The sequence below is a fragment of the Streptomyces sp. NPDC058464 genome, assembly GCF_042721035.1.
GTDB lineage: Bacteria > Actinomycetota > Actinomycetes > Streptomycetales > Streptomycetaceae > Streptomyces.
On record NZ_JBHXMA010000016.1, the window covers coordinates 24,625 to 131,922 of the forward strand.

General features: G+C 71.2%; 97 protein-coding genes, 1 tRNA gene and 2 pseudogenes. 44 read left to right on the top strand and 56 right to left on the bottom strand.

The window, feature by feature from the left end; genetic code table 11:
- Window positions 1-96 precede the first annotated feature (96 nt).
- Window positions 97-1,671: a sodium:solute symporter family protein gene (locus ACFWPQ_RS21620; protein WP_384036965.1), complete on the bottom strand. Its 1,575-nt coding sequence runs from the start codon at window positions 1,669-1,671 to the stop codon at window positions 97-99.
- Window positions 1,672-1,888: 217 nt separating this feature from the next.
- Window positions 1,889-2,677, bottom strand: coding sequence for an SDR family oxidoreductase (locus tag ACFWPQ_RS21625; RefSeq protein WP_384036968.1), 789 nt, complete (start codon window positions 2,675-2,677; stop codon window positions 1,889-1,891).
- A gap of 74 nt (window positions 2,678-2,751) precedes the next feature.
- Between ACFWPQ_RS21625 and ACFWPQ_RS21630 the strand changes: the two genes are divergently transcribed.
- From ACFWPQ_RS21630 to ACFWPQ_RS21650, 5 genes are all read left to right on the top strand, one after another.
- The gene (locus ACFWPQ_RS21630; RefSeq protein WP_384036971.1) at window positions 2,752-3,591 is read left to right on the top strand and encodes a hypothetical protein; all 840 of its coding nucleotides are present in this window, start codon (window positions 2,752-2,754) and stop codon (window positions 3,589-3,591) included.
- Window positions 3,592-3,727: 136 nt separating this feature from the next.
- Window positions 3,728-4,900, top strand: a complete 1,173-nt coding sequence (locus ACFWPQ_RS21635) for a low temperature requirement protein A (RefSeq protein ID WP_384036974.1) — start codon at window positions 3,728-3,730, stop codon at window positions 4,898-4,900.
- A gap of 214 nt (window positions 4,901-5,114) precedes the next feature.
- Window positions 5,115-6,311, top strand: coding sequence for an MFS transporter (locus ACFWPQ_RS21640; RefSeq protein ID WP_384036977.1), 1,197 nt, complete (start codon window positions 5,115-5,117; stop codon window positions 6,309-6,311).
- A 131-nt stretch (window positions 6,312-6,442) separates the two neighbouring features.
- On the top strand, window positions 6,443-6,817 hold the full coding sequence (locus tag ACFWPQ_RS21645) for a nuclear transport factor 2 family protein (protein WP_384036980.1): 375 nt from the start codon (window positions 6,443-6,445) through the stop codon (window positions 6,815-6,817).
- Between the two features lie 88 nt (window positions 6,818-6,905).
- Window positions 6,906-8,528 (top strand): FAD-binding protein, encoded by a 1,623-nt coding sequence (locus ACFWPQ_RS21650; protein WP_384036983.1) that lies wholly within the window; start codon window positions 6,906-6,908, stop codon window positions 8,526-8,528.
- A gap of 132 nt (window positions 8,529-8,660) precedes the next feature.
- On the opposite strand, the gene ACFWPQ_RS21655 is transcribed toward ACFWPQ_RS21650, so the two are convergent.
- Genes ACFWPQ_RS21655 through ACFWPQ_RS21680 form a run of 6 tightly spaced genes read right to left on the bottom strand, consistent with a single transcriptional unit; the run spans window position 8,661 to window position 13,264 of the window.
- Complete coding sequence (locus ACFWPQ_RS21655; protein WP_384036986.1) at window positions 8,661-9,494, bottom strand: SDR family NAD(P)-dependent oxidoreductase; 834 nt, start codon at window positions 9,492-9,494, stop codon at window positions 8,661-8,663.
- Window positions 9,495-9,510: 16 nt separating this feature from the next.
- Window positions 9,511-9,972, bottom strand: a complete 462-nt coding sequence (locus ACFWPQ_RS21660) for a VOC family protein (protein ID WP_384036988.1) — start codon at window positions 9,970-9,972, stop codon at window positions 9,511-9,513.
- Between the two features lie 5 nt (window positions 9,973-9,977).
- A complete protein-coding gene (locus ACFWPQ_RS21665) occupies window positions 9,978-10,349 on the bottom strand; it encodes a nuclear transport factor 2 family protein (RefSeq protein ID WP_089102080.1) in 372 nt (123 codons plus the stop codon).
- 40 nt (window positions 10,350-10,389) lie between these two features.
- Entirely contained in the window at window positions 10,390-11,202 is an 813-nt protein-coding gene (locus tag ACFWPQ_RS21670) for an ester cyclase (protein ID WP_384036993.1), read from the bottom strand.
- A complete protein-coding gene (locus tag ACFWPQ_RS21675; RefSeq protein ID WP_384036996.1) occupies window positions 11,189-12,826 on the bottom strand; it encodes a GMC family oxidoreductase in 1,638 nt (545 codons plus the stop codon). Before ACFWPQ_RS21675 ends, ACFWPQ_RS21670 begins: the two co-directional genes overlap by 14 nt.
- Before the next feature lie 24 nt (window positions 12,827-12,850).
- Window positions 12,851-13,264, bottom strand: coding sequence for a hypothetical protein (locus ACFWPQ_RS21680; protein WP_384036999.1), 414 nt, complete (start codon window positions 13,262-13,264; stop codon window positions 12,851-12,853).
- Window positions 13,265-13,595: 331 nt separating this feature from the next.
- On the opposite strand from ACFWPQ_RS21680, the gene ACFWPQ_RS21685 reads away from it, so the two are divergent.
- Genes ACFWPQ_RS21685 through ACFWPQ_RS21705 form a run of 5 tightly spaced genes read left to right on the top strand, consistent with a single transcriptional unit; the run spans window position 13,596 to window position 20,312 of the window.
- Window positions 13,596-14,432 carry a type 1 glutamine amidotransferase domain-containing protein gene (locus ACFWPQ_RS21685; protein ID WP_384037001.1) on the top strand — a complete coding sequence of 279 codons (837 nt, stop codon included), beginning with the start codon at window positions 13,596-13,598 and terminating at the stop codon, window positions 14,430-14,432.
- 43 nt (window positions 14,433-14,475) lie between these two features.
- On the top strand, window positions 14,476-16,152 hold the full coding sequence (locus ACFWPQ_RS21690) for a thiamine pyrophosphate-binding protein (protein WP_384037003.1): 1,677 nt from the start codon (window positions 14,476-14,478) through the stop codon (window positions 16,150-16,152).
- 5 nt (window positions 16,153-16,157) lie between these two features.
- The gene (locus tag ACFWPQ_RS21695) at window positions 16,158-16,814 is read left to right on the top strand and encodes a DJ-1/PfpI family protein (protein WP_384037006.1); all 657 of its coding nucleotides are present in this window, start codon (window positions 16,158-16,160) and stop codon (window positions 16,812-16,814) included.
- A gap of 31 nt (window positions 16,815-16,845) precedes the next feature.
- Window positions 16,846-18,843 (top strand): alpha-1,4-glucan--maltose-1-phosphate maltosyltransferase, encoded by a 1,998-nt coding sequence (locus ACFWPQ_RS21700; protein ID WP_384037009.1) that lies wholly within the window; start codon window positions 16,846-16,848, stop codon window positions 18,841-18,843.
- Window positions 18,840-20,312 carry a hypothetical protein gene (locus ACFWPQ_RS21705; protein WP_384037012.1) on the top strand — a complete coding sequence of 491 codons (1,473 nt, stop codon included), beginning with the start codon at window positions 18,840-18,842 and terminating at the stop codon, window positions 20,310-20,312. Before ACFWPQ_RS21700 ends, ACFWPQ_RS21705 begins: the two co-directional genes overlap by 4 nt.
- Window positions 20,313-20,691: 379 nt before the next feature.
- On the opposite strand, the gene ACFWPQ_RS21710 is transcribed toward ACFWPQ_RS21705, so the two are convergent.
- The 4 genes from ACFWPQ_RS21710 to ACFWPQ_RS21725 all read right to left on the bottom strand — a co-directional run bounded on the left by ACFWPQ_RS21710 (window position 20,692) and on the right by ACFWPQ_RS21725 (window position 26,649).
- Window positions 20,692-22,050 (bottom strand): helix-turn-helix domain-containing protein, encoded by a 1,359-nt coding sequence (locus ACFWPQ_RS21710; protein ID WP_384037015.1) that lies wholly within the window; start codon window positions 22,048-22,050, stop codon window positions 20,692-20,694.
- A gap of 476 nt (window positions 22,051-22,526) precedes the next feature.
- Window positions 22,527-24,692 (bottom strand): dipeptide ABC transporter ATP-binding protein, encoded by a 2,166-nt coding sequence (locus ACFWPQ_RS21715; RefSeq protein WP_384037411.1) that lies wholly within the window; start codon window positions 24,690-24,692, stop codon window positions 22,527-22,529.
- 86 nt (window positions 24,693-24,778) lie between these two features.
- Window positions 24,779-25,669 carry an ABC transporter permease gene (locus ACFWPQ_RS21720; protein ID WP_384037017.1) on the bottom strand — a complete coding sequence of 297 codons (891 nt, stop codon included), beginning with the start codon at window positions 25,667-25,669 and terminating at the stop codon, window positions 24,779-24,781.
- On the bottom strand, window positions 25,666-26,649 hold the full coding sequence (locus ACFWPQ_RS21725) for an ABC transporter permease (RefSeq protein WP_384037020.1): 984 nt from the start codon (window positions 26,647-26,649) through the stop codon (window positions 25,666-25,668). Before ACFWPQ_RS21725 ends, ACFWPQ_RS21720 begins: the two co-directional genes overlap by 4 nt.
- Before the next feature lie 149 nt (window positions 26,650-26,798).
- Between ACFWPQ_RS21725 and ACFWPQ_RS21730 the strand changes: the two genes are divergently transcribed.
- Window positions 26,799-28,520 carry an ABC transporter family substrate-binding protein gene (locus ACFWPQ_RS21730; protein ID WP_384037023.1) on the top strand — a complete coding sequence of 574 codons (1,722 nt, stop codon included), beginning with the start codon at window positions 26,799-26,801 and terminating at the stop codon, window positions 28,518-28,520.
- A 55-nt stretch (window positions 28,521-28,575) separates the two neighbouring features.
- On the opposite strand, the gene ACFWPQ_RS21735 is transcribed toward ACFWPQ_RS21730, so the two are convergent.
- The 7 genes from ACFWPQ_RS21735 to ACFWPQ_RS21765 all read right to left on the bottom strand — a co-directional run bounded on the left by ACFWPQ_RS21735 (window position 28,576) and on the right by ACFWPQ_RS21765 (window position 41,410).
- Window positions 28,576-29,802, bottom strand: a complete 1,227-nt coding sequence (locus tag ACFWPQ_RS21735) for an IS701 family transposase (protein WP_384037026.1) — start codon at window positions 29,800-29,802, stop codon at window positions 28,576-28,578.
- Window positions 29,795-31,954 (bottom strand): AGE family epimerase/isomerase, encoded by a 2,160-nt coding sequence (locus ACFWPQ_RS21740; RefSeq protein WP_384037029.1) that lies wholly within the window; start codon window positions 31,952-31,954, stop codon window positions 29,795-29,797. The genes ACFWPQ_RS21735 and ACFWPQ_RS21740 overlap by 8 nt, the downstream gene beginning before the upstream one ends.
- On the bottom strand, window positions 31,951-34,098 hold the full coding sequence (gene glgX / locus ACFWPQ_RS21745; protein WP_384037414.1) for a glycogen debranching protein GlgX: 2,148 nt from the start codon (window positions 34,096-34,098) through the stop codon (window positions 31,951-31,953). Before glgX ends, ACFWPQ_RS21740 begins: the two co-directional genes overlap by 4 nt.
- 86 nt (window positions 34,099-34,184) lie before the next feature.
- Window positions 34,185-34,895 (bottom strand): SDR family oxidoreductase, encoded by a 711-nt coding sequence (locus ACFWPQ_RS21750; protein WP_361296490.1) that lies wholly within the window; start codon window positions 34,893-34,895, stop codon window positions 34,185-34,187.
- 177 nt (window positions 34,896-35,072) lie between these two features.
- On the bottom strand, window positions 35,073-36,407 hold the full coding sequence (locus tag ACFWPQ_RS21755) for a sugar phosphate nucleotidyltransferase (protein WP_384037033.1): 1,335 nt from the start codon (window positions 36,405-36,407) through the stop codon (window positions 35,073-35,075).
- Between the two features lie 234 nt (window positions 36,408-36,641).
- Window positions 36,642-38,489, bottom strand: coding sequence for an MFS transporter (locus ACFWPQ_RS21760; protein WP_384037035.1), 1,848 nt, complete (start codon window positions 38,487-38,489; stop codon window positions 36,642-36,644).
- Window positions 38,490-38,686: 197 nt separating this feature from the next.
- Window positions 38,687-41,410, bottom strand: a complete 2,724-nt coding sequence (locus ACFWPQ_RS21765) for a serine hydrolase (protein WP_384037038.1) — start codon at window positions 41,408-41,410, stop codon at window positions 38,687-38,689.
- 177 nt (window positions 41,411-41,587) lie between these two features.
- Here ACFWPQ_RS21765 and ACFWPQ_RS21770 point away from each other — a divergent pair, with 177 nt between their 5' ends.
- The 3 genes from ACFWPQ_RS21770 (at window position 41,588) to ACFWPQ_RS21780 (ending at window position 43,944) form a co-directional block, all read left to right on the top strand.
- Window positions 41,588-42,349: a GPP34 family phosphoprotein gene (locus ACFWPQ_RS21770; RefSeq protein WP_384037041.1), complete on the top strand. Its 762-nt coding sequence runs from the start codon at window positions 41,588-41,590 to the stop codon at window positions 42,347-42,349.
- A gap of 309 nt (window positions 42,350-42,658) precedes the next feature.
- On the top strand, window positions 42,659-43,516 hold the full coding sequence (locus tag ACFWPQ_RS21775; RefSeq protein WP_089102094.1) for a helix-turn-helix transcriptional regulator: 858 nt from the start codon (window positions 42,659-42,661) through the stop codon (window positions 43,514-43,516).
- A gap of 236 nt (window positions 43,517-43,752) precedes the next feature.
- On the top strand, window positions 43,753-43,944 hold the full coding sequence (locus ACFWPQ_RS21780) for a DUF397 domain-containing protein (RefSeq protein ID WP_089102095.1): 192 nt from the start codon (window positions 43,753-43,755) through the stop codon (window positions 43,942-43,944).
- A 142-nt stretch (window positions 43,945-44,086) separates the two neighbouring features.
- Here ACFWPQ_RS21780 and ACFWPQ_RS21785 read toward each other — a convergent pair whose 3' ends face one another.
- A complete protein-coding gene (locus tag ACFWPQ_RS21785; RefSeq protein WP_217554966.1) occupies window positions 44,087-44,593 on the bottom strand; it encodes a glutathione peroxidase in 507 nt (168 codons plus the stop codon).
- Window positions 44,594-44,602: 9 nt separating this feature from the next.
- Window positions 44,603-45,586 carry a winged helix-turn-helix domain-containing protein gene (locus tag ACFWPQ_RS21790; protein ID WP_384037045.1) on the bottom strand — a complete coding sequence of 328 codons (984 nt, stop codon included), beginning with the start codon at window positions 45,584-45,586 and terminating at the stop codon, window positions 44,603-44,605.
- 170 nt (window positions 45,587-45,756) lie between these two features.
- Here ACFWPQ_RS21790 and ACFWPQ_RS21795 point away from each other — a divergent pair, with 170 nt between their 5' ends.
- Window positions 45,757-46,983, top strand: a complete 1,227-nt coding sequence (locus ACFWPQ_RS21795) for an MFS transporter (protein WP_384037049.1) — start codon at window positions 45,757-45,759, stop codon at window positions 46,981-46,983.
- Here the strand turns inward: ACFWPQ_RS21795 and ACFWPQ_RS21800 are convergent.
- Window positions 46,919-47,860, bottom strand: coding sequence for a slipin family protein (locus ACFWPQ_RS21800; RefSeq protein ID WP_384037051.1), 942 nt, complete (start codon window positions 47,858-47,860; stop codon window positions 46,919-46,921). The two genes, ACFWPQ_RS21795 and ACFWPQ_RS21800, sit on opposite strands and share 65 nt — an antisense overlap.
- 225 nt (window positions 47,861-48,085) lie before the next feature.
- On the opposite strand from ACFWPQ_RS21800, the gene ACFWPQ_RS21805 reads away from it, so the two are divergent.
- From ACFWPQ_RS21805 to ACFWPQ_RS21820, 4 genes are all read left to right on the top strand, one after another.
- On the top strand, window positions 48,086-48,760 hold the full coding sequence (locus ACFWPQ_RS21805) for a toll/interleukin-1 receptor domain-containing protein (protein WP_384037054.1): 675 nt from the start codon (window positions 48,086-48,088) through the stop codon (window positions 48,758-48,760).
- Between the two features lie 437 nt (window positions 48,761-49,197).
- A complete protein-coding gene (locus ACFWPQ_RS21810) occupies window positions 49,198-49,434 on the top strand; it encodes a hypothetical protein (protein WP_361296461.1) in 237 nt (78 codons plus the stop codon).
- Entirely contained in the window at window positions 49,431-50,321 is an 891-nt protein-coding gene (locus tag ACFWPQ_RS21815; RefSeq protein WP_384037059.1) for an XRE family transcriptional regulator, read from the top strand. The genes ACFWPQ_RS21810 and ACFWPQ_RS21815 overlap by 4 nt, the downstream gene beginning before the upstream one ends.
- Window positions 50,322-50,332: 11 nt before the next feature.
- On the top strand, window positions 50,333-51,397 hold the full coding sequence (locus ACFWPQ_RS21820) for a hypothetical protein (RefSeq protein WP_384037062.1): 1,065 nt from the start codon (window positions 50,333-50,335) through the stop codon (window positions 51,395-51,397).
- Between the two features lie 172 nt (window positions 51,398-51,569).
- Here the strand turns inward: ACFWPQ_RS21820 and ACFWPQ_RS21825 are convergent, their stop codons facing one another.
- From ACFWPQ_RS21825 to ACFWPQ_RS21840, 4 genes are all read right to left on the bottom strand, one after another.
- A complete protein-coding gene (locus tag ACFWPQ_RS21825) occupies window positions 51,570-51,788 on the bottom strand; it encodes a hypothetical protein (RefSeq protein WP_384037065.1) in 219 nt (72 codons plus the stop codon).
- 44 nt (window positions 51,789-51,832) lie between these two features.
- Window positions 51,833-52,030 carry a hypothetical protein gene (locus tag ACFWPQ_RS21830; protein WP_384037068.1) on the bottom strand — a complete coding sequence of 66 codons (198 nt, stop codon included), beginning with the start codon at window positions 52,028-52,030 and terminating at the stop codon, window positions 51,833-51,835.
- A 185-nt stretch (window positions 52,031-52,215) separates the two neighbouring features.
- The gene (locus ACFWPQ_RS21835) at window positions 52,216-53,415 is read right to left on the bottom strand and encodes an SPFH domain-containing protein (RefSeq protein WP_384037071.1); all 1,200 of its coding nucleotides are present in this window, start codon (window positions 53,413-53,415) and stop codon (window positions 52,216-52,218) included.
- Window positions 53,416-53,427: 12 nt separating this feature from the next.
- Complete coding sequence (locus tag ACFWPQ_RS21840; RefSeq protein WP_384037418.1) at window positions 53,428-53,676, bottom strand: hypothetical protein; 249 nt, start codon at window positions 53,674-53,676, stop codon at window positions 53,428-53,430.
- 317 nt (window positions 53,677-53,993) lie between these two features.
- On the opposite strand from ACFWPQ_RS21840, the gene ACFWPQ_RS21845 reads away from it, so the two are divergent.
- Window positions 53,994-54,332, top strand: coding sequence for a hypothetical protein (locus tag ACFWPQ_RS21845; RefSeq protein ID WP_384037074.1), 339 nt, complete (start codon window positions 53,994-53,996; stop codon window positions 54,330-54,332).
- A 240-nt stretch (window positions 54,333-54,572) separates the two neighbouring features.
- Here ACFWPQ_RS21845 and ACFWPQ_RS21850 read toward each other — a convergent pair whose 3' ends face one another.
- Window positions 54,573-55,955, bottom strand: a complete 1,383-nt coding sequence (locus tag ACFWPQ_RS21850) for a macro domain-containing protein (protein ID WP_384037077.1) — start codon at window positions 55,953-55,955, stop codon at window positions 54,573-54,575.
- 82 nt (window positions 55,956-56,037) lie between these two features.
- On the opposite strand from ACFWPQ_RS21850, the gene ACFWPQ_RS21855 reads away from it, so the two are divergent.
- On the top strand, window positions 56,038-57,024 hold the full coding sequence (locus ACFWPQ_RS21855) for a macro domain-containing protein (RefSeq protein ID WP_384037080.1): 987 nt from the start codon (window positions 56,038-56,040) through the stop codon (window positions 57,022-57,024).
- Between the two features lie 123 nt (window positions 57,025-57,147).
- Here ACFWPQ_RS21855 and ACFWPQ_RS21860 read toward each other — a convergent pair whose 3' ends face one another.
- The 5 genes from ACFWPQ_RS21860 to ACFWPQ_RS21880 all read right to left on the bottom strand — a co-directional run bounded on the left by ACFWPQ_RS21860 (window position 57,148) and on the right by ACFWPQ_RS21880 (window position 61,951).
- A complete protein-coding gene (locus tag ACFWPQ_RS21860; protein ID WP_384037421.1) occupies window positions 57,148-57,852 on the bottom strand; it encodes a TIR domain-containing protein in 705 nt (234 codons plus the stop codon).
- A gap of 2 nt (window positions 57,853-57,854) precedes the next feature.
- Entirely contained in the window at window positions 57,855-59,483 is a 1,629-nt protein-coding gene (locus tag ACFWPQ_RS21865; protein WP_384037083.1) for a hypothetical protein, read from the bottom strand.
- 57 nt (window positions 59,484-59,540) lie between these two features.
- Entirely contained in the window at window positions 59,541-60,278 is a 738-nt protein-coding gene (locus ACFWPQ_RS21870; protein WP_384037086.1) for a hypothetical protein, read from the bottom strand.
- 703 nt (window positions 60,279-60,981) lie between these two features.
- Window positions 60,982-61,170 carry a hypothetical protein gene (locus ACFWPQ_RS21875; RefSeq protein WP_384037089.1) on the bottom strand — a complete coding sequence of 63 codons (189 nt, stop codon included), beginning with the start codon at window positions 61,168-61,170 and terminating at the stop codon, window positions 60,982-60,984.
- 223 nt (window positions 61,171-61,393) lie between these two features.
- The gene (locus ACFWPQ_RS21880; RefSeq protein WP_384037092.1) at window positions 61,394-61,951 is read right to left on the bottom strand and encodes a DUF3291 domain-containing protein; all 558 of its coding nucleotides are present in this window, start codon (window positions 61,949-61,951) and stop codon (window positions 61,394-61,396) included.
- Window positions 61,952-62,204: 253 nt separating this feature from the next.
- Between ACFWPQ_RS21880 and ACFWPQ_RS21885 the strand changes: the two genes are divergently transcribed.
- Window positions 62,205-62,804 carry a hypothetical protein gene (locus tag ACFWPQ_RS21885; RefSeq protein ID WP_384037095.1) on the top strand — a complete coding sequence of 200 codons (600 nt, stop codon included), beginning with the start codon at window positions 62,205-62,207 and terminating at the stop codon, window positions 62,802-62,804.
- 151 nt (window positions 62,805-62,955) lie between these two features.
- On the opposite strand, the gene ACFWPQ_RS21890 is transcribed toward ACFWPQ_RS21885, so the two are convergent.
- A complete protein-coding gene (locus ACFWPQ_RS21890; protein WP_384037098.1) occupies window positions 62,956-63,453 on the bottom strand; it encodes a hypothetical protein in 498 nt (165 codons plus the stop codon).
- Between the two features lie 265 nt (window positions 63,454-63,718).
- On the opposite strand from ACFWPQ_RS21890, the gene murJ reads away from it, so the two are divergent.
- Entirely contained in the window at window positions 63,719-65,386 is a 1,668-nt protein-coding gene (gene murJ / locus ACFWPQ_RS21895; protein ID WP_384037101.1) for a murein biosynthesis integral membrane protein MurJ, read from the top strand.
- A gap of 249 nt (window positions 65,387-65,635) precedes the next feature.
- The gene (locus tag ACFWPQ_RS21900; protein ID WP_384037104.1) at window positions 65,636-66,076 is read left to right on the top strand and encodes a VOC family protein; all 441 of its coding nucleotides are present in this window, start codon (window positions 65,636-65,638) and stop codon (window positions 66,074-66,076) included.
- 12 nt (window positions 66,077-66,088) lie between these two features.
- Here ACFWPQ_RS21900 and ACFWPQ_RS21905 read toward each other — a convergent pair whose 3' ends face one another.
- Window positions 66,089-67,426, bottom strand: a complete 1,338-nt coding sequence (locus tag ACFWPQ_RS21905; protein ID WP_384037107.1) for a CdaR family transcriptional regulator — start codon at window positions 67,424-67,426, stop codon at window positions 66,089-66,091.
- A gap of 194 nt (window positions 67,427-67,620) precedes the next feature.
- On the opposite strand from ACFWPQ_RS21905, the gene ACFWPQ_RS21910 reads away from it, so the two are divergent.
- Genes ACFWPQ_RS21910 through ACFWPQ_RS21925 form a run of 4 tightly spaced genes read left to right on the top strand, consistent with a single transcriptional unit; the run spans window position 67,621 to window position 71,503 of the window.
- Window positions 67,621-68,586 carry a substrate-binding periplasmic protein gene (locus ACFWPQ_RS21910; protein WP_384037110.1) on the top strand — a complete coding sequence of 322 codons (966 nt, stop codon included), beginning with the start codon at window positions 67,621-67,623 and terminating at the stop codon, window positions 68,584-68,586.
- Between the two features lie 9 nt (window positions 68,587-68,595).
- Window positions 68,596-69,396 (top strand): amino acid ABC transporter permease, encoded by an 801-nt coding sequence (locus tag ACFWPQ_RS21915; RefSeq protein WP_384037113.1) that lies wholly within the window; start codon window positions 68,596-68,598, stop codon window positions 69,394-69,396.
- On the top strand, window positions 69,393-70,193 hold the full coding sequence (locus ACFWPQ_RS21920; RefSeq protein ID WP_384037116.1) for an amino acid ABC transporter ATP-binding protein: 801 nt from the start codon (window positions 69,393-69,395) through the stop codon (window positions 70,191-70,193). Before ACFWPQ_RS21915 ends, ACFWPQ_RS21920 begins: the two co-directional genes overlap by 4 nt.
- Window positions 70,190-71,503 (top strand): NAD(P)/FAD-dependent oxidoreductase, encoded by a 1,314-nt coding sequence (locus ACFWPQ_RS21925; protein WP_384037119.1) that lies wholly within the window; start codon window positions 70,190-70,192, stop codon window positions 71,501-71,503. The genes ACFWPQ_RS21920 and ACFWPQ_RS21925 overlap by 4 nt, the downstream gene beginning before the upstream one ends.
- Window positions 71,504-71,598: 95 nt before the next feature.
- Here ACFWPQ_RS21925 and ACFWPQ_RS21930 read toward each other — a convergent pair whose 3' ends face one another.
- On the bottom strand, window positions 71,599-72,168 hold the full coding sequence (locus ACFWPQ_RS21930; RefSeq protein ID WP_384037122.1) for a fasciclin domain-containing protein: 570 nt from the start codon (window positions 72,166-72,168) through the stop codon (window positions 71,599-71,601).
- A gap of 412 nt (window positions 72,169-72,580) precedes the next feature.
- Here ACFWPQ_RS21930 and ACFWPQ_RS21935 point away from each other — a divergent pair, with 412 nt between their 5' ends.
- The 3 genes from ACFWPQ_RS21935 to ACFWPQ_RS21945 all read left to right on the top strand — a co-directional run bounded on the left by ACFWPQ_RS21935 (window position 72,581) and on the right by ACFWPQ_RS21945 (window position 75,800).
- Entirely contained in the window at window positions 72,581-74,950 is a 2,370-nt protein-coding gene (locus ACFWPQ_RS21935) for a SpoIIE family protein phosphatase (RefSeq protein WP_384037125.1), read from the top strand.
- A 147-nt stretch (window positions 74,951-75,097) separates the two neighbouring features.
- Complete coding sequence (locus tag ACFWPQ_RS21940; RefSeq protein WP_384037128.1) at window positions 75,098-75,286, top strand: hypothetical protein; 189 nt, start codon at window positions 75,098-75,100, stop codon at window positions 75,284-75,286.
- 58 nt (window positions 75,287-75,344) lie between these two features.
- Window positions 75,345-75,800 carry a hypothetical protein gene (locus ACFWPQ_RS21945; RefSeq protein WP_384037131.1) on the top strand — a complete coding sequence of 152 codons (456 nt, stop codon included), beginning with the start codon at window positions 75,345-75,347 and terminating at the stop codon, window positions 75,798-75,800.
- 306 nt (window positions 75,801-76,106) lie between these two features.
- Here ACFWPQ_RS21945 and ACFWPQ_RS21950 read toward each other — a convergent pair whose 3' ends face one another.
- The 3 genes from ACFWPQ_RS21950 to ACFWPQ_RS21960 are packed head-to-tail and all read right to left on the bottom strand — an operon-like array spanning window position 76,107 to window position 79,368.
- Window positions 76,107-76,898, bottom strand: a complete 792-nt coding sequence (locus ACFWPQ_RS21950; protein WP_384037134.1) for an ABC transporter permease — start codon at window positions 76,896-76,898, stop codon at window positions 76,107-76,109.
- Entirely contained in the window at window positions 76,895-78,433 is a 1,539-nt protein-coding gene (locus tag ACFWPQ_RS21955; RefSeq protein WP_384037137.1) for an ABC transporter permease subunit, read from the bottom strand. The genes ACFWPQ_RS21950 and ACFWPQ_RS21955 overlap by 4 nt, the downstream gene beginning before the upstream one ends.
- Window positions 78,430-79,368 carry an ABC transporter ATP-binding protein gene (locus ACFWPQ_RS21960; RefSeq protein WP_384037140.1) on the bottom strand — a complete coding sequence of 313 codons (939 nt, stop codon included), beginning with the start codon at window positions 79,366-79,368 and terminating at the stop codon, window positions 78,430-78,432. The genes ACFWPQ_RS21955 and ACFWPQ_RS21960 overlap by 4 nt, the downstream gene beginning before the upstream one ends.
- 147 nt (window positions 79,369-79,515) lie before the next feature.
- Between ACFWPQ_RS21960 and ACFWPQ_RS21965 the strand changes: the two genes are divergently transcribed.
- From ACFWPQ_RS21965 to ACFWPQ_RS21990, 6 genes are all read left to right on the top strand, one after another.
- On the top strand, window positions 79,516-80,718 hold the full coding sequence (locus tag ACFWPQ_RS21965) for a sensor histidine kinase (RefSeq protein WP_384037143.1): 1,203 nt from the start codon (window positions 79,516-79,518) through the stop codon (window positions 80,716-80,718).
- Entirely contained in the window at window positions 80,715-81,383 is a 669-nt protein-coding gene (locus ACFWPQ_RS21970; protein WP_384037146.1) for a response regulator transcription factor, read from the top strand. The genes ACFWPQ_RS21965 and ACFWPQ_RS21970 overlap by 4 nt, the downstream gene beginning before the upstream one ends.
- 660 nt (window positions 81,384-82,043) lie before the next feature.
- On the top strand, window positions 82,044-82,352 hold the full coding sequence (locus ACFWPQ_RS21975; RefSeq protein WP_384037149.1) for a hypothetical protein: 309 nt from the start codon (window positions 82,044-82,046) through the stop codon (window positions 82,350-82,352).
- 803 nt (window positions 82,353-83,155) lie between these two features.
- Window positions 83,156-84,577 (top strand): FAD-binding oxidoreductase, encoded by a 1,422-nt coding sequence (locus ACFWPQ_RS21980; protein ID WP_384037153.1) that lies wholly within the window; start codon window positions 83,156-83,158, stop codon window positions 84,575-84,577.
- A gap of 303 nt (window positions 84,578-84,880) precedes the next feature.
- On the top strand, window positions 84,881-85,276 hold the full coding sequence (locus ACFWPQ_RS21985) for a hypothetical protein (RefSeq protein WP_384037155.1): 396 nt from the start codon (window positions 84,881-84,883) through the stop codon (window positions 85,274-85,276).
- Between the two features lie 242 nt (window positions 85,277-85,518).
- Complete coding sequence (locus ACFWPQ_RS21990) at window positions 85,519-85,788, top strand: hypothetical protein (RefSeq protein ID WP_384037156.1); 270 nt, start codon at window positions 85,519-85,521, stop codon at window positions 85,786-85,788.
- A gap of 150 nt (window positions 85,789-85,938) precedes the next feature.
- On the opposite strand, the gene ACFWPQ_RS21995 is transcribed toward ACFWPQ_RS21990, so the two are convergent.
- The 4 genes from ACFWPQ_RS21995 to ACFWPQ_RS22010 form a co-directional block, all read right to left on the bottom strand.
- A complete protein-coding gene (locus ACFWPQ_RS21995; RefSeq protein ID WP_384037158.1) occupies window positions 85,939-86,322 on the bottom strand; it encodes a nuclear transport factor 2 family protein in 384 nt (127 codons plus the stop codon).
- Between the two features lie 29 nt (window positions 86,323-86,351).
- Window positions 86,352-87,338 carry a hypothetical protein gene (locus tag ACFWPQ_RS22000; protein ID WP_384037160.1) on the bottom strand — a complete coding sequence of 329 codons (987 nt, stop codon included), beginning with the start codon at window positions 87,336-87,338 and terminating at the stop codon, window positions 86,352-86,354.
- A 92-nt stretch (window positions 87,339-87,430) separates the two neighbouring features.
- On the bottom strand, window positions 87,431-89,017 hold the full coding sequence (locus tag ACFWPQ_RS22005) for a Na+/H+ antiporter (RefSeq protein WP_384037163.1): 1,587 nt from the start codon (window positions 89,015-89,017) through the stop codon (window positions 87,431-87,433).
- A gap of 41 nt (window positions 89,018-89,058) precedes the next feature.
- A complete protein-coding gene (locus ACFWPQ_RS22010) occupies window positions 89,059-89,436 on the bottom strand; it encodes a DUF2255 family protein (protein WP_384037166.1) in 378 nt (125 codons plus the stop codon).
- 284 nt (window positions 89,437-89,720) lie between these two features.
- Here ACFWPQ_RS22010 and ACFWPQ_RS22015 point away from each other — a divergent pair, with 284 nt between their 5' ends.
- Entirely contained in the window at window positions 89,721-90,623 is a 903-nt protein-coding gene (locus ACFWPQ_RS22015) for a helix-turn-helix domain-containing protein (RefSeq protein WP_384037169.1), read from the top strand.
- A gap of 51 nt (window positions 90,624-90,674) precedes the next feature.
- Here the strand turns inward: ACFWPQ_RS22015 and ACFWPQ_RS22020 are convergent, their stop codons facing one another.
- Window positions 90,675-91,595: a helix-turn-helix transcriptional regulator gene (locus ACFWPQ_RS22020; RefSeq protein ID WP_384037172.1), complete on the bottom strand. Its 921-nt coding sequence runs from the start codon at window positions 91,593-91,595 to the stop codon at window positions 90,675-90,677.
- Between the two features lie 175 nt (window positions 91,596-91,770).
- On the opposite strand from ACFWPQ_RS22020, the gene ACFWPQ_RS22025 reads away from it, so the two are divergent.
- From ACFWPQ_RS22025 to ACFWPQ_RS22045, 5 genes are all read left to right on the top strand, one after another.
- Window positions 91,771-92,817 carry an NAD(P)-dependent alcohol dehydrogenase gene (locus tag ACFWPQ_RS22025; protein ID WP_384037174.1) on the top strand — a complete coding sequence of 349 codons (1,047 nt, stop codon included), beginning with the start codon at window positions 91,771-91,773 and terminating at the stop codon, window positions 92,815-92,817.
- A gap of 61 nt (window positions 92,818-92,878) precedes the next feature.
- A complete protein-coding gene (locus ACFWPQ_RS22030; protein ID WP_384037177.1) occupies window positions 92,879-94,372 on the top strand; it encodes an MFS transporter in 1,494 nt (497 codons plus the stop codon).
- 69 nt (window positions 94,373-94,441) lie between these two features.
- On the top strand, window positions 94,442-95,425 hold the full coding sequence (locus ACFWPQ_RS22035) for an aldo/keto reductase (protein ID WP_384037180.1): 984 nt from the start codon (window positions 94,442-94,444) through the stop codon (window positions 95,423-95,425).
- A gap of 195 nt (window positions 95,426-95,620) precedes the next feature.
- A complete protein-coding gene (locus ACFWPQ_RS22040) occupies window positions 95,621-95,782 on the top strand; it encodes a hypothetical protein (RefSeq protein ID WP_384037183.1) in 162 nt (53 codons plus the stop codon).
- Between the two features lie 57 nt (window positions 95,783-95,839).
- The gene (locus tag ACFWPQ_RS22045; protein WP_384037186.1) at window positions 95,840-96,691 is read left to right on the top strand and encodes an SDR family oxidoreductase; all 852 of its coding nucleotides are present in this window, start codon (window positions 95,840-95,842) and stop codon (window positions 96,689-96,691) included.
- A 37-nt stretch (window positions 96,692-96,728) separates the two neighbouring features.
- Here the strand turns inward: ACFWPQ_RS22045 and ACFWPQ_RS22050 are convergent.
- The 3 genes and pseudogenes from ACFWPQ_RS22050 to ACFWPQ_RS22060 all read right to left on the bottom strand — a co-directional run.
- A pseudogene (locus ACFWPQ_RS22050) lies at window positions 96,729-96,851 on the bottom strand (restriction endonuclease); the annotation flags it as partial.
- 48 nt (window positions 96,852-96,899) lie between these two features.
- Window positions 96,900-96,972: transfer RNA gene (locus tag ACFWPQ_RS22055), tRNA-Arg, on the bottom strand.
- 148 nt (window positions 96,973-97,120) lie between these two features.
- Complete coding sequence (locus ACFWPQ_RS22060; protein WP_384037189.1) at window positions 97,121-97,282, bottom strand: hypothetical protein; 162 nt, start codon at window positions 97,280-97,282, stop codon at window positions 97,121-97,123.
- Window positions 97,283-97,357: 75 nt separating this feature from the next.
- On the opposite strand from ACFWPQ_RS22060, the gene ACFWPQ_RS22065 reads away from it, so the two are divergent.
- Window positions 97,358-97,528, top strand: coding sequence for a hypothetical protein (locus ACFWPQ_RS22065; protein WP_384037192.1), 171 nt, complete (start codon window positions 97,358-97,360; stop codon window positions 97,526-97,528).
- 38 nt (window positions 97,529-97,566) lie between these two features.
- On the opposite strand, the gene ACFWPQ_RS22070 is transcribed toward ACFWPQ_RS22065, so the two are convergent.
- The 10 genes and pseudogenes from ACFWPQ_RS22070 to ACFWPQ_RS22115 form a co-directional block, all read right to left on the bottom strand.
- Window positions 97,567-98,343, bottom strand: a complete 777-nt coding sequence (locus ACFWPQ_RS22070) for an ATP-binding cassette domain-containing protein (protein WP_384037195.1) — start codon at window positions 98,341-98,343, stop codon at window positions 97,567-97,569.
- 36 nt (window positions 98,344-98,379) lie between these two features.
- On the bottom strand, window positions 98,380-99,504 hold the full coding sequence (locus ACFWPQ_RS22075; protein WP_384037198.1) for an ABC transporter permease: 1,125 nt from the start codon (window positions 99,502-99,504) through the stop codon (window positions 98,380-98,382).
- Window positions 99,501-100,583 (bottom strand): sugar ABC transporter substrate-binding protein, encoded by a 1,083-nt coding sequence (locus ACFWPQ_RS22080; RefSeq protein WP_384037201.1) that lies wholly within the window; start codon window positions 100,581-100,583, stop codon window positions 99,501-99,503. The genes ACFWPQ_RS22075 and ACFWPQ_RS22080 overlap by 4 nt, the downstream gene beginning before the upstream one ends.
- A 280-nt stretch (window positions 100,584-100,863) precedes the next feature.
- Window positions 100,864-101,853 (bottom strand): LysR family transcriptional regulator, encoded by a 990-nt coding sequence (locus ACFWPQ_RS22085; RefSeq protein WP_384037204.1) that lies wholly within the window; start codon window positions 101,851-101,853, stop codon window positions 100,864-100,866.
- Between the two features lie 31 nt (window positions 101,854-101,884).
- On the bottom strand, window positions 101,885-102,898 hold the full coding sequence (locus tag ACFWPQ_RS22090) for a fumarylacetoacetate hydrolase family protein (protein WP_384037207.1): 1,014 nt from the start codon (window positions 102,896-102,898) through the stop codon (window positions 101,885-101,887).
- A gap of 91 nt (window positions 102,899-102,989) precedes the next feature.
- On the bottom strand, window positions 102,990-103,505 hold the full coding sequence (locus tag ACFWPQ_RS22095) for a nuclear transport factor 2 family protein (protein WP_384037210.1): 516 nt from the start codon (window positions 103,503-103,505) through the stop codon (window positions 102,990-102,992).
- 59 nt (window positions 103,506-103,564) lie between these two features.
- Entirely contained in the window at window positions 103,565-104,692 is a 1,128-nt protein-coding gene (locus ACFWPQ_RS22100) for an FAD-dependent monooxygenase (RefSeq protein ID WP_384037212.1), read from the bottom strand.
- A gap of 130 nt (window positions 104,693-104,822) precedes the next feature.
- Window positions 104,823-106,010 carry an MFS transporter gene (locus ACFWPQ_RS22105; protein WP_384037215.1) on the bottom strand — a complete coding sequence of 396 codons (1,188 nt, stop codon included), beginning with the start codon at window positions 106,008-106,010 and terminating at the stop codon, window positions 104,823-104,825.
- Between the two features lie 284 nt (window positions 106,011-106,294).
- Window positions 106,295-106,615 (bottom strand): annotated as a pseudogene (locus ACFWPQ_RS22110) (CoA-transferase); the annotation flags it as partial.
- Window positions 106,615-107,295 (bottom strand): LysR substrate-binding domain-containing protein, encoded by a 681-nt coding sequence (locus tag ACFWPQ_RS22115; RefSeq protein ID WP_384037424.1) that lies wholly within the window; start codon window positions 107,293-107,295, stop codon window positions 106,615-106,617. The pseudogene ACFWPQ_RS22110 and the gene ACFWPQ_RS22115, both read right to left, overlap by 1 nt.
- Between the last annotated feature and the right edge of the window lie 3 nt (window positions 107,296-107,298).

The following is a 107,298-nucleotide window of genomic DNA, read 5'->3' on the forward strand; positions in this document are numbered from 1 at the left end:
TCACCCCCCCCCCCCCCCCCCCTTGTCCATCGTGCGCCGGTCACCCCGCCCCCCGGGTGCGGGTCTTCCGTCCAGCACCCACCCCCGCACGGCCGGTCAGTCCTTGACCGGTGCCCCCAGGGCGTCGCCGCTGCCCGCCTGGGCGGGGACCGGGACCGCCGCGGCCGCGCTGTCCCCGTCCGTGTTCACGCTCTCGATGATCGCGAGGCGTTCCGGGGTGTCCTCCGGCTTGAGGAAGCCGATGAGGATGTAGAGGACCAGGGAGACGGCGAGCGGGACCGAGACCTGGTACTGGAGGGGGACGCCGCCGTCCACGTTCCAGTTGATCGGGTAGTTGACCAGCCAGAAGGCCAGCAGGCCCGCCGCCCAGCTGGTGAGGGCCGCCGTCGGGCCGGAGCGGCGGAACGGGCGGAGCAGGCCGAGCATCATCGGGATGGCGATCGGGCCCATCAGGCCGGCCACCCACTTGATGACCACGGTGATGATGTCCTTGAAGGTGGGGGAGTTGATCTGGGTGGCCACCGTCATGGACAGGCCCAGGAAGACGACCGTCGTGACGCGGGCCGCGATCAGGCCCGAGCGTTCGTTCCACGCCCGCGCCCGCTGCGAGACGACCGGGGCCACGTCACGGGTGAAGACGGCCGCGATCGCGTTGGCGTCGGAGGAGCACATCGCCATCGTGTGGGAGAAGAAGCCGACGATCACCAGGCCCAGCAGGCCGTGCGGGAGGAGCTGTTCGGTCATCAGGCCGTAGGAGTCGGAGCCGTCCGGCTTCTGGGCGTGCACCAGGAGCGGCGACATCCACATGGGGAAGAACAGGACGACCGGCCAGACCAGCCAGAGGGCGGCGGAGAGGCGGGCGCTGCGCTCGGCCTCCTTCGGGCCGGCCGTGGCCATGTAGCGCTGGGCCTGGTTGAGCATGCCGCCGTTGTACTCGAAGAGCTTGATGAAGAGGAAGGCGAGCAGGAACACCGTGCCGTAGGGGCCGACGAGCGGCTTGCCGTGGCCGTGCAGGGCCGGCTGGTCCCAGGCGTCGAAGAAGCCGATGCCCTTGTCGTTCAGCTTCAGGACGACGGCCACGAACATCGAGATGCCGGCCAGGAGCTGGATGACGAACTGGCCGAGTTCGGTGAGCGCGTCCGCCCACAGGCCGCCGATCGTGCAGTAGACCGCCGTGATCGCGCCGGTGATGAAGATGCCCTGGTTGAGGGAGACCCCGGTGAACACCGACAGCAGGGTGGCGATCGCCGCCCACTTCGCGGCCACGTCCACGATCTTCAGGAGCATGCCGGACCAGGCCAGCGCCTGCTGGGTGGAGAGGTTGTAGCGGCTCTTCAGGTATTCGAGCGGGGACGCCACGTGCAGGCGCGAGCGCAGGCGGTTGATGCGCGGGGCGAAGAGTTTCGAGCCGATCGCGATGCCGAGCGCGATCGGGAAGGACCAGGTGACGAAGGACGTCACGCCGTAGGTGTAGGCGATGCCCGCGTACCCGGTGAACATCACCGCGCTGTAGCCCGACATGTGGTGCGAGATGCCGGACAGCCACCAGGGCATCTTGCCGCCCGCGGTGAAGAAGTCACTGACGTTGTCCACGCGTTTGTGCGACCAGACGCCGATCGCGACCATCACACCGAAGTAGCCGATGAGCACGGCCCAGTCGAGCCCGTTCATGCGCCCCCCTTCCAGGGTCCGCCTACTGAACTCCGCTCAGCTGGCTGGCACTTCGCATAAGCGGAGCGGGGACGGGGAAGGCCGCGAAGTGCCCGCTCATCGTGGGTTCCGTTACGCGGGCACGACAAGCGGGCGTAGGGTCAAGGGAAAGTAAAATCGTTCGTCTTCCTGACCTTGGTTCATGAGTGTGAATGAATGGGTGGACCCGGATCGGTCCCTAGCGCATCAGCTCCCCCGCGTTGACCAGCAGCGACTGCCCCGTGATGGCCCGCGCCCGGTCCGACGCCAGGAACACCGCCGCGTCCGCCACGTCCCCGTCCGTCGCCAGCTCCGGCAGCGCCATCCGTCCGGTCAGCCGGCCCAGCACCTCGTCCTCCGGCACCCCTTCCGTGTGCGCGGTGAACTGGACGTACGCCTGCACCGGCGGCCCCCACATCCAGCCCGGCAGCACCGTGTTGACCCGGATCCGGTACGGCCCCAGCTCCCGCGCCAGCGAGTACATCGCGCTGGTCAGCGCGCCCTTGGAGGCGGCGTACGCGGCCTGCTTCACCTGCGAGGGCGCGGCGACGGCGGACTGGGTGCCGATGAGGACGACCGAGCCGCCGCCCGCCGCCTTCAGTCCCGGCAGGCACGCCCGGGTCATCCGCAGCGTCCCCAGCAGGTTCACGTCGATGACCGAGGCCCAGGTCGCGAAGTCGGCGTCCTCGACCCCGCCGAAGTAGGAGTCCCAGGCGGCGACATGGACCACCGCGTCGATCCCGCCGAACCGCTCCCGGGCCAGCGCGGCCAGCGCCCCGCACTGGCCCTCGTCGGTGATGTCGGTGGGCAGGTACGCGGTCCTGGTGCCCCCCGGGTCGATGTCGGCCGCGCTCTTCGCGAGGTTCGCCTCGGTCCGCGCGCCGAGCGCGGCGTTCCCGCCGTCCCGTACGACGGCCGCCGCGACCTGGTGCCCGAGCCCGGCGCCGACTCCCGAGACGACGACGGTCTTGCCCGCGAGCAGCGACATGGAAGCCTCCTGAACCCTGGCGCTTTATCTGACGGAGCGTCAGAGTATGGGCGACCACCGGAAAGGGGAACCGCATGAGCGACGACACCCGCAGTGACGTCTACGCCGAACTCGCCGCCGTGGGCCCGTACGGCGTCCGCCCGGGCCACGCCCTCATCACCATGGTCGAACCGCACCCCGGGCACGAGTACGCGTACAACCGCTGGTACGAGGACGACCACTACTACGCAGGCGCGATGGCCATGCCCTGGATGTACGCCGGGCGCCGCTGGGTCGCCACCCGCGACCTGCAACTCCTGCGCTACCCCGAGAAGTCGGCCGTCGCCCAGCCGGTGACCGCGGGGTGCTACATCTCCACCTACTGGATCACCGACGGCCGCTACGCCGACCACATGAAGTGGACCGTCGCCATCAACAAACGGCTGAACCGGGACGCCCGGGTGTACCAGGACCGGACCCACGTCTTCACGGCGTTCCAGGACCACGAGGCCACCGTGTACCGGGACGGGGCCGCCGGTCCGCGCGACTTCCACGCCCTCGACCACCCCTACGCGGGGCTGGTGGTGGAGGTCGTCGACAGCGAGTCGGCCGAGCAGCGGGCCGAACTGGTGGAGTGGTTGCGCGGACGGCACCTGCCGAAGAAGCTGGCGGGTTCGCCGACCGCGATGGTGACCGTCTTCCGGCCGACCCCGCTCCCCGGGGACCGGATGACGTACGTGAAGCAGGTGGAGGGGGTGGACACCCGGCTGACCCTGCTGTGGTTCCTGGAGACCGACCCGAGGGAGTGCTGGGAGGACCGCTTCACCGGCCTGGACGAGGAGGTCGCCGGGTCGGGGCTGGGGCGGGTGGAGCTGGTGGCGCCGTTCGTGCCGACCGTGCCGGGCACCGACCGGTACGTCGCGGAGCTGCGCTGAGCCGGGCTGCCCAGAGTGACGTGAACCGGCCGTTCCGGCGGCCGAGTTGAGACATCCGGTGCCGTGACTTCCCGCAGTACGCGCCGGCTTTCCACCCCGTGCCGGCGGCGGACGGGGGCCGTGTCCCCATACAGAAATGACCGACGCAACCGCAGCGACGACGACCGTTCCTGCCGTTCCGGCGCGCGACCGCACCACCTGGGCGGAGCTCTTCTTCGACCTGGTCCTCGCGTTCGGCGTGGGCCAGGTCGCCCACCCGGTGGCCGTGCACCCGAGCTGGCCGGTGCTGGGCGAATGCCTGCTCGTACTGGTCCCCCTCTGGTGGGCCTGGGTGGACGTCGTCATGGCGATGAACGCCGTGCTCGAGACCAACCTGCAACGGGTGTTCCTGCTGCTGACCGCGCTCGCCGTCTACGGCATGGCGGTGGCCGCCCCGCTCGCCCTGGCCGACCGGGAGGCGGCCCTGCTCTACTCCGGAAGCTACCTCGCCCTGCGCCTGCTGATCGGGGAGGCGATCCGCAAGGAGTGCGCCCTCTACACCATCCACCCCTACCGGGCCGGACTCGCCTTCGCCCTGGTCCTGTTCGCCTGCGCCACCGTGCCGGCGCCGTGGCGCGAGGTCTGCTGGGCCTTCGCCGTCGTCGCCGAGATCGTCGCGCCCGTCGTACTCAGCGGCCACCTGCGACAGTTGGCGTTCGGCGTCAACCATCTGCCCGAGCGCTTCGGCCTGTTCGTCATGATCGCCCTCGGGGAGAACGTCTTCGCCGTCGGCGCCGGCGCCGCCCACGGCTCGCTCGCCCCGGCCGAACTGACCGCCCTCGTCCTCGCCTTCCTGGTCGGCTGCGCCCTGTGGTGGCTCTACTTCCACCTGGTGGCCTCGGCCGTCGCCCACGCCCTGCGCACCCACCCGACCCCGTCCGTCGTCGTCCGCGACGTGCTCAGCTACGGCCATCTGGTGCTGGTCGTCGGGCTGTTGCTGGTCTCCGTCGGCGCCACCCGCACCGTCCGCTCCCCCCTGCACACCCCGGACGCGCTGAGCGCCGCCCTGCTGCCGTCCGGCGCCGCCCTCTTCATGCTCGCGTTCTGCTACACCCGGCGCCGCATGTTCGGCGCCGCGTCCGCCACCCGGTTCTACGGCGGCCTCGTCCTGCTCGCCCTCGCCCTGCCGTTCTGGCGACTCCCGGGCGTGGCCACGCTCGCCGTCACCACCGTGCTGCTCCTGCTGGTCAACGCGGTCGAGCACTGGCTGATCAGCTCCGGGCGACAGGTCCCGCTGGTGCTGCGGAACCGTGGGTTCGGGGCGGCCTGACGGCGGTCCGGCGGCGGTCCAGCGGCGGTCCGGCGGCGGTCCAGCGGCGGCCTGACGGCGACCTGACGTAGTAGGCCGACGGACCTGGGGGAGTGCCGGACGCCCTTCCGGAGCGGTCTCGGCGGGACGCGGAGCGTTTCTAGGTTCGCTGTATGGAACTTCCCGGCTCCCGCCTTTCCGGCACCGATGACGAAGAGGAAGAGGAGGTGGCTTGATGCCGTCCCGCAGCGATTTACCCGCCCTGCTCTCCCTGTCACTGGGCTACTTCAGCCTGGGGACGATCTCGCTGGCGGTCGTCGGCCTGAACGGCCCGATCGGCGACGACCTGCACGTCCAGCCGGCCACCGTGGGCATCCTGGTCACCGTCTTCGCGCTGACCTTCGCGGTCTGCGCGCCCACCGCCCCCATCCTGCTGCGCCGGTGGAACCGCAAGCGGGTGCTGCTCGTCGGTATCGGCCTGCTCACCGTCGGCGCGGCCCTCGGCGCCGTCGCGCCCGACTACGGCTTCCTCACCGCCACCCGGGTGCTCGGCGCGATGGGCGCCGCCGTCTTCGGTCCCGGCGCCTCGGCGGCCGGAGCGCTGATCGTGCCGCCGGAGCGCCGGCAGCGGGCCCTGGCCACGGTGTTCGGCGGCATGACGGCCGCCGCGGTGCTCGGCGTGCCGCTCGCCTCGTTCCTCGGCGGCACCCTGGGCTGGCGGCCGGCCCTGCTCGGCGTGGCCGCGCTGTCCGCGCTCGCCTTCGTGACGGTGCTGGTCTTCGTCCCCGAGATCCCGGCCGGCGAACCCCCGACGGTCGGCGCCTACCGCGAGGCGATGCGCACCCCGGCCACGGCCGCCACGGTCACCACGACCCTGCTCTTCATGGCCGCCCAGTTCACCGTCTACGGCATCGCGGGCGCCTACCTGAAGGACCGCTTCGGCGCGTCCTCCGGGCTGATCTCGCTGACGCTGCTCGCCTTCGGCGTCATCGGCGTGGCGGGCAACGCCTTCGCGCCGCGGATCGCCGAGCGGCTGGGCGGCGGGCGCACGGTGAGCGTCGCCGTGCTCGGGCTCGCGCTCGGCTTCGCGCTGCTGCTGGTGGCTCCGCACTCCGCGCCCGGGGTCGTGTTCTTCGCGTTCTGGGCGTTCTTCAGCCAGATGTACCAGGCGCCGCAGCAGGCCCGGCTGGTGGAGCTGGTGCCGCTGCAGCCGGGACTGATCCTCGCGATGAACGCCGCGGCGCTGTACCTGGGGATGAGCCTCGGCAGCTTCATCGGCAGCAGCCTGCTGCCGGACCTGGGGGCCGGGCCCATTCCGTGGGCGGCCCTGGGCGTCCTCGTGCTGGCCGGAGTGGCCCATCTGTCCTCGGTTCGGCAGGTCGCGCAGGCGGCGACTACCGATAGGGCGGCAACCCCCGTACACACCAGCTGAGCGCCGATGCCTTGGCGGTCGTCTGCGGCGCCGTCGTGGCTGGTCGCGCCCACGCGGCGGCAGCCGCAAATCGATACAGCCCCGCGCCCCTGTCGGGGCGTTGTCCCTCAAGTCAGTTCAAGGAGAACCCTATGAGCAGCCACCAGGTGAACTTCGTTCGGGAGTACGTCGAGACCGTCTGGAACCAGGGGCGGACCGAGCTGGCCGACAAGTACCTGGCCGAGGACCTCATCCAGCACAACCCGAACCTGCCCGACGGGCGGGCCCCGCTGGTCGAGTTCATCGACGGCTTCCACAAGCAGTACCCGCGGGCCCGGTTCGAGATCCGGCGCGCGGCCGGTTCGGGAGACCTGGTCTTCCTGCACACCCGCTTCCGCGGTGACCCGGACGACCGCGGCATGGTCGTCGTGGAGGTCTTCCGGATCGACGAGGGACTGATCGTCGAGCACTGGGACGTCCGCGACGAGATTCCCGAGACCACCGTCAGCGGACACGAGGTCGTCTGACCGCCCCGTCCGCGGCTCCCCCCTGCCGCCCGGGAGGCTCCGCGCCTCCCGGGCGGCAGCCGTTTCCCCACGACTGAAGGAGACACCTGTGACACGACAGCAGCAGCCAGACCGGCGGCCCGCCGCCCGACTCACCCGGCGCGGACTCCTCGGCTCGGCGGCCGCCGCCGGGGCCGGCGCGGCCCTCCTCCCGGCCCCCGCCCACGCCGCCACCACGACGTCCGCCCCCGCCGCGGTCACCGTCGACGCCTCCGACGCCCGCTATCTCGACCTCACCTCCCGCGGCTACAACGCGAGATTCACCGCCGCCCCCGACTCCGTGCGGCTCGTGCACAGCACCGACCAGGTGGTGGCCGTCGTCCAGGAGGCCGTGCGCGACGGCAGACGCATCGGGGTGCGCGGCGGCGGGCACTGCCTGGACGGGCTCGTCGACGACCCGGACGTACGGATACTCGTCGACATGTCCGAGATGGACGCCGTCCGCCACGACCCCGCCCGCCGGGCCTTCCTCGTCGAGGGCGGTGCCACCCTCGGCCACGTCTACCGGACCCTGTACCTGGAGTGGGGGGTGGCGCTGCCGGGCGGCACCTGCCCGACCGTCGGGGTCGGCGGGCACGTCACCGGTGGCGGCTACGGCGCCATGTGCCGGCAGCACGGGGCGGTCGTGGACCACCTGTACGCCGTGGAGGTGGTGACCGTCGACGCCTCCGGCACCGCCCGCGCGGTGGTCGCCACCCGGGAGCCGGACGACCCGCACCGCGAGCTGTGGTGGGCGCACACCGGCGGAGGCGGCGGCACCTACGGCATCGTCACCCGCTACTGGTTCCGCTCCCCGGACGCCACCGGCACCGACCCCGCCGGCCTGCTGCCCAGGCCTCCGAAGACGCTCCTGAAGTCCACGGTCAGCATCAAGTGGAGCGACCTGACGGAGGCCGCCTTCACCGCCCTGATCGCCGACCACGGCGCCTGGCACGCCCGCAACAGCGTGGCCGGCTCCGCCTACGACAGCCTGCACAGCGTGCTCATCCTCTACAACCGGGTGCAGGGCGCGCTCGTGCTCAACTCGCAGATCGACGCCACCCGTTCGGACGCCTCCGCGCTCCTCGACGCGTACGTCACGGCGGTGGCCGGTGGCATCGGGGCGCCGTACACCGAGGTCCGCTCCTCCTGGCCGTGGATGAAGACGACGCTCAAGGACCCCTACGACACCGGGCTGTACAACCGGACCAAGTCCAAGGGCGCCTACCTGCGCAAGGGCTGGTCCGCCGCCCAGGCCTCCACCCTCTACGGCTACCTCTCCGACGCCGGCTACGACGGTCACGCCGGGATCCTGCTCTACTCCTACGGCGGCAAGGTCAACACCGTCGCGTCCTCGGCCACCGCGCTGGCCCAGCGGGACTCGGTCCTCAAGGCCAACTTCACGACGTACTGGCCCGCCGCCGCGGACGACGACCGGCACGTGGCCTGGATGCGCGCCCTCTACCGCGACCTGTACGTGGCCACCGGCGGGGTTCCCGCGCCCGACGACACCAACGACGGCTCGTACATCAACTACCCGGACACCGACCTCGCCGACCCGGCCTGGAATACCTCGGGGGTGCCCTGGCAGAGCCTCTACTTCAAGGACAACCTGCCCCGGCTGCAGGCGGTAAAGGCGGCCTGGGACCCGCACAACGTATTCCACCACCGACTGTCCGTCACAGCGGACTGAGGTGGCAGCGCCCCGTAAGGGGCGCGGGGAACTGCGCGACCAGCCACGACGGCGCCGCAGTCGACAAACCCACCAGGGCATGGACGAGCCCCCGCCTCGCTGCGGTGAGGCGGGGGCTCGTCCCGTTCGGGCTCAGCCGAAGCTGGCCGGGAACGCCACCCCGGTCAGCGACTCGCTCAGCTTCCGCAACTGCGCGCGGGCCGGCTCGTCGTATGCCTGGGCACCTGCCCGGGCCCGCGTGGAGCGGTTGAAGTAGACGCCGGAGACGTCGTCCAGGGCCGGGTCGGTGATCAGCCGCAGGGTGTTGCGCATGCCGTCCGCGACCGTGCTCTGCGGGGTGAACAGGTTCACCACCATCTTGGTCGGCATGTACGACGCCGGGTGCAGCGCGTTGGCCGTGACCCCGGTGCCGCGCAGCCGCTCGGCCAGGTCGAAGGTGAGCGAGATCTGGGCGAGCTTGGCCTGGCAGTAGGCCTGTACGCCGTCCCAGTTGCGCTCCAGCATCACGTCCCGGAAGTTGATCGGCGCCTGGCCCGCGGAGCTGACGTTGATGATGCGGGCCGGTGCCGACGCCACCAGCAGCGGGGCGAGCCGGCAGCTGAGGATGTAGGCCGCCAGGTAGTCGACCTGGAAGGTGAGCTCCAGCCCGTCCTGGCTCTCCTGGCGGGCCAGCTCGACCCCGATGCCCGCGTTGTTCACCAGCACGTCCAGCCGGTCGTACGTGGTGAGGATCCGCTCGGCGAGCTTGCCGATGTCCTCCAGGGAGGAGAAGTCGGCGAGCTCGTAGCTGAGCCGGCCGGTGGCGCCGGCCGCGCGCAGCTCGGCCAGCAGGTCCGCGCCCTTGGCCGCGCTGCGGCCGTGCAGGATCAGCGACGCGCCCTGCGCGGCGAGTTCGCGGGCGACCGCGCGGCCGAGACCGTCGGTCGCGCCGGTGATGAGAATGGTCTGCTCGGGAACGGCCTTCATCTGGGGAACTCTCCTGTCAGGCGTACGTTGCCAGTTCTTCGGTGGACTGGTCGGTGTATCCCTGGCTGACCTCCACCACGACGCCGTCCGGGTCGGAGACCCAGACCGTCTTCCAGCCGGGGATGAACTCGTCGAACGTCAGCGGTCCGAGCGTCGGCTCCAGCTCGCCCCCGGCGGCGGCGAGGAACGCGTCCACGTCGTCGACCTGGAAGGCGAGGTGGCGGGCCGTGCCGGGGGCGGCCGGGCCGTCCTTCTCGGCCGTCACGAGCGGGTCCGCGTCGGTCGCGAACAGCTCCAGGCAGGCCGGGCCGTTGCGCAGGAAGACCACGCGGGTGCCGTCGGCCTCCACCACCCGGGCGCGGCGGAAGCCGAAGTGCCGGGTGTAGAAGTCCTCGGTGGCCTTCTGGTCACGGCAGTTGAGGCCCACGTGGGCCCAGCGCAGGCCGTTCGGGGCGGCGTTCGGGGCGGCGGTCGTCATGGCCGTCACTTCCCGGTGACCGGGGCGAACGGCACGGTGTCGTGGACGTTCGTCATGTAGGTGATCAGCCCGCCCCGGACCCGGAAGTAGTTGCACACCGCGGCCTCGACCGCGATGCCGTCCGGGGTGCGGGCGGTGATGTCGGAGACCACCGCGGCCTGCTCGCCGTCCACGACCACCAGGCGCGGGACGTTGGCGAAGGAGGCGTACATCTGCGGGAAGCCCTTCATCATCTCGCGGAGCGTCTCGCGTCCCTCGACGTGCCCGGCCAGCTGCTCGTCCATGGTCTGGTCGATCGCGAACAGGTCGCACCAGGCGTCCCAGTCGCCCTCGTTGGCCAGCCGGTAGTACGTGTCGACCACTTCTCGGGTGCTCATGCGGCCGTCCTTTCCTGCTGCTGCGGATCTGTGGTGGGGATCAGGGGAGGTCCACGCCGAGCTGGCGCATCAGGCCCGTGGTGTCGGCCTGGACCCAGCGCTCGACGACCTTGCCGTCCTCCAGGCGGTAGACCTCCAGGCTGGTCCAGGAGACCTCCTTGCCGGTCGGCTCCTTGCCGAAGAACGGCGCGATGTGCCGGCCGTGGAAGGTGATGTGCATGATCACCTTGTCCGGGGCGGCCGGGTACAGGGCATCCAGGTGCACGGTGAAGTCCAGCGCGTCGTGCGCGGCCCTGATGATCCCCTTGAGCTCGTCGAGGCTCTCGACGCTCCAGGCCGGGTTGTTGTCCTTGAACGTCGGCCCGAACATCTCGTCCAGGTCGTCGTAGCGGCGCTCGTTGACCGCGTCGCTGACCTGGCGGACCACGGTGTAGTTGAGGTCGTCGGAGGACAGCTGGGTGCGCAGGCCGAGCAGGTCGTCCTGGGCCCAGCGCTCGGCGAACAGGCCGTTCTCGGCCCGCCAGATCTCGGTGGTGGACCACTCGACCTTGCGGCCGGTGGCCGGGAAGCCCAGCACGTCGCCGAGGTGGGTGCCGGTGAGCTTCACCCGGGTGACGAGCCGGCCGTCGTCGAGCGGTACGCCCTCCTCCAGCTCGCCCTTGATGTCGAGCGACTCGTGCGCGCCGCGCACCGCGTCCAGGTAGGAGTCGATGCCGGTGATGTCGAAGCCGGGGTGGTGGTCGGTGAAGTCCGGGCTGAGGACGGCGCGGACCCCCTGGAGGTCGCCGGCGTTCAGCGCGTCGAGGAAGCGGGAGTAGAGCTTCTGGATCTCCTGCTGGTCACGGGTGGACATGGTGCATCCCCTCGGTCGGTCGGGCGGCGGAGGACAGCGGCCGGGAGGTGCCGAGGGCGAACGCCGCCGCGCGCTCGCCGATCATCACGCTGGGTGCGTGGGTGTTGCCGGCCACGATGGACGGCATCACGGAGGCGTCCGCGACCCGCAGGCCCTCGATGCCGTGGACGCGCAGCTCGGGGTCGGTGACGGCCTCCGGTCCGGTGCCCATCCGGCAGGTGCCGGCCGGGTGCCACAGGGTGGTCGCGTTGGCGGCGACGTAGGCGCGCAGCTCGTCCGGGGTCGTGACGTCCTTGCCGGGGCCGAGTTCGTCGCCGCGGAAGGCGTCGAAGGCCCGGGCGGCGGCCAGTTCGCGGGCCAGCTCGACCCCGTACACCAGGACGTCCAGGTCGGCCGCCGAGGTGAGGTAGCCGGCGCTGATCACCGCGTTGGACTCGGGGTCGGCGTCGCGCAGCCGGACCCGGCCCCGGCTGTGCGGGAGCACGGCGATCGGGGCGAAGGTCAGGCCGGGGCCCTCCCACTGGTCGGCCGGTGCGCCGGCGGGCAGGAACTTGACCGGGCCGAAGGTGAACTGCAGGTCGGGCGGCCCGTCCGGGTCGGCGGCCGGGGTGTGGGTGAACAGCCCGGCCTCGGAGAGCAGCGCGCCGGGCGGGTGCTCCTGGAGGGACTGGTAGCAGACCGGGGTGAAGAGGTGGTCCTGGAGCCCGGCGCCCACGCCCTGCAGGTCGCGCACGCAGTGGATGCCGTGCGCCCTGAGGTGGTCGGCCGGGCCGATGCCGGACAGCATCAGGAGCTTCGGCGACTCGAACGCGCCTGCGGAGACGATGACTTCGCGGTCGGCGCGGATCCGGGCCGCGGCGCCGTCCCTGACGTACTCGACGCCGGTGACGCGGTTCCCGTCGAGCAGCAGCCGGGTGGTGCGGGCGCCGGTCAGCACGGTCAGGTTGGGGCGGGCGAGGGCCGGGCGGAGGTAGGCGTCGGCGGCGCTGCACCGGCCGCCCGCGTCGTCGCGGTTGGTCTGGTACAGGAAGCCGAAGCCGTCCTGCCGGGCGCCGTTGTAGTCGCCGTCGCTCGCGGCGTCGTGGCCGAGTTCACCGGCCGCCGCCACGAAGGCGGACGCCAGCGGCGACGGGCGGTCCAACTGCCGTACGCGGACCGGGCCGTCGGCGCCGCGCAGCTCGGAGCCGCCGCCGGAGTAGCTCTCGGCGGCCCGGAAGTACGGCAGGACCTCGTCGTACGACCAGCCGCTCGCGCCCTCGGCGACCCAGCGGTCGTAGTCGTGGCGGCTGCCGCGCACCCACATCAGGGCGTTGACGGAACTGCACCCGCCGAGGACCTTGCCGCGGGCCACCGGTATCCGGCGGCCGTCCATTCCGGCCTGGGGTTCGGTCTCGTAGCCCCAGTCGATCTCGCCCCGCCAGTCGGCGGTCAGCAGGGAGAGGACCGAGGCGGCGTCGGCGTGGTGGATCTCGGGGCGTTCGTCCGGGCCGCCGGCCTCCAGCAGGATCACGGTCACGGACGGGTCCGCGCTGAGCCGGGCGGCCACGGCGCAGCCGGCGGAACCCGCGCCGACCACCACGTAGTCGGCGCCCTGGGGCACCGGGGGAGTCGGATTCGACGGCATGTCAGCCTCCAAACGGTGACGGGGTCAGAGGGCGGCCGGTTCGCCGACCTGGTAGTCGACGATCACCGGGGCGGCGCCGGGCGCGGGGCGTTCGAGCTGCCACTGCTGGTTGATCCGGAACGAGGACACGGAGCCGTCGGCGGTCGACTTCGCCGTCCACACGACGGTCAGGTCGATGCCGATGCGGGCTCCGGTCTCCTGGTGGACGAGCTTCTCCACGGTGTGGTCCTGCTCGCTGTAGGCCTCACCGACGGCCGCGTACCAGTCGAGGAAGTCCGCGTGGCTGTGCAGGGTGCGCTCCGGGAAGGCCATCTCCAGGCCCTCGTCGGCGACGAAGGGCAGCAGCTCCGCGACCGGGGCGTGCACGTTGAGCAGGCCGAACCAGCGCTGCACGAACTCCTCGATCTCCCGGTCGGAGCCGGTCTGTTCGGTGGACATGGATGTCTCCGCTCATCGGGGTCCCGCCCCCGGGAACCGGGAGCGATACGCGTCCGATGACCCCACAGCCGGGGCGCCCCGCGGGCCGCGCGCCGGAACTCCGGCCGGACTGTGCGAAGTCGCAGCTCCGGCTCGGGCAACTCGCCGCCCGCGGCGGCCGTACCGCCCGGTAGCGACGCCCCGGCAGGCGTTGGCCACAACATGCCGTAGTGCATTCGGCCACTTGGGCATGTGCCGTGAGCACGGGCGACGGCGATGGTCCGGACGAAGTGCCCCGCCGTAGACAGGAATCCGCCACTTGGCACCGTCCCGCCGATCCGGGAGGAATCCCATGAGCAGGCGCATCCTCGTCGTCCTGTCCGAACACGGCTACTGGGGCGAGGAGTTGATCGGCCCCCTGGAGACCTTCGACCAGGCCGGCTACCACGTCACCTTCGCCACCCCCACCGGCAAGCGGCCCAATGCGCTGCCGCCGAGCATGGACCCCGAGCACGTCGACCCGCCGCTCGGCCGGTCCGTCACCACGCCCGAGATGGCGGCGAAGGTACGGGCCGTCGAGGAGTCGGACCGGCTCGACAACCCCCTCGACCTCGCGTCCTGGCTGCCCGACCGGCCCTACCGCTCCCGGCCGTACTTCCTGCGCGACTGGGAGGCCTACCACAGCCGCCTGGAGCAGATCCGCCGCCAGATCGCCGACCGCTACGACGCGCTGCTGATCGTCGGCGGCAGCGGACCCATCGTCGACCTCGCCAACAACTGGCGGGTGCACGACCTGATCCTCGCCTTCCGCGAGCTGGACCGGCCGATCGCCGCCGAGTGCTACGGCGTCGCCTGCCTGGCCTTCGCCCGCGACCAGGAGACCCGTACCTCCATCATCCGCGGCAAGCACGTCACCGGGCACTGCATCGAGTACGACTACAAGGACGGCACCGGCTTCCTCGGCACCGACTTCGTGATGGGCCCGCCGCCGTACCCGCTGGAGTACATCCTGCGCGACGCCACCGCGCCCGGCGGCGCCTACCACGGCAACTTCGGCAAGGAGACCTCGGTCATCGTCGACTACCCGTTCATCACGGGCCGTTCGACCCCCGACTCCTACCTGACCGGCCAGAAGACCGTCGAGGTCCTCGAACAGGGCCTGCGCCAGTGGGGGTTCAGGACCTCCTGACGTCCTGACACCCGTCCCGCGAAAGGTCCGAGAGGTGACCAGCATGGACAGCAGGCCCGCGCGCGTCGCGCTCCTGGAGCAACTGGAGGCCGAAGGCGTCCGGTACATGTTCGGCAACCCCGGCACGGTCGAGCAGGGGTTCCTCGACGAACTGCGCTCCTTCCCCTCGATCCAGTACATCCTGGCCCTGCAGGAGGCCACGGCCGTCGGCATGGCGGACGGCCACGCCCGCGCCACCCGCACCCCGGCGGTCCTGCAACTGCACTCCGGGGTCGGCCTCGGCAACGGCATCGGCATGCTCTACCAGGCCATGCGCGGCCACGCCCCGATCGTCACCCTGGTCGGCGAGGCCGGGCTGCGGTACGCAGGGCTGGACGCCCAGATGGCGGCCGACCTGGTCGGCATGGCGGAGCCCGTCACCAAGTGGGCGACCCGGGTGCTCGACCCCGACTCCACGCTGCGGGTGCTGCGCCGCGCCTTCAAGGTGGCCGGAACCCCGCCGTACGGGCCGGTCCTGGTGGTGCTGCCGGCCGACGTGATGGACGCCGGCACCCGGGAGGCGGTCGTTCCGGTCAGCTACCCGGACACCCGCAGCCTGCCCGCCCCGGACACCGTCGCCCGGGCCGCCGCCCTGCTCGCCGGGGCCCGCCGCCCGCTGATCGTGGCCGGCGACGGCGTCCACTTCGCGGGCGCCCAGGCCGAACTGGCGCGCCTCGCCGAGGTGTGGGGCGCCGACGTGTACGGCGCCGACTGGGCCGAGGTCAACCTCTCCGTGCAACACCCGGCGTACGCCGGTCAGTTGGGGCACATGTTCGGCGAGCAGAGCCGGCGGGTCACCGGCGCCGCCGACGGCGTCCTGATCGTCGGCACCTACGCGCTGCCCGAGGTGTTCCCGGCCCTGTACGACGTCTTCGCCGAGGGCACCCCGGTGGTCCACGTGGACCTGGACACCGACGCCATCGCCAAGAACTTCCCGGTCGACCTCGGCATCGTGGCCGACCCGAAGGCCACCCTCGGGCTGCTCGCCGACGCGCTGCACGGGGAGATGGGGGAGGCGCGGCGGACGGAAGCGGCCGAGCGGCTGCGGGTGCGGGCCGCCGAGCGGGCCGACGCCCTGGCCGGCGCCCGGGAGCGGGACTTGGCCGACGGCGAGGCGCAGTCCGTGCCCACCGCCGCCTTCGCCCGCGAACTCGCCCGCCGACTCCCGCCGGATTCCCTGCTGTTCGACGAGGCGCTGACCGCGTCCCCGACGCTCTTCCGGCACCTGCCGCCCATCGTGCCCGGCCAGTGGATGCAGACCCGGGGCGGCTCCCTCGGCGTCGGGCTGCCCGGCGCGCTCGGCGCCCAGCTCGCCCATCCCGACCGCACGGTGGTCGGGTTCACCGGTGACGGCGGCAGCATGTACACCTTCCAGGCCCTGTGGACGGCCGCCCGCCACGGCCTGCCCACCAAGTTCGTGATCTGCAACAACGGCAGCTACCGGCTGCTGGAGGACAACATCGAGGAGTACTGGCGGGAGACCGGCATTCCGGCCCACGCACAGCCCGGCATGTTCGACCTCTCCCACCCGCCCATCGACTTCACCGGCCTCGCCCGCTCCCTCGGGGTGGCCGCCGTGCGGGTGGAGAAGCCCGGGCAGGCCGAGGGCGCGGTGGCACAGGCCCTCGCCCACCACGGGCCGTTCCTCGTCGACCTGGTGACGGCCAAGGGAAAGGGGTGACCGCCGTGCGACTGAACGGACACAAGATCGCCGTCCTGATGGAGAGCGACTTCTACGAGCCCGAGATCCTCTACTACCGCTACCGCTTCCCCGAGGAGGGCGCGGAGGTCCACTTCCTGACCCGGCTCTGGGGCAACGAGGCCATGACCTTCCAGGGGCACGAGCACCGCATGCCCTTCGAGGTCACCGAGTCCTTCGAGGACCTCGACGAGTTCGCGCTCAAGGAGTACTCGGCGGTGATCGTCCCCTCCGGGATGGTCTCCGACCGCCTGCGCTACACCGACGACCCCGAACAGCTGCCGCCCGCCTCGCAGTTCCTGCGCCGCGCGTTCGCCGACCCGGCGATCGTCAAGGGCATCATCTGCCACGGCATGTGGCTCGCCGCGCCGATCCCGAACCTGATGCGCGGCCGGCGCGCGGTCGTCCACAACAACCTGCTGGGCGACCTGCGGAACATGGGCGGCGAGTACGTCGACGAGGACGTCGTGATCCACGACGACCTGGTCACCGGCCGCACCGGCAACCACTGCCACGTCTTCGCCCGCACCATCATCGACCTGCTCGCCGACCGTCAGCCCGCCGAGCCCGCTCCGGCCGCCCAGGCCGTCCAGCCCGCCGAGGCCGTCCAGCCCGCCCAGGCCGTCCCGGCCGGGCAGGGCTGACGGGACGCGAACGGGGAGAGGAGCGATCATCATGACACCGGTGACCGGGCGCATCCCCGTCCTCGACGTCCGCCCCCGGGTGCGGGACGGGGAACTGCCCGCCAAGGCCGTGACCGGCGAGCACGTCGACGTCACGGCGACCGTCTTCCGCGAGGGCCACGGCGTGATCGCCGCGGACGTGGTCCTGCGCGGCCCCGAGGGTGCCCCCGCCCAGCGGGTGCCGATGACCCTCGTCGACCCCGACGCCGACCGCTGGAGCGCCACCGTGGTGCCCGGCACCGAGGGCCTGTGGACCTTCCGGGTCGAGGCCTGGGCCGACCCTCTGGCCACCTGGCGCCGGGACGCCGAGCTGAAGATCGAGGCCGGCGTCGACACCGAACTCACCCTGCGCGAGGGCGTGCTGCTGCACGAACGGGCCGCACACGGCGAGAACGACATCACCGACCGGGGCCGGCGCGAGGAGGTCCGGGCCGCGATCGCCGCGCTCCGCGACACCCTCGGCCCGGCCTCGGCCCGGCTGGCGGCCGTCACCAACCCCCGGGTGACGGCCGCCCTGGGCCGCTACGCACTGCGCGAACTGGTCACCGCCTCCCGGCCGTCGGCGCTGCGCGTGGAGCGGCGGCGGGCCCTGGTCGGCTCCTGGTACGAACTGTTCCCGCGCTCGGAGGGCGCCGTGGTGGAGTCGGGCGCGCCGCCGGTGAGCGGCACCCTGCGGACCGCCGCCGGGCGGCTGCCCGCCGTGGCCACGATGGGCTTCGACGTGGTGTACCTGCCGCCCGTCCACCCCATCGGCGCCACCCACCGCAAGGGTCCCGACAACGTTCTCGTCGCCGGCCCGGACGACGTCGGCTCGCCCTGGGCCATCGGCTCCTGGCAGGGCGGCCACGACACCCTCCACCCCGATCTCGGCACCCTGGACGACTTCCGGTACTTCGTCGCCACAGCCCGCGGCCTCGGCCTGGAGGTGGCCATCGACTTCGCCCTGCAGTGCTCCCCGGACCACCCCTGGGTGACCGGGCACCCCGAGTGGTTCCACCACCGGGTGGACGGCTCGGTCGCCTACGCCGAGAACCCGCCGAAGACCTACGAGGACATCCACCCCCTCGACTTCGACACCGACTTCGAGGGCCTGTACGCCGAGGCGCTGCGCGTCCTGCGGCACTGGATGGCGCAGGGCGTCCGGATCTTCCGCGTCGACAACCCGCACACCAAGCCGGTGCACTTCTGGGAGCGGCTGATCGCCGAGGTCAACACCACCGACCCGGACGTGGTGTTCCTGGCCGAGGCGTTCACCCGGCGGGCCATGGTGCACGCCCTGGCCCAGGCCGGCTTCCAGCAGTCGTACACCTACTTCACCTGGAAGAACAGCAAGCAGGAGCTGACCGAGTACCTGCCCGAACTCACCCGGGACAGCGCCGACTTCCTGCGGCCCAACCTGTTCGTGAACACCCCGGACATCCTGCACGCCTACCTCCAGCACGGCGGCCGGGCCGCCTTCGAGGTGCGGGCCGTGCTGGCGGCGACCGCCGCGCCCAGCTGGGGGGTGTACGCCGGGTTCGAACTGTGCGAGAACACCCCGCTCGCCGAGGGCACCGAGGACTACCTCGCCTCGGAGAAGTACCAGCTGCGGCCCCGGGACTGGGCGCGGGCCGAGGCCGAGGGGCGGACCATCGCCCCGCTGATCACCCGGCTCAACCGGATCCGCCGGACCCGTCCGGCCCTCCAGGAACTGCGCAACCTGCGGCTCCAGCACACCGACAACGACCAGGTCCTCGCCTACTCCAAACACGTGGACCTGCCCCAGGGCGGCACCGACGTGGTGCTGGTCGTCGTCAACCTGGATCCGCACCGGGCCCAGGAGGCGACCGTGACCTGCGACCTGGCGGCCCTCGGCCTGCCCGCCGACGGCACGCTCAAGCTCCGCGACGAACTCACCGGAGCCGCCTACGCCTGGGGCGAGTCCACCTATGTGCGCCTCGACCCGGCCCACCAGGTCGCGCACGTACTGACGACCGAGGAGGCGTCATGACGACGGACCCGAGGCCGGGGACCAGGCCGGACCCGAGGTCGGACCCGAGGCTGGACACGAGGTCGGAGATCCTGCGGCCGCTGCTGCCCGCGCTCGGGCCCTGGCTGACGGGCCGGCGCTGGTTCGACGCGCGCTACGCCGGAGCCCCGCTGACCGCCGAGGCGGCCTCGGTGGTCGGCGACGAACCCCCGCTGCTGCTGCACGCCGTGGTCTCGGCGGACGGCGAGGCCGGCCCGCTGCGCGTCCAGCTCCTGCTGGGCCTGCGCCCGGAGCTGCCGGACCGGCTGGCGACCGCCGCGATCGCGACCGTGCCGAGCGGCCCCTGGCAGGGCTGGCGGGTCTACGACGCGCTGGCCGACGGCGCCCTGCTCGCCCTGCTGCTGCGCACCCTGGCGGGCGGCGGCGCACCGCAGGGGCCGCGCCTGGAGCGCAGCTCCCGCTATCCGCTGCCGGTCGGCCTGGTGCCGAAGCCGCTCCAGGTGGAGCAGAGCAACACCTCGGTGGCCTACGGCGACCGGGTCCTGCTGAAGATCTTCCGCCGCCCGGAGCCGGCCCCGCACACCGAGGTCGAGGCGCTGCGGGCGCTCACCCGCCAGGAGTGCGCCCGCACACCCCACCTCTACGGGGCGGTGCACAGCGACGCCCCCGGCGCGGAGGGCCTGGTGCTCGGCCTCGTCGAGGAGTTCCTGCCGGACGCCCGGGACGGCTGGGAGGAGGCGCTGCGGCAGGCGACCGACTCCGTGGCCGGCACCGGCCGCGGTTCGGCCCGGGGCTTCACCGGGGACGCGTTCGGTCTGGGCCGGGCCGTCGCCGACGTGCACGGTGCGCTGGGCGAGGCGTTCGGGCGGACCCGGCTGACCGTGGAGGACGTGGCCGAGGAGGCGGCGCGGATGACCATGCGCGCCAAGGAGGCCGCCGAGGAGGTCCCGGCCCTCGCCCGGTACACCGCACGGCTCGGCGCCCTCTTCGACGACTGCGCCCGGGTGGCCGGGCGCGGCTGCCCCCTCTACGTCCAGCGCACCCACGGCGACCTGCACCTCGGGCAGGCGCTGCGGACCCACGACGGCTGGCGGATCGTCGACTTCGAGGGCGAGCCGGCCCGGTCCGCCGCCGAACGCGCCCGCCCGCAGCCGGTGCTGAAGGACGTCGCCGGCATGCTGCGCTCCTTCGACTACGCGGCCCGCACCGGGCTCACCGCCGTCGAGGCGGGCGAACCGGCGGAGACCTCGCCCGCGGCCCGGCTGCGGCGGCGGAGGCGCGCGTCCGCGTGGGCGGTGCGCAACCGGCGGGCGTTCGTCGCCGGGTACGCGGCCGCCGGACACGAGGACCCGGACTGCCACCCCGTGCTGCTCCGGGCCTTCGAGGCGGACAAGGCCGTCTACGAGGCCGTGTACGAGTCCCGGCTGCGCCCCGACCGACTGCCGGTCCCGCTCGCCGCGGTGCACCGACTGGCCACCGCACCCCACTGACGGCCACCGGCCCGGGACTGCTCCACCGGCCCGGGGCCGCTCCACCGGCCCCGTCCGGTCAGCGGACCCGGCGTCCGACGCGGCGCCGGGCCGGGCGTCCGTCCCGGGCTCCGGCCGGGCGCTCGCCCCGGTGCTCGCCCCGGCGTCCGGCCGGGGGTCCGGTCCGGCGTCCGCCCCGGATTCCGGGGCGGCGGTCGACCCCATGTCCGACTCGGCGTCCGAACAGGCGTCGAACGGCGTCGAATCCGGCGGTGAAAGGACCGGAACCGGTACATGGAAATCGGTGCTCGACGGACTTTCAATTCGCTTTGTCGTGCGGGTATTTCACGGCGGTTCCGGGAGGGGAATTCGGGTGGTCCGGGGAACGGGGCGGAGCGGGTCAGGAACGGCCCTGCTCGGTGAAGGACGTGCTCGGGTCGCGGTTCGGGGCCAGGCCGGCCGACGACAGCGCCTGGTCGTACGCCTGCAGGGCGGCCGTGCTGTTGCCCTGGCGGCGCCACAGGTCGCCCACGTAACGCCAGTTGAGCGCGGTCTGGTGGGACGGCGGGAACTGGCGCAGCTGCCGGGTGGCGGCCTGCAGGCACTGGGCCGCCTGCTCGTGGTCGCCGCGCAGCAGATGGATCTCGGCGAGCGTGGCACGCGCACCGACCGCCTGGATGCGGGACTCCGGGCCGGTGAGGCCGAGGGCCCGCTCCGCGTGGGCCGCGGCCTCGTCCCAGTTGCCGAGCATCGCGTCCGCGTCGGCCAGGCCGATCTCGCACTGGGCGAGCTCGGGCGCGTTGCCGACCTCCGCCAGCAGCTGCTGGGCCTCCTCCAACAGCTGCTTGGCGCGCGCCGGTTCGGGCTGGTCGACCTGGAGGAGCAGCGAGCCGCAGTTCATCTTGAGCATGGCGACATGGCGGATGTTGTCGTCCTCGGACATCAGCGCCAGCGCCCGCTCCACCAGGGCCAGCGCCTCGTTCAGCTGGCCGCGGGAGCGCGCCACGAGCCCCGCGTTCCAGAAGACGGCACCCCGCGCGGCCCGTGCCCCCTGCTTCTCGGCGGCGTCCAGGAGCCGGACCCCGAGAAGCTGGGCGCGGGTGAGGTCGCCCCGCATGTGGAACGACGCCATGAGCGTGGCGCCGAGCTGGACGTGGTCGACGGTGACGTCCAGGCCGAGGGCGTCGAGGCGGGACATGGCCCGCTCGCCGATCTCGATGCTCGTCGTGATGTCGCCGGCGTTGCGGTAGCAGCGGCACAGGGCGACCGACACGGTGCACCAGTCGGCGGAACCGGGCGGCAGTTCGGGGTCGCGCTGGAGGTCTTCGAGGATCGTGATGGCGGCCTCGATCCGGTCGAGCTTCTCCAGGGCGGAGGCCTGCGCGATGCGCGCGCGCCGGGTCATCGACGGGTCCAGCAGGGACGGCTTCGCCAGGAGGTCGCTCAGGGTCTGGAGGGCCTCGCCGTTGCTGCCGTTGCGCAGGGCCATCTCGCCGAAGGCCAGCCGCAGCCGGGTCTCCTCCAGCTCGTGGTCGTCGCGTCCGCTGCGCAGGTACTCCACCGAGCACCCGAGGCGCTCGGCGAGCGCGGCGAGCACCGAGTCCGACGGGGCGCCGCGCTTGCCCGACTCGATCAAGGAGATGTAGCTCGCCGAAATCTCCCCGGACGCGAGGTCCTGCTGCTTGAGTCCACGTTTGCCGCGCAACAACCTGATGCGCTCGCCCAGCCCTGCGGCCGTCGCGTTGCCGAGTGGATCCATGCCAACTCCTCGGTGCAGTACTTGACTGTCGGGATGACAGATCGATGTTACCAGTAAGTTGATATCTACCCAATGGGCTTCCGGTGATCTTTTAGCGGCTCTCGACCGCATTTTGCAGCACAGTTCTCTGATCGATTTACCGGCAGGCTTATGTGGTGCGCGATATTCCGTTTGATTGTTATTGATTTTGCGAGAAACTGCTTGACTATAACTGTCATTCAAGGTTGACTTTAATTGTCAAGGCGCAGCCTTCTATTGTTCAGGGGAGGGGATTTTCGTGAGCAATAAAATAATCGCGCTCTTTGCAATCGTCGTCCTGGTCAGTGGTCTTGTGTCGGGGGGCCTGTGGCTGAGCGCCTCCGGTCCGAGCAACCGCCCGGTGCACGAGGGCATGGCCGCGTCCAGCGGTGGGAGTGGTGGCTGCTGCTGATCGGACACGCGCTGCGCACGGGACCGGGTCCGGTCCGGCGGCCGCACTACGGCCGTCGGACCGGCCCCGGTCCTTCGTCGTGCGGGAGGTCGTGCGGGAAGTGGCAGGCGACGGTGTGGCCGGCCTCCGGGCCCGCCGCCCGCCCGCGGGGCACCTCCTGCGCGCAGCGCCGCCGTTCCGCGGCGGAGAGCACGGCGTGGTGGGGACAGCGGGCCCGGAAGCCGCAGCCGGAGGCGGTGCGCGGGTCCGGCCCGGGGTCACCGGGCAGCACGATCCGGCGCCGGGAGCGTTCGGCGAGCGGATCCGGCAGCGGGACGGCCGAGAGCAGGGCCCGGGTGTAGGGATGGCGCGGCCGCCCGAACACCTCGGCGACACCGCCCGTCTCCACCGTCCGGCCCGCGTACATGACCGACACCCGGTCGGCGAGCTGCCGTACCACCGCGAGGTCGTGCGAGACCAGCAGATACGCCGGGCCCAGCTCCCGCTTCAGCCGCAGCAGCAGGTCCAGGATCCCGGCCTGCACCGACACGTCCAGCGCGGACACCGGCTCGTCGAGCAGCAGCAGCGCGGGCCCGACCGCGAGGGCCCGGGCGATGGCGATGCGCTGCCGCTGTCCGCCGGAGAACCGGTGCGGGTAGCCGTCCGCGTCCGCGGGGCGCAGCCCCACCTGGGAGAGCAGCCGGGGCACCCGCGCCGCCACGACGGCCGGCGGCACCCGCGCGGCGTGCAGCGGTTCGGCGACGATGTCGCCCACCGGCATCCGCGGATCGAGGCTCGACATCGGATCCTGCGGCACCAGCTGCACCGCCGTCCGCAGCTCACGCGCCGCCCGGCGGGACAGCAGCGCGGTGTCCTGCCCGAGGATCTCCACCCGGCCGGCCTGCGGAGCCGTCAGCGAGGCGATCTCCCGCAGCGTCGTGCTCTTCCCGGCCCCGGACTCCCCGACGAGCGCCAGGGTCTGCCCGCGCCCCACCTCCAGATCGACCCACTCGACGGCCCGCACCTCGGGAACACGCCGCTGCCGGAACCCGGCCGACCGGTACGACCGGTACGACCGGCCGAGCCCGGAGACCCGCAGCACGACGTCGGCGCCCCTGCCCTGCGGTGTGGCGTCCCGGCCCGGTGTCCCGCCCCGGCCCCGTGTGCTGCCCCGGCCCGGTGTCCCGCCCCGGCCCGGGGGCTGCGTCGGCGGTCCGAACAGCTCCGCCGCGCTCCAGTGCCGGACCTCCGGGATCCGTCGGCAGGCCGCCTCGTGGGCGCCGGGTGCCGAGGCGTCGGCGCGGGACGGGCTGTCCACTCCGGTGAGCGGGGGCTCGGCCGTGCGGCACTCCGGTTCCGCCAGCGGGCAGCGCGGGGCGAAGGGGCAGCCCGGGCCGGCGGTGCCCGGCGCGGGGGCGGTGCCCGGCACCGGGGTGAGCGGCACCCGGGCGTCGAGGCGCGGCACCGAGCCGACGAGCCCGAGGGTGTACGGCATCCGGGGGCGGCACAGCACCGCTTCCACCGGCCCGGTCTCCACCACCCGCCCCGCGTAGAGGACCGTGACCCGGTCCGCGGCGCCCGCGACCACGCCGAGGTCGTGGGTGACGAGGAGCAGCGCCGCTCCCGTCTCCCGCCGGGCCGCCGCGAGCGCTTCAAGGACCTGGGCCTGCACGGTCACGTCGAGCGCGCTGGTCGGCTCGTCCGCGACGAGGACCGCGGGCCGGTTCGCCACCGCCATCGCGATCATGGCTCGCTGGAGCATTCCGCCGGACAGCTGGTGCGGCAGGGCGCCCGCGGCCCGGGACGGCTGCGGCACCCCCACGAAGTCCAGGAGCTCCACGGCCCGCCGCAGCGCCGTGTCGCGGCGCGGGCGGGGGCGTTCGTGGATGCGCAGGGCCTCCGCGATCTGGTCGCCGACCCGCAGCACCGGGGTGAAGGCGTGCAGCGGATCCTGGAAGACCATGGCGATCCGGCGGCCCCGGATCCCGGCCAGCTCCCGCTCCGGCCGCCCCAGCACCTCCTCGCCCAGCAGCCGCACCGAACCGCCCACTCGGGCGCCGGGCGGTGCCAGGCCGAGCAGGGAGAGCGCGGTGAGCGACTTGCCCGCGCCGGACTCACCGACCAGACCCAGCACTTCGCCGGGGCGCAGCACGAGGTCGACGCCGCGCACCACGGGCACCGGCGGCCGCCGCCGCCCGCCGCCGAAGGCGACCGTCAGACCGCGCGCCTCCAGGACCGGGGCGGCAGGTCCACGCCCCGCCGGTTCACGCCCCGCAGGTCCACGCCCCGCCGCCCCGCGCGCCGCCGGGCCCGCGCCCGTCACGCGAGCCCCGACACGACACCGCGGGGCGGCCCGGCGGACCGTACCGTCGTGGGGTCCAGGGCGTCGCGCAGGGCGTTGCCGAGGAGGCTGACCGCCAGCACGAACGCGATCAGCAGACCCGCAGGGAAGAAGAACATCCACGGATACACCAGGGCCACGTCGGACGCGTCCGCGATCAGCGTGCCCAGGGAGACGTCCGGCGGCTGGACGCCGAAGCCGAAGTAGGACAGCCCGGCCTCGCTGACCACCGCCCCGGCCACCGTGACCGTCGCGTCGGTGATCAGGAACGAGGCCAGGTGCGGCAACACGTGCCGCCAGATGATCCGCACCGGCCCGACCCCCATCAGCCGCGCCACCACCACGAACTGCTGCTCCTTCAGCGAGCGGGTCAGGCCGCGCACCGCCCGCGCCGTGACCGTCCAGCCCAGCAGGGCGAGCAGCCCGGCCACCGCGAGCCAGCCCCACCGGCGAAGGCGCGGGGCGAGCACCACAAGGACCAGGAAGCCGGGGAGAACCAGCAGCAGGTCCGCCACGAGCATCAGCAACCGGTCCGTCCAGCCGCCGAAGTAGCCCGCCGAGGCGCCCACCGCCGCCGCAAGACCGGTGGCGACCGCCGCCACCAGTGCCCCGATCAGCAGCGACTTCCGCAGTCCGTGCGCGACCTGGGCGAACACGTCCTGCCCGATCCGGTTGGTGCCCATCCAGTGCCGCGCGTCCGGCGGCTGCCGCAGCGCCGTGTAGTCGACGTCCGCGTAGGACCACCGGCACACGTACGGCCCGGCGACCGCGAGCACCACCAGGGCCAGCAGCAGCGCGAGCCCGCACAGCGCCCCCGGGTGCCGGGCCAGCCGGCCGAGCACCGCGCGCCCGCGCCGCCCCGCTCTCACGGCTGCCGCACCCGGGGATCGAGCAGCGCGTGCAGGACGTCCGCGACCAGCCCCGCCAGCAGGACGACGGCCGCGGCGAAGCCGTCGACCGCCACCACCGAGTTCACGTCGCCCTTCTCCACCGAGTCGATCAGCCAGCTGCCCATGCCGGGCCAGCCGAAGACCCGCTCGGTGAACACGGACCCGGTGACCAGGGTGAGGACGCCGAAGGAGAAGAAGACCGTCACCGGCACCAGCGAGATCCGCAGCCCGTGCCGCAGCAGCGCACGGCCCGGGGTGAGCCCCTTGGCGCGGGCGGTGCGCAGGTGGTCCGCACCGAGCACGTCCAGGGTGGCGGCGCGCTGGTAGCGGCTGTACAGGGCGATCGCCGCGAGCGCCACACAGAGCGCCGGGAGGACCAGGTGGGCCGCCGTGTCCCGCAGCTGGACCGTCCAGTCGCCCTGGAGCCCGGGGGTGTGCTCGCCGGTGTACTTGACGACGGTGCCGCCCGCGGCCCGGTTGACCGCGAGCGCCCCGGTCTTCAGGAGCAGCGCCAGCACGAAGGTGGGCACGCACAGCACCGCGAAGGAGAACCCGGCCAGCGCCCGGTCGCCGAGCCCGCCGCGGCGGACCGCCGCCCACACCCCGGCCAGCGTGCCGACGGCCGTGCCGGTCACCGTGCCCACCAGCAGCAGCCGTACCGACACGCCGATCCGGCGGCCGAATTCGGCGGTCACGGACTGGTCGTCGATGGTGCGGCCCAGGTCGCCGTGGACGGCGCGGTCCGCCCAGTGCGCGAAGCGCTCCGGCAGCGGGGCGCGGTCGTCCATGCCGAGCCGGGACAGCTCGCGGTCGACGACCCGGGCCGGCGGCGGTGGCCTGCGGTCCTCGAAGTAGGCGCGGGGATCGAGCGCGGTCGAGGCGAGCGCGTAGGAGAGGACCAGGGAGACGAGGAACAGGACCATGCAGCGGGCCAGGCGCCTGGCGATCAGGAAGAACATGGGACTCCTGACGGGGCACGGAGAGTGACGGCCGGGGCGGAGCGCGGGCGTCCGCCGGGGGATGGAGTCTGCCTTCTCTTCATTTGAGGGAAACATCGTGATGTTAAGCTCCCACGCCACAATTCGCAGGAAAGTCAAGGTAGTTGGCGGTGCCGCGACGCCGGAGGGGCTGGCAGGTGGAGCGATTACGGGCTGGGGCCGCGTGGCTGGCCGTCTGGGCGCTCGTCGCCCTCGCGACAACCGGATGCTCCGGCTCCGGCGGACACGACGACTCCCGGCACCGGGCGCTTCCCGCCTACGGCACCTACGACATCAACGCCCTGCCGTCCGGGGACCTCCGCTCCGGAGGGACCCTGACCCTGCCGATCACACAGATGATCACGCAGTTCAACTTCAACCACGTCGACGGCGCCCTGGACGACGTGTGGACCGTCGACACGATGACGGAGCCGCGGCTCTTCACCCGCGACGCCGAGGGCGTCCCCCGCATCGTGCGGGACTACCTGACCTCCGCCACCGTCTCCACCGCGGGCTCCCGCCAGGTCGTCACCTACCGGCTCAACCCGAAGGCCCGCTGGTCCGACGGCCGGGCCCTGAGCTGGCGGGACTTCGCCGCCCAGTGGCACGCGGTCGGCGGCGGCGACGACCGGTACCTGGTCGCCGACCCGAGCGGCTACGACCGGATCGCCGACGTCCGCCAGGGCGCCGGCGCGCACGAGGTCCGGGTCACCTTCAAGAAGCCGTACGCCGACTGGCGCCGGCTCTTCACCCCGCTCTTCCCGGCCGTCGCCTACGACAGCCCCCAGCACTTCGACTCCGACTGGCAGGGCCGGCTCCCGGTCACCGCGGGCCCCTTCAGGCTCGCCTCCGTCGACCGCACGGCGCAGACCCTCACCCTCGTCCCCGACGCCGCGTGGTGGGGCACCCGGCCCCGGCTCGACCGCATCGTCTTCCGCGTCCTCGACCCCGACGCCGCCCTGCAGGCCTTCCTCAACGGCGAGGTCGACGCCGTCAACGCCGCCACCAGCGAGGCCTACGCCCAGCTGGCGAAGGCGCCGGACACCGCCATCCGGATCGGCTCCGCCTGGGACGAGGTGCACATCACGCTGAACGGCGCCGCCGGGCCACTGGCCGACCGGGCGGTGCGAGGCGCCCTGCAGCAGGCCGTGGACCGCCCGGCGCTCGCCCAGGTCGCGGCCTCGGGCCTGCCGGTGAAGGTGCCGCTGCTCGGCAACCACTTCTACATGACCAACCAGCCCGGCTACGCCGACGACTCCGGCCCGTACGGCCGCTTCGACCTGAAGGCCGCCGAGCGCGCCCTCGACCGCGCGGGCTGGCGCAGCCAGGGCGCCGGGAAGCCCAGGACGAAGGACGGCCGCAGCCTCACCCTGCGCCTGGTGCTGAGCGAGGGCACCAACCGGCTCGGCGAGGACCTCGCCCAGCTCGTCCAGCAGATGCTGGCCCGGGCCGGCGTCCGCGTCGACATCGAGAAGGTGCCCGCCTCGGCCTACGGCCCGCAGTACCTGGACAAGGGCAACTTCGACCTCGCGATCTTCCGGTTCACCGGGCTGACGTACCCGAGCTCCGCCCACGCCATCTACCGGCGCCCGGCCGGCGGGCAGGTCTTCGAGAACTACGGCCGGGTCGGCTCGGCGAAGGTGGACCAGCTCCTCGACCGGGCCGCCGGCACCCTCGACGAACGGACCGCAGAGCGCCTCTACAACGAGGCGGACACCGAGATCTGGCGGCTCGGCCACGACATCGAGCTCTACCAGCGCCCCCAGATCCTCGCCGTCCGCAAGGGCCTGGCCAACTACGGCGTCCCGGGCCTCGGCGACATCGACTTCACGAAGGTCGGCTGGGAGAAGTGAGCATGCGGCGGCCCCGTGCGGTGGTGTCCGCGCGGGGCCGCCTCGGTGGTGCCGGTCAGGCATGCGGGGTGCTCAGGGCTCTCTCGTCGGCCTGCTGGCGCACCATGTCGAAGCCGAGGGCGGCCGAGGCCAGGGTGACGTGGTGGTGCCAGCCCCGGAAGGAGCGGCCCTCGAAGTCACCGAGGCCGAACTCGTCGTGCATCCGGCCCAGCGCCTCCCCGGCGAACCTGCGCAGCCGGGCCAGCAGCACCAGCTCCGCGAGCCGGCGCACCGGCAGGTTGGTCAGCCAGTAGGCCCGCGGCTGCGGCCGGCCGTAGGGCCAGTCCGCGAGGAGCATCCGCGGCCGCGGGACCGTGGTCGGGCAGCCCTCCGGCGAGCGCTCGGCCCGCAGCAGCACCGGCACGGTCAGGAACTCCGAGTGACACATGCGTTCGGTCACCGGGTCGTGCCAGGTCACCGACGTCCGCTCGGTCTGCCGGACGGCGTGCGCGGCGAGTTCGGCCAGGGTGCCGCCGGCCCCGCGGGCGGTGGCCCGTCCGCGGGGGAGCAGCACCGGCGTGTGCGGCGATGCCTGGACCACATAGCCGAGACCGCGGGCCTCCAGACCCCGTAACAGGGGGTCCGGGTCCCCGTCGCCGCGCCAGTCGGCCAGCACCGGCAGCGGCTCCAGGGACCACTCGTCGAGCATCTCGTCGAGCGCCTCCAGGACATAGCTCCACCGCGGACGGCAGCGCTCGTGCTCCGGCAGGTGCGCCTGGCCGCGCAGACCCTCGTCCCGGTCCCAGCGGGTCGGCAGCACCAGGCGCCAGTTCACCGGGACCCCGCCGGCGTGCCCCACCAGCGAGGTCGCCAGCGCCAGCTGGCAGTTGACGGTGCGCTCCTGGGAGGCCGCGTACTGGCGGGCCACGCCGACCGAGCGGTCGCCGTTCTTGGCGAAGACGACCTCGTCCACCGACCAGGCCTCGGCCCGGAAGGCCCGGGCCATCTGCCCGGCCAGCCGGCCGCGCACCGGCGCGGACGCCCAGGGGCTCTGGTTCACGAACTGCTGGATCTGCTGCACCGCCCGCCGCCCCAGCACCTGCTCGGTGATCCGGGCGGGCGTCTTGCGGCCGGGCACGGCCAGCAGGCCGCGCAGGTACACCTCGCCCCAGCGGCGCTGGTCGGCCCGGGTGAACTGGCCGAACAGCTCGCCGCAGTAGGCCGGCAGGTCGTGGGCACCGGGCGGGGCGCCCGGGGTACGCACGGACGGTAACGGGAGGGTGATGGTCGCGAGATCACTCATGGTTGCAGTCGTCACCACCCTCCAGCAGGAAGGCGTCCGTGGCGAGCAGCGCGTCCGCGACCTCCGGCAGGGCGCAGCCCACGATCACGAAGTCGACGTCGAGCCCCGCCTTGGTGCGCTGGAACAGCAGCTCGTTGATGGCGGACCGGCACATCTCGCTGGTCTCGCAGAGGTGGAACTCCACCCGTCCGGGGGTGGCCGCCATGACCTCGGCCAGGATCCTGCGGAACTTGCCCAGTTCGGCCGCGTCGATCACGCCGCGGCAGCTGATGTGGGCGGTGCCGCCGTCGAACTCGCTGCGCATCCGCAGCCGCATCTGCGCGGGCTCCAGCTCCACCCGCACCCGCACCGGTTCGCCGCCCTCCGGCAGCCGTACGGTCAGGTCCTTGGCGTCGAAGTTCTGGTACGGCTGCCCGTCCACCCACACCCGGGTCAGCTCCGCCGAGCCGGCCGGCAGCAGGTCCGGCGCCACCCGCAGCAGCCGCTCCGGGAGGTCGTCGGGGCGCGGCCGGAAGTGCAGGGTCACCGGGTCGTTGCCGAGCAGCAGACCGGTGTAGGTCGCCGACAGGTAGCAGAGCTCCAGCGCGTGGTAGCCCGCCATCGCGTGGCTGCCCTTGAGCCGCTCGGTGCCCAGCAGGTACGGGATGCCGTTGGCCAGGACGTTGAAGTAGACGCCGCCGTCCTCGTAGTCGAGGAAGTACGCGTTGTAGAACGCCGCCGCCTCCCGGGCCAGCCGCAGGTGCTCGGGGTCGTCGGTGGTGCTGGCCAGGATGAGGTAGGCGAGGATCGCCTGCTCCTGCTGCCACCAGGCCTTGCGGTCGTGCCAGACCATGCGGTGGATGCCGCTGTCCGGGTCGGGCTGCCGCTCCACCACGTCGTACCAGCCGCTGCGCAGGCCGTCGCTGCCCACCGAGGGCATCAGCTCGGCGATCCGCTCCGCCGTGGTGCCGTACTCGGGCTTGTCGTGCAGGGCCTTGATGCGGGTCAGGTTCCAGGTGATCTTGAGGTTGTGGCCGACCACCGCGCGGTCCTGCTGCCAGCCCCAGGTGCGGTCCGGGCTCCAGTCGGCGTGGAACCGCTCCTGCACGAACGGGGAGTTGGGCTCGTCCGGGAACCGCTTGACGATCGTGTCCGCGGTCTCCTCCAGGAGCGCCGCGAAGTCCGGACGGCCGGTCGCCAGATAGGCGTTGATCAGGTACGCCGGGGCGTGGTCGCCGACCGAGTTCCAGTTCTTGCGGGACCGGTTGCGGCCCAGCGAGTCGGCGCCCGGGTCGAGGGCGATCGGGTCCAGGTGCGAGAAGAACCCGCCCTCGACCGGGTCGCGGAAGTACTTCTGGAACAGGGCGACCGTGCGGTCGATGTCGTTCAGGATCTTCGGGTCGCCGGTGATCCGGAAGGTCTGGGTGGGGCCGGCCAGCGCGTAGATCTGCTCGTACATCGGGATCGCGTCGTAGTCGTCGCCGAACTCCGAGGCGAAGACCGGCCGGTGGCCGCCCGCCGTGATGTCGATGCCGTGGTACCAGTACGTGATCCCGTCCGCCTGGTCGTCCACCCGCATGTGCTCGCGCAGGTACTCGGTGCCGGACTGGGCCGCCTCCAGGAAGCGGTCCTCGCCGGTCAGCAGGTAGGCGGTGGCCAGCCCGTACACCAGCCGGGAGATGGTGTCGGTCTCCTGCCGGACGTCCTTGCCGTGGAAGTCCGGTAAGTGGGTGCCGCTGAGGGTCAGGTGGGTGCGGAAGGTGCGCCAGTCGTAGTTCCCGTCCGGGAACTGGCCGCGCAGGTAGAAGTCGGCGATCGCGGCGGCCTGCTGCACCCACCAGTTCGGGTGCTCGAAGACGTACTGGCCCCGGCTCTCCTCCGGGAAGGTGATCTCCTTCGCGTCGAAGCGGGCGCCGCCCTCCCACTCGTAGAGGATCCCGTACGCGAACAGGAACCGGCCCTCGGCCAGCATGTCGACGGTGTCGGCCGTGGTGTCGCGGTAGGAGTCGCCGAGGTTGCGGACGATGCGGGAGACGGCGTTGTGGGTCAGGTGGACCGTGAACTCACGCCCGTCCGGGCTGCGCAGACCGAACATGCGCCTTGTGGGGCTGTAGTGGGTGACGTAACCCGCCAGGGTGTCGGAGGTGATGCGTCGTTGGGAGAGTGCGCTCATCGTCGCGTGCCCTTCTCGTCGGGCAGGGCCGCCAGCAGCACGACGCTGCGGCCCTGGGCGTGATAGGTGGGACCGTCGACCGGCTCCTCCGCTCCGGGCGGGAGGATCTCGTACGGGGCCGGCCGGGCCGTGTCCAGGACGCGGTGCCAGCGGTGGCCGGGGAGGTCGGGCAGCTCGAAGTCGAGGCCCAGGTGGTACATGTTGAGGACCAGGTGCAGGTCCGGGTCGCCGTCGAAACCGCCGTACGTGCAGGCCAGCACGTGGGCGTCGGGGTTCTCCCAGCCCGGCTGGTGCAGCCGCGTGCCGTGCCAGGTGATGTCGGGCAGCAGGCGGGGGTTGAGCCGCTCGGAGAAGAACTGCGGCTCACGGAGGGTGCGGTAGCGCTTGCGCAGCCCGATGACGCCCCGGGTGAACCCGAGCGTCTCCCGTTCGGTCTTCGCCTGCTCCCAGTCGAGCCAGGAGAGCGGGCCGTCCTGGCAGTAGCCGTTGTTGTTGCCGGCCTGGCTGTTGCGGAACTCGTCGCCGGCCAGCAGCATCGGGACGCCGCGGCTGAGCATGAGGATCGACAGCAGGTTCTTGACCTGCCGCACCCGCAGCCCCTCCACCTCGGGGTCGTCCGCGGGGCCCTCGGAGCCGCAGTTCCAGCTGTAGTTCTCGTTCGCCCCGTCGGCGTTCGCCTCACCGTTGGCGTGGTTGTGCTTGGTGTTGTAGCTGACCAGGTCGTTGAGGGTGAAACCGTCGTGGCAGGTCACGAAGTTGATGCTGTTGGTGGGCAGTTCCTCCTGCGGGGCGAACAGGTCGGCCGAGCCGCCGAGCCGGGAGGCGACCTCGCCGGCGATGCCCGCGTCGCCGCGCACGAACCGCCGTACGTCGTCCCGGAAGGGGCCGTTCCACTGCGCCCAGCGCTTCCCCGGGAACCGGCCCACCTGGTAGAGCCCGCCGCCGTCCCAGGGCTCCGCGATGATCTTCGTCTCGGCCAGGATCTGCGACAGCTCGATCGCCCACAGCGCGGGCGGCACCGCCATCTCGTAGCCCATCGGACCGCGGGACAGCTCCGAGGCGAGGTCGAAGCGGAAGCCGTCGACGTGGTGCTCGGAGACCCAGTACTCCAGCGACTCCAGGATGAACTTGGTGACGATGGGGTGGTTGGCGTTGACCGCGTTCCCGCACCCGGTGAAGTCCATGTAGTGCGAGCGGTCCTGCGGCCACAGGTGGTAGTAGGCCTCGTTCGCCGCGCCCCGGAAACTGATCGTCGGCCCGAACTCGTTGCCCTCGCTGGTGTGGTTGAAGACCACGTCGAGGATGACCTCGATGCCCGCCTTGTGGAACGCCTTCACCATGTCGCGGAACTCGGTGATGTGGGTGGCCAGATGGGGGCTGGAGCAGTAGCCGGTGTGCGGGGCGAAGAACCCGTACGGGTCGTAGCCCCAGTAGTTGCGCAGCGGGGTGCCGTCGGGGCCGGTCCGCAGCACCTGGGTCTCGTCGAAGTCGAAGACCGGCAGCAACTCCACGGCGGTGACACCGAGTTCCTGCAGGTGCGGGATCTTCTCGATGACGGCCGAGAAGGTCCCGGGATGGGCCGCCCCGGAGGTCGGCGAGGCGGTGAAGCCGCGGACGTGCATCTCGTAGACGACCGTGTCGGCCATCGGGGTGCGCAGCGGGGTGTCGCCCTCCCAGTCGTAGTCGTCCAGGTCGACCACCAGGCTGCGCATCGAGTACTCGACGTTGTCCCCGGGGCCGATCGCGCGGGTCCGCTCCCAGCAGCTGTTGACGTTGGCGCGGGCGTAGGGGTCGAGCAGCACCTTGCGGTGGTCGAAGCGGCTGCCCCCGGCGGCGGGGTCGCGCGGACCGTCCATGCGGTAGGCGTAGACCTGGCCGGCGCCCAGCCCCTGCACATGGCAGTGCCAGAAGTGGAAGCTGCGGTGCCGCCCGGGGTGCAGCCGGATGGTCCGGTAGGGCTCGGGACTGTCGCAGTTCTCGAAGAGCAGCAGGTCGACACGGGTGGCGTGCTCGGAGAAGACCGAGAAGTTCACCCCGCCGGCGTCGACGGTGCTGCCCAGCGGCTGCGGGTGGCCCGGGGTGACGCCGGGCTGGGGGACGCCGAGGGTGCCGGTCTCGGTGTCGTGGTCGGCGGGCAGGGTCATGTACGGGTTCGTGGCATCCGTCGTCGTGGTGGTGGCGGCGGTCGTGGCGCCGGCGGCCGGCTGGTCCTGGGCCTCGGTGGAGACGCTCATGCGAACACCGCCCTGGTCCCGGCCGGGGCGTCGGCCCGCAGCCCGGCGAAGAGTTCGCCCCAGGGCACGGCGCCGGAGGCCGGGCCGGTCTCGCTGCGCATCTCGAACGTCACGCCGTGCGCCGCGGGCGAGCCGATCGCCCGGACGCAGGCCTCGGCGACGTGCGAGCGGGCCACGAACCCGTCGCCGACGTCGCCCTGTTCCAGGTGCAGCACGCCGTGTCCGGGCTCGTCGGTCAGCCAGCCCGGCCGGATCACCGTGTAGGGCAGGCCCGAGGAGCGGACCGCGTCCTCGCCGGCCAGCCGCCAGTCCAGCATCCTGCCGTAGGCGTTCATGGGGTGGTCGCGGCGGGTGACGTGCCGCTGGCTGACGAGCACGAAGTGGCGGCCGGTCAGGGCGGCGCCCAGGGCGTCGAGGACGTGCCGGACACCGCCGTGCAGGGTCGACTCCGGGCTGTCCGGGCCGGCGGCGTCGGTGCCGGGTTCCACGGCGTAGACGACGGCGGCGCACCCGTGCAGCGGGGTGCTCAGCGTGCCGGGGTCGCGTACGTCGGCCGTGAAGTACTGCGCCTGCGCGGGCATGTGCCGCCGGGCGCGCTGGGTGCTGCGGCCGATGACCCGGACGGTCTCGCCCCGGGCCAGCAACTGCCGGGTGACGAGCCGGCCGACCCGGCCGGTCCCTCCTATGACTGCGATCGGGCTGTCCATCGAGAAAACTCCCCAGGGCGGTAGCCGAGCCGGACGGATGACGTGCGGGACGGAGCGGGTGGGTGCCGGGGCGCGGATTCGGATCCGGCGGTTCGGATCCGGCGGTTGGGATGCAGCGGTTGGGATCCGGTGGTTGGGATCCGGCGGTTCGGATCCAGCGGTGTCGGATGCAGCGGTTCAGATCCAGCGCAGGATGTCGTCGGAGCTGGTCAGATGGGTGCCGGTGGGCAGCCCGGTGAGGGCGGGGACCCGCAGCCGCGGATAGACGCTCACCCCCGAGAGCCGGGTGCCGGGACGCAGGTCGGCGGCCTCGCCGATCGCCGAGTGGACGAGCCGGACGGGGTTGTCGCGGGCGGAGTGCACCTGCGCCATGGGCCCCACGTACGAGTCGGTGACCCGGGCGTACGGCCCGACGACGGCGCCGTCGCCGATCGCCGTCCGGCTGAGCCGGGCCCCTTCGTCGATGTCGACGTCGTCGCCGACGTCCGTGTAGCGCAGCTTCACGCCGGGGCCGATCTCGGCGTTCCGCCCGATGCGTACGGCCGGGCCGAGCACCACGCTGCCCTCGGAGATCTTCTGGGCGAGGGTGGTGCCGGTCGCGCTGTCCTTGGTGCGCAGGCTCGACTCGTGGATCCAGTACCTCGGGTCGGTGCTCACCGGCGCACCCATGGCCCGGCTCATCCACGGGTAGTGGCCGCGCAGCACGTCGCCGAGGGTGGCCAGGTAGTCCGGGATGCTGCCGAGGTCGCCGAGCCGGTCGATGGGCGAGGCCGCGACCGGCAGCCCCCGCCGGACCAGCCAGGGCAGCAGGTCGCCGCCCCAGTCGAGGCGCTGCTGGGCGAGCCGGATCATCTCGGGGGTGCGGGCCGCCAGCCGCAGGCGTCCGCAGTCGACCAGGTACATGCCCGCGTTGGTGGGCAGGGTGAAGGCGGTGCCTGGCAACGATGTCTCGGGGAAGAGGCGGTGGACGCGGTCGAGGCCGGGCTTCTCCAGGAAGCCCGAGACGGTGCCGTCCGCGGCCGTCTGCATCACGCCGTACTTGCCGGCGATCTCCTCGGCCGTGCGGCCGACCGAGGCGACGGTCACGACGGCGTCGGCGGCGTCGTGCGCGTCGGTCAGCCGGCGCAGCGAGAACTCGAAGACGGAGTCGACCGGCATGACCAGGGCGCGGCCGGTCAGGTCCCACCGTTCGAGGTTGTGCAGGGTGGCGGCGCCGGAGCCGACGTTGTAGCGGTCCAGCCGGGCCCGGGAGTAGTGGATCTCGACGCCGAACCGCTCGCCGCGGCCGAGCACGAGCTTGATCTGGCTGTGGTTCTCGGCGCCCTGGGCGACCACGTAGAAGCGGCGGATGCCCTGGTCCCGGCAGTTCTCGACGAGCCATTCGATGACGGGCCGGCCGGCGAACGGGATGAGCGCCTTGCTGCGGATGTAGTCCGAGGAGGCAAGGGTGAGCGGCTTGGCGCGTTCGCCCCGGCCTCCCGCCAGGATGATCCCTAACGTCTCGTCCCCCATGACTGCGCTGCCTCCTCGGCCGACGAATCAATGTCAATCAGTCAACTGAGCCCGTCATTGAGAGTCAAGTAAAAAGTAATGAAAAGAGGCGCACGGAGGCGCCGACAGGCCTCTCCGGCCTCCCGGATTGCAATCCTGAGCTGGGAATATATGGATCGGATGTGGATTGACTCAGAGAGTCAATCCACTCGGTCCACCTGTCATGCAGCCTGTCATGTCAGCCGTGCGGGCCGGTCACTTCAGCCCGTCGGGGCAGGGCGTGCCCCGCGGCAGCTGGTACGGCGCCGCCAGCCGGTACGTCCCGGCCTTCGGGGCCAGCAGCATCGTCCACTTGTCCCCCTTGGCGTCCTCCGGCGTCTCCCTCAGGCAGCCGTTGACGTTGGTGTACGTCTTCGGACTGCCGTCGGCCCGGTGCTTGGAGGCCTCGGTCTCCTGGGGCGCCTTGAAGCTCTTGCCGTCCGCGTCGACGATGCTCAGCCAGGGCGAGTACGGGATCCGGATCAGGATCCGCCCGGCCTTGCGGACCTCGATGGTCAGCTCGCCCTGCTCGGCGCTGTCCACCACCGCGTTCGGCTCGGCGAGCGGCACCGGATCGGTCACCCGGAACAGCTGCCAGTTGGCGTCGCCCCAGATCTGCTTCAGGTACGGCATCCCGCGCTGCACCAGCGCCCGCTCCCGTTCGCCGCCGCCGTCGCCGTCGGGCTGGTCCTTCGGCACGACCACGAAGTGCACGGCCCAGCGCTGCAGCCACTCGTGGTAGTTCGCGGAGTTGAGGGTGTCGTCGTAGAAGAGGGGGTTGCGCTCCATGTCGGCCTGGCGGTTCCAGCCGCGGGCCAGGTTGACGTACGGCGCGAGCGCGGACGCCTCCCGGTGCGAGCGGGCCGGGACCACCTCGACGCGGCCCTTCTCGGCGCCGACCTGCTGGAGCTGGTGCACCAGCGGGGCGAGTTCGCGGGCCCAGGACGCGGCCGGGGTCGTGTGGACGATGTCGTCGACGGACTTGAAGCCGATCCAGCCGCAGACGCCGAGGAAGGCGAGGACGACCGTGTAGTACCTGCGCGAGCGCGGGACCGTGTACGGGAGGGCCGCGATCAGGGTCGCGCCCGCGAACAGCATCGGCAGCCGCGAGATGTTCGAGCCGATCTGCGAGCTGACCAGCCACACCAGCACCACGCCGGCGCTGTACACGGCCGCCGTCAGCCGGACCGTCTTCCACTCCTTCGGGACCAGGAACAGGCAGAGCAGGCCGTACGCGAGCGGCATGATCACCGAGCCGAAGCGCATCGGCTGGGTGCCGGAGAACGGGAACAGCCAGGCGGACACCGCCACCACGGCGGCGGGCGCCAGGCCCAGCGCCCAGGCGCCCGGCCGCCGCTTCTGCAGGAACAGCGCGACCGCGACCAGCCCGACGAAGAGCCCGGCCACGGGCGACGACATGGTGGCGAGCGCGGCGAACGGCGCGGCGACGAGCGCCTTCGCCCACCGTTTGTCCCGCCAGCGGTACGGCCAGCAGAACACCGCCCCGACCGAGGCCAGCGCGAACATCGTGCCGAGCCCGAAGGTGACCCGCCCGGACAGCGCGTTGCAGATCAGCGCGAACACCCCGGCGAGCGCGGCCCACAGGGGGTTCTTCACCGCGCGGCTGCGGATGAGCAGCAGCGTCAGCAGACCGGCCGAGACGGTGCCGGCGAGCATCATCGTCGTACGGACACCGATCACCGACATCAGGTACGGCGACACCACGCTGTACGACACCGGGTGCATACCGCCGTACCAGGCGAGGTTGTACGCCGAGTCCGGGTGGCGGCCGACGAACTCGGCCCAGGCGTCCTGCGCCGCGAGATCGCCGCCGCTGTTCGCGAACGTGAAGAACCAGATGATGTGCAGGATGCCGGCGAGGGTCGTGACCGACAGCACCGGGTGGCGCAGCAGGCGCCGGCGCAGCGGCTCGGCGGCCTGCAGCAGCCGGTCGCCGAGCTTACGCTCCGTACGGTCCGCTGCCGCCGGCGGCAGGGCTATTCGCGGGCCGGCTACCGGGCCCGGATCGGCGTTGTCGGCGCGTGTCGGCTCCGCTGTGGCCACCTGAAGGCACTCCCCGTGTCCCGTCTTCTGTTCTCGGCCGTGTTCCACGGTGTTGGCGGCCGCTTTCCGTCCAGTTCGCGGCCGTGTCCCGGCGACCGGCGACCTGCCCTGATTCGTGACGCTAGCACGCACCCCGCCGCGGGGCCCTGGGGTGGGCCGCCATCGGCGGGGTGCGGTGACGGAATGCCGGTTATGGGTCAGCCGAGGCGGGTCAGCTTGCTCGTGAAGCCGGGCTCGGCGAGGTCCTTCTCCAGGGCGACCGGCACCTGGACGGCGGAGCCGGAGCCGTCACCCACGGTGAGGGTGCCGACCTTGGTACCGGCCTTCGCGGTGTGCGGCACGTCGTCCGCCTGGAACGACAGCTTCACCTTCAGCCCCGACCAGCCGACGGCCGTGACGTCCTCCGTCGCCACCACCGGGGTGCGGCCCCCGAGCCCGTCGTCCACGTACCCGACGACGCTGCCCTTCTTGTAGATCGTCGCCGACTTCAGCGCGCCCTGGGCGGCCCGGATCAGCTTGTCGCCGGCGTTGAGGGCGGCGGTGAGGATGCTGTTGTCCGGGGCCGCGCTGGCCGGCTGCCGCAGTACCGCGCCGATGACCGTGCGGGTCTGGCCGCCGACCGTCTTCTTCGCGGCGAAGACCAGGTTGCCGAGGGCGGAGGTGGTGGTGCCGGTCTTGATGCCGACGACGTCGTTGTGGCCGACCAGCTGGTTCCAGTTGGAGTGGTTGACACCCTTGTAGTCGTCGTACGACATCATCGCGGCGACCTCGCGGAACGACGGCTCGCTCGCCATGGCGGCCTTCGCCAGCTTCACCTGGTCCACCGCGGTGGAGACCGTGGAGTCCGTGAGGCCCGACGGGTCGGTGTACGTCGTGTTCGTCATCCCGAGCTTCTTCGCGGTGGCGTTCATCTTCGCCACGAACGCCTTCTCGGAACCCGCGTCCCAGCGCGCCAGCAGGCGGGCCACGTTGTTGGCGGAGGCGATGAGGATGCTCTCCAGCGCCTCGCGCTGGGTGATCGAGTCACCGGCCGTCACGTCGACGGTCGACTCCTGACCGGCGTTCGCCTGGTCCTGGGCGGCCTGGTCGATCTTGATCTTGGGGCCGGCGGCGCCGCTCTTCAGCGGGTGGTCGCGCAGGACGATGTACGCCGTCATCACCTTGGCGACGCTCGCGATCGGCACCGCTTTCTGCTCGCCGGAGGAGCCGAACGTGCCGATGCCCTGGACGTCGAGGGCGGCCTGGCCGTCGGCCGGCCAGGGGATGTCCGCCTTGCTGCCGTCGAAGGTGTACGTGTCCTTCGCGGTGAGGTCGAGGGTGGGCTGGGGGAGCGGGCGCAGATTCTGTACGACCGCAAAGATGATCAGAGCGACGATGACCAGGGGCGTCCAGATCTTGACCCGGCGGAAGAGGGTCCTGACCGGGGTCTCCGGCGGCGGAGGCGTGTTGGTCAGCTCGGCGAGCAGGTCCAGCGGGGGCTTCGGGGGAAGCGGTTGCTGGGTGGTGCGCTCGGGGCCGATCTGGGGGAGGACGGTGGTGCGGGTGGTGGAGGCGGGGGCGGGCTCGGGCTTCGGGCCCTGCTTTATGTCCGACTTGAGGGCGACGAACCGGCTGGTGCGCTCGGCGTCGGTCTCGGCCTTGTCCCCGGGGGGCTTCGGCGCGGGCGCGGGCTTGGGCTTGGCGTCGCCCAGCTTGAGCATGGTGGTCGGCTGGTCGACCTGCGGGGGGCGGGGGGCCTTGAGCATGGTGGTGGGCTGGTCGACGGCGGACTCGGCTTCGCCTTCGCCACCCTCGGATTTCCCACCCGCACCACCCGTGCGGCCATCGTTGTCAGGTGCGGGTGGCCCCTGCGGTGCCTCCTCGCCGTCGGCGTCCGCGCCTCCGTCCGCAGACCCCGAACCACCGTCCGTCGACTCGGACTTGGCGTCCTCGGGCGCGGCGGCCGCCTCCGGCTCGTCCTCAGGCGCGGCGTCTTCGGGCTCGTCCGCTGCTTCGGGCTTGGCGTCTTCGGGCTCGTCCGTTGCCGTCGGCTTGGCGTCTTCGGGCTCGTCCGTTGCCGTCGGCTCGGCGTCTTCGGGCTCGTCCGTTGCCGTCGGCTTGGCGTCTTCGGGTTCGTCCGTTGCCGTCGGCTTGGCGTCTTCGGGCTCGTCCGTTGCCGTCGGCGCGGCGTCCTCGGGCTCGTCCGTCGCTTCGGGCTTGGCGTCCTCGGGTTCGGTCGCGGCCTTGGGCTCGTCCTCGGGTTCCGTGGCGGTCGCCGACTTGCCCTGGGGCGTGGCGTCTTGGGGCTCGGTGGCCGCCTCGGGCCTGGCGTCCTCGGGCTCGGCCGTCGCCGTCGCCGTTGCCGTCGGCTTGGTGTCCTCCGGCTCCGTGGCGGTCGCCGACTCGGCCTGGGGCGTGGCGTCTTGGGGCTCGGTGGCCGCCTCGGGCCTGGCGTCCTCGGGCTCGTCCGTCGCCGTTGCCGTTGCCGTCGGCTTGGTGTCCTCGGGCTCTGGGGTGGTCGTTGCCTCGGGCGCCGTGGCGGGCTTGTCGGCGTTCTCCGGGGGTTCCGGGGTCTCCTGGCGCTCCTCGGGCGTCTCGGGGCCGTCCGCGGCCTCCGTGGCCGCCTCGGGGGTCTCAGGGGCCTCCGGGGCCGTGGCGTCCTCGGTGCCCGCCGTCGGCTCGCCTGTGCGGACCCACGCCGCCACCGCGTCGCGGAGCTTCGCGTCGCCCTCGCCGGTCTCCTCGGCCGTCTTCAGGTCCCGGACCGAGAAGACCCGGGTGGCGGTGTCCACGCCGCCGGCGGTCTCCTTCTCGGCGGCCACCGCCAGCCGCGGGTCGCGTGCTTCGGGAACCGGATCCGCGCTCCCCGACGTCGGTTCTGCCGACGACTCGCGCTGCTTCGACCTGTCGGGGGACTCGCCCGCCACCGATGCCTCCTCCACGCTTCGCACGTTGCCGTGCGCTGTCCGAACCATGTACCAGTGTCCTGTGTGCGGGCTTAGCCCCTGCGGTAGACGAGAACGACATACCTACCGGTTCCCTTACGAACCGGTCACGCACCCTCGACAGACCAATGTGAGAGGGGTCACCCTGTCATTCATCCACGCGGGGAGGCATGGATGGGCAGGAGCCGCAGAACACTTCCGGAGGAGCTTCTGCTGCTGGCACTGGACCCGGCCACGGGTACCACTGCACAGCCGCAGTCGCTCGACCTCGGTCTGGCCGGAGCACAGCTAGTAGAGCTGGCGCTGGCCGGACGGATAGCCCCAGACGGGGATCGTATCGCCGTGGTGCAGCCACGGCCGACTGGAGATCCGACTTTGGACTGCGCGTTGGAGTTGCTACGCAGGCGTGGCGCTCCCGTGCGGGCAGTGAACTGGATCGGCGGGCCGCGTCTCGGGCTCCGCCAGATCTATCTCGCGCATCTCGAACGGTGCGGCATGGTCGCCGCCGTGGCGGGCCAGATGTGCGGGGTGCTGCCGACCACTCGGTACCAGGCGACGGACAACGCCGTCACCCGGGAGATCCGTGGCCGGCTGGATTCGGCGATCCGCACCGGCGTTCCGCCGGACCCGCGGACCGCCGCGCTCGCCGCCCTGGCCCACGCGGTCGGACTCGGCAAGCACCTGTATCCGGGCAACGAGGGACGGTCCTCTCGTTCCAGGCTGCGGGACTTGATCCGGCACGACCCCATGGGCGGGCTCGTCGCCCACGCCGTCATGGACGTGCAGAACGGCGCGGCCGCACAGCCACGCCGTAACCCCGCCGCCCCCGCCGGGCGGCAGACCGGACCAGGCACCAGGCCCGGTGCGCCGGAACCCGCCCGTGGGGTTCCGATGCAGCCGCGCCGAGGTGCGATGGCCCGTGCCGTGGTGCACTGAGCCGCAGTTCCACGGCAGCAACACAGCACCCCTGAGACCCGGTTCCGGGAGCCGCTGGTCCGAGCGGGGCGGCGAGGCGTACGAGCAGTACGCGCCTCGTCGCCCCGCTCGGCCGTGTCCGCCCTCGGCCCGCCCTCGGTCCGCCCCCGGCCCGCCCCGGGTCCGGAGTATCCGGAACGTGCCCGAACTGACGCGTACGCGCCGCATATCCACTGTTTCCCAGCGGTAGGAAGCACCTTGGTGGCAGTCTGCTCAACAGCAGATACGCAAAGTGGTAGTTACAGGCAGGCAGCCGGAGGTGCACGTCCCGTGGCGTCCAATGTCAATCCCACCGTCAGGCGACGCCGGCTGGGCCAGGAGCTGCGCAGGCTCCGCGAGCTCAAGGGCATGACGGCGGAGGAAGTGGCGGAGCGGTTGCTCGTTTCGCAGTCGAAGATCAGCCGGCTGGAGAACGGGCGCCGGAGCATCAGTCAGCGGGACGTCCGCGACCTGTGCGGGGTGTACGAGGTCGAGGACCAGCGGGTCGTCGAGTCCCTGATGGAGATGGCCAGGGATTCGCGGCAGCAAGGCTGGTGGCATGCGTTCGGGGACATTCCGTACAGCGTCTACATCGGCCTGGAGACGGACGCCGAGTCGCTGAGAGTGTACGAACCCCAGCTGGTCACCGGGCTGTTGCAGACCCGGGCGTACGCCGAGGCCCTGGTGCAGGGCGCGTTGCCGGAGACCTCCGCCGCCGACATCGAGAAGCGGGTCCAGGTCCGGATGCGGCGACAGGAACGTATCACCGCAGAACACAACCCCCTTCGCCTGTGGGTGGTGCTGGACGAGGCCGCGCTGCGCCGGCTCGTCGGCAACCGGCTCGTGATGCGCGAGCAGCTGGAGTACCTGCTGGAGATGTCCCAGCAGCCGCACATCACCGTCCAGGTGCTGCCCTTCGAGTGCGGCGCGCATCCGGGCCTCAACGGCCAGTACGCGATCCTGGAGTTCGCCGACGCGGCCGACTCCAGCGTCGTCTACCTGGAGGGCGTGACCAGTGACCTCTACCTGGAGAAGGCCCACGACGTGCAGAAGTACGCCGTGATGTACGAGCACCTGCGCGCCCAGTCGCTGAACGTCGAGCAGTCCCGGCAGTTCATCGCCGACGCGGCCAAGGAGTACGCCCGCTGAGCCGTCCTCCGGTCCTCTTCCGGCCCTCTTCCGGTCCTCCCGGGCAGGAAGCGGCGGATGTTACACCGGTGCCACGGTCCAGCGGAAGTCTCCCCCGGAATATGCCATCCGGACGAGTGAACGGGTACTCCAGGCGAGGAAGTTGGCTAGTAGCGTCGATCACGCCAACCGGTCAGAAAGGTTGGCGTGAATCGCACTACAGCAAGCACCACAGCAATCTCGCAACAGGAGTGGACATGGCACTGCTTCAGGGCGCCACGGAGACGTGGACGAAGTCCTCCTATTCCGCAGGGAACGGGGCGTGCGTCGAGGTCAAGTCGCCGACGACCGCAGGACTCGCCGTACGCGACTCCAAGGTCGAGGAGGGCCCGGTCCTCGCATTCCCGGCCGGCGCGTGGAACGCCTTCGTGACCTCGGTCAAGGCGTAGGGGGGCACTCGCTGACCCACCGCTCACGCTCCCGACTACACAACTGCACAAGCGTGACCCAGAGCCCTCTCGACCAGCCCGCCGTCCTTGCCGAGGGGGCTCGGCTTGTGCCCTCCGCGCCGCCGGCGATCCCGCCCCGGGCTCAGCCGAGGGCGCGCTCCACCGCCGCCACGACCTCCGCCGACTCCGGCTCGGCCTGCGGCGAGAACCGGGCGACGACCTGTCCGTCCCGGCCGATCAGGAACTTCTCGAAGTTCCAGCGGATGTCCCCGGTGTGCCCCTCGCCGTCGGCGAACCCGACCAGCCGGTCGTAGAGCGGGTGCCGGCCCTCCCCGTTCACCTCGACCTTCTCGGTCAGCGGGAAGGTCACGCCGTACGTCGCCGAGCAGAACTCGGCGATCTCCTCGGCGCTGCCGGGCTCCTGGCCCATGAACTGGTTGCAGGGCACCCCGAGCACGGTGAAGCCCTGCGCCGCGTACCGCTCCTGGAGCTTCTCCAGGCCGTTGTACTGCGGGGTCAGGCCGCACTTGGAGGCCACGTTGACAATGAGCACGGCCTTGCCGCCGTAGCCCGGCAGGTCGGCGGAGCCGCCCTGCAGCGCACCGATCTCCACGTCGAGCACGGACCCGTTGTTCTCGGAAGTCGTCATGAACGGATGCTAACTCCGCCGGGCGGCGGTCCGGGTTCCGGCCTCGACGAGCACGTCACCGGCCGCCGTCCGCGCGTACAGCACCGACCGCCCGGCCCGCCGCCGCTCCACCAGCCCCGCGTCGAGCAGCACCCGCAGGTGCCGGCCGACCGAACCCAGGCCCTGCCCGGTCACCGCCGTCAGGTGGGTGGTGCTCAGCGGGGCGTCCAGCAGCACCAGCACCCCGGCCCGCGCGGCCCCCAGCAGCGCCTCCAGACCGGCCGGAACCGGCCGCCCGGAGGGGGCGGCGAGCGCCCCGGCACAGGGGTAGACCAGCGCGTACCGGTCCGGTTCCTGCCAGGAGACCCAGCCGCACTGCGGGGTGACCGGGACGAGGAGCAGGTCGGCGCCGGAGATCTCGCGGGGCGGGTACTCGTGCATGTTCACCTGCAGCCGGTTGCCGCCGAGCCAGCGGGTCCGGCCGGGCCTCAGCGAGTCCAGCACGGCCGCCCAGCCCGCCTGGCCGGCCCGCGCGGTCCGGGCGGCCACGTCCGCCGCCAGGATCCGCCGGCGCCGGTCCCAGTCCGGTCGTACGGTCTCGGTCCAGACGTACTCCAGCAGCGCGGCCGCCCGCTCGGGCAGGTCGGCGCGGTCCAGGGCGGCCGGGAGCGGTCCGGCGAGGGAGACGCGGAGATCGGCGCGGGCCTGCACGGGGTCGGTCGCGCGCACCGTGGCCGCCGCGTCGGCGACGGTCTGCCCCTCGCACGGGGTGGGCGACAGGAAGTCGGCGATCCAGGCCCGGCCGAGCCCGGCGCGGACGAGCCGCGCGGTCACCGGGTCGGCCGCGAGGAAGGCGCGGTAGCCCGGCAGGTGCGTGCGCAGCCAGGCCTCCTCGCCCGGGTGCGCGCCGGCGCCCGCGTGCAGCAGCTTCAGGGCCGCGAAGGTCTCGGCGAACGGCGAGAGCACGAACCGGCTCCGCGCGAGGGTGTCGGCGTTGACCAGCCACCAGCCCATGAGAACACCCTTTCGCTCCCGCCCGCCGCCGACCTCGCACGAGCCACTCGCCGACCTCGCACGGGCCCTTGGCCGACCTCGCACGGGCCCCTGGTCGGCCCCTCGCATCGGCCTTTCGCGCCTGCGCGAAACATTAACGACCGGGGGCCGCCCGCTCCGAGACTCCCTGCATGCGCAGCTACCGCGAGCTCTTCCGCACCCCCGAATTCCCCCCGTTCTTACTGACCTTCGCCGCCTTCTCCGCGGCCCAGACGATCGGAGCCCTGGCCCTCGGCACCCTGGTCTACCGGCTCACCGGCTCGCCCCTGCTGTCGGCGGTGAGCATGTTCGGGCCGCAGCTCGCGCAGGTCCTCGGCGCCACGCTCCTGCTCTCCGGCGCCGACCGGCTGCCGCCGCGCGCCACCCTCACCGGCATGGGCCTCGGCTACGCGGCCGTCACGGCGGCCCTGGCACTGCCCGGCCTGCCGGTCGCCGCCGTCTTCGGCGTCGTCGTCCTGCAGGGCCTGATCGCCTCGCTGGGCGGCGGAGTGCGCGGCGGACTGCTCAACGAGATCCTCTCCAAGGACGGCTACCTGCTGGGCCGTTCGGTGTTCAACATGGCCAACGGGCTGATGCAGGTCACCGGTTTCGCGGCCGGCGGTGCCCTGCTGACCGTCCTGTCCCCGCGGTCCTGTCTGCTCCTGGCGGCCGCCCTCTACACCGCCTCGGCCCTCGGCACCCGCTTCGGCCTGACCGCCCGGCCGCCGCGCACCGCGGGCCGTCCGTCCGTCGCGGCGACCTGGCGCACCAACGCCTTCCTGTGGTCCTCCCGCCCCCGCCGCCTCACCTACCTGGGCCTGTGGGTGCCCAACGGGCTCGTCGTCGGCTGCGACTCCCTCTACGTCTCCTACGACCCGCGCGCGGCCGGCGTCCTGTTCGCCTGCGGGGCGCTGGGCATGTTCGCCGGTGACGTGGCCGTCGGCCGGTTCGTGCCGCCCACGCTGCGGCCCCGCCTCGACGTCCCGCTGCGGCTGCTGCTGGCCGCGCCGTACCTGGTGTTCGCCCTGCACCCGCCCGTCGGGCTCGCCGCGGTCTGCGTGACCGTCGCCGCGGTCGGCTTCGCCGCGAGCCTGGTCCTGCAGGAGCGGCTGATGTCCCTCACTCCCGACGAACTCAGCGGCCACGCCCTCGGGTTGCACTCGGCCGGCATGCTGACCATGCAGGGCGTCGGTGCCACGCTGGCGGGCTCGGTGGCGCAACTCACCTCGCCCGCCAGTGCGATGACCCTCGTCGCGGGTGCGTCCCTCGCGGTGACGCTGGCGCTGGCGGTGGCCGCCAGGCGGGAGCGGAGGGTTACGGCGCCGGCTCAGCCGCAGGCGCCTGTGCCGACGCCTGCTTCGACTCCGGCGAAGCAGTGAGCTCCGCGGCCGGCCCGAACTTGTCGGCGACGGCGGCGATCTGCTCGATCCCGGCCCTCAGACCCGTGCCGAGCTCGTCCGCCGCCGTCCGCTCGTTCTTCTCGACCTCCTGGTCGAGCCGCTTGGTCGCCCGCTCGAAGTAGCGCAGCAGCTCCACCGGGAAGGGCATGACGAGCGTGGAGTTCTTCTCGGCGGCGACCTCGACGACGGTCTGCAGGAGGCGCAGCTGCATCGCCTCCGGCGTCTCCGACATGATCCGGGAGGCGTTGGCGAGCTGCTGCGCGGCCTGGAACTCACCGTCCGCCGTGATGACCCGGGCCCGCCGCTCCCGCTCGGCCTCGGCCTGCCGGGACATGGACCGCTTCAGCGACTCCGGGAGCTGTACGTCCTTGATCTCGACACGGTCGATGTGGATGCCCCACTCGGCGGCCGGGCTGTCGATCATCAGGGCGAGCCCCTCGTGCAGCCGCTCGCGGTCGGTCAGCAGGTCGTCCAGGTCGCTCTTGCCGATGATGGAGCGGAGCGAGGACTGGGCGACCTGCCCGACGGCGAAGACGTAGTCCTGCACCTCGATGGCCGCGCGGACCGGGTCGGTGACCCGGAAGTAGACGACGGCGTCCACCTTCACCGACACGTTGTCCTTGGTGATGCCCTCCTGCGTGGGCACCGGCATGGTGACCACCTGCACGTTCACCTTGCGCATCCGGTCGACGAAGGGGATCAGGAAGGTGATCCCCGGCCGCCGGAACTCCGGCTGCGCCCTGCCCAGGCGGAACACGACCCCACGCTCGACCTGGTTGACCACCCGCATCCCGCTGCGCAGCACGAGCAGGGCCGCCACGACCACCAGTACGACCCCTACAACGGCGCCGTCCATGGGCACACACTCCATTCTCGACGTGATCCGGACAGGAATCCGGACAAGGATGAGGACACTTCCCGGCCGTCCCGGGATGCGGGTGCCGGCGTCAGGAGTGCGTAAAGAAAAGCAGCACACGGTACCCGGCGCAGGTGGGGAATCAGTGGGGAATCATGGGGGTGACGGGACCTCGGCGGGCTCGGCGGGGTCGGTGGGGTCGGTGGGGTCGGCGGGGGAGGCAGCGTGACGGCGGCGGGCGGCGGATCATCGGTCTTCATCAGTTACGCCGGACCGGACCGGGTCTGGGCGGAGTGGGTGGCCTGGCATCTGCACGATGCCGGTCACCGGGTGGCGCTGGACGTCTGGGACTGGTCGGCCGGTGACAACTTCGTGGCGCGCATGGACGAGGCGCTGAACAGCGCGACCGCGGTGGTGGCCCTGTTCTCCCGGCACTACTTCGACGACTCGCGGTGGACCCGGGAGGAGTGGTCCTCGGTGGTGGCACGGCGCGAGCGTCTCGTCCCGCTGGTGATCGAGCCGCTCGACGGCACCGACGTGCCCGCCCTGCTGGCCCCGCTGATCCGCAGGAACCTCCACGGCCTGGACGAGCAGCAGGCCCGCGCCGCCCTGCTCGACGCGGTCGCCGGTGCCAGGGGCCCGCGTACCAGGCCCGCCTTCCCCGGCGGCCCCGCGTCCGCGCCGCCCGGCGGCCCAGCGTCCCCGCCCCCCGGTGTCCCCGGCCGCCGCCCGCCCCTGCCCGGCACCGGCGGCGGACCGGGCCTGCCGAGCCCGGGGAGCTTGCGCGCGCCCGCCCCCGATCCGTCACCCGGGGCGGAGGCACCCCTGTTCGCCTCCCCGGAGGAGCGATCACAGGCCCGCGACCTGGCGAAGGCGCCCCGCCGCCCGGACACCGCCTAGCCCGCGGCGGGTCGGGGCCCGGTCGCCGTCCCCCCGGCTTCCGTCCGGCGCGTACTCGGCCGGACGGAAGCGGAGGCGGTCCCCTCCGGTCGTTCCTCAGCACAAGAGGACCGCATGGCCTTCCAGACCGGAAGGTGCGACGCCGGGGGAGGCGTCCGGTTTCCATGGTGCGCCATCCCGTCCGCGCCGCAACGCCACGTACGGGTTCGCCCCCAAAGGCGTTCATCAGGCGCTGAGTTGCCCCCGCGGGCGGCCGTCATGGAGTAACGCGCGTGCCGGACCCCATGAGGCTTGCGGTGTGATTGTTCCGTAATCCCATGATCGCATTGAGTGGTGACCGGCCGTCCCACCATGCTGTCGTCCAACTCCTCCGCGGCGCTTCAGCACCGCCGCAAGGGAGCGGCTTCCAGACGCTTCTTCCTTCCAGGGAAGGTGAGATGACCAACAGGCAGATGATGACCGTGGCCGTCCTGGCCGCGGTCCTCGTGTGGAGCACGGTGATGACCGTGCTGGGGCAACTCGCGGCGGTCGCCGCACTGTTGCCCTCGCTCGGACTTCTCGTCCAGCAGATCGGCGCGGCGCTGGGCGGCCCCGGCGGCACGGACCCCGGGCAGGGCCGGACGCCCCCTGCGCCGACCTCGGCCCCGGCCGGGAGCGAGGAGCCGTCGCGGTGAAGAAGCCAGAGGTGACCGAACAGCCCGGCGGAGACCCTCCCAGTCGCCGCGGGCGCCCGCCGGAGCCGATCGGCGAGGACGTCGGCGTCGCCCACCGCACCTGGCTGGAGCCGGTCCGCGACCGGCTCGTCGCCAGCGGGCTGACCCTCGACGAACTCGTCTGCCGCTCCGGCTACTCCAAGACGCGGCTGTCGGAACTCCTGCGCGGCAAGGGCTACTACCCCGGCTGGGAGATCACCTACAGCGTGGTGAAGGCGCTGGACCTGCCGCCGTGGCCGCTGCGCCGGCTGTGGACCGCGGCCGCCCGGGAGGCGGACAAGAACCAGGGCTGGATCGAGAACCGCATCCGCGCCGTGCAGCCGCTGGGCCCCGAGCTGCCGCCCGTCGCGCACCTGGGCCTCACCCAGATCATGCGCCGGCCCTACACCGCCTACGCACGGGCCTTCCTGCAGTCCGAGAACCGGGCCCAGCGCGCGGTCGGGGAGACCTTCGACATCCTCTGGCTCACCTGGGACGAGGCGGTCGCCGTCCCCGACACCCCGCGCCACGCCTGGCAGTTGCTGCGCGCCCGGGTCATGTCCCGGGCCGCCCAGCAGGACGGGCACCCCGACCTGCGGCAGGCGGCCTTCGCCACCGTCGCCCAGGCGGGCATCGCGGACCTGGCCGAGCGCAAGACCCGGATCGACACGATGGCGGACTTCTTCGACGCGATCGCCCGGCTGCCCCAGGACCAGATGGACGTCATCGTGCTGCGCCACCTGTGCGGCGTCCGTGCCGAGGCCGTGCCCGGCATCGTCGGCCTGACCCCGGCCATGACCCACACCCTGGACCACCACGCCCGAGGGGCGCTGACCGGCCTCTACCTCCGCACCGACACCCTGGAGTGAGCACCACGGCCATGAGCATCATCGACGACCTTCTCGCCCAGTCCCTGCTGCTGCCCGACCCGCACGTCCCCGCCGACGTCGTGCCCTACGACGACGTGGCCTACCCCGCCTTCGCCGACGACGGCCGGCTGCTCTGGGACGGCGACGGACCCGACCTGGCCGACGCCGCCGCCGCACAGAGCCTCGCCGCCCTGTGCGAGGCCGTCGTCGCGCACTGCACGCCGGACCAGCTCGCCGACTTCCTCACCGACCAGCTGCCACAGCCGCGGGCCGCCTGGATCCTCGGCTGCGCTCTCCAGCTCGCCGGCGCCGACGACGGGGCCCGCTTCTGGTGGCAGTACGCCGCCGGTGCCGGCGACGAGGCACCGTCGTACTGCCTCTACCTGCAGCACCTCGCCCGCGGTGACACCCATGCCGCGGCCCTGTGGCAGGCCCAGGCGGGCGCCCACGCGCCGGACGGCGACGGCGCGGCCGGCGGGGACGCCCCGGCGTACCGGATGGTGACCGCCGACACCAGCCTGCCCACGGTCCTGCGCGTCCTCAGCCGCCTCACCCGGGCCACCCCCCGCCGGCACACCCCGACCGCGGCCGCGGTCATAGACTTCGTGGCCACCGCCGTGGCCATCGGCTACGACCTGCACCCGGACCTCGAAATCCCGGTACCGGGACCGAACTTCGCGGAACACCTGGAGATCATCGTCGCCGCGACCACCCTGCGCGCCCCCCACGTCCCGCAGGCCGAACCGGGGGGCGCGACCCTCCCCAACCGGCCCGCGCCCCCCGGCCGTGCCGCGTCGGAGGCCACCGCCGAGTGCGCTCCGGCGCCCGAGCGGCTGCTGGTCGAGGTCACCGCCGCCGACCACGAACCCGAGACCGCGTCCGCGTTCTTCAGGGCGGCGGTCGCCGTCTGCTGGCGGACCGTCACCGCCGCCCGGACCTCCGGTACCCCGGACGGACAGCCGGGCCTCCGCCGCGCCTACTACCTGGACCGCTTCCGCCCCCGCTCCCCGCGGTCCCCGGGCTTCGCGACCAGGTCACCGTCCGGTGCGGGCACGCCCCACCCGCATGGGCTATGATCAATCCAGAGCTGGCTGGCCCGATCGGGGTCGCCCGGTACTGCGTTGGTCGTCCAAGGAAAGACGCCCCGCTTCCTGCGGGGAAATGCAGGTGCAAGGCCTGCCCGGCGCTCCATCCCGAGGCCCGTCCACTGTGTGGACGGGCCTCGCGCGTTGCCCGGCGCCGAGGCCCTCACGGCTCCGGCCCCCAGTGTTCCGGCCCGCCGCCCCGCCAGTCGATCCACGGCGCCTGCGCGACCTCCGCCGGGTCGATCTCCAGCCCGGCACGGCGAAGGAACTCGGCGACGTCGGTCACGTTGTGCGCCAACCCGAGGATCTCGCCGTCCACCCGCACGCGCCGGCCCCCCGTCGGCGACGGCGGATGCACGATCACCCGTATCGGTCCGGACATGCCTTCAGGATCATCCGGGACATACGGTCCCGCACTCCAGCCCGTCATCCGCGGCCCCTCAGCTCCCGCCATGCGGCGGGGCTCGGGCGCCGCTGCTGCCAGTAGGGATGGAAGAACACCTGCACCGACAGCAGGTGCAGCCGCCGGCGCAGCTCGGTGCGCCCGGGCCGCTCGGCGAGCTGCCGGTAGGTGGCGCCCCATTCCTGCTGCGCCCGGGCCAGGTCCGCGGGAAACGATCGCATGACCGAATTCAAGCACGTGTTCGATTTTCGAGTCCATCGAAGCGGAGCCCGCGCCCCCGAAGAAGAGCCCGCGCCCCGAAGGGGCGCGGGGCTGTAGCAATATGCGGCTCCGCCGCGTGGGCGCGACCAGCCACAACGGCGCCGCAGCCAAACGACGGCCTGTCGCGGCCCTCCCAGCGAAGCGCCTAGTCGACGTCCACCGGCCCGTCGTCCGACTTCCGCCCCTTGCTGGTGGGCAGCTGCAGCAGGCCGCCGCTCTCGCCCTCCCCGGAGCGCCGGCCGTCGGGCCGCTGCGCGTCGGCGTCCTGGCCGCCCAGGTTCTGCCGGACCGAGTCGAGGATGGTCAGGCCCTGGGACACCAGACCGGCGGCGAGCTCGCCGAGGCCGTCCGCGCCGTTGAGGACGTTGACGTTGGCGCCCGCGAGACCGCCGGCGGCCTCCTTGACGATCTGCGGGAGCTGGTCGATCAGCATCCGGTCGAGCGCGACCCGGTCGTACGACGCCGCCGCCTCCGCCTGGATCTTCATCCGCTCCGCCTCGGCGGCCGCGAGGATCCTGACCCGCTCGGCCTCGGCCTCGGCGGGCCGCACGATCTCGGCGACCAGCTGTTCCTGGCGCAGCTTGGCCTGGCGCTGGGCCAGCTCCGTCTGGGCGGCGAGCACCTCCTGCTGGGCGTGCGCCTGCGCCAGCGGTCCGGCCTGCGCGGCCTGCGCCTGGGCGCGGTCCACCTCGGCCGAGTACTCGGCCCTGACGATCGCGGTCTGCCGGGCGTACTCGGCCTGGTTGCGGGCCGCCACCTGCTCCGCCTCGACCGAGGCCTGGGTGGCCTGGGCCTGCGCGATCTGCGCCTGGCGCTGGATGGCCGCCTTGTGCGGGGCGGACATCGCGTCGATGTAGCCGGTGTCGCCGTCGTCGATGGACTGGATCTGCAGCGAGTCGACGATCAGGCCGATCTTCGCCATCTCCGTCTTCGAGGTGTCCAGCACCTCCGCGGCGAGCTTCTGCCGCTCGGTGACGATCTCCTCGACCGTCATCGAGCCGATGATGGCCCGCAGGTGACCGGCGAAGATCCGGCCGGTGAGCACCGACATCTGCTCCTGGTCGGAGAGGAACCGCTGGCCCGCGTTGATGATGCTCTCGTGGTCGTTGCCGACCTTGAAGGCGATGACCGCGCGCACGTGCAACGCGATGCCCTGCTTGGTCACGCAGGTCTCGGTGACCTCGGACTCACACATGGACAGAGTGAGGAACCGGACCTTCCGGAAGACCGGCAGCACGAACTTTCCATGCCCCGTGACCACTCGGAACGGCGCGCCCCCCAGTCCCCGCCTGCCCCCCGAGATCAGCATCGCCTCGTCGGGAGCGGGTACGCGGTATCCGAACATTCCTGTTTCTCCTCAGCTGGCCTCGGCACTGTCGCCGAGCGCGTCCAATGGATCCACCCACTCGATGACGCCGACCTCGCGGCATCCCCGTGATTCGATCACGAGCACCGTCGCGCCGACGGGCAGGGGCTCCTCCGACCAGGCGAGGAACGTCTCCGAACCGCCTCTGACCCGCACCAGGACTTCGCCGGGGCCTGCGGAACCGCGGGTTCCGATGAGCACCTTCCCCGTGCAGCCGATCACGGCCTCGTCCTGCGGCATCACCGGCCGTCCTCCTCGTTCTGGCCCCATGAATCCGACGATAGACCCGTTCCGTGCGGGACCCAACGGTCAGGGGGGACCGTCCTGCGCCACCGGCCGTCCGCCCCGGCGGGGCGCCGCCCCGACCGGTGAGATGCCGTGCGACATGAAGGGCGATACGGTGTAAAAGCTGTCAGGCCACGCACAGTTGCCCGCATCGTGGGCGGGACGGATCGCTCATGCGGGGCGACGACATGTGCGCGACGCGGCGGAGCCACCACGCCCGTCGCGTTCCTCCGGTCGCATCCATGGCATCCAAAGCAGCCAAAGCAGGTTGAATGATGAACCGAACTCGTCGTCTCGCAGCGCTCGCCCTCCTTGCCGCTCCCGCGCTCGCGGTGGGCCCCACCACGACCGCTCACGCCGTGGCCGCCGCCGCACCGCACGCCCCGTCCCGCGCGGCGTGCCATGTCGAAACGGAGTCCGACGGCAACTACCACCTCTGGGGTGTGGGGTTCCCCGGCGGCGCCAAGGTGACCTACTCGGGTTCCGCCTCGGGCACCGTCTCCACGGACCGCACGGGGCGGTTCGACATCGGCGGCCTCAGCGGAAGCAGGTTCGTCGTCAACACGGCCGACGGGAAGGCCACGGTCACCTGCACCATGGTCCGTCACTGAGCCCGGATCCTCACCGAGCCTGCTCGGAATCGGATCGGAAGCGGTTGGCGGGTACCGGCGGAAGCGTCCGGGGTGGTCTCGTGGACAGCGGTGGGGCCGGGCGGAGCGGCGCGCGGCGTGGCCGGCGGGACGATGCCGCGAAGGGGGAGCTTGGAGATGCGGAGCAGCCCGCCGGCCCGGGGGACACGCCCGGTCCTCCGCCCGGTCCCGCCGTCTTCGCCGTCATCGCCGCCATCGCCGTCAGTCCGCGGCGCGCAGCCCGAGCACCAGGTCCTCGAACCGCCGCTCCACCGGGGCCAGGTCGGTCCGGGCCAGCTCCTGGGGCAGGATGACGATCCGGAGTTCGGGGGTCAGCGCGGGGTGGCGGCGGCAGGCGTCGATGAACGAGTCGACGATCAGCGCGGCCAGCTGGCCCCGGTCCAGGTCGGTGACGCGGGCAAGGCCGGAGCCGATCAGCGGGACGGCGACCGGCTTGAACAGGCCGTGCACGGCCACCGAGGCCCACAGGTTCTCCAGGCTCAGCCGCAGGTCCAGGTGGTTGGACCTGGCCACCAGATCGTTGCCGAGCCGCGAATAGGCCGTGGCGAACACCCGGCGGCCCTCGACCGGCACCATCACGGTCGTGCCCACCGGATAACGGACCCGGCGGCCCAGCGGCTTGGTCCGTACGGTCTCGGTGCCCGCCGCCTTCACCGCCCGCAGCCCCGCCCGCAGCCGGTCGTCCAGCAGGCGCCGACGCCCGCCGAACAGCCGGTCGACGAGCTGGCTCTGCAGGCTCTCCCGGCTGATCACCAGGTCTTCCGCGGTCTCCGTGTCGAAGGTGTCGGAGAACCCGACCACCAGGTTGCAGTCCGTCTGGTCGAACAGGTCGCCGCGGACCAGCACCACATCCGCCCGCTGGCCGGCCAACGGCACCCGGTGCCGCAGCAGTTCGGCCCCGTGCCGGGCGCGCAGCTCCGCACGCAGCGCGTCGAGGACACGCGCGGCCTCGGCGTCGTCGGGGTGCTCGTGGGCGATCAGTTCGGCGACCGGCAGGGCGAGTTCGGGCCGTCCCAAGTCGGTCTGCACCCGGACCAGTTCGCGTCGGGCGGCGTCCTGAAGGGTGGTCAGGCGGCGTACGAAGAGCGCCGCGAAACCCTCGCCGTTGACCTCGGCCAGCGGCCGGCCGCGCACCAGGGACAGCGCCTCGGCCAGCCGGTGCGCGGCGGTGGCCGGCGGGGCGAGCAGGGCCTCGCCGACGATCGCGGTGAACCGCGCGCTGTCCAGTTCCTCGGGGCCCAGCACCAGGCGGTAGGCGGTCTCCGGGCCCTGCACGGTGACCTGCTGCTCGGTGCGCAGGACGTGCGTGCCCGCGCCGTCCGGGCCGGGGGCCAGCGCCCGCCGCAGCTCCAGGACCCGTTTCTGCACCTCGTTCCGGTTGCGCTGGTCCAGATGGCGCGGCTCGTCCGCGAGCCCCCATACGTCGCGGCGCAGTTGCCGTACCGGCACCGCCTCGCCCTCGGCCGCCACCAGACGGACCAGCAGCCGTACCGTCAGCGGGGTCAGCCGGACCGGAACCCCGTCGACCTCGAGCTGGACCGGGCCCAGCACCTTCACCCGGATACGTGCTCTTGCACCGGCCATCCGCGTCGCCCCCCGGCGGTTTTGCGTCACTCTGCGTCAGCCCATAGTGACCGAAAGATTATCATGATGCCTTGGGGAATCCATGAGTTCGGGTGATTCCGGCAGGCTGGACCCGATCGGCCCGATACGGCCCTCCGGCCCGATCCGGCCACGCCCCCCGCGCCGCCACCTCCGCTCCCGCCCGCACCTTCCTCCGTATCTGCGGCTCCGTCTGCCCCGGGGCACGCGGCGCGCCCGGCAGGTCTTCGCGCGCGACACGATGGTGGCGTTCGGCGGGGTGTCCGCCGTGTTCCAGATCGCGGGCCCGTTCGTGCCGCACAGCGCCTCCGGCGCGGTCGTCGGGCTGTCGGTGGGGGCCTGCCTGGGCTGGGGGCTGCTGCGGTCCCGTCCGGCGGCCCGGGTACGGCAGGTGTTCCGGCGGCCCGACATGACGGTGGTCGTCGAGGCGGGGGACGTGTTCGACCAGCCGGCCCATCTCGTCGTCGGGTTCTGCGACACCTTCGACACCCTGTCGGCCGGCGGCCGGGTCATCAACGGCGACAGCGTGCAGGCGCAACTGCTGGACCGCCGCTACGGCGGCGACGTGGACCGCCTGGACGCGGAGCTGGGCGCGGCGCTCGCCTCCGCCCGGCCCGTCGCGCGGGAGGAGCGGGCGGACAAACCGCTCGGCAAGCTCGACCGCTACCCGGTCGGCACGGTGGCGGTGCTCGGCACCCGGCCCCGGCTGGTGTTCGGCGTGGCCTACAGCCGGATCGGCAACGACTACGTGGCCTCCTCCGGCGTCGAGGACCTGTGGCGGGGCCTGGGCGGACTGTGGGACGCGCTGCGCGCGCACGCCCAACTGGAGCGAGTGGCCATGCCGTTGGTCGGCTCCGGGCTGGCGCGGCTCGGCCACCTCGACCGGGACAGCCTGCTCCGGCTGATCCTGATGTCCTTCGTGGCCCGCTCCCGGGAGGCCGCGATCTGCCGCGAACTGCGCCTGGTCATACGGCCCGGGGAGCTGGAGAGCATCGACATGCGCGAACTGGCCGCGTTCCTGGGCGCCTTGGCGTCCGATTCGGAGCGGTAGCGCGGCACGGAGCGGTGGCGCGGCACGGAGCGGTGGCGCGGCACGGAGCGACAGCGCGGCACGGGCAAGGGGGCGGGTGGCCCGCGGCCCCCGCCCCCTCGTCCGTGCTGTCCGTGCCGTCCGTCAGGCCAGTCGCCGGTAGGCCGCCAGGTTCCTGAAGTACGAGGTGTCACGCCAGTCCGGCCGGGTGTCGTCGAGGTCGCACTCGGCGCCCTTGAGCCGTTCGACGATCTTCGAGACGGCGGTCTCGGAGCCGTCGAACCGGATCACGTTGCGCCCCGCGAGGTCCGCGGCAGGCCGCACCTCGCCGACCTCCACGATGATCGTCCGCTCCGGGTAGGCCATCAGCGCCATGCCGAGCTCGATCAGCACGTTCTGCCGGGGCTGGCCGGTCAACTGGGTCTCGTAGGACTGCTCCCTGTCGCCCAGCAGGTGCGGATGGAGCTTGGCGACGTCGTCCGGGGTGAGCAGCACGAGCGCCGCCTGCGCCTGTGACAGCGCCTTCTCGATGACCTCGCCGAGGAACGGCGCGGTCCCCCCGGTGTTCCGCACCAGCCGCTCCCACTCCAGCGGACGCAGGTCGAGCCGGCGCAGCAGCCCGAACATGGCCGTGCGGACCTCCTCGTCGCGGCCGTGCACGACGAAGACGCTGCGGCTGCGGCCGTAGTCGGCGCGCGCCTGGGCCGCGCGCGCCGCCTCCTGCTCGGCGCTCTCCTCCGCGGACCGCCCGTCCTGCTGCGGGGTGTTGTAGACGTTGTACCCGAAGCCGCTGTTCCGGCCGCCGACGATGTTCTGGCTGTTCTCGCCGAAGGTGTGGCCCTGGCTCATGGTCACTTACCCGCCTTTCCCGATGAACCGCCGTCCGACGGCCGGTAGTCGTACCCGAAGTTGCTGTTCTCGCCGCCGAAGATGTTCTGGCTGTTGTCGCCCAGCAGGATGTTGGTCTGCGCGCGGTTGTGCTCGACGAGGTCCACGTCGTGCTCGTAGAGGAACGCACCGATGGTCTCGAGCAGCCGGCGCTCGACGATCTGCATGTACTTCACCGCGTCGGACTGCTGGAAGAAGTGGTGGTACGTCTCGCTGGTGGCCAGTTCCCGGACGCTCGCCAGCGCACCGCAGTTGCGCCAGCGGTTGACGTAACGGCCGATCCGGAACTCGCTGGTGTCCGTCGTGCGGTCCGAGAGCAGCAGCGCGATCGCGGCCCGCCTGGCCCTGCTGACCCGCCAGGGCTGTGTCCACCGGACCGCCCACCCCGGCAGGAACCGCTCCGGGACCAGCAGCAGCGGCCACAACCACAGCGACATCCACCAGCGCACCATGGCCGTGAACATGTCCCACGCCACCCGCACCGCCAGCCGGCCGTCGACGGCGCTCGGCAGCTGGTCCACGAGGTGGAAGTCCGCCACGAGCGGCCCGAGCACATAGGTGTAGAACTCGGTGTGCAGCGTGTCGCCCTTGAGGTCGAACCCGACGAAGATCGAGGTCACCAGCTCCTCGTCCCACGACCCGACGCGCACGCACAGGTACTCGCGGGCCGCGTCGTAGTCCTCCCGCCAGTGGATGCCGGACAGGCCGTCCGCGCCGGGCAGGTCGTCCGCGCCGGGCAGTGCGGACCAGCCGGCGCCGGTGGTGCGGTCGTTGGTGCGGATCGCGGTGGTGTAGCGGCGCTGCTCGACGGTCAGCCCCTCGATCCGCTCGTCGGGGCGGGTCTCGTCGCGCAGGACGGCCCGCAGCCGGGCGGCGACCTCGCTGGTGATCTCGTCCACGGTGAACGAGACGACCTGCCTGCGCTCGACGGTGTCGAGGTCGGGCGGGGTGCCGTCGGTGCTCTTGCGCGCCATGATCCGGGTCTTCGGGGCGCCGAGCAGCAACTGCGCGTTGGACCAGTCCCGCAGCGGCAGGCCCGCGCCGACGAAGGGCCGGTAGCCGCCGTAGAAGACCAGTCCGCTGCGGCCGGCCTGCTCGTGGTCGATCTTGCGGGCGAGTGCGTCGGTCAGCCGGGGGTGCGACGGGCAGGCGCCGTCGAAGCCGCCGTCCGGGCCGCTCTCCCGCACCCGGGTCATCAGCACGTGCAGGGTGACGATCCGGCGCAGATAGGCCGCCGCCCACGGCACCCAGCAGAGCAGGACGACGCCGAGGAACGGGTTGAGCACCCCGTTGCTGAGCAGCACCAGGATCAGGACGTCCACGCCGACCGCGACCGCCCACTGGATGCGGCGCAGCCGGCGCGCGGCGAGGGCGTGGGCGAGGACCGACACGGCGTCGTACCCGTAGGAGGGCGCGACGACCCGCCACCGCCGGTGGAGCAGTTCCCGGATGACGGCGCGCCGGTAGCCGGGATGGAGGTAGGCGCCGGCGGACAGCAGCCGGGTGGCTCTGGTGCGCGCGTACGCGCGGTGTTCCGGCGGCTCCTGCGGTGCCGGGCCGGGAGGACTGGGGTCGAGTACCTGTGTGGCCATGGTGGTTCAGCGCTCCGCTCGTGCGGGCGCACCCCTGCGGGCACGCCCCGGTGGGTGTCAGCCGGTCTGGGTGGCCGTGCCGCTGGTGATCACGCCGTCCTGGACGGTGTAGGTGGCGTCGTACGAGTGCGTCGTGCCGTCCGTCTGCAGGGCCTCGATGGTCAGCCGCACCTTGGTGCCGGTCACGGAGACGATGGCGATGGTGTCCTGCGCGGTGGTGGAGTAGCCCGAGACGAAGCTGTCGTAGCTGGAGTCGAGGTTCTTGCCGCCGAGGGCCCAGGCGGTCTGGTAGTCGCGGGCGGAGATCGCCGCGAAGTAGGCGGTGACGACGCCGCCCGGCCCGCTGCTCGCGCTCGCGTTCGGGGTGGCGGTGGCAGTGGCGATGTCGGTGGCGGTGTCCGTCGGGTAGGTGCCCCAGCCGTCGGTCGCGGTCGCCTCGGGGGTGCTGGTGTCGCCGTACGGCCAGGCGGACGCCGTCGTCGGGTCGGCATAGGTCGGCTGGCCGCCGTCGCCGCCGCCGTCCGACCCCGAGGTGCCCGAGCCGTACAGGCCGGAGCCGTCACCGGACGACCCGAACGCGGCGGACGATCCGGACGACCCGGAGCCGCCGGACAGGCCGCCGATCAGGGCCAGGAGCAGGGTGAGCAGCAGGGGCGTGGCGATCACCACGAGCCCCCAGGTGCGGGCGGGGCCGCCCGGAGGTATCAGCCCCGGGGCGCTGTAGAAGGGCGGCGCGCGGTGGGTGGACGGCGGGTCGGGACGCTCGGCGGGCGGCGTCAGCCCTGGGTCGGTCATGGGGTTCTCCAGCGGTGACGGCAGTGCACCGGGCCCGCTCCGGCCGACCCTGCGGCAGGTCCGTACGGGGACGGACCTGTCCTGGGCCGACGGTGAACAGCGGTGCGCGGCAGGGTGGTTGACGCCTCCGATGCGACCAGCGCCGCCGCTTCCGTGGCCAGAACCGAGCTGCTTCCGATCCGCTTCCGGCCCGCTACGGACCCCTTCGGACCCGCCGCCCCGCCGCCCGCGCCCCAGCCATGGGAAATCTCCCCGCCCGCCGCCACGCCATCACCGGATCCGGCCACCGACGCCCGACGGCGTGAAGGCGAAGGCAGGCGCCCCGGCGCATCCCGACTTCCCGTCCGTTCCCGCGCGGGAGTGGCACGGCACCTCGCCGCGTCACCACGACTCGGCCTGCAGGAAGAGCGTGATCACCTCCGCGAAGAACCAGACGGAGAACCCGAGACAAGCAAGCCACAGCCCCCACAGGACCCAGCGGGCCTCTCGTCGTATGCGCATGAACGGATCATCCCCGCCGCGGTCCCCGAGCACCTCACGAATTCACGCACGGCTCCAACAGTCCCTCGACAAAGGTGAGTTGAGGGAAGACCATGGTGCCCCAGCGGTGACCGGGGCACCGGGCAGAGGGGGTGCTCGTCTCGTACCGCCGAGGGCTGCGCGACGGCTGACGGCCCCTTTGACCCGAGTACCCGGCTACCGCCTACCGCCTCTGCGCTCGGTAGCGCTTCATCAGCACGGTGATCCGCCCTTGGTCCGCCCCGCCGTTGAGCTCGGCCAGGAGATCGTCGGGACACAACTCGTAGAGATCTCCCCACCATCGGCGGCCTCGGTTGTCCCAGATGCGGTAGCCACCCGGCACACCCCTGGCGACGTAGCGTCTCCTGCTCACCGTCCCTCCGCTCCTCGTACCGCTCCTGCCGTCGGCCAACCTGGGCCCCGGCGCGGACCATACGGAGGCTACGGAGGCCGGGTCCGTTTCGGCGAGGCAATATGAGCCAGCTGAGCCAGCTGAGCCAGCTGACCGGCGCGGCGACGCCGCCCGGGAATCGGCCCGGTCGCCGGCTGATCGACTCGCGCTGCCGTTTCCGCCGAATCGAGGTCAGGCTTCCTTGTCAGCGAACCTGGTCGCTCTGCGGCCCGATGCCTTCGATCCTGGTCGGAGTTCCGTCCGGGGCGAACGAGTGGTGGAAGGTGAAGGCGTGCGGCGCGGAGCCGTGGTCGCGGAGGTGCTCCAGCCTGGACACCCCGTCCTGCCAGGTGGGTATCACGCCGTCGGTGACCCACCAGAACACGTGACTTGGGTGTCCTGTCCTCTCGAACCAGTCGTAACGCCTGTTCAGCGCCTCACGGTGCGGACCGGTGTAGACGGCGTCGAAGGCGGAGCGCAGGTCGGTCCAGAGCGAGAGGGTCGCGGCCAGGGCGGTGGTCTGCGCCGTACGGCCCTTGCCGTACCAGGTCGGTACGGCGAACTCTCCCCAGACACCCCAGTCCGCCTCGAAGAGCACGCCCCGGTCACCGCCTGCCGCTTCCGCGTGCGCGAGGTACCCGGGATGCTGACTGATCTTCGGGTAGACGGCCTCACCCATGTCGTAGAACTCGCGCGTGAGAGGTGCGGGATCGGCGAGAGGTGACTTCAGGACGCCGAATGTGTACAGCGCAAGACGGGGCATGCGTCTCTCCCTGGTCGGGGGTGCCTGCTGTGGGCCCGGTTCGGTGGCGGTGAAGGTAGCTGCCTCTGCGGCCCCTGTCGAAGTTGCGTTTTCCCTGTCCAAGTGGCCTCCAGCAGCTGGGCGGATTCCGCTGCCGCAGCCGCGCCTGCCCGCTTTAGCACGACCGGGTGAATCCCTCAGGTAAGCGGCAACCGCACGCCATCTGCACATGTCCCACATTTTGCTTTCGACAGCAGGCATCTGAGGGGGACCCATGAGCAACCAGCAGCCGCAGCATCCCGGATGGGTCGGCCCGCAGCAGCCGTACAGGCAGCCGCCGTTCCTGCCGCAGCCGCCGAAAAAGGGACCCGGCGCAGGAAAGATCATCGGTCTCGGCTGTCTCGGCCTCATCGGCGTGGCCGTCGTCCTCGGCATCGCCACCGCATCCGTCGGCGGCAGCGCCTCGAAGCCCACGTCCACCACCACGACCGGCAACAGGGCGGTCGCGGGCGCCAAGGACGACAGCAAGGAGGCCGGCGACGAGAGGGCCGTCGACAAGAAGGCCGACGCCCCGAAGACCGTCGTCTTCAAAGTCTGGGGAACCGCCCCGGCCGGAGTGCTCGGCGGTCTCGACATCACCTACGGCTCCGACAGCGACACCCGCCAGGGCGTGTTCAGGGACGGCAGGTTCGAGGCCACCCTGCCCTTCAAGAAGGGGGCGATGTACTACACGCTCAACGCCCAACTGCAGGGTTCGGGGGACATCAACTGCAGCGTGACCGTGGACGGGCAGACAAAGTCCGCGCACGCGTCCGGCGGCTACAACATCTGCGACGCCCAGCTCAGCAGCGACTTCACCGGCGGCTGGCGGTAAGGGTGGCCGCGGCTGCAGAGCCGGCAGCCACGGGGACACCGACCCTCACGCCGTCGTACGAGGGGGTGACCGCCGACGGCTTCACCATCGAGCTGAGAACCGGCGCCGAAGGCCGGATGTGCAGCGGCCCGGCTGACAGTTGCCTCCGGTCTCACAGGCTGCACCGGCAGTAGAGATGGGCGCCCGCCGTCCGTGCGCGGGACGCCAGGGCTGTGAACGTGTCGATCGTGTCCTTGGCGTCGAGGTAGTCCGTGAAGTCGACCTCCTCGATCTCGTACCACTGGGCCGCCACCATCGGGACGGCGTCCTCGGGGAGGGCGGCAAGGATGTCCCGCCAGCGATCGGGGAGTTGCTGGAGGACCAGGCCCGTGTTCCAGGGGGAGCCGGGGTCGGTGGGCTCGCCCTGGGGGTACGGCGGTTCGGGCCAGACCAGGTCCGGCGCGTCCTGCTGGTCGGCGAAGGGTATGCCCTCGGCGTGGGCGACCAGTTGACCGAGGACGACGTTCGGGTCCAGGCCCTTCGCGTCGATCCAGTCCGCGCCCGCCTCCTCCAGCGACGTCCCGCGGAGCCAGTCGCCGCCGGGTCCGATGGCCTGGTCCACCGCCGAGGTGTGATCGGCCGCGTGGAAGTAGTCGTACAGCACACCCATGTCGGTCTCCGTCGTTCACCGGGTCCTGGGCCCAAGTAGAGCAGGCCGCACCGACACCGGGCCGACGCAGCCGTTTCCCCTGGCCGAGACGGCAACGCGGTGGCAACGCCACGTGTCCTTCGGCGTCTTGCCGCGGCGGCTGCGCCGCCTCGTCCCCCTCTCCCAGGTCGAGGCTCTCCGGCAGTCCGTCGGGGGAGGGGCGGGCGTCCGGTCGTGGCTCGTTCTCCGCTGCCTCGGGATCGGGCCCGGATCGTAGATTGTGCCCATGATCGAAGAGGCATCGTCGGACCGGTCGGCCACGAGGCGGAGGCATGCCGCGCCGAAGAGGGCCGAGGGAGGAGGCCTGCTGCGCTCGTCCGCGTCGATGGCGGCGGGAACGGTGGTCTCGCGTGCCACCGGGCTGATACGGCAGGTGCTGCAGGCCGCCGCCCTGGGCACCGGGCTGCTGGCCACCACCTACAACCAGGCCAACACGGTGCCGACCAGCCTGTACTTTCTCCTGATCGGCGGCGCGCTGAACTCCGTCCTGGTGCCTCAGCTGGTCCGGGCCCGCGCGGAGGACCCCGACGGCGGCGCCGCCTTCGAACAACGCCTGGTCACCCTGGTGCTGTGTGTCCTCGGCGTGGGGACCGCGCTGGCCACCTGGGCCGCCCCTGAGATCATCAGCGTCTACCAGCGGGACACGCCCGCCACGCACGACGCCTTCGAGCTGACCGTGGTCTTCGCCCGCTTCCTGCTCCCGCAGATCTTCTTCTACGGCGTGTTCAGCATCTTCGGCCAAGTCCTCAACGCCCGCGACCGGTTCGGGGCGATGATGTGGACCCCGGTCCTCAACAACATCGTGCTGATCACCATGTTCGGCCTCTACCTCGGTCTGCTGACCGCCCCCGAACAGGTCTCGGACCTCACCGGTGCGCAGGTCAGGCTGCTCGGAACAGGGACCACGCTCGCCCTGGCCCTCCAGGCGCTCGCCCTGATCCCCTACGCCCTGGCGGCCGGCTTCCGCTTCCGTCCGCGCTTCGACTGGCGCGGCACCGGCCTGCGCAAGAGCGTGAACGCGGCCCGCTGGACCCTGTTGTTCGTGCTGGCCAACCTCGTGGCGAGCACGGTCGTCACCCGCCTGGCCTCCTCCGCGGACGCCGCGCTGCCGCACGACGGCGTCGGCTACACCGCCTACAGCTACGCCCAGCAGATCTGGATGCTGCCCCAGTCGATCGTCACCGTCTCCCTCGTGACCGCCCTGCTGCCGCGCATGAGCCGGGCGGTGGCCGAACACCGTGTCGACGACCTGCGCACGGACCTGTCCCGCGCGCTGCGGGTGAGCGGCGTGGCCGTCGTCCCGGCCGCCTTCTTCTTCCTCGCCTTCGGACCGCAGATCGCACAGTTGCTGTTCGCCCACGGCGCCGCGGACGCCGCGGCCACCCGCCCCCTCGGCCACATGCTGCAGGCCTTCGGCCTGGGGCTGATCCCGTTCTCCGCCCAGTACCTCCTGCTACGCGGCTTCTACGCCTTCGAGGACACCCGCACACCGTTCCGGATGGCGGTGTGGATCAGCGCCATCAACATCGTCCTCGCTGCGGCCTGCCACCTCCTGCTGTCCCCGCGCTGGGCCGTCACCGGGATGGCCGCCGCCTATGCCCTGGCCTACGCGATCGGCCTCCTGCTGACGGCCGTACGGCTGCGGCGGCGCACCGAGGGGCTGCTGGACGGCCGGCGGATCTGCCGCACCTACACACGGCTGGCAGCCGCCGCCACCGCTGCCGGCGCCGCCGGCTGGCTCATCGCCCGAGTCTGCGGTCAGGACCTGGCATCAGCCTCCTGGACACCGGCGCTTTCCCTGGCCGCGGGCGGCACCACCATGGCCCTGCTGTTCGTCCTCATGGCGCGGCTCCTGCGGATCGGGGAACTGCGCAGCCTGCCCGGGCTGGGGTGAACCCAGCACCCCCGGACCGGACGGCGACGGGACACCGTCTGGCAACCACGGTGCGGGCCTTCGTGGGAGCCATTTGCGTCGTGGTGGCGGCGGGTCGGTACACGCGGATGAATCCGGCCTGAGGCGCGGTCCGGATCTTCCGGAGTCCGGCGGCCTGCGGATGTCGAGAACGTGCCACCGGCTCCGTCCCAGGGACATCAGCGGTCACGCGGCCGCCACCGGCCGTACGAGGAAGACGGAGAGACCAGCATGGCGATTCAGCGGATGGACAACGTGGGCATCGTCGTCGAGGACATGGACGCCGCCATCGCGTTCTTCGTGGAACTCGGGATGGAGCTGGAGGGCAGGGCGGAGGTCGAGGGCCTCTTCGCCGACCGGTGCACCGGACTCGACGGCGTCCGCTGCGACATCGCGATGGTCCGGACCCCGGACGGTCACGGCCGGCTCGAGCTGGCGAAGTACCGCAGTCCCGCGGCGAGCAGTGCCGGGCCGCGCAACCGGCCGCACAACGTTGTGGGCACGCACCGCGTCATGTTCGCCGTCGACGACATCGAGGACACCGTTGCCCGCCTGCGCCCGCACGGCGCCGAACTCGTCGGCGAGATCGCCCGGTTCGAGGACAGCCATCTGCTCTGCTACCTGCGCGGCCCGGAGGGCATCATCGTCGGACTGGCCGAGCAACTGCGCTGAGACCTACGACCCTCAGCCGTGATCGCGGTCGGCTCCGCTGCCGGAGTCGGTGCCGCCGCCCAACTGGTCCGCCAGGCAGGCGAGGTAGAGCGCCATGGTGGTCCGGTGTTCGCGCAGCGGGCGGCCGGTGATCTGCTCGATCTTGTTCATCCGGTAGACGACGGTGTTGCGGTGGACGTGCAGGGCCTCGGACGCCCTGACCAGGTTGAACCCGCTCTCGCACCAGGCGGTGATCGTGTCGCGGAGCGCCGGCCAGTCCGGCTGGGTGCGCAGGTCCGCGGTGGTGAGGTCGACCAGCCGGTTGCGGGCGGACTGACCCACCGCGGTCAGTACCTGGTGGACCCGCAGATCGGTGATGAGGTGGACGGCGGAGCCGCCCGCCACGCGGGTACCGAGGCGAAGCGCCTCGCACGCGTCCTGGTAGGAGTCGCGCAGTCCGCCGACGGAGGTGGCCGGCTCGCCGATGCCCGCACGGGCGGCCAGCCCGTCCTGGGCGGCGATGGCGTCGGTGACGCGGCGGCAGTCGGCGGCCAGGGACTCCGTGGAGCCTTTGGCCGGCAGCCGGTGCAGGACGCCGATCCAGCCGGGGGCCGTGGCGGCGATGATGTCCTGGGGGTCGGCGAAGACCTCGCCGACGGTGCGGAGCAGTTCGGAACGGACCAGCGCCAGGGTGGGCGCGGCCTGGCGGTGCGCGCTCTGGCGGTGTGCGCTCTGGCGTTGCGTGCTCTGGCGTTGCGTGGTCTGGCGTTGCGTGGTCTGGCGTTGCGCGCTTTGGCGGTGGGCCGCGCGGTGGTCGGCGCGGTGGGCGGCCTGGCGGTGCGCGGCCGCGGTGGGCACGGTCACCTCGAACGCCACCGCGACCCGCCGCAGCCGCAGGTCGAAGCCGAGTTCGGCGGCCCGGAACACGAGGAACTCGCCCTCGACGACCTCGGGATCGTAGGCGGCGATGTCGGCGAGCAGTTTCTCGCCCGCGCGCTCGGCCAGCAGCCGGGAGCGCAGCATCACGGACTCCCGCAGCAGGATCTCCGTCTGCCGCTTCACCAGCAGCCCGAAACGCCGGACCTGGGCCGGCGTCCCGGTGATCCCGACCGTCCCCACCGCCTGCCCGCCCGCGATCAGCGGCAGCGTCATGCCGGGGCGCACACCGCGCAGCTGCTGGGCCTGGGACGCGTTGTGCGTGGCGGCCTCCTGGGTGCGGACGACCTGCACGGACGCCTCGTGGAAGGTGCCGACACGGCTGCTGTCGCCGCTGCCGATGACCATGCCCTCCGCATCGGTGATCAGCACGTTGAAGCCGATGACGGCGGAGGTGTCCCCGGCGATCTCCTGCGCGAGTGACGGGCTCAGCACGGGCGTTCCTCCCGTCGCGGGGCGGGCCTGGCTTGGACGCACCGTACAGGGAAGGGAACGATTCCAGCCACAACTGTGTACGAAGTGACCGGTGACGTACGGCGGGCCGCTCCTTAGCGTATGGCCCCAATCACCTCCCCGCCGGGGGCACAACGCGGTGAACGGCGGGCTCCCTCAGCCGGAACGGAAGGCCCATGCCGATGATCCGTGTGCGCTCCATCGCCGCCTCTTTGTCAACTTTCCTCCTGCTTTCCTCCGTTGCCGCCTGCGGCTCGGGCGGTGACGACGCCCCGAAGAACGTCTCCGCGAAGACCGCCGCCCTCGGCACCCTCACACCCGGCGTCATCAAGGTCGCCGTCGAGCCGTACGCGCCGTACACCACCGTCCAGGGCGGCAGGATCGTCGGACTGGACGGCGACATCCTCGCCTACGCCGCCAAGAAGCTGGGCCTGGAGATCAAGCCGCAGGTGACGGACTTCGCCGGCATGCTCGCCGGGGTGCAGTCCCGCCGGGTCGACCTCACCATCGGCGGGGTCGCCTGGTCCGCCGACCGGCAGAAGCAGGGCCTGTTCACCGACCCGCCCTACTACTCGCCCCCGGCGATGGCCGTCCGCGACGGCAAGACCTACAAGACGGTCGACGACCTGGAGAACCTGAACCTGGGCACGGTCGAGGGCTACGTCTGGGTCAAGTCCATCCAGTCCGTACCCGGCGCCAAGCTGCACGCCTACCCGGACGCCAACGGCGTCTTCGACGACCTCGGCGCCGGCCGCATCGACGTCGGCTTCCTCGACCCCCTGCTCATCATCGCGGCCCAGAAACAGCGCCCGGACCTGAAGATCAGCACCGAGTACCTGACCCCGCCCACCGCCGCGCAGGTCAAGGCGAAGCCCGCGTACTCCTACTTCCAGCCGTACCAGACCGGCTTCTACCTCCCGAAGCAGGAGCCGAAGCTGGAGAAGGCGATCTCCGCGCAGATCGACGCCATGTACCGGAACGGCGAGTTGGCGAAGCTCATCAAGAAGTACGGCGGCGATCCCGAGCAGTTCCTCAAGCCCTCGGCGGGCATGGCCGCCGCACGCCGGGGCGTCGACCGCCCCGCCGACTGGACCCCGCCGACCATCGGCTCCACCGGCTCCACCGGCTCCACCGGTCAGTGAGGGGATGACATGTCCGGCTTCTTCCAGGTCCCCTGGTCCGACTACCGACCCGACCTGACCGCCGCGCTCGGCCGCACCGTGTCCTACACCGTGGTCAGCTTCGCCGGCGCGGTCGTCCTCGGCCTGGCGGTGGCGCTGCTCCGGCTGAGCCGGGTGTGGCCCGCACGGGCGCTCGCCGCCGTCTACACCGAGGTCTTCAAGAACGTCCCCCTTCTCGCCATCATCTTCCTCTCCTACTTCGGCCTGGCCTCGGCCGGCATCCGGCTGGACGTGTTCACCGCCGGCTGCCTGAGCCTCGTCGTCTTCTACGCCGCCTACCTCTCCGAGATCTTCCGCTCCGCGATCAGCGGGGTGCACGCCGGACAGACCGAGGCGGGCGAGGCACTGGGCCTGGGCCGGGCCGGCATCTTCGGCCACGTGGTCCTGCCACAGGCCGTCCGTCTCGCCCTGGCCGGTACCAACACCATGCTCGTCGACCTGCTGAAGTCCACCTCGCTGCTCGTCACCATCTCCGCCGCCGAGCTGATGTCGGAGGGGCGGCTCATCACCTCGGCCACCTTCCGGGCACTGGAGGTCTACCTGGTCATCTCCGCCGTCTACTTCGCCCTGTGCTACCCGCTCTCCCAGCTGCTCCTGCTGCTGGAACGGAAGGTACGGGCCGGCGTCCCCCTGTCCCCGTGGCGACGGCGCCGGATCCGTGCCGCCCGCGCCCTGCTCGCCGCCGACCTCGGCACCGGCACCGGCACCGGAACCGGAACCGGAACCGGAACCGGCACCGCGGCAACCGACCGGAAGGAGGCGGTCGTATGACCGAGCCTGTCACCACGACCGAGACCAGGACCACGTCGTCGTCGCCCGCTGGGGCGGTCGTACGCATCCGAGGTCTCCGCAAGGCCTTCGACGGCCGTACGGTCCTCGACGACGTGAACCTGGAGGTCGACCGGGGCAGCATCGTGAGCGTCATCGGGCAGAGCGGCGGCGGGAAGACGACGCTGATGCGGTGCGTCAACCTGCTGGAATCCCCGGACGCGGGCACCGTCGAAGTGGCCGGCGAAGTCGTCCACCAGGACGGCCGGAAGGTCTGCCGCGACCTGCCCGGACTCCGCCGTACGGTCGGCATGGTCTTCCAGCGCTTCAACCTCTTCCCGCACCTCACCGCCGTGGAGAACGTCGTCCTGGCCCAGCGCACGGCCGGTGTCCCCGAGCAGGAGGCGCTGGAACGGGCCGTCACGCTGCTGCGCCGGGTCGGCGTGGCCCACCGCGCCCTCGCCCAGCCCGAGATGCTCTCCGGCGGAGAACAGCAACGCGTCGCCATCGCACGGGCCCTCGCCCTCAAACCCGAGGTACTGCTCTTCGACGAGCCCACGTCCTCCCTCGACCCGGAGGCCACCCGCGAGGTGCTGAGCGTGATGCGGGAACTGGCCGCGGACGGCATGACGATGCTGCTGGTCACCCACGAACTCCCCTTCGCCCGCGAGGTGTCCGACCACGTCGTCTTCGTCGACCGCGGCCGGATCGTGGAGGAGGGCAGGCCGCAGGACGTCCTGGACAACCCCGCCCAGCCCCGGACCCGGGAGTTCCTCGCCTCGTACGGATCCGCGTCATGACCACCACGCCCGGCCTCGGCGGCGACGGCCCCGTGGTGGTGGTCGGGGGCGGCGTGGTGGGCCTCTGCACCGCCTACTACCTGACCGAAGCCGGTGTCCCCGTGGAGGTCGTCGAGCGCCGCGGCCTGGCCTCGGGAGCCTCCCGCGGCAACGCGGGCTGGATCTGCCTCAGCCACTCCACCCCCGTCCCGGCCCCCGGCGTCGTGCGCTACGCCCTGCGCTCACTGGGCCGCCCGGACTCGCCCCTCTACCTGCGTCCCCTGCCCGACCCGGCCTTCGTACGGTGGCTGTGGCGGTTCTGGCGCAGCAGCACACCGGCCGCCTTCCAGCGCGGCTACGCGGCGATCGCCGAGCTGAACCGCGACACCTTCGACCTCTTCGACGGCCTGCACGCGGCCGGCGTCGACACCACCCTGACCCGCCCCGGCATGGTGCACGCCTTCCTCTCCCCGGCCGAGGCCCGCCACCACCTCGCCGTCCAGCGCGAGATGGCCCACGACCGCTACCCGCTCCCCGACGACGTCGTCACCGGCTCCGCGGCACGGCTGCTGGACGAGGCGCTCTCGGACCGGGTGCGCGCCGCGTACCTCGTCGAGGGGGAGGGCGTGGTCGACCCGGAGGCGTTCGCCCGTGCGCTCGGCGAGGCACTCGCCGCATCCGGGGTGAAGATCCACGAGAACGCGGAGGCCACCGGCTTCCGCACCTCCGGGAGCGGGAGCGGGAGCGGGAGCAGGAGCAGGGTCACCGCGCTGCGCACCACCCAGGGCGACATCCCCTGCGCGGCCGTCGTCATCGCGGCCGGCACACGCTCCTCGACCCTCCTCGGCCGCCTCGGCCATCCGCTGCCCCTCCAGGCGGGCAAGGGCTACAGCTTCTCGGTCGACCTGGACCCGGCGCCCCGGCACACGCTCTACTTCGGCGAGCGCCGGGCCGTCGCCTCACCGATCGGCACCACCACGCGCATCGGCGGCACGATGGAACTCAGCGGCAACAACAACCGCCTCGACTGGCGCCGCATCGTCGCCGTCGCCCTCGCCAGCCGGCACTACCTGGGGCGCTGGTTCGACGACCCGGACGACCTGGTCGGCCTGATCCGCGACCCCTGGGTCGGCGGACGGCCCTTCCTCCCCGACGGCCTCCCCGTCATCGACCGCGTCCCGGGCCACGCCAACGCCTACGCGGCCACCGGCCACGGCATGCTCGGCGTCACCCTGGGCCCGGCCACCGGCCACCACCTCACCCAGTACCTCCTCACCGGCCACCGCCCCGAGCCCCTGACACCCTTCGCCTTCGACCGGATCCGCCGCTGAACAACGGCCCGACCGCCCCTGCCGTCGGCCCCACCGCTCCTGCCGTCGGCCGCGGCCCCTGCCGTCGGCCGCGGCACCCGGCATCGGGAGCGGAGTCAGGACGGCGGCTGGAGAACCGCGTCGATGACGTAGATGGTGGCGTTCGCGGCCTTGATTTTGCCGCAGACGATGTTCGCCTTGCCGTTGACCTTGAAGTCGGTGCCCGAGCCCGACGTGGTCAGTTTGCTGCCTTCCACTGTCTTGAAGGAGCCGTGGGAGAGCTCGTCCGGGGTGATCTGCCGGTCCACGACGTGGTAGGTCAGCACCTTCTTCAACTGCCCCTGGTCGGCGAGGAGCGAGGCCAGCTGTGCCACGGTCACCGTCTGGAAGGCATGGTCGTCGGGGGCGAAGACGGTGACGCCGGGCTTCCCGTCGAGGGTGCCGTTCAGATGCGCCCTGACCGCGGCGGAGACCAGGTGGCTGAGTTGCGGAAACGCGGCCGCGGCCTCCACGACCTTGTCCTTGACCGTGCCGACCTTCTGGGAGAGCCCCGCACAGCCGGGTCCGAACGTGCCCGAGGGGCTGGGAGACGCGTCCTGCGCGTGGCCCTGCGACGCCGTACCCATCAGCGTCAGCGGGACGGCGACCAGGGCTGTCGCCGTGGCGTTCGCTGTGCGCATACGCATGCGAGAGAACCTCATCGCAACCTTCCTCCCGTGGAGGCGTGAACACTGCAGAGGTCTGGACTGCGGCGACTGCGAGCGTATCCAGCGGCAGCCGATGGCCGCATCTCGAAAGCCCGGGCCCCGCGCACGCCCGTTGCCGGGTGGCGGCCGGAGCGCTGTTCGACCGACCTGATCACGGGCTCGTGCTACGAAGCGGACACCATTCCTCCACGGAGAGTCACCGGCTGGCGTGCTCCCGACGACGTTCCCGTTCCCGTTCCCGTTCGAGGCCGCCCGCGCCGCCGCCCAGCTGGGGGGGAACTTGCCATCGCATGCTCCCGGGCGCACTGTGGATACTGCCTGCGACGAGAGATCAGAGACCACCATGCACACCTGGGGCAGGCGTGATACTCGCCCATTCACCGGTGCTCGCTTGGACGCGTCCGCCGCGGTAGGCGTACTGGACCGGGACGGCTGCATCACCCGCTGGAGCAGTGGTGCGCAGGAACTGCTCGGATACGCCCCTGCCGAAATCATCGGCAAGCCGGTGGACGACCTGCTGACGGCCGAGGGAACGCTGCGGCACCGCGACGGCCTCCCACTGCAGGCGCAGGTGAACCTGTGTCCGCTGCAGGACACCGATCGGGACTGCGGCTTCCTGCTCCTGCTGACGGCCGTGCCCGAGGCCACGACCGGCACCGGCACCACCACCGGCACCACCACCGGCACCGGCACCGGCACACCCCGGGACGCCCTGCTCCCGCAGTGGACGTTCGAGCAGCAGCCGCTTGCCGTGGCCATCTGCGACCTCGACGCGTGCCTGTTGCGCGGGAACCGGCCGATGCTCGGCGTGGGGGGCTTCTCCGAGGAGGAGGCCCGCGGTCGGCGCCTCACCGAGATCCTCCAGGGCAACGCGATCGAGGAGGTGGAGCGGCGGGTCCTTCGCGTGGCCAGGACCGGGAAGGCGGAAGCGGCGGAGCCCATCGTCAGGCTCCCCGGGGAGTCCAAGGCGCACGCCTGGGCCATGGACGTGTTCCCGCTCAAGGACGCGGACGGCTCGGTCTGCGCGGTGGGCGTCGCGGCCTCCGACTACTCCCAGCAGTACGACTCCAGGGAGCGCATCGCCCTGATCAGCGAGGCCAGGACTCGCGTGGGTACGAGCCTGGACATCGTGGGAACCGCACGGGAATTCGCGGAACTCGCGGTCCCCCGCTTCGCCGACTTCGTCAGCGTGGACCTTCTGGAACCCGTCTTCCACGGTGAGCTGCCCGCACCCGTCCTTCCTCGGGGTGCCACCACCCTGCGCATGGCGGCATACCAATGGGCCGCCGCACACCCGCTCGACACACTGATCACCACGGAGGTGCGCATCCATCCACGGTCGTCGCCGGTCGCGCGGTGTCTGGCCGAGGGCCGGGCCGTCCGGCACAGCACCGACGATCCCGAGATCACCGGTTGGCTGGCCGAGGACCCCATTCAGACGTCCCTCGCGAATACCTTCGGCCCCCACTCGCTCATCGCCGTGCCGATCCGTGCGCAGGGCGTCTCCCTCGGGGCAGTCCTGTTCGTCAGGTACGCGGCCTCGCACGAGGAATCCTTCGGCCCGGACTGTACGGCGATCAGCGAGGACCTCGTCGACCGGCTCGCGATCTGCCTGGACAACGCCCGCCGGTTCACGCGGGAGCGCGGCATCGCGCTCGCACTGCAACGGGCCCTGCTTCCCCGGGAGTCGGCCGTGCACCCTGCGGTCGAGACGGCCGCCCGTTACCTGCCCGCGGGCGGCGGCGCGCAGGTGGGCGGTGACTGGTTCGACGTGGTGCCGCTGCCCGGAGCACGGGTCGGCCTGGTGGTCGGCGACGTCGTCGGCCACGGCATCAACGCCTCCGCGACCATGGGCCGCCTGCGTACCGCCGTGCGCACCCTCGCCGACATCGACCTGCCGCCCGAGGAACTCCTCACCCACCTCGACGACATCATCACCCACACCGCGGGTGACGATGTCGTCGATCCCACCGCTGAGATCCCCGGCGACGTCGGCGCCACCTGCCTGTACGCCGTCTACGACCCGGTCTCCGGCACCTGCTCCCTGGCCCGCGCCGGCCACCCCGCCCCCGTGCTGATCCACCCGGACGGCACCAGCAGTGTCATCGACATGCCCTGCGGCCCTCCGCTGGGACTCGGCAGCCTGCCGTTCGAGGCGGCGGACGTCATCGTGCCCGAAGGGGGCCTGCTGGCCCTGTTCACCGACGGCCTCCTCACCACCCGGAACCGCGACGTCGACGAAGGCTTCTCCGACCTCTGCGGCGCCCTCGCCCTCCCGGCCACCTCACTCGACGCGCTGTGCGACACCGTCCTGGACACCCTGTGCCCCGAACCGCACGCCGACGACGTCACCCTGCTCCTGGCCCGCCCCCGCGTGTTCGACGAGGACCGCCTCGCCAGCTGGGACCTGCCCGGCAATCCCGCGGTCGTCGCCGACGCCCGCAGGCTGGCGGCGGAGCAACTCGCCCTGTGGGGACTGGCGGAGGCCGCGTTCGTCACGCAGCTGGTGGTGAGCGAGCTGGTCACCAACGCGATGCGGCACGCCGGAGGGCCGATCCGGCTGCGGCTCATCAAGGGCGAGACGCTGATCTGCGAGGTCAGCGACGGCAGCAGCGTCAGCCCTCACCTGCGCAGGGCCCGGGTGTTCGACGAGGGCGGCCGCGGCCTGTTCATGGTCGCCCAGTTCACCCAGCGCTGGGGCACCCGCTACACCCGCACCGGCAAGACCATCTGGGGCGAACAGGTGCTGCACATGCCGTAGCCACGGCAATCCTGGGAGTTCGGAGCTCAGGCCGCAAGGTGTTCGTGTCCGGCAGGAAGAAGTGAGACACCATCAAGGGTGCGACCTTCAGCGACGATGAAGGACGCACCCTGTCCAGCCCTGGCAAAATCAAAGAGCGCCCGGCACATGGCACTGACCAACGATGACATCGGCATCAATATCGGTCTGCGCATGAAGAACTACCACTATTCATGGCACGGCGGAAAATTCGCCACCAAGACAGTCCAGCTCCCCATGGAAGCCGCCTGCGACGACGCGGTGATCCTCAAGGTCGACAGCAAGCAAGCGAAGGCGTGTTACAAGTATGTCTGGTGACCCCAAGCCCGAGCTTGAACCTGGCCGGCCGTGGAGGCGGCGCAACCTCCGCCGCCTCATGGTGGCGGTCGTCGCCCTCGGCCTGATGGCGGTGGCGGTCGTGGGAGCGCGAGCCTGGCAGCAGCACAAAACGGACGACAGGACCCGGGCCCGCTTCGCCCAACTGTCCAAGGATCCCCTGCTGGCCGCGCTCGGCACCCGCTTCGGGCGCCGCCACGACGGGCCCGTCCTGCTGCGTTGCCAGCAGACCCCGGACGACGACTCCCTGCCCCCGCAGTTCGAGGTCGACTTCCCGGCGCCGCAGACCCCGGCGGCCCAGACCCAGGTGACCGCCGCCGCCCGCGGCGCCGGATGGAGCGTCCGCACCTGGGAACGCGGAACGGGCCGGTCGCACGCGTACTACTTCGAACTCCGCAAGTCCTTCGGCACCTGGACGAGCGACTCCGACGCGGCCCTCGACCGAACCGGCCTCAGCCTGGACATGACCGCCTCCGACGCAGGCCGCTGCGCCTGACCGCGCCCCCTGCCGGCCCTCTGACGCCGCGTGCCGCCTGCCTTGCCTCCCTCCGAACCGGCCCTTCGCGGCATCCCCCGGCAGGATTCGAACCTGCGACACCCGCTTCGGGAGTCTCCCCTGGGCGAGGCTTCGACCTGCGGAAACGTCGGCTGCAGGGTGTCCGGCCCGGGAAGAACTCCTCCGTGGTTCTCGCGTGTTCGCGATTCTCGGCCTCATGTGTGCTGAGTGCGTTCTGCGGTGATGCCCGTCCGGCGAAGCGATCAACGCGTCATGCGTGGGATGCGTTCCGGGGCCGACAGCCCTTCAGGCATCGCGGAGTCGCAGCACCGTGCCGCCGATGAGGAGCGCGCCCGCCGCCCACAGGGCCAGTACGCCGAGGCCCGCCCACGGCCCGATGGGGAGATGGCGCAGGTCCGTCGTGGTCTGGACGGCCAGCCCCGCGGGCATCGGCCCGATCTGCGCGAGGTGCCGCCGGAGGTCGGGGTCGGTGACCACGTGGCTGAGGAGGGGGAAGAGGTACAGCAGCCCCAGCACGACGCCCATCGCCACCGCCGCGTCCCGAACCGCCGTGGCGATGCCGAGGGCGAGCAGTGCGACCAGGACCAGGTAGATCACCGACCCTGCGACTGCCCGCAGGGTCGGCCCGTCCGTGAGGGAGAGGGCGGCGTAGCCGTGGGCGGGCGTGAAGCCGTTGTCCAGCAGCAGACTCCGTCCGGCGAGTACGGACGCCAGGACGGCGACGGTTCCCGCGGCGAAGACCGTCCCGCTCACGACGGTGGCCTTGGCGGCCAGAACGGTGGTGCGCCGAGGTACCGCCGCGAGCGTGGTGTGGATCACGCCGGTGCCGTACTCGTGTCCGATGACCAGTACGGCCATGATCGCGGCGATCGTCTGACCCAGCGTCACGCCCGTCAAACTGATCCTGACCGGGTCCTGGCCGCAGCCACCCGCGGGGCACCGGGCGGTCGCCGTCACTGCCGCGCTCACGGATGCCGTGACGGCGACGAGGCCCAGCAGCAGCCACGCGTGACCCGTGTCGGTTCGCAGTTTGGTCCATTCGGCGTGGACCGTCTGGCGCAGGCCGGTGGCACTCATACGTCCCTCCGGCGCAGCAGCAGGGTCGCGGCCGTCAGAGCGAGGACGGTCCAGCCGGCGAGGACGGCGTAGCCACCCCAGGGCGAGAGGGGGAAGTAGCCGGAGGACGGCGTGTAGACGCTCAGTACGTGGGCGTAGTGCGGAAGTGTCTGCTGGACGGCGAAGCCCGCCGCCGGGGTGAGGCGAAGCAGCCACTGCGCCGAAGAGGCCGGCAGCACGCCGCTGACCGCGAGCAGATAGGGAAGCACCGTTGTCACCATGACCGCGGTGATCGCTGTCGCGCTGCGGCGCAGCACCGCGCCGAGCGCCAGCGCGAGCGCGGCGGTGGCGGCCAGCAGGAGCCCGGTGCCGAGGACCGCGCGCAGTTCCACCGCGTGCGGCACGGTGAACACCACGAAGTGGGTGGCGTGCGCGCGTTGCCGTCCGAGCGGGATACTGACGGCGGCGACGACCACGCCGACCGTGAACGCGACCGCCGTGACCACGGCGGCCTTGGCGGCCAACAGCCGCCCGCGCCGAGGGGCCGCGGCGAGGGTGCTGCCGATCAGTCCGCGGCGGTACTCGGCGGTGACGAACTGGACAGCCACGACCGTCAGGACGATCAGCCCGGCGAACGTGCCGACGAGGAAGTTCTCGATGGTGTAGGCGGGGCCGAGCGAGGGGCCGCCGACCACCGGGGCGATGTCTCCGGCACCGGTGACGGAGAAGCCGCCGCCGGTCGGTGTGTAGCCGCCCGAGGTGTCCTCCGCGTAGCTGCCGGACGTGCCGGCGCCTCCGCCCACCTGCACGCCCCGCCAGCCGTCCTGCCGGTCGCCGCGGGCCCAGGAACCATCGAGTGCCACACGGCCGAAGGTTCCGGTGGCCACGGCAGGACTGCTGCCCCCTTGCGAGCCGCTCGTCTGCACGGCCGCGGGGGAGGCGGTGAAGAGGCCCACCTGCACGGTGGCGGGCAGACCCGTCAGGCGTGCGCTGCCGACCTCGGCCCAGTGCACGCCGTCCGTCGAGTCGTAGCCGGTGACGGTCGCCCCGGCGCGGACCAGGCGCAGCCAGCGCGGCGAAGCCGCGGAGGGGCGGCCGGGCAGGCCGGCCCGGTCGTGGGTGAAGTCGTCCTGCATCCGCACGCCGTGCGCCCCGGTGACCATCATCGCGGCGTACTGCGAGCCCTGGCCGAGGCTCTGCTTGACGAGGATTCCGGCCTTGGCCCACGGAGTGATGCCGGGCGAGGTCCGCCCGGGTTCCTGGGCCAGTACGCCGGTCAGCGCGGTCACGGGGACGGTGATGCTGCCGTTGCCGGTCAGGGCCTGGTGCACGAAGTAGAAGCTGTCGTTGACCGCCTCGCCGCCGGGGCCGACCGGCAATGCGGCGGCGTCCTGCCGGTGCTGGTTCGACGACTGGTTCGACGACTGGTTTGTCGACGCCGTCCCGGCCAGCAGGAGCAGCACGGACGCCAGAGCCGCGCCGAGTGTGCCGAGGACCCAGCCCCGTACGGTGCGGAACTTGGTCCACTCCGCACGCAGGACTCGAAGCCCCCTCATCGCGCGGTCTCCCCGACGCCGGCGCCGCGGTACTGCACGGCGTCCCGGGTGAGTTCGAGGTACGCCTCCTCCAGAGTGGCGCGGTGCGTGGCCAGTTCCGCGAACGGCACCCCGTCCGCGTTCAGCACGGCCACGATGGCCTCACCTGTCAGCCCGCTGACGCCGAGTGTGTCCGCCCCCTCGGTGTGCACGGTCGCGCCGGCGCGGGCCAGTGCCTCCGTCGCCGCGACAGGTGCGGAGGTACGCAGCGTGACGCGGCCCGCGGAGAGTGCCGCGAGCAGTTCCGACACGCCCGTGTCGGCGACCACACGGCCGCGCCCTACGACGATGAGGTGATCCGCGACATCCTGCAGCTCGCTCATCAGATGGCTGGACACCAGCACCGTTCGTCCCTGTGCCGCCAGTGAGGTCAGCAGGCTGCGGATCCACAGGATCCCTTCGGGGTCCAGGCCGTTGAAGGGCTCGTCCAGCATGAGCGCGGGCGGGTCGCCGAGGAGCGCCGCGGCGATGCCGAGCCGCTGCCGCATACCCAGCGAGAAGCCGCCCGCCCGGCGCCGTGCCGCCTCGGCGAGCCCGACCTGTTCGAGCACCTGGTCCGTCCGGCCGGCTGGGAGGCCCTGCGAGTGGGCCAGCCACAGCAGGTGGTTGCGGGCGGTCCGGCTGGGTTGCAGGGCGCCTGCGTCCAGCAGCGAGCCCAGGTGGCGCAGTGGGCTGTCCAGAGTCCGGTACGGCCGTCCGCCGACTCGCGCGTGCCCCTGGTCGGGAGCGTCCAGGCCCAGCACCACCCGCATGGTGGTGGACTTGCCGGCGCCGTTCGGGCCCACGAATCCGGTCACTCGCCCCGGCCGGACGGTGAAGGTCATGCCGTCGAGCGCCTGCGTCGCCCCGAAGCGTTTGCGCAGGCCCTCGACCTCAATGCCGGGATCATCCGTCATCCTCGCTGTTCCGCCCCTCGCTCGTCCTGTCCTGGCGGGCCACCACGCTGCGCTCGGTGCCGTAACGCGGGCGGAACGGCCGCTGTCATGCCGCTGTTAGGCCGGTTCGCCTAGCCTGAGCGGGCAGGTCAGAGACAAGGGGGACCGATGGCAGCGGAACTGGGGATTCCCGGACGGTCGGTGCACCGCCGCAGCGTCCGCTGGCGTTTCACCGCCTTGTACGCCGGACTGTTCCTGGCCTCGGCCGTCACGATGCTGGCGGTGGTCGGTCTGGTGGCGGGCGGTACCTACCGGGCGGCCCCGGCGCCGAGCAACCAGCCCGGCACGTTCTCGTCCGCTGCTCAGGCGAGGATCGGCAGTCTGGAGCATCAGCTTGCCCAGGCCCACAGCCGGCAGGTGGACCAACTGCTGCTCGGTTCGGCGGCGGGGTTGGTGGTGATGGGGCTGCTGTCGGTCGCGACGGGCTGGTACGCCGCCGGACGTGTACTGCGGCCGCTTCGCGCGATGACCGTGGCGACTCGTCGCATCTCCGCCGACAGCCTGCACGAACGACTCGCCGTCCCGGGTCCGCACGACGAACTCAGGGACCTCGGCGAAACGATCGACGCGTTGCTGGACCGCCTTGAGCAGGCATTCGCCGCGCAGCGGCGGTTCGTTGCCGACGCCTCGCACGAACTGCGCACCCCCTTGGCCACCATGCGGGCCGCGGCGGACGTCGCGCTGGCCAAACCGGGCCCCGTCCAGGAGCAGACGCGCACCCTCGCGCGCCGCGTCAGGACCGAGCTGGATCAACTCGACCGGCTGCTGGACGGCTTCCTGGCGCTGGCCCGCGCGCAGCACGGAGTGCCGCTGCTGGATACCGAGATGGTCTCCCTGGACGGGCTCGCAGCAGCTGCCCTGGCCGAGCGTGCCGCCACGGCCTCCGCGAAGCGCCTCGTGGTGGAAGCCGACCGCGCCGGCAGTGGTTCCGGCGCGTGGGTGTGCGGCAGCCGGACTCTGTTGCGCAGGATGGTGGACAACCTCATCGACAACGCGATCGGGCACAACCAGCCCGGCGGCTGGATCCGCGTCGCCACCAGCGCCGGGGGCACGGACGCGCGGCTGGTCGTGGAGAACGGAGGTCCGGTGCTGACAAAGAATCAAGTCGCGCAACTGGCCCGGCCGTTCCGTCGGCTCGGCGCCGAGCGGACCGGCGGTGGCATCGGCGCGGGATCGGGCCTCGGCCTGGCCATCGTCGCGGCGGTCGCCGACGCACACGGTGGCACCCTCGTCCTGCAGGCCCGTGCCGAGGGCGGCCTCAAGGCCACGGTCACCCTCTTCCGAGCGTCCGAGGCGGAGGCCGTGGCATGAGGGTGCTCGTGGTGGAAGACGCCAAGTCGCTCGCCGACGTCCTGGTCGAGGGCCTGCGGGACCAGGGCATGGCAGTGGATGTCGCCTACGACGGCCTGGAGGCCGCGGCCAAGCTGGACACCAACGCGTACGAGGCGGTCATCCTGGACCGGGACCTGCCAGGTATCCATGGCGACACGCTCTGCCAGATGGTGACCGACCGGGACGACCGGCCCATGGTGCTGATGCTGACCGCCGCAGACGCGCCGGCCGACCGTGTCGGCGGCCTGAGCCTGGGCGCCGACGACTACCTGGTCAAGCCTTTCCACTTCCCCGAGCTCGTACTCCGTCTGCGGGCCCTGACCCGTCGCCGCCCGTACGCCCGCGCCCGCATACTCCGAGCCGCGGGCATCGAACTCGACCCCGTGCACCGCACGGCCACCCGCGACGGACACCACCTCGACCTCTCGGTCAAGGAGTTCGAGGTCCTGGCGGCCCTCTTGCGGGCCAGCCCGGCCCCTCTCAGCTCGGAGACGCTGTTGGAACAGGTGTGGGACGAGAACGCCGACCCGTTCACGAACACCGTGACAGTGACCGTCGGCAGGCTCCGGCGCAAGCTCGGCAGCCCGCCGGTGATCGCCACGACGCCCACGGTCGGCTACCGGATCGCCGACCCGAAAGAGTGACTGACATCGAGGGCACCGAGCCCTTTGGGCCCGCTGGAGCATTGATGGCGCCCCGTCCGCTCACCCAGACGGCCCCGGACGAGGAGTCCGAGGCCGAACAGAACGCCTCCCTGAGGGAGAAACCCCAGGTCAGAGCGGTAAAGCGTGGTGCCCCGGCAGGATTCGAACCTGCGACACCCGCTTTGGGAGTTCGATCGCCCAGCAGTGCGGACAGCTCCGACTCGTGCTCCCCGGGTGGTCCTGAGCCCAGTCAAAGCCGCTGGCATCCGTCGCCGTCTGGCGACGTCTATGTCCGCTGGTGATGTCGGACCGTGAGGTATTCGTCCGGCAGAGGAGCCCGTACGAAGTGGGGTGGCGCGATGGACCGGGCAATTCCTTGGCCAGGGCTGGGGGGCGCCAACGTGATCTTTATCAACCTCCCGAGCCCGGGCCCGAGGCGAGTACGACCGCGGGGCGGCAGCATGTGAACCCACCTCCTGCTGGTCTCGAACCACCGGGTGCAAGGTCCGCCAGGGGCCAATCCAAAATGCCGCCTCCGACGTATTGGAAATAGGCCGCATCCTGGGAGTACGCACCTGGTCGGCTGGGTCCTGTGCGGCGGGATCTTGGATTCGGGACGTGCTCCGCGGCTGCAGACGACGGAAGGAAGGCGTATCCATCATGCGAGCACAACGCGCGAGGCGTCTCGTCGCGCCGTTCGCTGCCGGCATTCTGATGGCTGGCGGCGCTGCGATCAGCGCAGCCGGTACGGCCGAGGCAGCCCCCGCCGTGCACACCCAGGTGACCAGCAATCGGTGCTTTGGCCACGATGACTGGCGCTGCTTCGACCACGGCGGGATTCCGCTTCGACCCGGGTTCTGCTTCAACCACCCCGGGCTCTGCTTCGACCACGGGTTCGACCACCGGTTCGACCACCGCTTCGATCACCGCTTCGACAATGGAAGCATTGTGATCATCGTGTTCCGGTAGTGGTCACCGCAGGCACATAAGGGCGCGCCCGTCACGGGTGCGCCCTGAGTCACCCCATGAACGATCTTGAAAACCGCCGTAGCGCGAGCCACCGTGGGTTCAAGTCCCACACCCATCGCATGATCGAACGGCCTCTGACCCGGGCTTTCGTCACTGGCAGCTTCGGGGCGTCTGTCACTCCAGGTCGCCGTTGTTCGGCCTCGGGGGACCTCGGACTGCCCAGGGTCCGCCCAGAGCTGACCACGCGGCCTGGTCGGCGACGGACCCTTACGACGCGGGCCGCATGAACCTCGGCCGACGACAGTCAGGCGTGACGGCGGGTGCGTCGACAGATCAGGCGCGCCTACGTCTCGCTGCACCCCCACCCGCCTCAACCACGGTGTAGTGCCGTCGATGGGGGCAAGTCGCGGGCGTGTCCACCGGCGTTGCACGTGGTGGGACACGATCCCTTGCTGTCGGCAACAGCGGCTCCAGCACTGCCCACGGCCTGTCCGTCAGATTTCCGCGCCACAAAGTGCCGCCCCGGTTTGCCGCTGCGCTGACGGATCTCGTCTGTCCGAAGCCGGCACGTGAGACGGGGGCCAAGGCGTCAGGAGCCTTGGCTGTGGTTGCGAGCGTGTCGGGACGATTCGTCGTGGTCGCCCTTGCTACCGTCCACTTCGCGTAAATAATCCTAAAAACCCGATTCGCGTCTGCTGGTGTTCGAGAGGACACGGACCATGAACGACTTCTCCCGTCGCGGCCTGCTCAAGGCGACGGCGGCCGCCGGTGCCGGCGCTGTCGCCGTCCCGGGCATTACGGCCGTGGAGGCCCCCGGCGCGAGCGCCGCGAGCGCCGCGAGCAAAGGGCCCGGGCACGGGAAATGCCCGCCGGCGGAACTGACCGGCCGCATCGTGCGCCCCGACGACGCCGGGTACACGGATGCGCGCCTCGGCTGGGACCAGCTCTTCTCCCACTATCCGCTGGTCATCGTCTTCGCCCAGAACACCCAGGACGTGGTCAACGCCCTGACGTGGGCGCGGCAGAACGACGTCGCGGTGCGGGTGCGCAGCGGCCGCCACGCCCTCGAGGGCTGGTCGAACGTGGACAACGGCGTCGTGATCGACATCAGCGAGCTGAAGTCGGTCGACATCGACGCCCACTCGCATGTCGCGACGGTCGGCGCCGGGCTCAACCAGCTGGAAGCGGTGACCACGCTCGCGAAGCAGGACCTCGCGGTGACCACCGGAACGGAGGGCAGCGTAGGTCTGTCCGGTGCGACGCTCGGCGGCGGATTCGGCTTCCTGACCCGCTGGCTCGGCATGGCATGCGACAGCCTTGTGGGAGCTGAGATCGTCATCCCGTCGGGTGACGAGTGCGCCAAGGCGATCAAGGCGGATCTGAGCAACAACTCGGACCTGCTCTGGGCGCTCCGCGGGGCGGGAAACGGCAACTTCGGGATTGTCACGTCACTGACCTACAAAGTGGCTCCGTTGAAGAGCGTCACTTATCTCCAGGCGACGTGGAAGGGTATCAAGGACCTCCACGCCATCTTCGACGCATATCAGCGTACGGCGCCGACCACCGACGCCCGCCTCGGAACCCAGCTCGAGATCCACAGAAACCAGATCTTCCTGTTCGGGGTTCTCCCCGAGGGAACGCCGGACGAGGCGAAGGAGTTGCTGGCCCCGATCCTGTCGATCGACAGCCCCAAAGTCACCACGCAGGTCGGCAACTGGGGCGACGTATATGCGGGATTCCAGATTCCGACCGAGCTCGAACCGGCGAACTGGAAGTTCTTCTCGCAGTTCACCAGAAAGCCGTTCCCGGGCGAAGCGATCGAGATCGTCACCTCGTTCATTCAGCAGGCCCCGACGGATGACACCAACTTCTTCGTCCAGGCCTTCGGCGGGAACGTCAGGAGGAGCCCTCGCGGCGGCACCGCGTTCCCGCACCGCGACGCGCTCTTCTACTCCGAGCCAGGCGTCGGCTGGGGGACTCGTTCGAACCAACCAGGCGTCTGCGACCCGCTCACCTCGCAGTGCCAGGCCTGGATCGCCGAGTTCAGCCAGGCGCTGCGGCCCTACGTGAACGGCGCCTACGTCAACGTGCCGAACGTCGCGCAGCAGGATTGGGAAACCGCCTACTGGAGAGACAACTTCGACCGGCTGCGCAAGATCAAGGCGAAGTACGACCCGTACAACGTCTTCCAGTACGAGCAGAGCGTCCCGCCCGCGGTCTGCTGACCGAGCATCTGCAGGGGCCAAGGAAGCTCCTTCAGGAGCGTGAGCTCCACCTTTCCCCTGGTGCCCCAGGCAGGATTCGAACCTGCGACACCCGCTTTAGGGGTTCGATCAGGCTTCTGTGCACTCGGCGCCTTGCTGCCGTGCGTCGTATGCCGGTTGTCCAGGAGGTACGCCGCTGTCTGAGGTTGTTGATGTCAACGATGGATGTCGGACGTTGGTTCGATGACCGTGGCCGACCCGTGCTTGTTGGCCGCCTCGGCACCCCGCTGCCGCTCCGATGCCCCGGCCTGCGAGAGTGGTCCCGTGCTGCTGGATCCTGAGAACACGCTGTTCGTCCGTGGTGCCACGCCCGTGCTCCTGCTGGCCGACGCGCCCGTCCACGATGCCTTGCCGCTCCTGACCGTGTCGGACGGGGCGTTGCCCTTGTGCGAGGGCTGGAGCATCGTTCCCCGACTCACCCTGTGCGTGGTCGACGGACCTGGGGACCACGGGCTCATCGTCCCCGCTGTCGCTGCGCCGGTGGTCGGCGGGGCCGACGATGGCACGGCATCTGGCGGCATGGGTGACTGGTGCGCGGATGCCGAGCAGGCCGGCGGAGTAGTCGTTCTGTCTTTGGACCACCTGCCCGAGGCACTCGACTGGTCTGCCCTGCTGTCCTCGGGCACCGCCCGCGGCGGGTTCATGCCTGCGCTGGCCTGACAGTAGGAGCGCCGGACTCGCGAAGCCGGCATACGCCTGCCGGCGTCGCGAGCCTTGAACTCTGGACCTCTTCGTCCCGAAGCAACCTGGGCATGGGCTCGACCTTGAGCCAGGGCGCTTCTCACCTGCTCCGACCGTCCATGGGCGTTCGTGGCCGTCCGCTGATGTGCGCGGGCGTTGTCACGTAGTTGGACACTCACCGACTTTGAGCCGGTGTCGTAGGGCACGGCTAAGTTGCCCGCATGACTTACAGGGATCCGCTCGTGCCGGCACTTACCGGCCTGCTTGTCGACGTCGTGTGGTGGCTGGAGAGCTGCGGGGACGAGGAAGTGGATCCCGACTCTGCGGTGAAGATCATGGAGAGCGTGGGCTGGGCGCTTCTGCAACTGCCCTCAGATCAACGCCAACGATTCGTGCAGGTGCTCGCGGACCTGGCTGAAGCGGAGCAGGAATCTGCGCGACGCGAGTTCCTGGAGTCGTTCCCGTCCGCGATCGGGATGGTCGAGGAATGAGAGGGCTGAGGTCGTGAACGGGACTGATTGAGACGAATGGACGTACAAGGCTGAGGCGCCCGCGTTCTGACCGGGCCATCCGGGAGGCTGCCAACGGCCGACACTCTGCACGTCGGGTGTAACACGCCTACGGCTTGTGCTCGGGGTGCCTCACCAGGTCGTGGCAAGGGAACGGTGCGCGGTCCAGGTGTCGTTCTGGAGGACGTAGCCCATGGTCAGTTGTAGACGCCAGTTCGCGCGGGTTCCGTAGACGGTTGCATCGGTGATGAAGCGGCCGACGAGGCGGGCCTCGTCGCCGTTTATGTCGACGGTGACGCTCTTCTCCTCGACGCTGTGGTAGTCGAACTGTCCGGCACGCATCTGGGCCAGCCAATCGGCCTTCGACTGCACGTACCCGGTGATGTGCGTGAGGGTGAAGTCCTCGGCGAGCAGGTCGTCGAGGGTGTCGGTATCGCCGTCGGTCATCGCGCGTACCTGGGCGCGGAAGGCCGCGACGACGTCTGCTTCGACGCTCGGATCGGGTGGTCTGGGCATGGTGGTTCCTACGGTCTGCGGTTCACGGATCAGCGCGTCCTGTCGGCCCGCAGGGCACTGAGGTCGATGTGCCCGGTCTGCAGCTTGGCCGTGTGGGGCTCGTTCAGGCCAGCGTCGGTGATGTAGAGGCGGTTGCCGCGCACTGCGGTGGCGGTCGGTGAGGTGAGGCCGTCCGCAGCGGTCAGTACTGTTTTGACGGCTCCCTTCGGGGAGACGACGGCTATCTGGTTCGGGCCGTTCTCCGTGGCGAAGACCACGTCGTAGCGGCGGCTCAGGAAGCTGAAGTCGTCCGCGCCCGGGAGCTTGTCGGTCACGACCTTCGCCGGGCCGGGCGTGCCCTTGGCCGTGACCGGGATGCGCAGCAGGGTGCCCTTGCTGAGGTTGGAAACCCAGACGGCTCCGTTGTGGAAGCGCAGCCCGTTCGCGCCGAGTGGCACGTCCGGCGTGGGGGCGAGGGCGGGGTCGGTCAGCCAGGCGGTCGCCGGTCCGCCGGCCGTGGGGATGATCCAGACCGTGCTCTTGTGGCTGTCGGCGACGTACAGGGTGCGCCCGGAGGGGTCGAGGGCGAGGCCGTTGGGCAGGGCGTCGCTGGGCAGTGCGGCGAGGCGGTGGGGGGTGCCGCCCGGCGGCGCCTTCCACACGCCGACGCGGGAGGCGTCGGCGGACGCGACGTTGTAGTAGATGGTGCCGTCGTCGTCGCGGGTGTTGCCGGTGATGGTGTCGCCCATCCGCCCGGTGACAAGAACGGTGCGATGGCCGGACCGGGAGATGCGGACCAGTTCGGGCTGCTTGCCCGCCACGCTGCCCAGCATCGAGAGAGTCAGCGAGCCGTCGGGATTGACGGTGATGTTCTCGGGCGCCTCACCGGCGGCAAAGTCGAAAGCTGCGAGGGTCTTCACGTGGGTGATGACCTGGACCGGGTCGGTCTGCTGTGCGGCGGCGAGGGCGTAGGGGGCGGAGAGGAGGAGGGCGGACGCCCCGGCGGCTGCGGCCACCAGACGGAAACGGTTCTTCACGGGGGTCTTCTTTCTGGTCGGTGCCGTGGTGCTGTTGTGCGTGGAGGAACGTGGGGGGGGCTTCGGAGGGGCGCTGCGCGGCGGGCGTCGCGTCAGTGGGTCGTCTCCCGCTGGGTCAGCCGCACCTCCTCGATGTCGAGCCGCCGCTGCACTTGGCGCAGGACGGTGTCGTCGATGTCGCGCTCGTCGCGCAGGCGGACGACGGCGGCTCGCTTGTGGGCGAGGAGCGCGAGACGCAGGGCGTGGTACTGGCGGTTGTGGCGCAGGTCCGGGTCGTCGTCGGTTCCGTTGCCGTGCGTGCGGACGGCGCGCAGGTGGGTCTCGTACTCGTTGCGGAGCCGCTCCACGACGTCCGGATCGGTGCCCAGCTCGGCGGCGACCTGCGGCAGCACCTTCAGCGCCGCCTCCGTCGCCGTGGTGCCGGCGAGGACGCGTTCGGCCTCGACGGAGTTGTCTCTGGGCAGCCGGGCCCAGCGAACCACGCGAGGCAGGAGCAGTCCCTGGACGACCAGCGTCACGACGATGACGCCCGCCGTCACGAAGACGATCACATCGCGGCCGGGGAAGGGCTCACCCGAGTCGAGTGCGGTAGGCACCGACAGCGCGACCGCGAGGGACACCGCGCCCCGGAACCCGGACAGAGCGCCGACCACCCGGGCGCGTTCGTTCATACGGCGCAGACGCTGCTGCGGGCGCCGGTCCAGCAGCCGGATCACGCGTACGGCGAGGAAGGTGAAGGCGTAGCGCACGACGACCAGCACCACCGACACGGCTGCGACGGCGATCAGCGCGTGCCGCAGATCGGAACTGGTCAGACCACGCACGGCGGACTGGACCTGAAGCCCGACGAGGACGAACAGGACGCCATTGAGCAGAAAGGTGGCGACCGTCCAGAACTCCTGCGCCATCAGGCGGGCGTCCGGCCGTCCCACGCGCGGGCCGACCTGGCTCATGATCAGCCCGCATGCGACGACCGCGAGGACGCCCGACGCGCGGATCTCCTCCGCGAGCAGGAACGCGACGAACGGGACCAGGACCACGGCGGTGGTGGCCAGCACTGGCTGGTCGAGATGGCGGCGTACCAGCGTGGCGAGCCAGGCCGTGAGCGCGCCGGCCGCGATGCCGCCCGCGTAGGAGAGCAGGAACAGGCCGCCGACACGGGGCACGCTGAAGTGCTCCGAGCCGACCGTGACGCCGACGGCGAGGCCGTAGACGACCAAGGCGGTGCCGTCGTTGACCAGGCTCTCGGCGCGCAGGAGGGTGAGGTTGCGGCGCGGCAGCAGCCGGGCGACCACCTCGACGGCCGTCGCGTCGGTCGGGGCGACGGCCGCACCGAGCACCCAGGCCGGACCCCACGGCAACCCGAGAGCGTGCATGACCGCCGCAACCGCCCACGCCGTGACAATCACCAGAACGGTGCTGACCAGGACGATGCCTCGCAGGTCACGGCGGATCTCCCGCAGTGAGGTGGTCAGGCTCTCCCAGTACAGCAGCGCCGGAAGGAAGAGCAGCAGCATCGCCTCGGGCGGCAGGTGCACCTCGCGCAGCGCGGGCGCGAAACCGAGCAGCACGCCGACGCACAGCAGCAGGACGGGCGGAGCGACGCGGAGGTGGTGTCCCGCCACGGTGCACAGCAGGATCGCCACGCCGAGGACGACGATGAGTTCGAGGCCGAGCAAGGTCTACTCCGGTGGATCAAGGCATCAGGGGGTTCGGCGCCTCAGCGCGGGTCGAGCCGCATGGTCGTGGAACTCGCCTCGGGGCTGGTGATGGCCCTGATGATCTCGGCGGCGTAGTGGCTGTACTTGTTGCGGTACGCGGCGTCGACGACGCCGTTGGTCTCCTCCCCGGCGTCCACCAGGGCCACGTCCTTCGCCACACCACCGGCCTGGATGTGCCCTTCCTGCCGCACGCGCGTGCTGCGGTACCAGTCCGAGCGGGGCCCGTAAACAGAGCGGACATAGAGGGCGTCGTCCGCCCGGACCACCCAGATCGTGCGGGGCTTGCTCAGGCGTCCGTCCTGGCGTAGGGACGCGATCCGCAGCTCCTCCGCCGAGCCGACGCGGTCGAGTTCGTCGGTCGTCCAGGTCGTAGTCATGGGTGGCTTCCTTCGCATGCTGGTGGGGGACACGGCTGCCGCCGGGGTGGTCTCGCCGACGAGGCCGTCCTCGGTGGTGACGACGAGTCGCGGGTTGATCACCGGCGCGTCGGCGCGGGAAGTCGGACCGCGGATTCAGCCTGCGGGACCTGAGCGCCGTGTGGCAGACCGCGCTGTACCCGGCAGCGGCGTTCAGTGGTGTGACAGGGCACCCCAGCGCGAAGGAACGGCGCCCGTTGATCTGTGCATACTGCACTCGCGTACCCGGCTGTCACACTGGGGCCATGGCACGTGAGCAGCGCAGCGGCGGCAACGGTGGTACTGAGCTGGGGCGCTTCCTGCGTGCCCGGCGTGCCCGGCTGACGCCCGAGGAGGTCGGCCTCCCGGTCGGTGGGGGACTGCGGCGCACGCCGGGACTGCGCCGCGAGGAACTGGCCACGATCGCGGGGATCAGCATCGACTACTACGCGCGGCTGGAGCGGGGGACGGAGACCAACCCCAGCCCGGCCGTCGTGGACGCTCTCGCCCGCGCCCTGCGACTTGGCGAGGGCGAGCACCGGCACCTGCGAGAGCTCGCCTTCGGCGCCGACCGGCCGGTCACCGCACCGTCGTCGGGTCCGAGCCGAACTGTGCCGGAGGGCATCGAGCTGCTGATGGAGAGCATGCGACCCCACCCCGTCTACGTGGTGGGCCGCACGTTCGACGTGCTCGCCGCCAACCCCGGCGGTCTGCGCCTGTTCGCCGGCATCGACGACTGGCCGGCCGAGCGGCGCAACCTCGCCCGCTACGTCGTCCTCCACCCGGCGGCCCGTGCCCTCATCGACGACTGGGAGGACGCACTCCACTCCTGCGTGGCCTGGCTGCGCGGACCGGCCGCCATCGAGCCGGACGCACCCGACCTCACCGCGCTCATCGCAGAACTCCGGCAGCACAGCCCGGAGTTCGCCGACCTCTGGGACCGATACGACGTCGTGGGCAGTACCCAGGGGCGCCGGCTCTTCCACCATCCCGACGTCGGTGACCTCACCCTCGGCTTCCAGGGAATGACGCTGAACGGCACCAACGGCCAGTTCCTGGTGGCGTTCTACGCCCAACCCGGCACGCCCGACCACGACGCGATGGTGCTCCTGGACCGGGTGGCGCAGGAGCGCTTCGGCAAGCCCTCGGCCTCGGCGTCACCGGCGTAGGGCCGCCGCATCAGAGGACCGAGGTGCCGAGACGGGGTACTCCATCGCCTCTCACTTCTTCTTGGTGATGTCCATGGCGGTGTCGTCCGTCCGCTGCGGTGCTCCGGGCGCGCCGGCGGCCAGGTCGAGAAGGATCATCGCGTCATGGTCGGGGGTGCCAGGTTCGGCGTAGTAGGCGACCATCCGGTGGCCAGGGGTGCCTTCCAGTTCGAGTGACTGGTAGCCGAGGGCGAGGTCGCCGACCTCGGGGTGGTGGAAGGTCTTACGGCCGTAGGAGTGGCCACGGACGTCGTAGCGCTCCCACATCCGAGCGAACTCAGGGCTCTTGAGAAGGAGTTCACCCACGAGTTGGGTCAGGTCGGGCGCGTCCGGGTCGGTGCCGGCGAGGGCCCGCAGCCGGGCCACGCAGCCCCGGATCTGGCCCAGCCAGTCGTCGAACAGCTCCCGGGCGGCGGGGTGGAGGAACAGGTAGCGGCCGATGTTGCGCTGCTTGGCCGGCCAGTCCTCCAGCCCGGCCAGCAGCCGCAGCCCGCCCGGGTTGGCGGCGAGTACGTCGCCGGTACGGCTGACCACGTGCGCGGGGTGCGGCCGCATGCTCTCCAGCAGGAGCTTCACCCCGGGGCGCACGGTGCGGCTGGGCGGTGCCGGAGGTTCGGGGGCCGTGCGCGCGGCGAGCGCGGCAAGGCTGCGCAGGTGGTCGTGCTCGTCCTCCTCCAGCCTCAGCGCGCGGGCGAGGGAGTCGATCACGGACGGGCTGGGCCGGGTCTCCTTGCCGCGCTCCAGCCGGGCGTAGTAGTCGATGCTGATCCCCGCCAGGGTGGCCAGCTCCTCCCGGCGCAGTCCGGGAGTGCGGCGCAGCCCAACGCCGGCGGTCAGGCCGGCCTCCTCGGGCGTCACCTGGGTGCGGCGGGCACGCAGATAGCGCCCCAGCTCCGTACCGCGGGTGCCACCGCTGTGCTGTTCACGATCCATGTGTTCCGAGTGTGGGGTGGCCGGGACCTGCGAGGAAGACGCGTGGGGTGCCCTGCCAGGGCACGGAACCCGGCTCCGTGGCACAGCTCGGCCTGCCACATCGCGAAGGACGCCAGCAGGCTGGACATCCGTGGGAGCTCCCCGCAAGAACCATCACTCTGCCCCTGGAGACACTGTGCTCACCGTCAACGCGTACGCCGCCACGTCCGCGACCGAACCCCTCGCTCCGACGACGATCGAGCGCCGTGAGGTCGGCCCGCGGGACGTGCTGATCGAGATCCGGTACTGCGGGATCTGCCACTCCGACATCCACTGGGTGCGCGGCGACTGGGGCCCGCAGACGTACCCGGTCGTGCCCGGCCACGAGATCGCGGGCATCGTGACCGCGGTCGGCCCCGAGGTGACGAAGTACGCGCCCGGCGACCGGGTCGGCGTCGGCTGCATGGTCGACTCCTGCCGGGAGTGCGCCACCTGCGTCAAGGGTGAGGAGCAGTACTGCCTGAGGGGCAACACCCTCTCCTACGGCGCGGTCGGCAAGGACGGCGCCCTCACGCAGGGCGGCTACTCCACCCATGTCGTCGTCGACCAGGACTTCGTCGTCCGTGTCCCCCAGGGCATCGACCTCGACGAGGCGGCCCCACTGCTGTGCGCGGGCGCCACGACGTACTCCCCGCTCAAGCGCTGGGGCGCGGGTCCCGGCCGGAAGGTCGCCGTCATCGGCCTGGGTGGGCTCGGCCATGTGGCCGTGAAGATCGCGCATGCGATGGGCGCCGAGGTCACCGTCCTGTCCCAGTCCCTGAAGAAGGAGGACGACGGCCTGCGCCTGGGCGCCGACCACTACCGGGCCACCAGCGACCCGGCCACCTTCGATCAGCTGGCGAACACCTTCGACCTGATCATCAACACCGTCAGCGGCAAGCTCGACCTGGGCGCGTACATGTCGCTGCTCGCGCTGGACGGCGCCTTCGTCACCCTCGGTGCCTCCTCCGAGCCGGTCATCTCCATGCCCACGTCCGCCGTCGCGGCGGGGCGGCGCGTCTACACGTACTCGCTCATCGCCGGCATCCGCGAGACCCAGGAGATGCTCGACTTCTGTGCCGAGCACGGCATCGGCGCCGAGATCGAGGTCATTCCCGCCGACAAGATCAACGAGGCGTACGAGCGTGTCCTCGCCTCCGACGTGCGCTACCGCTTCGTGATCGACACCTCGACGCTCGCCTGACCCTTTGCATGCCAGGCCCCGCGTCGGCTCGCCCCCTCTCACGGAAACCCAGAACCTCACCATGACAGAAAGCACCACCACCAGGGTGCCGGCGCTCGACCCCCAGCGCTGGAAGGCCCTGACCTTCATCGCCATCGCCCAGCTGATGGTCGTCCTGGACGCGACCGTCGTGAACATCGCACTGCCGCACGCACAGCAGGACCTCGGCATCTCCGACGGCAACCGGCAGTGGGTGATCACCGCTTACAGCCTCGCCTTCGGCGGCCTGCTCCTGTTCGGTGGGCGCATCGGCGACCTGTGGGGCCGCAAACGCGCCTTCATCGCTGGCCTGGCCGGCTTCGCGCTGGCCTCCGCGCTCGGCGGCGCCGCCGTCAACACCGGCATGCTGCTGTCCGCCCGCGCTCTGCAGGGCGTCTTCGGCGCGCTCCTCGCGCCCGCCGCGCTCTCCCTGCTGACGGTGACCTTCACCGAGCCCAAGGAGCGCGCTCGGGCCTTCGGTATCTTCGGCGCGATCGCCGCCGCGGGCGGCGCCGTCGGCCTGCTCCTCGGCGGTGCGCTGACGGAGTACGTGGACTGGCGCTGGTGCATGTACGTCAACATCGTCTTCGCCGTCGTGGCCGCCGTCGGCGCCGCCGCCTTCATCCGCACCCGCGAGGACCAGCGCAACCGCGACCGGCTCGACATGCTGGGGGCCGTTCTCGCCACCTGCGGTCTCGTCGCCCTCGTCTACGGCTTCGCCCGCGCGGAGCAGGACGGCTGGGGCGCGGGCGTCACCGTCGGCATGCTGCTGGCAGCCGTCGTACTGCTTGCCGCGTTCGCCCTGGCCGAGTCCCGCGTCCGGGCCCCGCTGCTGCCGCTGCGGGTGCTGACCGACCGCAACCGGGGCGGGGCCTACCTCTCGATCGGCCTGGCCATGATCGGAATGTTCGGGCAGTTCCTGTTCCTGACCTACTTCCTCCAGCTGAACAAGGGCTACTCGCCGGTGCTGTGCGGCATCGCGTTCCTGCCTCTGGTCACCTGCCTGGTCATCGGCTCCACCCAGATCAGCGCCCGCCTCGTCAACCGCGTCCCGGCCCGCCTGCTGATGGGCCCCGGCTTCCTGCTGGCCGCGCTCGGCATGCTGCTGCTCACCCGTCTCCAGCCGGACAGCTCCTACGCCACCCACGTCCTGCCCTCCGAACTGATGCTCGGCATCGGCATGGGCATGGCCTCGATGCCCGGCATGAGCCTTGCCACCGCGCGGATCCGCCCGCAGGACGCGGGCGTCGCCTCCGCGATGGTCAACACCTCCCAGCAGGTCGGCGGCTCCATCGGCACCGCACTGCTCAACACCCTCGCCGCCAGCGCGACCGGCAGCTGGCTCGCAGCGAACGGGGCGCACACCGCCGCGCAGGCCGCCGTTCACGGATACACCGTCGCCTACGCCTGGGCCACCGGAGTCATGGCACTCGCCGCCGTCATCGCCTTCACCCTCATCAACGGTGGAGGACGGGCCGTGGCGGCTGGCCCCGAAGACACCCGGCAGCAGGCGGATGTCCCGGCCTCCGCCCACTGACGAGACCCACATCAACACCCAGATCAACACCCACATCGACACCCGCGAGAACCCTGGAGCAACAGCACCGTGAAGCACGTCAAGCTCGGAGACCTGGAAGTCTCCCGTATAGGTCTGGGCACGATGACGATGTCCGGCGTCTACCTCAGCCCCGGCGAGAAGCCGGACGAGGCCGAGTCGATCCGTGCCATCCACCGGGCCCTCGACCTGGGCGTCACTCATCTGGACACCGCCGAGGCGTACGGCCCGTTCGTGAACGAGGAACTTGTCGGCCGCGCCGTCCGTGGCCGCCGTGACCAGGTGGTCCTGGCGACGAAGTTCGGCATGTACTCGCACCGGAGCGGGGCCATGGGCCACATCGACGGCAGCCCGCAGAACCTCCGCATCGCGCTGGAGGGGTCCCTCAAGCGGCTCGGCACCGACTACATCGACCTGTACTACCAGCACCGCGTCGACCCCGACACGCCAATCGAGGAGACCATCGGCGCACTCGCCGACCTCGTCGCCGACGGCAAGATCCGTCGCATCGGCCTGTCCGAGGCGGCCCCGGACACCATCCGCCGTGCTCACGCGGTCCACCCTGTCGCCGCGCTGCAGTCCGAGTACTCCCTGTGGACGCGGGACGTGGAGACCGAGATCCTCCCGGTACTGCGCGAGCTCGGCATCGGCCTGGTTCCCTGGTCCCCGCTCGGCCATGGCTTCCTGACCGGCACCATCCGCTCCACCCAGCACTACGCCGAGGGTGACTGGCGGGCGAACAACCCCCGCTTCACCGAGGAGAACCTCAAGCGCAACCTGCGCATCGTCGACGAGGTCGTGACGGTCGCCACCGAGGCCGACGCCACCCCGGCGCAGGTGGCCCTGGCCTGGCTGCTCGCCCAGGGCGACGACATCGCACCTATCCCCGGCACCAAGCGAGTCGCCCGCGTCGAGGAGAACACCGCCGCCGACGGCATCGAGCTGACCGCCGAGCAGCTGAACCGGCTCGACAACCTCGCCCCGGCGGCAGGCGACCGCCTCCACGAGCCGGGCATGCGACTGGTCAACCACTGACAGCGCCCAGTCTGCTGCTCCTCGTCCTTCGAGGACTTGCCGCAGGACGACTTCCGCCGCGGCCTGGCCCTCCCCCCAGCCTTCGGCCGGGGTCCCCATCCAGCAGGACGCGCTCCGGCAGAACCTCGCCATCGCCGACAGGGTCAAGCAGATCGCCGAGAGGCTCGGGGCACCGCCTGCCCAGGCTGCGCCGGCATGAGTGCTCGCCCAAGGCGAGTACGTGATCCCCCTCCCCGGCACCAAGACGCGCCCAAGTACCTGTTGGACAACGCCGGCGCGGCCGACATCGAGCTGAGCGCCGCGGACCTGGCGGAACTCGACGCCCTGCCCGTGACGCAAGGCGGTCGCTCCTACTGAGCGCCCACCGGCAGAACACCTCCCACCCCTCCCTCTTCGACTCTCAAGGATCCGACCATGAACAAAGCAAGAGAAGTAGCGGTCGTCGTCGGCTCGGGCAGCATCGGCCTCGCGATCGCCCGCCGCGTGGGCAACGGCCGCACCCTGCTGCTCGCCGACTACAGCGAGAAGGCCCTGGACACCGCGTCCGACCTGCTCAGCGGTGAGGGTTACGACGTGACGACCCGGGTCACCGACGTCTCCGACAGCGCGGCGGTCGCCGCCCTCGCCGACGCGGCAGCCGAACTGGGCCCCGTCACCCAGGTCGTGCACACCGCGGGCGTCTCACCGGTCCAGGCGCCCACCGAGCGGGTCCTGCACGTCGACCTGCTCGGCACCGCACTGGTCCTCGACGAGTTCGCGCGCGTCATCGCCTCCGGTGGCGCAGGCGTCGTCATCTCCAGCATGGCAGGCCACATGCAGAGCCCGTACGTCCCAGAGATCGAGCACGCGCTCGCCAACGCCGAGACCGCGGAGCTGCTTTCCCTGCCATTCCTGCAGCCCGACCAGGTGGGCAACTCCGGTGCGGCCTACGCCCTGTCCAAGCGGGCCAACGCCCTGCGCGTGCAGGCCATGGCTGTCGCCTGGGGCAAGCGCGCGGCCCGCGTGAACTGCATCAGCCCCGGCATCATCCTGACGCCCCTGGCCCGGGACGAGATGTCCGGTCCCGGCAGCGAGGGATACCGCCGCATGATCGAGACGTCGGCCGCAAAGCGCGTCGGCACGCCCGACGAAGTCGCGGAGGCTGCGGCGTTCCTGCTCGGCCGACAGGCCGGCTTCATCACGGGCGCCGACCTCCTGATGGACGGCGGAGTGATCGCGGCACTGCGCACCGGAGAGCTTTCGCTGACGCCCTCGGCGGAGGGCTGATACGCAGGCTCGGTAGGCGTATACACCGCCCTGGCGATCAGACTGGAGTGGCAGGCCGTGGACCGTCGTGGAAGATCTGGGTGGTGTGCCAGTCACGGTGGACAGCTGAGACCGGGCGTGCGCCTTGCGTGGGCCAGCCGATGAGCGGACGGCCCACGAGGCCCTCCCGTCCGACGGACGGGAGGGCCCCTGAACTGGCGTTTTGCTGTGCCCCCGGCAGGATTCGAACCTGCGACACCCGCTTTAGGAGAGCGGTGCTCTATCCCCTGAGCTACGAAGGCGGGGCCTTGCGTAAAACGTGGCTGAATACTCTGAGTGAGCATTCATCCCCGTTGTGGCAAGGATCAGGGACCGCCACTGAGAGCGGTCCCTGACAGGTTAGCGGATTCGGCTGGGGTGGTGGCGCCGAGGCTGACACCTCAGCCCGGTTCATGATCGGCGGGGTTCTCCTTTGTCGCTGAGGTCGGTGGCTTTGGACTCGGCGTCGGAGTAGGTGGGGTCTTCCTGGTAGCGGGCGGCGCCGGTGGCGTTCTGGGCCAGGAGGAAGCCGAGGACGACCAGGCTCTGGGCTTCGGCGCCGAAGGCGATCATGCGGCGGTTCCACAGCGAGCGGTCGAACGGGGAGAAGCCGGCTTCGGTGTCTTCGCGACCGCCGCAGATGTGTCGGTGGACGGCGGTGTCCTCGGGGATCTGGAGGAGATGTTCGGCGCGGTGGAAGCCGGTCTCGGTGTCGCTGTGGCCGTCGTCGCCTTCGCCGGGGGTGCTGGTGATGCCGAGGGGTTCGCGGTGTGCGACACCTTCGCCGATGCTTTTCTGCGAGCCGTCCCCGTCCGGTGATCCGAGTGAGCCCCTTCGCCGCGGCGGGGCGACGCGCGTCAGGATGCGAACATCGAGGGCCGGGAGCCGGTGATCCAGCCGACGACGTGGTCACTGTCCGCGTCGGCTGTCGGAATGTCCGCGACCTTGCGTCCTCGGTTGAGGATGACCATGCGCTGGGTGACCTCGTAGCACAGGGGCAGGTCGTGCGAGACGACCACGATCGCCGTGCCCTGTTCGGCCAGCTTGCGGATCAGGTCCTCCACCTGGCGTGTCTGCTCGTAACCGAGTGCGGCTGTGGGCTCGTCGAGCAGGAGCACCCCGCGGGAGTTCCCGGCGGCCCGGATGGCGCTTCTGGCGAACGCGACGACCTGGCGTTGGCCGCCCGACAGGAGTTCCACCGGGCGGGTCATGGGCGCGGTGCGGACGCCGAGCCGGTCGAGCTGTTCCTCGGCGTGGCGGCGCTGCGCCTTGTGGTTGACGAATCCGAGCCGGCCGAACGGGCCCCGTCGGAGGATCTCCTGGCCGAGGTTGAGATTGGTCGCTATGTCCTGGGGTTCCACCAGTGACAGGTCCTGGTAGACCATGTGGATCCCGGCGGCCGCTGCGTCCCTCGGTGCGTGGAAGGAGCGCTGGTGGCCGTGTACGCGGATCGTGCCGTGGCTCGGGCGGTGTGCGCCCGACATCACCTTCAGCAAGGTGGACTTGCCCGCTCCGTTGTCGCCGAGGAGGCCGACGACCTCCCCGGGATCGATCCGGAAGTCGATGCCGTCGAGGGCGCGTACGAATCCGTAGTGGTGCTCGATACCGGACAGTTGCATGGCGGGTGTTGGCATGCCTGCTCCCTGGATTCCCTGGTTCCTCGGTGTGTTCTATTTCTGGTGGGCCGAAAGGTTGGCGTCCATCAGTCGGCTCGCGACGCCGTTCTGGACGGCGCGTTCCAGGAAGAGCGAGCCGATCAGAAGGGCGCCGGTGCACACCGTCGACCAGTAGGGCTGTACGCCGCGGATGATGAGCCCGTTCGAGATGGTGGCGAGGATGAGCGAGCCCACGAGGATCCGGGGCAGGCTGCCGCGGCCGCCGGAGAGCACGATTCCGGTGAGTGACACGGCGGTGAGAGAGCTGAAGATGATCGAGGGGTCGGCGGATGGGCCGGCCTGGGTGACGGTGGCGGTGCTGACGAGGCCGCCGAGTGCGGCCAGGGTCCCGGAGACGACGAAGCCGAGGACTCTGTAGGCGCCGCTGTTGATGCCGGCGCGCCGTACGGCTTCGGCGTTGGCCCCCACCGCCATGACGCGCAGGCCGCCCCGGGTCCGGGTGAGGAACAGGTAGCCGACGATGTAGACGGCGGCGACGATGAAGACGGGACCGGGGATGCCGGTGAAGTCGCCGGTGGCGAAGTAGTGGTGGGTGCCCATGAACTTGAGCTGGGACAGGCCGGGGAAGTTGTCGCCGTCGGCGATGACGGCGGCAAGACCGGAGAGCACCGAGAAGGCGCCGATGGTCACGATGACGGGGTTGAAACCGCGCAGCACGATCAGCCCGTTGAGCAGGCCGACGACCACGCCGCAGGCGAGCCCCGCGAGCAGCGACAGCCAGGTCGGGCTGCCGTGTGTCAGGAGCCGGCCGCAGACGCAGCTCGCGACGGCCGCGGTTCCCGGGAGCGACAGATCCAGGGAACCGGTCATGACGCCGATGCCGACCCCGGCGGCGAAGATCGCCGTGATCGCCGCCGCGTTGGCCACCAGGACGGCGTTCGTGACGGTGAAGAAGTACGGCCGGCCGATGAACGCGAAGACCACGATCAGAAGACCCCAGATCACGAAGACGCCCTGGTCCCTCAGGAAGACGAGCGCGGATACCGTCCGAGGCAGTTGCTGGGGGCCGCGGGGGTGTGTCGAACGGCCGCCGTCGCCGGTGGACTCACCCTCATCGCCGGCCGGTTCGTTCTCGTCGCCGGTCGGCACGTCGGGCCGGCTCGTGGATGTGCCGGTCACTGGCCGGCCCTCACGATCTCCACCGGGACGGTGAGCTGTTCGCCGGTCGCCTCGGGGTCCTTCATCATCTTGAACAGGGTGTCCATGGACTGCTGCATGTCCCCCTGGAAGTTCAGCGCGATGATCGCGTAGATCTTCCCTTCCTTGGCCTTGGCCCTGGTCTCGTCGGCTCCCCCCTGGTGGACCAGGCACGTCAGGTCCTTGCCCGCCGCCTCGTAGGCGCCGAGTGCGCCGAGCGCACCCTCGTCGATGTTGCCGAGGACCGCCTGGGCGTCGGGATGGCCCTGCAGGGCACTGTTCATGTCCGTCTGGGCCTTGGCGACATCCGTGGTCACCTGGATCTCGCTGACGATGCGGGCGCCGGGGGCGGTCGACTTCAGGGCGGCCTTCTCGGCGGCCTCGGTCTCCTTCGCCCCGGCGGTCCCGGGAATGCTGGCCTGCAGGATGACGTCGGCCTTGCCGCCGAGTTTCTCCTTGACGCACGTGCCGAGTTCGGTTCCGACCTGCTTGCCGATCTTCGTGTAGTCGGTCCCGTCGAAGGTCACCCCCGGCACTGGACCGGACAGGCCGTAGTCGGCGGGGACGCCGTTCGTGACCATCGGCACGCCCGCCTTCTGTGCCGCCTCGAGCGCGGGGCCCGCGGACTTCGGGTCGACCATCAGCGCGTACACCCCCGCGGCCTGACCGGTGGTGATCGCACTCTCCAGCTGGCTGAGCTGAGTCTGCGCGCTGTTGCCGGGATCCTGCGCTATCACTTTGTAGCCCTTGGCATTTGCATAGGCCTTCACGCCCTTGGCCAGCGCTTGGAATGCCGGGGCACTGGGGTCGGCGGTAGAGAAGATGATCGTCTTGCTGTCGGAACCGGCGTTACCGGATTCCGACACGGAATTGCTGTCGGCGGGGTTTTCGGCGTCACCGCACGCGGCGAGTGTGCTGAGCGCACCCAGGGTGACAGCGGCAATTGCCGTACGGCGGAGGTCGCGGGCGTAGCGCATTTGTGCTCCTGCTTCCGAGGACGGCTCAACTGCCGTCCGGGCCCATGCCAAGCTCTGTTGAGGCTGCGTGATGACGTGTGCCACCGGACATCGGCCGCAACGGTAGGCCCTGCGCCCCAGGGGTCGGGAGCCTCGTGCTTATGAGCGTCGCCGATAATGGAAATTGATGGCGTCTATGACGCGACGCCTCGCTGCCGCCGATGTCGCACGGGGATTCCCCTGGTCGTATTGAGCTTCGGGCAGCAGAGTTCCGAGACCATGCCGAAGCCGCGAACCGGCGGGATCGAGTGACCAAGTAGCCAGTCGCGAATGGCAATTGTTCAACGGGGGCCAGGAGACGCCGAGCCGCAGCTGGGAGACTCCTTCAGACCCTCGAAGGACATGTACTGGTTTTCTCCCGCTCACGCCAGGAAGCCGCATTCGGGGCAGCGGACGCGCCGGCCTCTGGGGCGTCCAGAGCGGCGCCGACCGCGCGGACCGTCTCGCGCAGCCAGCGGTGGGCGGGGTCGGTGTGCCGGTTGTGGTGCCAGTACATGGCCTCGACCAGGCGTACATCCGGGAAGGGCGGCTCGACGGCCGCACAACGCGTGACCGCGGTGTATCGGTCGGCGAGGCGTTCGGGAACCAGGGCCACGAGGCCGGTGCCGCTCACGAGGAACGGGAGCACCCCGAAGCCTGGGGCACTGACCTGGATCTTCGGCTCGATGCCGAGCGTCTCCAGTTGGCGGTCGGCAGGGGTGAGGGATTTACCGAAGGCGGATGCGGCGTGCGGCATCTCGGCGAGGTCGCGCAGGGTCAGCCGGCCGTCCACCAGGCGCGGGTTGTCGGGGTCGACGAGACAGACGAACCGGTCGTGCACCACGACCTCGCTCACCCCCGGCAGCCGGTAACCGAGCGGGGCCACGAGGAGGTCGTGACAGCGCAGATGGTTCTCCGACTCGGGTTCGCCGGAGACCAGCGGATGGAAGTCGATCCGTAGGCCGGGGGCCTCTTCGGCGATGATCCGAAGCAGCGGCTCGACCATGACCGTCATCATGTAGTCGGACATCACCACCGAAAAGCGCTGCTGACTGTGGGCCGGTTCGAACCGCCGGGTCAGGGAGAGCGCCTCCTCGGCCTTGAGGAGTGAAGCCCGAACCACCGGCAGGAGCCGGTCGGCGAGCGGCGTCAGTTCGTACTGCCGCCCCACCCGGACCAGCAGTTCGTCACCGAAGTGCCTGCGCAGCCGCGCCAGTTGTCCGCTCATCGCCGACTGGCTGAGGGTGAGCCGCATGCCCGCGTGGGTCACGTTCTTCTCCTCCAGAAGCGCTTCCAGCGCCACCAGGAGGTTGAGGTCCATCGCTGCGAGGCCCACGGCGGTCTCCAGATGTACGGGATGCCGGCGTTCAGCCGACGGGTCGGGGAGTACGCCCGCGCTTACGGGCCCGGGGCAGATACGCGTCGGCGCGGCCGGGCACGACGAGGCTGGTCACTGTGCCGAGCCGCTCCACGGTCAGGGACACGACGTCACCACGGGACAGCGGCGGCGGCGTCCGCTCGCCGGCCCGCCCCCAGTGCTCGGCCAGCGCTCCCCAGCCGCAGGTGCCGGAGCCGAGGATGTCACCGGGCTGCACCCAGGCGTCCCGGCTGGCGTAGGCGATCATCTCCTCGAAGGTCCACGAGCAGTTGGCGAGGGTGTCCCGGCCGATGAGCTCGCCGTTCAGGGTGACCGTCATCTCCAGGTCCAGGAAGCCGTCCGCGTCCCGCCGGTCCTCGACCTCGTCGGCGGTGACCAGGTAGGGGCCGAGGGTGTTGGCGAAGTCCTTGCCCTTGGAGAAGCCGAGGCCCAGGTTCTTCTCGGGCTTCTGAAGGTCACGCGCCGACCAGTCGTTGAAGACGAGGTAGCCGGCGATGTGCTCGCGCGCCTGCTCGGGGGTGAGGTCGCGGCCGGAGCGGCCGATGACCACCCCGACCTCCAGCTCGAAGTCGAGCACGGAGCAGCCCGCCGGCACCGGGACGTCGTCGTACGGACCGTAGGCGCCGTGCGGGTTGGTGAAGTAGAAGTTCGGCGCCCTGTACCACTCCTCGGGGACGTGTTCGAGGCCGTCCAGGGACTTCGAGACCCCTTCGATGTGCGCCTCGAAGCCGACGAAGTCCCGGATCGACGGCGGGGTCAGGGGTGGCAGCAGCCGGACGTCCGCGAGCCGCGGGCCGGGCGCCTGGGCGAGGGCCGTGGCACCCGCCTCGCCGAGAGTGCCGGAGCGCAGCAGCGACAACACGGTGACGCCCTCGGGAAGGGGGTGGATGAGACCGTCACGGATCACACCGGCCCGGGCCGGGCCGAGGTCGGGGTCGGCCGGGTGCGCGGCAGCGGTGGTGGGCGGGGCAGCGGTCCGGGGCGAGTAGGTGGCGAACTTCATGTGCGCTGCTTCTCCGTGGTCTTGGGTGCGGGGGACGGTGCGTCCGTCGCGAGGCGGAGGGCGAACCGGCCGTCGGTCCGGGCGGCGGGTTTCAGCGGCGGTACTGCGGTGGTGTGTGCTCGCCGACCTGGAGGCGCTTGCCCATCTCCTCGTTCCCCCAGCCGATGACGAGGGTGCTGCGGACGATCCACCACCGGCCCTCGCGCCGGACGTAGTCGTCCTCGATACGGCCGGCGGCGATGATCTCGGGTCGCTTCTCGACGTCGTTGTACGCCAGCGTGTTGACGTAGTAGTCGCTCCTGGCGGTGTCGCCCGAGAGCTCGACGTTCATGTTGCTCACGTCATGACGCATGAGGGCATAGGTGACGACACCTTCCTGCCGGTCCGGGTTGAACCGGACCTGGTCGCTGAGCGACTTGGCGACGATCTCCTCCAGGTTCTCGGACATGACCTTGCCGTTCGACAGGGCGATGACGGCGTCGGGGGCGAAGATCTGCCGGTAGATCTCCGGGTCGGTGGTGTCGCGTGCCTTGGCGTACCGGACGATCAGGTCCTGGATCGCCATCCGGTCGGCGAGGACGGCGAGCAGGTCTTCCTGAACGGTCATCGACGTACTCCCTCGGGGTGTCTGCATGCGGATGTCAGATGTCAGGTGGATGTCAGATGTCAGTACGGCTGCGCGAGGACGCCCATCGCCCGGCCCATCAGTCGCCCGTTCTCAGGGCCGGGCGGCAGGTTCTGCTGCTCGCGCTCGGACAGCGTGACGCTGGTCTCGACGACGGTCTTCACGCGCTCGAAACGGCGGTCGAAGAACGTCTCGTAGGCCTCCTCCAGCGAGGCGGCGGTGGTGACGCACTGCGCCAGCACGACGCCGTCCTCCAGGGCCATGCCCCCGCCCATACCCATGTGGGCTGTGGTCGCGTGCGCCGCGTCGCCGATCAGCAGGGTCCGGCCGCGGTGCCAGGGCTTGCCCATCAGCATCCAGTCGAACGGCCGTACGATCAGCTCGGACTCGGGGGTCAGATGCTTGCGAAGCTCAACGATCGCGGGTGCGGTGTAGGTGTCGAGGAAGCGTTTGACGAACTCGTAGGCCTCCTGCTGCGACATCTTCGTCCTGGGCAGGTTGAGGACCATGGGGCAGTACATGGCGTTCGGGTAGGGCTGGTGGTAGAAGGCCATCCGGCCCATCTCCCCGGAGATGTACCAGCCCTCACCGTCCACGGGGTCGCTCGGGAAGACCCAGCGGATGCTCATCTGTCCCGCGTACCGGACTTCGGGAGCGTCGGGGAAGGCGAGGGAGCGGGTGCGGGAGTTGATCCCGTCCGCGCCGATCACGAAGTCGTAGCTGCGGACCTCCCCGTCGGTCATCGTCACGACGGTTGCGTCGGCGGTGTCCACGATGGATTCGATCGACATGCCGGTCTCGACGCGCGCGCCGAGTTCGGTGGCCCTCTTGACGAGGATCTCGGCCAGGGCCGGCCGGTAGCCGCCGATGGGTTCCCTGGCGCCGGGAATGTCGTCCGGCGGCGGCGCGGCGGAGAGGACGCCGCCCGCCGCGTCGTACATCACCGGACGCCCCAGCCCGAGCTGGCCGGTCGCCACGACCTGGTCGTAGACGCCGAGCTCGTCGAGCGCGTCGGGTGCGCGGCCGGCGAGTCCGATGCCGGCGCCGACGGGGCGGAGATCGCCGATCTCGGCGACATCGCACTGCACTCCGGCCTGCTGAAGGGCGATTGCCGACGAAAGACCTGCAATTCCGCCCCCGACGATCAGTCCCTTGGAAACAATTGTCATCTGCGGCTCCTCATGTGTTCGGTCTCCGATAATTGTTGTTACCTGTTGGACACATTGCCAGGTGCGGCACTTCCGTGGAAATGCCTTCTGTCAATGGCCGCTATAGATCAGGTCTATTAAGGAGAAATTTTCAGCGAACGCCGCGGACGCGCAGGATGGAGAATGCCCCGACGATGGCGTAAAGGGTGCCGACGGTGTACAGAGCCGTGTAGTTGTGGCCGGTGCCGCCGATGGCGAGGAAGAGCGGTGCCACGGCGGGGGCGAGGGACTGGGGTAGTTGGTTGGCGAGGTTGAAGACGCCCAGATCCTTGCCCGCGGCCTGTTCGCTGTCCGGCAGGACCTGGGTGGCCAGGGCCAGGTCGACGGCGAAGTACACCCCCTCGCCGACGGCGATCATCACCATGGCGATCAGGAAGCCGGTCTCGCTGGGGTTGAAGACCAGCGCCAGCATGCCCGCCGCCGCCAGCAGCGCCGCACCGAGCACGAACACCCGACGCCGGCCCACCCGGTCCGAGATCCGGCCGGCCACAGCGGCGGTGAGCAGGACCGCCACGGTCTGCAGGGCGGTGGAGACGGTCACGAGGTCGCCGGCGTGATCCTTGTGCAGGCCGAGGGTGTCGGTGAGGTAGTAGAGCTGGTAGTTGATGACGGACGACACCGACATGAAGATCAGGAAGCGGTTGATCCAGGCCCAGCCGAAGTTCGGGTACCGGACCGGGTTCACCCAGAACGAGCCGGCCAGTTTCCTGAGGCTGAACGGCGTGTGCTCGTCGGTCTCGGCCACGCGGTCCGGCAGAACGACGACCAGCCAGACGGCGGACAGCACGCCGAACAGGCCGAGCACACCGAGGGCGGCGCCGAGGGGGGCTGTGCTGGCCACCACCGTCCCGATCACGCCCGCCGCGGCCTGTGTCATGCCGAACAGTCCTGAGACGAAGCCGCGGCGCTGTACCGGGATGTGGTCCGGGAGCAGGGCGTACAGGACCGCCATCATGCCGTTGGCCGCTCCGGCGGTGATGCACCAGCCCAGGGTGAGAACGGGGATGCTGCCCGCGGCGGCGATCACGAGGAGGCCGGCGGCCGCGGCGACCGAGGTTCCCAGGAGGAAGGGGCGGCGCATGCCGAAGCGTGAGACGCTGCGGTCGCTGAACCAGCCGACGAGGGGGTTGGCCACCAGGCCGGCCAGGGCCCCGAAGCCCAGGACGATCGAGAGGTTGGTCGACTTGCTGTCCGGAGTCAGGTCGCCCACGCGGTCGGGCAGCACCAGGATGATCGGTGTCAGGACGGTCAGCCAGAGCCCGAGGGAGGCTGCGGCCATGGGCGCCAGCAGACGTGCCGTGGCAGCCTTCTCCGGTGTGCTCTTCGGCCGTTCAAGGGCCTGTGATATCTCCGCCAAGGTCGTCCCCTTTGACTTTCTTGGATAAAAGAGGGCCGCGCGGGCGCGCAGCGAAATTTCTCAAGATGGCGGCAATGCTAGGTATGTCGGTCGGTTACGTACAGATGTATTCCGATAGGGCTAATCGATGGCGGCTATCGATCCGGTCTATTTGTTCGGCGCCGCCTTGGCCTGCTGTATCTTCCGCGCGGCGAATACACCAGTGGTCAGCAGGCGCTGCTCAGGCTCAGGCCGGCGTCGGTGACGTCGGTGACGTCGAGGACACCGAGGTCGGTGATGACGCGGTGAACGCAGCGGGTGCCGTGGACGAGGTCCATGGCACCACCCATGCCCTTGACCATCTTTCCGGGGATCATCCGGTTGGCGAGATCACCGTTCGCGGAGACCTGCACGGCACCGAGGACGGCGGTGTCCATGTGTCCGCCGCGGATCATGCCGAAGGAGAGGGCGGAGTCGAAGAACGAGGCCCCCGGCAGGACGATGACGGTCTCTCGGAGTGGAGGACCACAGTCAGTATCCGTGCGGTCTATGGGGCGCTTTCAGGCTGTTCCATCGCGTACATGTCGACGAGTTGGCGGCGCAGCCAAGTGTGCTCAGGGTCCTCTTCGTAGAACGGGTGCCACCAGAAAGCGAGTTCGAAGGGCTCGATCGTAAAGGGCGGTTCCAGAACGCGGAGACCCAGGTCGTTGCCGAGAGCATGGATGTAGCGTTCCTGGACCAGCGCTACTCGCGAGGTCCCTTTGATGCAGAAGGGGATGGCTGCAAAGGAGTCGACGACGACCTGGGCCCGCTCGGTCATCTTGGCCCACTGCCTCGCGTCGAAACCTGCGGGGGCGCGGGAAGGGCCTTCGAAGGCGGAAGCCCAGGGGAGTTCGTGCAGTTCCGCGAGAGTGGGGCTGTCGCTGACCGTGGTGTTCGCCGCGTCGGCAACCAGCACCCAGCGGTCCCGGAAGAGGCTGAGGTGAGGCATGTCGTCGGGGAGGAAGCCCTGAGGAGCGAGCAGGCCGTCCACGTCCCGGGTGCGCACCTCGGGCGGTGAGAGCGATTCCACGGTGAAAGAGCGCAGTACCAGCCGGATGTGCGGGGCGGAGCGGGAGAGGTGGGGGGGGGGGGGGGGGGGCCCCCCCCCCCCCCCCCCCCCGGCGGGGGGGCAGGGGGAAAAGAGAAGGGTGTTTTTGGGGGGGTTTTGTGTTTTTGGAGTAATCAAAAG

Bases quoted from the DNA above. Each gene is read 5' to 3' on its own strand.
- ACFWPQ_RS21620 (WP_384036965.1), bottom strand. From the start codon at position 1,671: ATGAACGGGCTCGACTGGGCCGTGCTCATCGGCTACTTCGGTGTGATG.
- ACFWPQ_RS21625 (WP_384036968.1), bottom strand. From the start codon at position 2,677: ATGTCGCTGCTCGCGGGCAAGACCGTCGTCGTCTCGGGAGTCGGCGCC.
- ACFWPQ_RS21630 (WP_384036971.1), top strand. From the start codon at position 2,752: ATGAGCGACGACACCCGCAGTGACGTCTACGCCGAACTCGCCGCCGTG.
- ACFWPQ_RS21635 (WP_384036974.1), top strand. From the start codon at position 3,728: ATGACCGACGCAACCGCAGCGACGACGACCGTTCCTGCCGTTCCGGCG.
- ACFWPQ_RS21640 (WP_384036977.1), top strand. From the start codon at position 5,115: ATGCCGTCCCGCAGCGATTTACCCGCCCTGCTCTCCCTGTCACTGGGC.
- ACFWPQ_RS21645 (WP_384036980.1), top strand. From the start codon at position 6,443: ATGAGCAGCCACCAGGTGAACTTCGTTCGGGAGTACGTCGAGACCGTC.
- ACFWPQ_RS21655 (WP_384036986.1), bottom strand. From the start codon at position 9,494: ATGAAGGCCGTTCCCGAGCAGACCATTCTCATCACCGGCGCGACCGAC.
- ACFWPQ_RS21660 (WP_384036988.1), bottom strand. From the start codon at position 9,972: ATGACGACCGCCGCCCCGAACGCCGCCCCGAACGGCCTGCGCTGGGCC.
- ACFWPQ_RS21665 (WP_089102080.1), bottom strand. From the start codon at position 10,349: ATGAGCACCCGAGAAGTGGTCGACACGTACTACCGGCTGGCCAACGAG.
- ACFWPQ_RS21670 (WP_384036993.1), bottom strand. From the start codon at position 11,202: ATGTCCACCCGTGACCAGCAGGAGATCCAGAAGCTCTACTCCCGCTTC.
- ACFWPQ_RS21675 (WP_384036996.1), bottom strand. From the start codon at position 12,826: ATGCCGTCGAATCCGACTCCCCCGGTGCCCCAGGGCGCCGACTACGTG.
- ACFWPQ_RS21680 (WP_384036999.1), bottom strand. From the start codon at position 13,264: ATGTCCACCGAACAGACCGGCTCCGACCGGGAGATCGAGGAGTTCGTG.
- ACFWPQ_RS21685 (WP_384037001.1), top strand. From the start codon at position 13,596: ATGAGCAGGCGCATCCTCGTCGTCCTGTCCGAACACGGCTACTGGGGC.
- ACFWPQ_RS21690 (WP_384037003.1), top strand. From the start codon at position 14,476: ATGGACAGCAGGCCCGCGCGCGTCGCGCTCCTGGAGCAACTGGAGGCC.
- ACFWPQ_RS21700 (WP_384037009.1), top strand. From the start codon at position 16,846: ATGACACCGGTGACCGGGCGCATCCCCGTCCTCGACGTCCGCCCCCGG.
- ACFWPQ_RS21705 (WP_384037012.1), top strand. From the start codon at position 18,840: ATGACGACGGACCCGAGGCCGGGGACCAGGCCGGACCCGAGGTCGGAC.
- ACFWPQ_RS21710 (WP_384037015.1), bottom strand. From the start codon at position 22,050: ATGGATCCACTCGGCAACGCGACGGCCGCAGGGCTGGGCGAGCGCATC.
- ACFWPQ_RS21725 (WP_384037020.1), bottom strand. From the start codon at position 26,649: ATGTTCTTCCTGATCGCCAGGCGCCTGGCCCGCTGCATGGTCCTGTTC.
- ACFWPQ_RS21735 (WP_384037026.1), bottom strand. From the start codon at position 29,802: ATGAGTGATCTCGCGACCATCACCCTCCCGTTACCGTCCGTGCGTACC.
- ACFWPQ_RS21740 (WP_384037029.1), bottom strand. From the start codon at position 31,954: ATGAGCGCACTCTCCCAACGACGCATCACCTCCGACACCCTGGCGGGT.
- glgX (WP_384037414.1), bottom strand. From the start codon at position 34,098: ATGACCCTGCCCGCCGACCACGACACCGAGACCGGCACCCTCGGCGTC.
- ACFWPQ_RS21750 (WP_361296490.1), bottom strand. From the start codon at position 34,895: ATGGACAGCCCGATCGCAGTCATAGGAGGGACCGGCCGGGTCGGCCGG.
- ACFWPQ_RS21755 (WP_384037033.1), bottom strand. From the start codon at position 36,407: ATGGGGGACGAGACGTTAGGGATCATCCTGGCGGGAGGCCGGGGCGAA.
- ACFWPQ_RS21770 (WP_384037041.1), top strand. From the start codon at position 41,588: ATGGGCAGGAGCCGCAGAACACTTCCGGAGGAGCTTCTGCTGCTGGCA.
- ACFWPQ_RS21780 (WP_089102095.1), top strand. From the start codon at position 43,753: ATGGCACTGCTTCAGGGCGCCACGGAGACGTGGACGAAGTCCTCCTAT.
- ACFWPQ_RS21785 (WP_217554966.1), bottom strand. From the start codon at position 44,593: ATGACGACTTCCGAGAACAACGGGTCCGTGCTCGACGTGGAGATCGGT.
- ACFWPQ_RS21790 (WP_384037045.1), bottom strand. From the start codon at position 45,586: ATGGGCTGGTGGCTGGTCAACGCCGACACCCTCGCGCGGAGCCGGTTC.
- ACFWPQ_RS21795 (WP_384037049.1), top strand. From the start codon at position 45,757: ATGCGCAGCTACCGCGAGCTCTTCCGCACCCCCGAATTCCCCCCGTTC.
- ACFWPQ_RS21800 (WP_384037051.1), bottom strand. From the start codon at position 47,860: ATGGACGGCGCCGTTGTAGGGGTCGTACTGGTGGTCGTGGCGGCCCTG.
- ACFWPQ_RS21810 (WP_361296461.1), top strand. From the start codon at position 49,198: ATGACCAACAGGCAGATGATGACCGTGGCCGTCCTGGCCGCGGTCCTC.
- ACFWPQ_RS21820 (WP_384037062.1), top strand. From the start codon at position 50,333: ATGAGCATCATCGACGACCTTCTCGCCCAGTCCCTGCTGCTGCCCGAC.
- ACFWPQ_RS21825 (WP_384037065.1), bottom strand. From the start codon at position 51,788: ATGTCCGGACCGATACGGGTGATCGTGCATCCGCCGTCGCCGACGGGG.
- ACFWPQ_RS21830 (WP_384037068.1), bottom strand. From the start codon at position 52,030: ATGCGATCGTTTCCCGCGGACCTGGCCCGGGCGCAGCAGGAATGGGGC.
- ACFWPQ_RS21835 (WP_384037071.1), bottom strand. From the start codon at position 53,415: ATGTTCGGATACCGCGTACCCGCTCCCGACGAGGCGATGCTGATCTCG.
- ACFWPQ_RS21840 (WP_384037418.1), bottom strand. From the start codon at position 53,676: ATGCCGCAGGACGAGGCCGTGATCGGCTGCACGGGGAAGGTGCTCATC.
- ACFWPQ_RS21845 (WP_384037074.1), top strand. From the start codon at position 53,994: ATGATGAACCGAACTCGTCGTCTCGCAGCGCTCGCCCTCCTTGCCGCT.
- ACFWPQ_RS21850 (WP_384037077.1), bottom strand. From the start codon at position 55,955: ATGGCCGGTGCAAGAGCACGTATCCGGGTGAAGGTGCTGGGCCCGGTC.
- ACFWPQ_RS21855 (WP_384037080.1), top strand. From the start codon at position 56,038: ATGAGTTCGGGTGATTCCGGCAGGCTGGACCCGATCGGCCCGATACGG.
- ACFWPQ_RS21860 (WP_384037421.1), bottom strand. From the start codon at position 57,852: ATGAGCCAGGGCCACACCTTCGGCGAGAACAGCCAGAACATCGTCGGC.
- ACFWPQ_RS21865 (WP_384037083.1), bottom strand. From the start codon at position 59,483: ATGGCCACACAGGTACTCGACCCCAGTCCTCCCGGCCCGGCACCGCAG.
- ACFWPQ_RS21870 (WP_384037086.1), bottom strand. From the start codon at position 60,278: ATGACCGACCCAGGGCTGACGCCGCCCGCCGAGCGTCCCGACCCGCCG.
- ACFWPQ_RS21880 (WP_384037092.1), bottom strand. From the start codon at position 61,951: ATGCCCCGTCTTGCGCTGTACACATTCGGCGTCCTGAAGTCACCTCTC.
- ACFWPQ_RS21885 (WP_384037095.1), top strand. From the start codon at position 62,205: ATGAGCAACCAGCAGCCGCAGCATCCCGGATGGGTCGGCCCGCAGCAG.
- ACFWPQ_RS21890 (WP_384037098.1), bottom strand. From the start codon at position 63,453: ATGGGTGTGCTGTACGACTACTTCCACGCGGCCGATCACACCTCGGCG.
- murJ (WP_384037101.1), top strand. From the start codon at position 63,719: ATGATCGAAGAGGCATCGTCGGACCGGTCGGCCACGAGGCGGAGGCAT.
- ACFWPQ_RS21900 (WP_384037104.1), top strand. From the start codon at position 65,636: ATGGCGATTCAGCGGATGGACAACGTGGGCATCGTCGTCGAGGACATG.
- ACFWPQ_RS21910 (WP_384037110.1), top strand. From the start codon at position 67,621: ATGCCGATGATCCGTGTGCGCTCCATCGCCGCCTCTTTGTCAACTTTC.
- ACFWPQ_RS21915 (WP_384037113.1), top strand. From the start codon at position 68,596: ATGTCCGGCTTCTTCCAGGTCCCCTGGTCCGACTACCGACCCGACCTG.
- ACFWPQ_RS21920 (WP_384037116.1), top strand. From the start codon at position 69,393: ATGACCGAGCCTGTCACCACGACCGAGACCAGGACCACGTCGTCGTCG.
- ACFWPQ_RS21925 (WP_384037119.1), top strand. From the start codon at position 70,190: ATGACCACCACGCCCGGCCTCGGCGGCGACGGCCCCGTGGTGGTGGTC.
- ACFWPQ_RS21930 (WP_384037122.1), bottom strand. From the start codon at position 72,168: ATGCGTATGCGCACAGCGAACGCCACGGCGACAGCCCTGGTCGCCGTC.
- ACFWPQ_RS21940 (WP_384037128.1), top strand. From the start codon at position 75,098: ATGGCACTGACCAACGATGACATCGGCATCAATATCGGTCTGCGCATG.
- ACFWPQ_RS21945 (WP_384037131.1), top strand. From the start codon at position 75,345: ATGGTGGCGGTCGTCGCCCTCGGCCTGATGGCGGTGGCGGTCGTGGGA.
- ACFWPQ_RS21950 (WP_384037134.1), bottom strand. From the start codon at position 76,898: ATGAGTGCCACCGGCCTGCGCCAGACGGTCCACGCCGAATGGACCAAA.
- ACFWPQ_RS21955 (WP_384037137.1), bottom strand. From the start codon at position 78,433: ATGAGGGGGCTTCGAGTCCTGCGTGCGGAGTGGACCAAGTTCCGCACC.
- ACFWPQ_RS21960 (WP_384037140.1), bottom strand. From the start codon at position 79,368: ATGACGGATGATCCCGGCATTGAGGTCGAGGGCCTGCGCAAACGCTTC.
- ACFWPQ_RS21965 (WP_384037143.1), top strand. From the start codon at position 79,516: ATGGCAGCGGAACTGGGGATTCCCGGACGGTCGGTGCACCGCCGCAGC.
- ACFWPQ_RS21970 (WP_384037146.1), top strand. From the start codon at position 80,715: ATGAGGGTGCTCGTGGTGGAAGACGCCAAGTCGCTCGCCGACGTCCTG.
- ACFWPQ_RS21975 (WP_384037149.1), top strand. From the start codon at position 82,044: ATGCGAGCACAACGCGCGAGGCGTCTCGTCGCGCCGTTCGCTGCCGGC.
- ACFWPQ_RS21990 (WP_384037156.1), top strand. From the start codon at position 85,519: ATGACTTACAGGGATCCGCTCGTGCCGGCACTTACCGGCCTGCTTGTC.
- ACFWPQ_RS21995 (WP_384037158.1), bottom strand. From the start codon at position 86,322: ATGCCCAGACCACCCGATCCGAGCGTCGAAGCAGACGTCGTCGCGGCC.
- ACFWPQ_RS22010 (WP_384037166.1), bottom strand. From the start codon at position 89,436: ATGACTACGACCTGGACGACCGACGAACTCGACCGCGTCGGCTCGGCG.
- ACFWPQ_RS22015 (WP_384037169.1), top strand. From the start codon at position 89,721: ATGGCACGTGAGCAGCGCAGCGGCGGCAACGGTGGTACTGAGCTGGGG.
- ACFWPQ_RS22020 (WP_384037172.1), bottom strand. From the start codon at position 91,595: ATGGATCGTGAACAGCACAGCGGTGGCACCCGCGGTACGGAGCTGGGG.
- ACFWPQ_RS22030 (WP_384037177.1), top strand. From the start codon at position 92,879: ATGACAGAAAGCACCACCACCAGGGTGCCGGCGCTCGACCCCCAGCGC.
- ACFWPQ_RS22040 (WP_384037183.1), top strand. From the start codon at position 95,621: ATGAGTGCTCGCCCAAGGCGAGTACGTGATCCCCCTCCCCGGCACCAA.
- ACFWPQ_RS22045 (WP_384037186.1), top strand. From the start codon at position 95,840: ATGAACAAAGCAAGAGAAGTAGCGGTCGTCGTCGGCTCGGGCAGCATC.
- ACFWPQ_RS22060 (WP_384037189.1), bottom strand. From the start codon at position 97,282: ATGATCGCCTTCGGCGCCGAAGCCCAGAGCCTGGTCGTCCTCGGCTTC.
- ACFWPQ_RS22070 (WP_384037195.1), bottom strand. From the start codon at position 98,343: ATGCCAACACCCGCCATGCAACTGTCCGGTATCGAGCACCACTACGGA.
- ACFWPQ_RS22090 (WP_384037207.1), bottom strand. From the start codon at position 102,898: ATGAAGTTCGCCACCTACTCGCCCCGGACCGCTGCCCCGCCCACCACC.
- ACFWPQ_RS22095 (WP_384037210.1), bottom strand. From the start codon at position 103,505: ATGACCGTTCAGGAAGACCTGCTCGCCGTCCTCGCCGACCGGATGGCG.
- ACFWPQ_RS22100 (WP_384037212.1), bottom strand. From the start codon at position 104,692: ATGACAATTGTTTCCAAGGGACTGATCGTCGGGGGCGGAATTGCAGGT.
- ACFWPQ_RS22105 (WP_384037215.1), bottom strand. From the start codon at position 106,010: ATGGCCGCAGCCTCCCTCGGGCTCTGGCTGACCGTCCTGACACCGATC.